This is a genomic window from Leclercia sp. TB492, from assembly GCF_049974505.2.
Taxonomy (GTDB): domain Bacteria; phylum Pseudomonadota; class Gammaproteobacteria; order Enterobacterales; family Enterobacteriaceae; genus Enterobacter; species Enterobacter adecarboxylatus_C.
In genome coordinates, this window is sequence record NZ_CM127572.1 from 3,943,747 (window position 1) to 4,056,764 (window position 113,018).

At 57.6% G+C, this 113,018-nt stretch carries 106 protein-coding genes, 1 tRNA gene, 1 pseudogene and 1 riboswitch (2 of these 109 only partly in view); of the genes and pseudogenes, 45 read left to right on the plus strand and 63 right to left on the minus strand.

The window, feature by feature from the left end:
- The 11 genes from cobT to ACP4QI_RS18690 all read right to left on the minus strand — a co-directional run.
- A protein-coding gene (cobT, locus tag ACP4QI_RS18640) for a nicotinate-nucleotide--dimethylbenzimidazole phosphoribosyltransferase (RefSeq protein WP_426495800.1) crosses the window boundary here: on the minus strand, positions 1–37 show its start. The gene continues 1,013 nt to the left of window position 1, outside the view; the window shows 37 of its 1,050 coding nt (coding positions 1–37); the start codon lies at positions 35–37; its stop codon lies off the left edge, out of view.
- An 11-nt stretch (positions 38–48) separates the two neighbouring features.
- Positions 49–648, minus strand: a complete 600-nt coding sequence (cobC, locus tag ACP4QI_RS18645; protein ID WP_285126330.1) for an alpha-ribazole phosphatase — start codon at positions 646–648, stop codon at positions 49–51.
- 2 nt (positions 649–650) lie between these two features.
- On the minus strand, positions 651–1,409 hold the full coding sequence (gene cobS / locus ACP4QI_RS18650; RefSeq protein ID WP_426495799.1) for an adenosylcobinamide-GDP ribazoletransferase: 759 nt from the start codon (positions 1,407–1,409) through the stop codon (positions 651–653).
- Positions 1,406–1,951 carry a bifunctional adenosylcobinamide kinase/adenosylcobinamide-phosphate guanylyltransferase gene (cobU, locus tag ACP4QI_RS18655; protein WP_307763724.1) on the minus strand — a complete coding sequence of 182 codons (546 nt, stop codon included), beginning with the start codon at positions 1,949–1,951 and terminating at the stop codon, positions 1,406–1,408. The genes cobS and cobU overlap by 4 nt, the downstream gene beginning before the upstream one ends.
- Complete coding sequence (locus tag ACP4QI_RS18660; RefSeq protein ID WP_426495798.1) at positions 1,948–3,471, minus strand: cobyric acid synthase; 1,524 nt, start codon at positions 3,469–3,471, stop codon at positions 1,948–1,950. The genes cobU and ACP4QI_RS18660 overlap by 4 nt, the downstream gene beginning before the upstream one ends.
- A 31-nt stretch (positions 3,472–3,502) precedes the next feature.
- A complete protein-coding gene (locus ACP4QI_RS18665) occupies positions 3,503–4,054 on the minus strand; it encodes a peroxiredoxin (protein WP_426495797.1) in 552 nt (183 codons plus the stop codon).
- Between the two features lie 174 nt (positions 4,055–4,228).
- Positions 4,229–5,206: an ABC transporter ATP-binding protein gene (locus ACP4QI_RS18670; RefSeq protein ID WP_156264621.1), complete on the minus strand. Its 978-nt coding sequence runs from the start codon at positions 5,204–5,206 to the stop codon at positions 4,229–4,231.
- Positions 5,203–6,180 carry an ABC transporter ATP-binding protein gene (locus ACP4QI_RS18675; protein WP_285129088.1) on the minus strand — a complete coding sequence of 326 codons (978 nt, stop codon included), beginning with the start codon at positions 6,178–6,180 and terminating at the stop codon, positions 5,203–5,205. The genes ACP4QI_RS18670 and ACP4QI_RS18675 overlap by 4 nt, the downstream gene beginning before the upstream one ends.
- The gene (locus ACP4QI_RS18680; RefSeq protein ID WP_426495796.1) at positions 6,173–7,018 is read right to left on the minus strand and encodes an ABC transporter permease; all 846 of its coding nucleotides are present in this window, start codon (positions 7,016–7,018) and stop codon (positions 6,173–6,175) included. Before ACP4QI_RS18680 ends, ACP4QI_RS18675 begins: the two co-directional genes overlap by 8 nt.
- 6 nt (positions 7,019–7,024) lie before the next feature.
- Positions 7,025–7,978, minus strand: coding sequence for an ABC transporter permease (locus ACP4QI_RS18685; protein ID WP_426495795.1), 954 nt, complete (start codon positions 7,976–7,978; stop codon positions 7,025–7,027).
- A 58-nt stretch (positions 7,979–8,036) separates the two neighbouring features.
- Complete coding sequence (locus ACP4QI_RS18690) at positions 8,037–9,626, minus strand: ABC transporter substrate-binding protein (protein WP_426495794.1); 1,590 nt, start codon at positions 9,624–9,626, stop codon at positions 8,037–8,039.
- A gap of 256 nt (positions 9,627–9,882) precedes the next feature.
- Between ACP4QI_RS18690 and yghU the strand changes: the two genes are divergently transcribed.
- The gene (gene yghU / locus ACP4QI_RS18695) at positions 9,883–10,752 is read left to right on the plus strand and encodes a glutathione-dependent disulfide-bond oxidoreductase (RefSeq protein ID WP_142487082.1); all 870 of its coding nucleotides are present in this window, start codon (positions 9,883–9,885) and stop codon (positions 10,750–10,752) included.
- An 84-nt stretch (positions 10,753–10,836) separates the two neighbouring features.
- On the opposite strand, the gene ACP4QI_RS18700 is transcribed toward yghU, so the two are convergent.
- Both ACP4QI_RS18700 and ACP4QI_RS18705 read right to left on the minus strand, forming a co-directional pair.
- Positions 10,837–11,520 carry a molybdate ABC transporter substrate-binding protein gene (locus tag ACP4QI_RS18700; RefSeq protein WP_426495793.1) on the minus strand — a complete coding sequence of 228 codons (684 nt, stop codon included), beginning with the start codon at positions 11,518–11,520 and terminating at the stop codon, positions 10,837–10,839.
- Positions 11,520–12,572 carry an ABC transporter substrate-binding protein gene (locus ACP4QI_RS18705; RefSeq protein WP_426495792.1) on the minus strand — a complete coding sequence of 351 codons (1,053 nt, stop codon included), beginning with the start codon at positions 12,570–12,572 and terminating at the stop codon, positions 11,520–11,522. The genes ACP4QI_RS18700 and ACP4QI_RS18705 overlap by 1 nt, the downstream gene beginning before the upstream one ends.
- A gap of 167 nt (positions 12,573–12,739) precedes the next feature.
- Here ACP4QI_RS18705 and ACP4QI_RS18710 point away from each other — a divergent pair, with 167 nt between their 5' ends.
- Both ACP4QI_RS18710 and fucR read left to right on the plus strand, forming a co-directional pair.
- Positions 12,740–13,723: a diguanylate cyclase domain-containing protein gene (locus tag ACP4QI_RS18710; RefSeq protein ID WP_426495791.1), complete on the plus strand. Its 984-nt coding sequence runs from the start codon at positions 12,740–12,742 to the stop codon at positions 13,721–13,723.
- Positions 13,720–14,436, plus strand: a complete 717-nt coding sequence (fucR, locus tag ACP4QI_RS18715) for an L-fucose operon activator (RefSeq protein ID WP_142487086.1) — start codon at positions 13,720–13,722, stop codon at positions 14,434–14,436. Before ACP4QI_RS18710 ends, fucR begins: the two co-directional genes overlap by 4 nt.
- Here fucR and ACP4QI_RS18720 read toward each other — a convergent pair.
- Both ACP4QI_RS18720 and yghX read right to left on the minus strand, forming a co-directional pair.
- Entirely contained in the window at positions 14,433–15,980 is a 1,548-nt protein-coding gene (locus ACP4QI_RS18720) for a methyl-accepting chemotaxis protein (protein ID WP_156264631.1), read from the minus strand. The two genes, fucR and ACP4QI_RS18720, sit on opposite strands and share 4 nt — an antisense overlap.
- A gap of 370 nt (positions 15,981–16,350) precedes the next feature.
- Positions 16,351–17,238 (minus strand): YghX family hydrolase, encoded by an 888-nt coding sequence (gene yghX, locus ACP4QI_RS18725; RefSeq protein WP_156264632.1) that lies wholly within the window; start codon positions 17,236–17,238, stop codon positions 16,351–16,353.
- A gap of 82 nt (positions 17,239–17,320) precedes the next feature.
- Here yghX and ACP4QI_RS18730 point away from each other — a divergent pair, with 82 nt between their 5' ends.
- Positions 17,321–18,361, plus strand: a complete 1,041-nt coding sequence (locus ACP4QI_RS18730; RefSeq protein WP_156264633.1) for an aldo/keto reductase — start codon at positions 17,321–17,323, stop codon at positions 18,359–18,361.
- Between the two features lie 46 nt (positions 18,362–18,407).
- Here the strand turns inward: ACP4QI_RS18730 and ACP4QI_RS18735 are convergent, their stop codons facing one another.
- Both ACP4QI_RS18735 and ACP4QI_RS18740 read right to left on the minus strand, forming a co-directional pair.
- Entirely contained in the window at positions 18,408–18,896 is a 489-nt protein-coding gene (locus ACP4QI_RS18735) for a TIGR00645 family protein (RefSeq protein WP_103822854.1), read from the minus strand.
- A gap of 81 nt (positions 18,897–18,977) precedes the next feature.
- A complete protein-coding gene (locus ACP4QI_RS18740) occupies positions 18,978–19,481 on the minus strand; it encodes an ESA_00282 family adhesion-associated protein (RefSeq protein WP_142487090.1) in 504 nt (167 codons plus the stop codon).
- 105 nt (positions 19,482–19,586) lie between these two features.
- Here ACP4QI_RS18740 and ACP4QI_RS18745 point away from each other — a divergent pair, with 105 nt between their 5' ends.
- The 3 genes from ACP4QI_RS18745 (at position 19,587) to ACP4QI_RS18755 (ending at position 21,452) form a co-directional block, all read left to right on the plus strand.
- Entirely contained in the window at positions 19,587–19,991 is a 405-nt protein-coding gene (locus tag ACP4QI_RS18745) for a hypothetical protein (RefSeq protein WP_142487091.1), read from the plus strand.
- On the plus strand, positions 19,984–20,436 hold the full coding sequence (locus ACP4QI_RS18750; protein ID WP_142487092.1) for a cytoplasmic protein: 453 nt from the start codon (positions 19,984–19,986) through the stop codon (positions 20,434–20,436). Before ACP4QI_RS18745 ends, ACP4QI_RS18750 begins: the two co-directional genes overlap by 8 nt.
- 119 nt (positions 20,437–20,555) lie before the next feature.
- A complete protein-coding gene (locus tag ACP4QI_RS18755; RefSeq protein WP_285129095.1) occupies positions 20,556–21,452 on the plus strand; it encodes an SDR family oxidoreductase in 897 nt (298 codons plus the stop codon).
- Positions 21,453–21,571: 119 nt separating this feature from the next.
- On the opposite strand, the gene exbD is transcribed toward ACP4QI_RS18755, so the two are convergent.
- Entirely contained in the window at positions 21,572–21,997 is a 426-nt protein-coding gene (gene exbD / locus ACP4QI_RS18760; protein ID WP_142487094.1) for a TonB system transport protein ExbD, read from the minus strand.
- A 6-nt stretch (positions 21,998–22,003) separates the two neighbouring features.
- Entirely contained in the window at positions 22,004–22,735 is a 732-nt protein-coding gene (gene exbB, locus ACP4QI_RS18765) for a tol-pal system-associated acyl-CoA thioesterase (protein ID WP_156264634.1), read from the minus strand.
- Between the two features lie 251 nt (positions 22,736–22,986).
- On the opposite strand from exbB, the gene metC reads away from it, so the two are divergent.
- Positions 22,987–24,174 carry a cystathionine beta-lyase gene (metC, locus tag ACP4QI_RS18770; protein ID WP_142487096.1) on the plus strand — a complete coding sequence of 396 codons (1,188 nt, stop codon included), beginning with the start codon at positions 22,987–22,989 and terminating at the stop codon, positions 24,172–24,174.
- Between the two features lie 141 nt (positions 24,175–24,315).
- Entirely contained in the window at positions 24,316–24,975 is a 660-nt protein-coding gene (gene yghB, locus ACP4QI_RS18775) for a DedA family general envelope maintenance protein YghB (protein WP_142487097.1), read from the plus strand.
- Positions 24,976–25,025: 50 nt separating this feature from the next.
- Here yghB and ACP4QI_RS18780 read toward each other — a convergent pair whose 3' ends face one another.
- Positions 25,026–25,922 (minus strand): AraC family transcriptional regulator, encoded by an 897-nt coding sequence (locus tag ACP4QI_RS18780; protein WP_426495790.1) that lies wholly within the window; start codon positions 25,920–25,922, stop codon positions 25,026–25,028.
- 183 nt (positions 25,923–26,105) lie between these two features.
- On the opposite strand from ACP4QI_RS18780, the gene yqhD reads away from it, so the two are divergent.
- Both yqhD and dkgA read left to right on the plus strand, forming a co-directional pair.
- The gene (gene yqhD / locus ACP4QI_RS18785) at positions 26,106–27,269 is read left to right on the plus strand and encodes an alcohol dehydrogenase (protein ID WP_142487099.1); all 1,164 of its coding nucleotides are present in this window, start codon (positions 26,106–26,108) and stop codon (positions 27,267–27,269) included.
- A gap of 105 nt (positions 27,270–27,374) precedes the next feature.
- Positions 27,375–28,202 carry a 2,5-didehydrogluconate reductase DkgA gene (gene dkgA, locus ACP4QI_RS18790; protein WP_156264637.1) on the plus strand — a complete coding sequence of 276 codons (828 nt, stop codon included), beginning with the start codon at positions 27,375–27,377 and terminating at the stop codon, positions 28,200–28,202.
- A gap of 31 nt (positions 28,203–28,233) precedes the next feature.
- Here the strand turns inward: dkgA and ACP4QI_RS18795 are convergent, their stop codons facing one another.
- The 5 genes from ACP4QI_RS18795 to ACP4QI_RS18815 form a co-directional block, all read right to left on the minus strand.
- Positions 28,234–30,405, minus strand: coding sequence for a YgiQ family radical SAM protein (locus tag ACP4QI_RS18795; RefSeq protein WP_156264638.1), 2,172 nt, complete (start codon positions 30,403–30,405; stop codon positions 28,234–28,236).
- Between the two features lie 163 nt (positions 30,406–30,568).
- On the minus strand, positions 30,569–31,981 hold the full coding sequence (ftsP, locus tag ACP4QI_RS18800; RefSeq protein ID WP_142487102.1) for a cell division protein FtsP: 1,413 nt from the start codon (positions 31,979–31,981) through the stop codon (positions 30,569–30,571).
- Positions 31,982–32,040: 59 nt separating this feature from the next.
- Positions 32,041–32,778: a 1-acylglycerol-3-phosphate O-acyltransferase gene (gene plsC, locus ACP4QI_RS18805; protein ID WP_142487103.1), complete on the minus strand. Its 738-nt coding sequence runs from the start codon at positions 32,776–32,778 to the stop codon at positions 32,041–32,043.
- A gap of 122 nt (positions 32,779–32,900) precedes the next feature.
- Complete coding sequence (gene parC / locus ACP4QI_RS18810) at positions 32,901–35,159, minus strand: DNA topoisomerase IV subunit A (RefSeq protein ID WP_426495789.1); 2,259 nt, start codon at positions 35,157–35,159, stop codon at positions 32,901–32,903.
- Positions 35,160–35,278: 119 nt separating this feature from the next.
- Complete coding sequence (locus ACP4QI_RS18815) at positions 35,279–35,680, minus strand: YgiW/YdeI family stress tolerance OB fold protein (protein WP_142487105.1); 402 nt, start codon at positions 35,678–35,680, stop codon at positions 35,279–35,281.
- Positions 35,681–35,965: 285 nt separating this feature from the next.
- Here ACP4QI_RS18815 and qseB point away from each other — a divergent pair, with 285 nt between their 5' ends.
- The 6 genes from qseB (at position 35,966) to ACP4QI_RS18845 (ending at position 40,175) form a co-directional block, all read left to right on the plus strand.
- The gene (gene qseB, locus ACP4QI_RS18820) at positions 35,966–36,625 is read left to right on the plus strand and encodes a quorum sensing response regulator transcription factor QseB (protein WP_426495788.1); all 660 of its coding nucleotides are present in this window, start codon (positions 35,966–35,968) and stop codon (positions 36,623–36,625) included.
- On the plus strand, positions 36,622–37,971 hold the full coding sequence (gene qseC / locus ACP4QI_RS18825) for a quorum sensing histidine kinase QseC (RefSeq protein ID WP_426495787.1): 1,350 nt from the start codon (positions 36,622–36,624) through the stop codon (positions 37,969–37,971). Before qseB ends, qseC begins: the two co-directional genes overlap by 4 nt.
- A gap of 106 nt (positions 37,972–38,077) precedes the next feature.
- Positions 38,078–38,659, plus strand: coding sequence for an NAD(P)H-dependent oxidoreductase (locus ACP4QI_RS18830; protein ID WP_032614156.1), 582 nt, complete (start codon positions 38,078–38,080; stop codon positions 38,657–38,659).
- 29 nt (positions 38,660–38,688) lie between these two features.
- Positions 38,689–39,003 carry a putative quinol monooxygenase gene (locus tag ACP4QI_RS18835; protein ID WP_142487108.1) on the plus strand — a complete coding sequence of 105 codons (315 nt, stop codon included), beginning with the start codon at positions 38,689–38,691 and terminating at the stop codon, positions 39,001–39,003.
- 180 nt (positions 39,004–39,183) lie between these two features.
- Positions 39,184–39,624, plus strand: coding sequence for a peptidoglycan-binding protein LysM (gene lysM, locus ACP4QI_RS18840; RefSeq protein ID WP_142487109.1), 441 nt, complete (start codon positions 39,184–39,186; stop codon positions 39,622–39,624).
- Between the two features lie 23 nt (positions 39,625–39,647).
- Positions 39,648–40,175, plus strand: a complete 528-nt coding sequence (locus ACP4QI_RS18845) for a hypothetical protein (protein ID WP_285129100.1) — start codon at positions 39,648–39,650, stop codon at positions 40,173–40,175.
- 18 nt (positions 40,176–40,193) lie between these two features.
- Here ACP4QI_RS18845 and ACP4QI_RS18850 read toward each other — a convergent pair whose 3' ends face one another.
- From ACP4QI_RS18850 to ACP4QI_RS18860, 3 genes are read right to left on the minus strand one after another with little or no spacing between them, the layout of a single operon-like run.
- Complete coding sequence (locus ACP4QI_RS18850; RefSeq protein WP_307763748.1) at positions 40,194–41,381, minus strand: glycoside hydrolase family 88 protein; 1,188 nt, start codon at positions 41,379–41,381, stop codon at positions 40,194–40,196.
- A 28-nt stretch (positions 41,382–41,409) separates the two neighbouring features.
- A complete protein-coding gene (locus tag ACP4QI_RS18855; RefSeq protein WP_185902391.1) occupies positions 41,410–42,654 on the minus strand; it encodes an oligosaccharide MFS transporter in 1,245 nt (414 codons plus the stop codon).
- Between the two features lie 31 nt (positions 42,655–42,685).
- Complete coding sequence (locus tag ACP4QI_RS18860; RefSeq protein WP_426495786.1) at positions 42,686–44,494, minus strand: DUF2264 domain-containing protein; 1,809 nt, start codon at positions 44,492–44,494, stop codon at positions 42,686–42,688.
- Positions 44,495–44,660: 166 nt separating this feature from the next.
- Here ACP4QI_RS18860 and ACP4QI_RS18865 point away from each other — a divergent pair, with 166 nt between their 5' ends.
- Positions 44,661–45,497 carry a helix-turn-helix transcriptional regulator gene (locus ACP4QI_RS18865; RefSeq protein ID WP_142487114.1) on the plus strand — a complete coding sequence of 279 codons (837 nt, stop codon included), beginning with the start codon at positions 44,661–44,663 and terminating at the stop codon, positions 45,495–45,497.
- Positions 45,498–45,628: 131 nt separating this feature from the next.
- On the opposite strand, the gene parE is transcribed toward ACP4QI_RS18865, so the two are convergent.
- Genes parE through nudF form a run of 5 tightly spaced genes read right to left on the minus strand, consistent with a single transcriptional unit; the run spans position 45,629 to position 50,037 of the window.
- Positions 45,629–47,521 (minus strand): DNA topoisomerase IV subunit B, encoded by a 1,893-nt coding sequence (gene parE, locus ACP4QI_RS18870; RefSeq protein WP_285111597.1) that lies wholly within the window; start codon positions 47,519–47,521, stop codon positions 45,629–45,631.
- A gap of 28 nt (positions 47,522–47,549) precedes the next feature.
- Complete coding sequence (gene yqiA, locus ACP4QI_RS18875) at positions 47,550–48,131, minus strand: esterase YqiA (protein ID WP_142487116.1); 582 nt, start codon at positions 48,129–48,131, stop codon at positions 47,550–47,552.
- Positions 48,131–48,958: a 3',5'-cyclic-AMP phosphodiesterase gene (cpdA, locus tag ACP4QI_RS18880; protein ID WP_156264647.1), complete on the minus strand. Its 828-nt coding sequence runs from the start codon at positions 48,956–48,958 to the stop codon at positions 48,131–48,133. The genes yqiA and cpdA overlap by 1 nt, the downstream gene beginning before the upstream one ends.
- 27 nt (positions 48,959–48,985) lie before the next feature.
- Positions 48,986–49,408, minus strand: coding sequence for a DUF1249 family protein (locus ACP4QI_RS18885; protein WP_032614182.1), 423 nt, complete (start codon positions 49,406–49,408; stop codon positions 48,986–48,988).
- A complete protein-coding gene (gene nudF, locus ACP4QI_RS18890) occupies positions 49,405–50,037 on the minus strand; it encodes an ADP-ribose diphosphatase (protein ID WP_156264648.1) in 633 nt (210 codons plus the stop codon). The genes ACP4QI_RS18885 and nudF overlap by 4 nt, the downstream gene beginning before the upstream one ends.
- A gap of 203 nt (positions 50,038–50,240) precedes the next feature.
- On the opposite strand from nudF, the gene tolC reads away from it, so the two are divergent.
- The 3 genes from tolC (at position 50,241) to ACP4QI_RS18905 (ending at position 53,674) form a co-directional block, all read left to right on the plus strand.
- Positions 50,241–51,662, plus strand: a complete 1,422-nt coding sequence (gene tolC / locus ACP4QI_RS18895; protein ID WP_142487119.1) for an outer membrane channel protein TolC — start codon at positions 50,241–50,243, stop codon at positions 51,660–51,662.
- Positions 51,663–51,836: 174 nt separating this feature from the next.
- Positions 51,837–52,511 carry a DUF1190 family protein gene (locus tag ACP4QI_RS18900; RefSeq protein WP_142487120.1) on the plus strand — a complete coding sequence of 225 codons (675 nt, stop codon included), beginning with the start codon at positions 51,837–51,839 and terminating at the stop codon, positions 52,509–52,511.
- A gap of 2 nt (positions 52,512–52,513) precedes the next feature.
- Complete coding sequence (locus tag ACP4QI_RS18905) at positions 52,514–53,674, plus strand: glutathionylspermidine synthase family protein (RefSeq protein WP_426495785.1); 1,161 nt, start codon at positions 52,514–52,516, stop codon at positions 53,672–53,674.
- Positions 53,675–53,753: 79 nt separating this feature from the next.
- Here ACP4QI_RS18905 and ygiD read toward each other — a convergent pair whose 3' ends face one another.
- Entirely contained in the window at positions 53,754–54,542 is a 789-nt protein-coding gene (gene ygiD / locus ACP4QI_RS18910; RefSeq protein ID WP_142487122.1) for a 4,5-DOPA-extradiol-dioxygenase, read from the minus strand.
- Positions 54,543–54,738: 196 nt separating this feature from the next.
- Between ygiD and zupT the strand changes: the two genes are divergently transcribed.
- Positions 54,739–55,512, plus strand: coding sequence for a zinc transporter ZupT (zupT, locus tag ACP4QI_RS18915; RefSeq protein WP_142487123.1), 774 nt, complete (start codon positions 54,739–54,741; stop codon positions 55,510–55,512).
- 41 nt (positions 55,513–55,553) lie between these two features.
- Here the strand turns inward: zupT and ribB are convergent, their stop codons facing one another.
- Entirely contained in the window at positions 55,554–56,207 is a 654-nt protein-coding gene (gene ribB, locus ACP4QI_RS18920) for a 3,4-dihydroxy-2-butanone-4-phosphate synthase (RefSeq protein WP_271284513.1), read from the minus strand.
- 104 nt (positions 56,208–56,311) lie between these two features.
- A riboswitch (FMN riboswitch) is annotated at positions 56,312–56,462 on the minus strand.
- A gap of 120 nt (positions 56,463–56,582) precedes the next feature.
- Between ribB and ubiK the strand changes: the two genes are divergently transcribed.
- Positions 56,583–56,879, plus strand: a complete 297-nt coding sequence (gene ubiK / locus ACP4QI_RS18925; RefSeq protein ID WP_142487125.1) for a ubiquinone biosynthesis accessory factor UbiK — start codon at positions 56,583–56,585, stop codon at positions 56,877–56,879.
- Positions 56,880–56,980: 101 nt separating this feature from the next.
- Here ubiK and hldE read toward each other — a convergent pair whose 3' ends face one another.
- Genes hldE through ACP4QI_RS18940 form a run of 3 tightly spaced genes read right to left on the minus strand, consistent with a single transcriptional unit; the run spans position 56,981 to position 62,630 of the window.
- Positions 56,981–58,411 carry a bifunctional D-glycero-beta-D-manno-heptose-7-phosphate kinase/D-glycero-beta-D-manno-heptose 1-phosphate adenylyltransferase HldE gene (gene hldE, locus ACP4QI_RS18930; RefSeq protein ID WP_142487126.1) on the minus strand — a complete coding sequence of 477 codons (1,431 nt, stop codon included), beginning with the start codon at positions 58,409–58,411 and terminating at the stop codon, positions 56,981–56,983.
- Between the two features lie 40 nt (positions 58,412–58,451).
- Positions 58,452–61,310, minus strand: a complete 2,859-nt coding sequence (glnE, locus tag ACP4QI_RS18935) for a bifunctional [glutamate--ammonia ligase]-adenylyl-L-tyrosine phosphorylase/[glutamate--ammonia-ligase] adenylyltransferase (RefSeq protein ID WP_426495784.1) — start codon at positions 61,308–61,310, stop codon at positions 58,452–58,454.
- Positions 61,311–61,328: 18 nt separating this feature from the next.
- The gene (locus tag ACP4QI_RS18940; RefSeq protein ID WP_426495783.1) at positions 61,329–62,630 is read right to left on the minus strand and encodes a CYTH domain-containing protein; all 1,302 of its coding nucleotides are present in this window, start codon (positions 62,628–62,630) and stop codon (positions 61,329–61,331) included.
- Between the two features lie 238 nt (positions 62,631–62,868).
- Here ACP4QI_RS18940 and ACP4QI_RS18945 point away from each other — a divergent pair, with 238 nt between their 5' ends.
- Together ACP4QI_RS18945 and ACP4QI_RS18950 are read left to right on the plus strand one after the other, a co-directional pair.
- Positions 62,869–63,489: a TIGR04211 family SH3 domain-containing protein gene (locus tag ACP4QI_RS18945; RefSeq protein WP_106995850.1), complete on the plus strand. Its 621-nt coding sequence runs from the start codon at positions 62,869–62,871 to the stop codon at positions 63,487–63,489.
- Positions 63,490–63,550: 61 nt separating this feature from the next.
- Entirely contained in the window at positions 63,551–64,792 is a 1,242-nt protein-coding gene (locus ACP4QI_RS18950; RefSeq protein WP_426495782.1) for a multifunctional CCA addition/repair protein, read from the plus strand.
- Between the two features lie 13 nt (positions 64,793–64,805).
- On the opposite strand, the gene bacA is transcribed toward ACP4QI_RS18950, so the two are convergent.
- The gene (gene bacA, locus ACP4QI_RS18955) at positions 64,806–65,624 is read right to left on the minus strand and encodes an undecaprenyl-diphosphate phosphatase (RefSeq protein WP_426495781.1); all 819 of its coding nucleotides are present in this window, start codon (positions 65,622–65,624) and stop codon (positions 64,806–64,808) included.
- A gap of 104 nt (positions 65,625–65,728) precedes the next feature.
- The gene (folB, locus tag ACP4QI_RS18960) at positions 65,729–66,097 is read right to left on the minus strand and encodes a bifunctional dihydroneopterin aldolase/7,8-dihydroneopterin epimerase (RefSeq protein ID WP_106995853.1); all 369 of its coding nucleotides are present in this window, start codon (positions 66,095–66,097) and stop codon (positions 65,729–65,731) included.
- Between the two features lie 107 nt (positions 66,098–66,204).
- Here folB and plsY point away from each other — a divergent pair, with 107 nt between their 5' ends.
- From plsY to ureG, 10 genes are all read left to right on the plus strand, one after another.
- Positions 66,205–66,819, plus strand: a complete 615-nt coding sequence (plsY, locus tag ACP4QI_RS18965; protein ID WP_426495780.1) for a glycerol-3-phosphate 1-O-acyltransferase PlsY — start codon at positions 66,205–66,207, stop codon at positions 66,817–66,819.
- A 119-nt stretch (positions 66,820–66,938) separates the two neighbouring features.
- Entirely contained in the window at positions 66,939–68,405 is a 1,467-nt protein-coding gene (locus ACP4QI_RS18970) for an MFS transporter (RefSeq protein ID WP_156264655.1), read from the plus strand.
- A gap of 677 nt (positions 68,406–69,082) precedes the next feature.
- The gene (locus tag ACP4QI_RS18975; protein ID WP_426495779.1) at positions 69,083–69,910 is read left to right on the plus strand and encodes an urease accessory protein UreD; all 828 of its coding nucleotides are present in this window, start codon (positions 69,083–69,085) and stop codon (positions 69,908–69,910) included.
- 10 nt (positions 69,911–69,920) lie between these two features.
- Positions 69,921–70,223 carry an urease subunit gamma gene (locus tag ACP4QI_RS18980; protein ID WP_103822891.1) on the plus strand — a complete coding sequence of 101 codons (303 nt, stop codon included), beginning with the start codon at positions 69,921–69,923 and terminating at the stop codon, positions 70,221–70,223.
- A gap of 9 nt (positions 70,224–70,232) precedes the next feature.
- Complete coding sequence (locus ACP4QI_RS18985; RefSeq protein ID WP_142487135.1) at positions 70,233–70,547, plus strand: urease subunit beta; 315 nt, start codon at positions 70,233–70,235, stop codon at positions 70,545–70,547.
- Complete coding sequence (ureC, locus tag ACP4QI_RS18990) at positions 70,540–72,243, plus strand: urease subunit alpha (protein WP_426495778.1); 1,704 nt, start codon at positions 70,540–70,542, stop codon at positions 72,241–72,243. The genes ACP4QI_RS18985 and ureC overlap by 8 nt, the downstream gene beginning before the upstream one ends.
- Positions 72,244–72,252: 9 nt before the next feature.
- Complete coding sequence (gene ureE, locus ACP4QI_RS18995; RefSeq protein WP_426495777.1) at positions 72,253–72,717, plus strand: urease accessory protein UreE; 465 nt, start codon at positions 72,253–72,255, stop codon at positions 72,715–72,717.
- Between the two features lie 9 nt (positions 72,718–72,726).
- The gene (locus tag ACP4QI_RS19000) at positions 72,727–73,266 is read left to right on the plus strand and encodes a HupE/UreJ family protein (protein ID WP_142487138.1); all 540 of its coding nucleotides are present in this window, start codon (positions 72,727–72,729) and stop codon (positions 73,264–73,266) included.
- Positions 73,266–73,937, plus strand: coding sequence for an urease accessory protein UreF (locus tag ACP4QI_RS19005; RefSeq protein ID WP_156264659.1), 672 nt, complete (start codon positions 73,266–73,268; stop codon positions 73,935–73,937). Before ACP4QI_RS19000 ends, ACP4QI_RS19005 begins: the two co-directional genes overlap by 1 nt.
- A 9-nt stretch (positions 73,938–73,946) precedes the next feature.
- Positions 73,947–74,564 (plus strand): urease accessory protein UreG, encoded by a 618-nt coding sequence (gene ureG, locus ACP4QI_RS19010; protein ID WP_142487140.1) that lies wholly within the window; start codon positions 73,947–73,949, stop codon positions 74,562–74,564.
- A gap of 32 nt (positions 74,565–74,596) precedes the next feature.
- Here the strand turns inward: ureG and ACP4QI_RS19015 are convergent, their stop codons facing one another.
- Positions 74,597–76,576, minus strand: a complete 1,980-nt coding sequence (locus ACP4QI_RS19015) for a S8 family peptidase (RefSeq protein ID WP_142487141.1) — start codon at positions 76,574–76,576, stop codon at positions 74,597–74,599.
- Between the two features lie 358 nt (positions 76,577–76,934).
- On the opposite strand from ACP4QI_RS19015, the gene ACP4QI_RS19020 reads away from it, so the two are divergent.
- Positions 76,935–77,606 carry a LuxR C-terminal-related transcriptional regulator gene (locus ACP4QI_RS19020; RefSeq protein ID WP_156264662.1) on the plus strand — a complete coding sequence of 224 codons (672 nt, stop codon included), beginning with the start codon at positions 76,935–76,937 and terminating at the stop codon, positions 77,604–77,606.
- Positions 77,607–77,623: 17 nt separating this feature from the next.
- On the opposite strand, the gene tsaD is transcribed toward ACP4QI_RS19020, so the two are convergent.
- A complete protein-coding gene (tsaD, locus tag ACP4QI_RS19025; RefSeq protein ID WP_156264663.1) occupies positions 77,624–78,637 on the minus strand; it encodes a tRNA (adenosine(37)-N6)-threonylcarbamoyltransferase complex transferase subunit TsaD in 1,014 nt (337 codons plus the stop codon).
- Positions 78,638–78,873: 236 nt separating this feature from the next.
- On the opposite strand from tsaD, the gene rpsU reads away from it, so the two are divergent.
- The 3 genes from rpsU (at position 78,874) to rpoD (ending at position 83,068) form a co-directional block, all read left to right on the plus strand.
- A complete protein-coding gene (gene rpsU / locus ACP4QI_RS19030; RefSeq protein ID WP_001144069.1) occupies positions 78,874–79,089 on the plus strand; it encodes a 30S ribosomal protein S21 in 216 nt (71 codons plus the stop codon).
- A gap of 236 nt (positions 79,090–79,325) precedes the next feature.
- A complete protein-coding gene (gene dnaG / locus ACP4QI_RS19035) occupies positions 79,326–81,071 on the plus strand; it encodes a DNA primase (RefSeq protein WP_142487144.1) in 1,746 nt (581 codons plus the stop codon).
- 149 nt (positions 81,072–81,220) lie between these two features.
- Positions 81,221–83,068, plus strand: coding sequence for an RNA polymerase sigma factor RpoD (gene rpoD / locus ACP4QI_RS19040; RefSeq protein ID WP_156264664.1), 1,848 nt, complete (start codon positions 81,221–81,223; stop codon positions 83,066–83,068).
- Positions 83,069–83,280: 212 nt separating this feature from the next.
- On the opposite strand, the gene mug is transcribed toward rpoD, so the two are convergent.
- Positions 83,281–83,787: a G/U mismatch-specific DNA glycosylase gene (gene mug, locus ACP4QI_RS19045; protein WP_106995868.1), complete on the minus strand. Its 507-nt coding sequence runs from the start codon at positions 83,785–83,787 to the stop codon at positions 83,281–83,283.
- A 125-nt stretch (positions 83,788–83,912) separates the two neighbouring features.
- Between mug and ACP4QI_RS19050 the strand changes: the two genes are divergently transcribed.
- From ACP4QI_RS19050 to ACP4QI_RS19070, 5 genes are all read left to right on the plus strand, one after another.
- Positions 83,913–83,988, plus strand: a tRNA-Ile gene (locus ACP4QI_RS19050).
- 365 nt (positions 83,989–84,353) lie between these two features.
- Positions 84,354–85,598 (plus strand): sensor histidine kinase, encoded by a 1,245-nt coding sequence (locus tag ACP4QI_RS19055; protein ID WP_285129113.1) that lies wholly within the window; start codon positions 84,354–84,356, stop codon positions 85,596–85,598.
- 17 nt (positions 85,599–85,615) lie between these two features.
- Positions 85,616–86,680 carry an AraC family transcriptional regulator gene (locus tag ACP4QI_RS19060; protein WP_426495776.1) on the plus strand — a complete coding sequence of 355 codons (1,065 nt, stop codon included), beginning with the start codon at positions 85,616–85,618 and terminating at the stop codon, positions 86,678–86,680.
- Between the two features lie 118 nt (positions 86,681–86,798).
- Positions 86,799–87,950, plus strand: coding sequence for a methionine adenosyltransferase (metK, locus tag ACP4QI_RS19065; RefSeq protein ID WP_142487148.1), 1,152 nt, complete (start codon positions 86,799–86,801; stop codon positions 87,948–87,950).
- Positions 87,951–87,997: 47 nt separating this feature from the next.
- Positions 87,998–88,471, plus strand: a complete 474-nt coding sequence (locus ACP4QI_RS19070) for a BMC domain-containing protein (protein WP_285129115.1) — start codon at positions 87,998–88,000, stop codon at positions 88,469–88,471.
- Positions 88,472–88,537: 66 nt separating this feature from the next.
- Here ACP4QI_RS19070 and ACP4QI_RS19075 read toward each other — a convergent pair whose 3' ends face one another.
- The 15 genes from ACP4QI_RS19075 to ACP4QI_RS19145 form a co-directional block, all read right to left on the minus strand.
- Positions 88,538–89,443 carry a permease gene (locus tag ACP4QI_RS19075; RefSeq protein WP_142487150.1) on the minus strand — a complete coding sequence of 302 codons (906 nt, stop codon included), beginning with the start codon at positions 89,441–89,443 and terminating at the stop codon, positions 88,538–88,540.
- 154 nt (positions 89,444–89,597) lie between these two features.
- The gene (locus tag ACP4QI_RS19080; protein WP_426495775.1) at positions 89,598–90,515 is read right to left on the minus strand and encodes a glycyl-radical enzyme activating protein; all 918 of its coding nucleotides are present in this window, start codon (positions 90,513–90,515) and stop codon (positions 89,598–89,600) included.
- 111 nt (positions 90,516–90,626) lie between these two features.
- Positions 90,627–93,179, minus strand: a complete 2,553-nt coding sequence (gene grpM, locus ACP4QI_RS19085) for a glycyl radical diol dehydratase GrpM (RefSeq protein WP_426495774.1) — start codon at positions 93,177–93,179, stop codon at positions 90,627–90,629.
- A gap of 48 nt (positions 93,180–93,227) precedes the next feature.
- Positions 93,228–93,803, minus strand: a complete 576-nt coding sequence (locus ACP4QI_RS19090) for a DJ-1/PfpI family protein (RefSeq protein ID WP_142487153.1) — start codon at positions 93,801–93,803, stop codon at positions 93,228–93,230.
- A 10-nt stretch (positions 93,804–93,813) separates the two neighbouring features.
- On the minus strand, positions 93,814–94,113 hold the full coding sequence (gene grpK / locus ACP4QI_RS19095) for a propanediol utilization system shell hexameric protein GrpK (protein ID WP_142487154.1): 300 nt from the start codon (positions 94,111–94,113) through the stop codon (positions 93,814–93,816).
- 23 nt (positions 94,114–94,136) lie between these two features.
- On the minus strand, positions 94,137–95,657 hold the full coding sequence (locus tag ACP4QI_RS19100; RefSeq protein WP_426495773.1) for an aldehyde dehydrogenase family protein: 1,521 nt from the start codon (positions 95,655–95,657) through the stop codon (positions 94,137–94,139).
- A 47-nt stretch (positions 95,658–95,704) separates the two neighbouring features.
- Positions 95,705–96,490 carry a propanediol utilization microcompartment protein GrpI gene (grpI, locus tag ACP4QI_RS19105; protein ID WP_142487156.1) on the minus strand — a complete coding sequence of 262 codons (786 nt, stop codon included), beginning with the start codon at positions 96,488–96,490 and terminating at the stop codon, positions 95,705–95,707.
- 21 nt (positions 96,491–96,511) lie between these two features.
- Complete coding sequence (gene grpH, locus ACP4QI_RS19110) at positions 96,512–96,793, minus strand: propanediol utilization system shell hexameric protein GrpH (RefSeq protein ID WP_002438304.1); 282 nt, start codon at positions 96,791–96,793, stop codon at positions 96,512–96,514.
- A gap of 204 nt (positions 96,794–96,997) precedes the next feature.
- Positions 96,998–98,197 carry a propionate kinase gene (tdcD, locus tag ACP4QI_RS19115; protein ID WP_142487157.1) on the minus strand — a complete coding sequence of 400 codons (1,200 nt, stop codon included), beginning with the start codon at positions 98,195–98,197 and terminating at the stop codon, positions 96,998–97,000.
- Between the two features lie 30 nt (positions 98,198–98,227).
- Positions 98,228–98,725 (minus strand): GlcG/HbpS family heme-binding protein, encoded by a 498-nt coding sequence (locus ACP4QI_RS19120; protein ID WP_285129120.1) that lies wholly within the window; start codon positions 98,723–98,725, stop codon positions 98,228–98,230.
- A gap of 23 nt (positions 98,726–98,748) precedes the next feature.
- Positions 98,749–99,021 carry a EutN/CcmL family microcompartment protein gene (locus ACP4QI_RS19125; protein ID WP_142487159.1) on the minus strand — a complete coding sequence of 91 codons (273 nt, stop codon included), beginning with the start codon at positions 99,019–99,021 and terminating at the stop codon, positions 98,749–98,751.
- 11 nt (positions 99,022–99,032) lie between these two features.
- Positions 99,033–99,749, minus strand: coding sequence for a flavoprotein (locus ACP4QI_RS19130; protein ID WP_426495772.1), 717 nt, complete (start codon positions 99,747–99,749; stop codon positions 99,033–99,035).
- A gap of 10 nt (positions 99,750–99,759) precedes the next feature.
- The gene (gene eutJ, locus ACP4QI_RS19135) at positions 99,760–100,578 is read right to left on the minus strand and encodes an ethanolamine utilization protein EutJ (RefSeq protein ID WP_142487161.1); all 819 of its coding nucleotides are present in this window, start codon (positions 100,576–100,578) and stop codon (positions 99,760–99,762) included.
- Positions 100,571–101,257, minus strand: coding sequence for a phosphate propanoyltransferase (locus tag ACP4QI_RS19140; RefSeq protein ID WP_142487162.1), 687 nt, complete (start codon positions 101,255–101,257; stop codon positions 100,571–100,573). Before ACP4QI_RS19140 ends, eutJ begins: the two co-directional genes overlap by 8 nt.
- Positions 101,258–101,396: 139 nt before the next feature.
- The gene (locus tag ACP4QI_RS19145; protein ID WP_142487163.1) at positions 101,397–102,515 is read right to left on the minus strand and encodes a 1-propanol dehydrogenase PduQ; all 1,119 of its coding nucleotides are present in this window, start codon (positions 102,513–102,515) and stop codon (positions 101,397–101,399) included.
- A 707-nt stretch (positions 102,516–103,222) separates the two neighbouring features.
- Between ACP4QI_RS19145 and ACP4QI_RS19150 the strand changes: the two genes are divergently transcribed.
- Complete coding sequence (locus ACP4QI_RS19150) at positions 103,223–104,476, plus strand: PTS ascorbate transporter subunit IIC (protein ID WP_142487164.1); 1,254 nt, start codon at positions 103,223–103,225, stop codon at positions 104,474–104,476.
- 40 nt (positions 104,477–104,516) lie between these two features.
- Here the strand turns inward: ACP4QI_RS19150 and ACP4QI_RS19155 are convergent, their stop codons facing one another.
- From ACP4QI_RS19155 to bcsA, 5 genes and pseudogenes are all read right to left on the minus strand, one after another.
- The gene (locus ACP4QI_RS19155) at positions 104,517–105,506 is read right to left on the minus strand and encodes a glycosyl hydrolase family 8 (protein ID WP_142487165.1); all 990 of its coding nucleotides are present in this window, start codon (positions 105,504–105,506) and stop codon (positions 104,517–104,519) included.
- Between the two features lie 9 nt (positions 105,507–105,515).
- Positions 105,516–105,983, minus strand: coding sequence for a cellulose biosynthesis protein BcsD (gene bcsD / locus ACP4QI_RS19160; protein ID WP_285111612.1), 468 nt, complete (start codon positions 105,981–105,983; stop codon positions 105,516–105,518).
- On the minus strand, positions 105,983–109,855 hold the full coding sequence (locus ACP4QI_RS19165; RefSeq protein ID WP_426495771.1) for a cellulose biosynthesis protein BcsC: 3,873 nt from the start codon (positions 109,853–109,855) through the stop codon (positions 105,983–105,985). Before ACP4QI_RS19165 ends, bcsD begins: the two co-directional genes overlap by 1 nt.
- 13 nt (positions 109,856–109,868) lie before the next feature.
- Positions 109,869–112,313 carry a cellulose biosynthesis cyclic di-GMP-binding regulatory protein BcsB gene (bcsB, locus tag ACP4QI_RS19170; protein ID WP_426495770.1) on the minus strand — a complete coding sequence of 815 codons (2,445 nt, stop codon included), beginning with the start codon at positions 112,311–112,313 and terminating at the stop codon, positions 109,869–109,871.
- Positions 112,310–113,018: pseudogene (gene bcsA, locus ACP4QI_RS19175) on the minus strand (UDP-forming cellulose synthase catalytic subunit) (it continues 1,412 nt past the right edge of the window). The gene bcsB and the pseudogene bcsA overlap by 4 nt, the downstream one beginning before the upstream one ends.

Genomic DNA, 113,018 nt, shown 5'->3' on the forward strand with positions numbered 1-113,018 from the left:
GCGCAATAGCGGCCAGCAGGTCCTGTATTGTCTGCATCGGTATTGTTCTCATTCTTCTTCCCGGAAAGGACTCCGGTCGTTAAAGGCGCGTAGCAGCATAAATCCGCCGCGATTTTCTACCATCGTGTAAGCATCCTGCCGGAAGGGGAAGTGCCACAGGGAGTCAGTCGGCATCTTTAACCAGTGGGCCAGCAGCAGGCTAAGTACGCCCTGGTGCGCCACGATCAGCATGTCGCCCGGCTCCTGGCGCTGGGTTAACTCATCCGCCACGGCCTTCACCCGCCCGGCAAAGTGCGGGAAGGGCTCGCCGCCGCTGGGGGTGGCGTTTTGCCAGTCATCCAGCCAGGTCTGCCAGGCTTCGGGTTCCTCTTCGGCAATATGGCTGAAATGCCGCATCTCCCAGCGGCCAAAATCCATCTCGTTGAGCCGCGGATCGCTCCCGGTCACCGGGACGATCAATTCCGCGGTCTGCTGCGCGCGCTGCAGCTGGCTGGATATCGCCTCGCTGAACGACACCTCCGCCAGTAAAGCGCCCACCCGCGTGCTTTGCTCAATCCCCAGCGGCGTCAGGGGCACGTCGGTGCTGCCGTAGAACAGGCCGCTGGCGTTGGCCGCGGTTTGTCCGTGACGAACCAGAAAAAATCGCATGTTCAGACCCACATTAATGCCAGCAGAAAGACGATCTCTGCGGTTTCGGCCAGCGCCCCCAGGGTATCCCCGGTCTGCCCGCCGAGACGGCGGCGGAGATAGTGCACCAGACCATAAATCACGACGTAAGTGACCAGCATCGCCGCCAGCCCGTGCAGCCCGCCGATCAGCCCCACAGCTATTGCCCCGCCCAGCAGGGTCAGCGCCGCATTACGGAAGCTCACCTGGCCGATATAAAGGCTGCCCATCCCTTCGCCTTCGCGGGCGTAGCGCTGGCCGTACATCCCCAGCACCAGCGTGGCGCGTCCGGCGATGGGGGCGCACACCAACAGCATGAACCACTCTTTGGTGGGAAGATGCGCCAGGCCAATCACGGCGAAGACTTTCAGCAGAATGGCAAACACCAGCGCCAGGCCGCCAAAGGTGCCCAGCCGGCTGTCCTTCATGATCTCCAGCATCCGCTCCCGGCTGCGGGCCGAGAAGATGCCGTCGCAGGTGTCGGCAAGTCCGTCCAGATGAAAACCGCCGGTGAGCAGCACCAGCGCCAGCACGTAAGCGGCGGCGGCAATATAGATCCCGCCGCCGGTCTGGCTCACCACCAGCGCCAGCAGCCCGGCCAGCGCGCCGATCGTCGCGCCAACCAGCACAAACCATGGCACCCCGCGGGCCAGCTGGCGGAACTCCACCCCGTCGGCCCATTTTTCCGGCACCGGAATGCGTGACATCAGGCGCAGCGTCGCCCACAACATCGCTAAGCTCATTTAATTTTGACTCCAATCCCTGAGACCACCAGCCAGACCTCTTCTGCCGCCTGGGCCAGTTTCTGATTTGCCCGTCCGGCAATATCGACAAAATGCCGCGCCAGACGGTTTTCCGGGGTGATGCTCATCCCCAGCTCATTGGTAACGATGTACACCGGGACGCGGGTCGCCAGGCAGGCGGCAATCAGATCGTCGATCTGCTGCTGCAATCCAGACTCCAGCGCCGCAAAGTCCAGGGTGTCGGGATCGGCCCCGCCCGAGGCGTCGTACAGCAGGTTCGCCAGCATCGTGGTGATGCACTCGATCACCACCGCTTCGCCGGGTTGAACCTGCTGGTGGATAGCGGCCCCCAGATCGCGATATCGCTCCAGGGTGCGCCAGTGGGCGGGCCGCTGGGCGCGGTGCCGGGCGATACGCGCCGCCATCTCCTCGTCGGTGACGGTGGAGGTGGCGATATATAAAACCTGTGAATAGTGGCGGGCGACCAGCCCCTCAACGTGGGCGCTCTTACCGCTGCGCGCCCCTCCGGTCACAACAATCATTCCTTGCACTCCTGATGCTCACGCATGATCTGATAGATTCTGGCGATATCAACGTGCTGGCGCATCGCCTGCGCCAGCTGGTCAAACTGCTGGGCTTTATAGCTGGCGTATTCTGGCGCGGTTTCGAGAGGAAGTAACCCTTTACGTGCCCGCAGGCTGTCCACCAGCGCGCGGGTAAAAGCGTCGCTGTCGAACAGACCGTGCAGATAGGTGCCCCACACCAGGCCATCGTCGCTCACCGCCCCGTCGGCAACCTGCGCATTCTCTTTTTCCAGCCACAGCGCCGGCTGTGCCCCGTCGGCCCGCGCGGTTTGCCCCATGTGGATCTCATACCCGCGCACCGCCATTCCGGCGAGAGGGGCCAGCCAGCCGGGCAGCGACGCCGCCATCCGGGCGCTGACCTGGGTGGTAGTTTTGTGACGGGCAAACTGCGTTACGGTATCGAGCAGCCCCAGACCGGGCATCCGCCCGAGGCCGGATTCCACCTCATCAATCAGGGTGTCGCCCAGCATCTGATACCCGCCGCAGATCCCGAGCAGCGGCACGCCGTCCCGGTGTCGCTTCAGCAGGGCATGCGCCATCGCGCTGTCCCGCAGCCAGTTCAGATCGTGAAGGGTGTTTTTGCTGCCCGGCAGGATCAGCAGGTCGGCCTCGTCCAGCTCCTGCGGCTGGCTGACGTAGCGCACGCGTACGTCCGGCTGCGCCGACAGGGCGTTAAAATCGGTGAAGTTGGCGATATGCGGCAGGTGCACTACGGCAATGTCGATCTCACGCGCCTGACGATGGCGCGTATTGCCCCGCTGGAGCGCCACGCCATCCTCCTCCTCCAGATCGAGATCCAGCCACGGCATCACCCCCAGCACCGGTACGCCGGTTAAGGACTCAATCTGCTGTAACCCGGAGTAGAGCAGCGCCACATCGCCGCGAAACTTGTTGATGATCACGCCTTTGACCCGCCAGCGCTCGTGCTCCTGCAACAAAGCCAGGGTGCCGTAGATGGCGGCAAACACTCCACCCCGATCGATATCGGCCACCAGGATCACCGGACACCGGGCGATCTCCGCCATCCCCATATTGGCGATATCGCGATCGCGCAGGTTGATCTCCGCCGGGCTACCCGCCCCCTCCAGGACCAGGATCTGATGCTCCTGCGCCAGGCTATGATACACCCCGGCGATCTGCTCCCGCAGGCGCGGCTTGAAGTCGTGATAGCGGGCCGCATCCATACTGCTTGCCACCTCGCCCATCAGCACCACCTGAGCCTGACCGCCCGCGGAGGGTTTGAGCAGGACCGGATTCATCCGCACATCCGGCACAATCCCGGCCGCTTCGGCCTGCATGATTTGCGCCCGGCCCATCTCTTTACCGTCCGGCGTGATGCCGGAGTTGAGGGCCATGTTCTGTGATTTAAACGGCGCGGTGCGCCAGCCGTCCTGATAAAAAATGCGGCACAGGCCGGCGGCCAGCACGCTTTTTCCCACATCGGACGCGGTTCCCTGCAGCATTATTGCCTGGGTCATGCCCTCTCCTGTTTATGACACCCCCACGGCGCTACGAATGCGAATCGGCGTACTGCTTAACGGCTGCCATCGTTTTCTGGATATGCGCTTCGGGGCTACGGTCGGTATAGCTCAGCAGGATTTTACCATCGGGCGCAATGACAAACGACGTGCGTTCGGAGAGGGTTTTGCCGTTCAGCTGCATCAGCGTCTGGTACTGCCTGGCGACCTTCGCCCCGGGATCGGCGGCAACGGTGAATTTATCGCGGCACTCTTTTCTGGAAAACTCATCCACCTGTTCGACATTCCCGGCGGTGACACCCACCACGCTGGCGCCAAGACTGTTAAATTCGTCGGTCGCTTCGGCAAAGGCGTTGGCTTCGATGTTGCAACCCTTGCTGAACGCTGCCGGGAAGAAGTAGAGCACCACCGGCCCTTTTTGCAGCGCCTGTTGCAGGGAGAAGGTCAGTGGTTTTCCCGCCAGCGCGCCCTGCAGCGTGAAGTTGGGCGCATGGCTGCCTGCCTCGAGGGCAGCCTCAACGTGGGTGGTAAAGAGAGAGAGGGAAAGGACGACGGCGGCGGACAGGATCGAGAAGGGTTTCATGGTCAACTCCGGCAGAATGAAGGGGTTCTCTGAAGGATAGTCCGAAACGGTTTACGCGGTTGCCGTTGCCCGGCGGCGCTGCGCTTGCACGGGCCTACGATTTTGCACCGGGTTAAGGGTTTTGTAGGCCGGGTAAGGCGAAGCCGCCACCCGGCGGATGTTGGCACATCACCCTTAAACCTTAAACAACCAACAGGCCGCAAAGTGGCCGGGAGCAATCTCCTGCATCGCGGGCGCTTCGCGTCGGCAGACCGGCATCACGTGCGGGCAGCGGCTGCAGAACTTACAGCCCGGCAGCACGGACGTTGGGCCGGGGATCTCTCCGCGTAAGGTCGCCTGCTCCAGATTGCGGATCCGCGGATCGGGCTGCGGTACCGAGGCTAACAGGGCCCGGGTATAGGGGTGCGCCGGATGCTGATACAGGGTATCGGCGGGCGCTACCTCCACCAGCTTGCCGAGGTACATCACCCCGATGCGCGTCGAAATATGGCGCACCATCGACAGATCGTGGGCGATAAACAGATAGGTCAGCCCCAGCTCCTGCTGCAGATCCTGAAGGATGTTCACCACCTGCGCCTGCACCGAAACATCCAGCGCCGACAGCGGCTCATCGCACAGGACAAACTCCGGGCGCACCGACAGCGCCCGGGCAATGCTGATCCGCTGGCGCTGGCCGCCGCTGAACTCGTGCGGGAAGCGCTGAAGATGTTCCTGCTTGAGCCCCACCTTGTAGAGCAGGGTTTCGGTTCGCTCCCGCTGCTCCTCGCGGCTGTAGCCGTGGATCTGCATCGGCTCCGCCACCAGCTGCTGGACGGTCATCCCGGGATTCAGCGACGAATAAGGATCCTGGAAAATGGCCTGCATCCGCTTACGCAGCGGCTTGAGCTGCTTTTCGCTGGCCTGGGCGATCGCCTGCCCGGCAAAATCAATCTCGCCGGAGGTGATATCAAACAGCCGCAGAATGGCGCGCCCGAGGGTCGATTTGCCGCAGCCGGATTCGCCCACCAGGCCAAAGGTCTCCCCCTGGCGGATATCAAAGCTGACGCCGTCCACCGCTTTCACCACCACCCCTTTGCGCAGCAGGCCGCCGTTGAGAGTGAAGTGCTTATGCAGGTCCCGCACGCTGACCAGCGGGGAATGTTGTTCGCTCATGCCTGAACCTCCTTATCGGCCAGCAGCCAGCAGGCCGCGCGGTGCCCCGGTTCGGGGCTGTAAAACGCGGGCTGACGCTCGCACTGCGGCATCCGCTGCGGACAGCGTTCGGCAAACGGACAGCCCGGGGGCGGATTGAGCAGGCCCGGGGGCGATCCTTCGATGGGCGACAGACGATGGCTGGTCTGTTCCGGGTGCGGCAGGGACGCCAGCAGCCCCTGGGTGTAAGGGTGTGCCGGACGGTAAAAGATATCCTCCACGCTGCCCTCCTCCATCACCAGCCCGCCGTACATTACCACCACCCGACTGCATACCTGAGCGACAACACCAAGATCGTGGGTGATCAGCAGGATGGCGGTGTGGGTTTTCTGCTGCAAACTTTTTAACAGCCGCAGGATCTGCGCCTGAATGGTGACGTCCAGCGCGGTAGTGGGTTCATCGGCGATCAGCAGTTTGGGATCGCAGGAGAGCGCGATGGCGATCATCACCCGCTGACGCATCCCGCCGCTGAACTCGTGCGGGTACTGGTCGTAACGGCGCTCCGCTTCGGCAATGCCCACCTGCTCCAGCATGGCGATGCTCGCCGCGCGGGCCGCTTTTTTGTTCAGGCCTTTGTTACGCATCAGGATCTCAGCCATCTGTTTGCCGATGGTCACCACCGGGTTCAGGGCGGTCATCGGATCCTGAAAAATCATCGCGATCTGGTTCCCGCGAATGGCGCGCATCTGCTCCGGGGTTTTCTGCGCCAGATCGTCATTGTCGAAACGGATCTGCCCCCCGGTGATGCGCCCGTTGCTGCCCAGCAGCTGGATAATGGATTTGCAGGTCACGCTCTTACCGCAGCCGGACTCCCCGACAATACCCACCAGCTCGCCCGGCTGAACGTGAAAGCTCACCCCGCGCACCGCGTGGACATCGCCATCGCGGGTGCGGAAGGTGGTTTGCAGGTTGTCGAGTTCAAGTAAGTTATTCATCGCGGTTCGCTCCCGGCTCAAAGGCGGTGCGGAACACGTCGCCTAACACGTTAAAACTGAATACCGTCAACAGAATCAGAATGCCGGGGAACATCGCCAGCCAGGAGGCCTCGCCGATATACGACTGGGCGTTATTGAGCATGCTGCCCCAGGAGGCGGCAGGCGCCTGCACCCCGAGGCCGAGGAAGCTGAGGGTGGATTCCATCAGAATGGCCGAGGCGATATTCAGGGTGGCGGCGACGATAATGGTCGGCAGCACGCCGGGGATGATATGGCGCAGGATAATCCGCAGCGGATGTTCCCCGGAGGCGCGGGCATAGAGCACATACTCGCGCTCTTTAACGGACAGCGTTTCGGCACGCACCAGCCGGGACATATTCATCCACGTCAGCAGGCTGATGATCATGATGATGTTGTCCACGCCGGGCTTCAGGTACGCATTCAGTACCAGCAGCAGGAAGAAGGCCGGGATCGCCATCAGGATGTCGACCGCGCGCATCATCAGGTTATCCAGCCAGCCGCCGAAGTAGCCGCTTACCGTGCCGACTATCGTGCCGATTAGCGTCGAAAAGACCATCGCCAGACAGCCGACCATCAGCGAGATCTGCCCGCCGTACAGGGCACGGGTAAAGTAGTCGCGTCCGTACTCGTCGGTGCCGAACCAGTGGGCACCGTCGGGCGGCAGGGTGCGCGCACCCAGCGACATCCGATCCGGATCGTACGGGCTCAGCCCCGCACAGAGCGCGGCGATGACAAAAATAAAAAGGACAAAAAGCGAGAACTGCGCCGGACGATTGCGGCGCAGCTGGTGACGAACCTGTTGCCAGCGTCTGCTCATCCGGGATTACCTCAGGGTACGTATGCGGGGATCGGCGAAGCGATATAACAGATCGGCGATCAGGTTGCCGACGATCAGCATCAGCGACGAGAGCATGATGATCGCCATAATCAGCGGGTAGTCGAGGGAGGTGATCGACTGGATCCCCAGCAGCCCCATCCCCGGCCAGGAGAAGACGCTCTCGGTGACATAGGCTCCGACAAACAGCTCGCCAAACGACAGGCCAAGCAGGGTGATCACCGGTAGCAGCACGTTTTTCAGCACATGGCGGAACAGGATGCTGGAACGGGTGGCTCCATAGGCCAGCTGGGTCTGCACGTAGTCGGCCGAAAGCTGCGAAATGGTATTGGAGCGGATGTAGCGCACGTAGCTGGAGAGGTTATAGAAGGTAAGCGCAATGCACGGCAGCACGCCGTGGCGCACCACGTCCAGCCAGTTATCTTCCATGCCGATGGTGCGCATCCCCATGCTGGGGAACCAGTTGAGCTGCACGGCAAAGACGGTGATCAGCAGAATACCAAACCAGAAGATCGGCACCGAGATGCCAATATAGGCGAACAGGTTCAGAACATGATCCAGCCAGCGGTGCTTAAACGCCCCGGCCAGCAGCCCCAGCGGAATGGCGAGGATAATCGCCATCAGCAGCGAGGCCCCCATCAGCCCAAGGGTGGCCGGAATGCGCTCGGCAATCATCGCCAGCACCGGGCGGTGATAGATCAGCGAATAGCCCAGATCCCCCTGCAAAATATTTTTCAGCCACAGAAAATATTGCGTCACCAGCGGCTTATCCAGCCCCAGACTCTGGCGAATACGCTCGATATCCTCTGGCGCCATGCGCGGGGTGATGTACGCCGCCACCGGATCGCCCGGGGCGAGTTTGACCAGCAAAAACGCCACCAGCGAGATAAAGAACAGCATCGGCACCAGTTGCAGCAGCCGACGCATCAGTAGTGTGTTCACGACATGCCCTTACGACTTACCCAACACAACGCCCCGATCGATTGACCGGGGCGACAGCTTATTTTTGGTAGATTTTTGACAGATCCTGGAACAGATACACCGGCTTCGGCTCCGCTTCTTTGGTGCCGCCAAAGCGTTTATCCACGGCCACGGTGGCGTTGGTGTAGGAGATTGGGTAGTAGGTCATGTCGTTAGCCACGGTCTGCTGGATCTGCTTGTAGATCTCAGCGCGTTTGCCAGCGTCAGTTTCTACAGCACCTTTATCCCACAGGGCATCGAACTGCGGGTTCTTGTAGTGGGCGTAGTTGTAGGCTTCGTTGCTCATGAACAGCGATTTGTAGCCATCCGGCTCGGCACCCATGATGTAGCCGCCGAGGTTCAGCTCCCAGGCGGTATTGTTCATGTCGAGGCTGCGCTGGGACATGGCGTTGGAGTCGAGCGGCATCAGCTCCACGTTCACGCCAATGCCCTTCAGCGCCTGCTGAATGTAGAGCGCCTGGCTCTCCTGGGTTTTGTTGGTATTCACATAGGCCAGACGCAGTTTGAGGTTTGCCGGGGCGCCTGAGGCTTTCAGCAAATCTTTGGCTTTTTGCTGATCGAACTTGTACTGCTCCACGTCGTCAGTCTGGTACAGCGTATCCGGAGTCAGGAACGAGGTTGCCGGTTTGGCGTAGTCCAGCGAGGTGAACGCGGTCTGGGTCAGTTCGTCTTTGTTGATGGCATACGCGATGGCCTGGCGCAACTCCTTGCTCTTCATCACCGGCACGTTCTGGTTGAAGGTCATGTAGGCCAGACGCCCTTCCGGGTAGACCACGAAATCAAACTTGCCGGTATTCTTCAGACGCGACACATCCTGCGGATCGACCATCTTGAGGTTGATCTCGCCGTTTTGCAGCGCGAGGTTGGCGGAGTTGCTGTCTTTGGCGAAACGGTAGGTCACGGAGTCGAGCTTCGCTTTGCCGTTCCAGTAGTCGTCAAAACGGGTCAGGGCGTAATACTGCCCGGCGCGGTACTCCTTAAATTTGAACGGCCCGGAACCCACCGGCGCATCGTTTTTGGTGCTCTTTTCCAGATCCGCTTCATGAGCAAACACGTGCTGCGGGATCGGGTAGATCTGCACCAGGGTGCCGGTAAAGGCGGCACTCACCTGCGGCAGGGTGAACTTAACGGTGCGATCGTCGACCTTGCTCACCACCACCGGCTTGCCGCCGTAGGTGAACATGCTGCGGAAGAAGCTGTGCTGCTTCTCCTCCAGCAGTTTGTTGAAGGTGAACACCACGTCATCGGCAGTCAGCGGCTGGCCATCCTGCCACTTCAGATTGGGTTTTAAGGTCAGGGTATAGCTGAGGTTATCGGCGGATGGCGTCAGGCTTTCGGCCAGACCCCATTCGATTTTGCCATCGTTAAAGCTGTAGAGCGGGGCATAGAGCGCCTGCATGATGGTCAGGGTGGTACGGTCGCTGGCATACAGCGGGTTAACGGCCAGCGGGTCGCCGGAGGTGATGCCGATAATCAGTGAACCACCCTCTTTCGGCGCATCGCTTTTGGCAGCCGGGGCCGACGCAGTCTCTTTATTTTTGGCATCATCACAGCCCGCGGCAACCAGCGCCAGCGCGACCAGAACAGCAGATACTAATGGCTTACGCATATCTCACTAACTCCTTGCCTTGAAAGTTTTTTTAACTGCTAATTTTTATTTTTCACAGATATCTGTTTGCGCATCATATTCAGCTTTAAGCCCTTACGCATTAACAATGAAAATGCCGTTTTTGATTAAGCTTATGCGGAATTTATATATATAAGCGCCAGAAGGAATAGTGCATATGCTTATGCGCTCACTTCGTTAAACCGTTCACGTAATGCCTGCTAAACTGCCTCAACACATCCCAAAAAGGCAGATCAACATGTCCGACAACAACTACCAGCCAGCGAAAGTCTGGGAATGGAAGCAGAACCCCAACGGCGGCGCGTTCGCCAGCATCAACCGTCCGATCTCGGGCGCCACGCATGACAAAGCGTTGCCGGTCGGTTCGCATCCGCTGCAGCTTTACTCCCTGGGCACGCCGAACGGCCAGAAGGTGACGATCCTGCTGGAAGAGCTGCTGGCGCTGGGCGTCACCGGTGCAGAGTATGACGCCTGGCTGATCCGCATCGGCGAGGGCGATCAGTTCTCCAGCGGCTTTGTTGAGGTCAACCCGAACTCCAAAATTCCGGCCCTGCGCGACCACTCCACCACGCCGCCCACCCGCGTGTTCGAATCCGGCAATATCCTGCTCTATCTGGCGGAGAAGTTCGGTCACTTCCTGCCAAAAGATCCGGCGGGCCGGGTAGAAACCCTGAACTGGCTGTTCTGGCTGCAGGGCGCCGCCCCGTTCCTCGGCGGCGGGTTTGGTCACTTCTATCACTACGCGCCGGTGAAAATTGAGTACGCGATCGACCGCTTCACCATGGAAGCCAAACGCCTGTTCGACGTGCTGGATAAACAGCTGGCGCGCGGCCGCTACGTGGCGGGGGAAGAGTACAGCATTGCGGATATCGCCATCTGGCCGTGGTTCGGCAGCGTGGCGCTCGGCCAGGTCTATGGCGCGGCGGAGTTCCTCGACGCAGAGAGCTACAAGAATGTCCAGCGCTGGGCGAAAGATGTCGCCAGCCGTCCGGCGGTGAAGCGCGGGCGTATCGTCAACCGCACTAACGGCGAGCTGAACGAGCAGCTGCATGAGCGTCATGCGGCGAGCGATTTTGATACCAATACCGAAGACAAACGTCAGGGTTAATGCGCTGACCCATTGCCCGGCGGCGCTGCGCTTGCCGGGCCTACGAACCTGTAGGCCGGGTAAGCGCAGCGCCACCCGGCAGAATTACGCACCGAAACCCGCCTGGTGCAGGATCGCTTTTGCCTTATCCGACCGTAGAAAATCCGCCAGCCGTTGCCCCTGCGCCGTCATCACCGCGCAGGCATATTCTGCACGTGGGTTAATGGGTGCCGGGATGTCGATAACCGTCAGCCCGGCTATCTCGCGCAATGTGGCCGCGTAGCTGGCGTAACCGATAAAGACCTCCGCCTGCCCGCTCTGGATAATCCACTCTGCTGCCAGCTTGCCCGCCGGAACGGGGGCCGATCCTCGCCCCCCCACCAGGGCCATCGCCCGTCTCTTCACCGCCCCGCCAGCGCCCCCCATCCGGGTAAAGAGCGTCTGCGTGTAATCCCCGGACGGATCGGCGCCCGCCGTCGAGGTGGCAATGCGCAGCTCTTCCCGGTTCAGCACCGAGCGCCAGTCATCGTCCTCGCGCAGCACCTCACTGCGCACGGTCAGACAGAGTCTATTGCTGGCGAACAACGCCACGTATTGCGCCCGTCCGGCAGCCAGCAGCGACTGCGGGTGGGCAAGATTGGCCGAGGCAAAGAGATCGCAGGCCTCCCCCAATTCAATACGTTCCCGTAACAGCCCAGCCGGGCCGAACCGTGTTTCAACCGGTTCCGGAAAGTGGGCCAGTAATTGCGGCCATACCCTGCGCAGGCTGCCTGCCGCCAGCACGCGCATCAGTCGATCCCCTGCCAGGTGGTGCGATAGAAGCGCTGATACCATTCGTTGGCCACTTTGCGCATATCCACGTCCTTAAACTTCTCCGGGTAGAGCTTTTTCGCCATCCACAGCTCGCCGATGCCCATCGCCTCCGGCATCGGGTAGCCCCAGGCTTTGGCGTAGTCCGGCATCAGGTAGACGCGCTGATTTTTCACCGCGTCAATGGTCTGCCACTGCGCGCCGGTTTTGATTTCGTTGACCACGGACGGGTACCGGTCCTGGACGAAAATCACCTGTGGGTTCCAGGCGATCACCTGCTCCATTGCCACGGCTTTGAAGCCCTGAATGGTCGCCGCCGCCACGTTAACCGCCCCCGCATGCGCCATCATCAGCCCGGTGTATTTCCCGGCGCCGTAGGTGGTCAGTTCCGGGTTAGCCATGTAGGCGCGAACACGTTTTTCCGCCGGAATATCTTTCAGACGATCGCTGACCATCCTGCGGCCCCGATCGGTGGCGTCAATCAGCGCTTTCGCTTCGGGCTGCTTGTTAACAATCTCGCCGATCAAGGTAATCCCTTCACGTAGCCCGAGATCGTAAGCCTGCTCTTCATCGGCCATCGTGGGGTTCATTTTCGCTTTTTCACCCGCGGCATCGTGACGCAGAGAAATGGCGACCACCGGAATACCGAGGCTGGCTATCTTGTCGATCATCTCCTGCGGCGCGTAGTGGGTGACAAACACCACATCTGGCTTCAGGGCCACCAGCTTTTCCGGGTCGACGTGGGTCAGATCGCCCAGGGTCGTTTTCTGGTTCAGCTCGGGGGCCAGACGCGCATAGCCGTCGCCCAGCTGCTGTTTCCAGTTCGCCATCACCCCAACGATTTTGTCGCTGGCGTTCATTTGCACCAGCAGGTTCAGGGTCTGATGCTGAAGCACCACCACGCGGTCAACCTCATCGGGGATCGTCACGGTGCGTCCAGTCTGGTCGGTGATCGTGCGGGAGGCCTGAGAAGAGAGAGGCAGTAAAGCCACTACGCCCAGGGTTAAAGCTTGCCATAATTGCTGTTTCATCATGTCCTCGCATTCGCTATATACAACATTATACAGCGATGCGATTATGCCTTCTTGCCTTCTTTAGGGGTAACAGGCCTTAACGCAAACCTCCCTCTTTTTTCAACAGCATATTTACAACCATCCGGTAAACTGGCATCAATAATTTCTTTCTTCAGATTATTCGCATGTCAGAAAAGGCGCTGGAACATCAGATTCAGATTCTCAAAAAGCACAACGCCCGGCTTGCCAGGCTGGCGCGTGACGCCCGCAACAAGCTCAGCGCTGCGCTCGACGGGACGGGTCTCTGTTTATGGCAGCTTGATGTTCCGACCGGGAAGCTGATTATCTATAACCGCCGCTGGGGCTCCATGCTGGGCTATCAGCCCAAGGAGCTGAGCGCGCAGTTTGAGATCTGGCGTGAGCATCTGCACCCCGATGACAGGCAGAACGTGCTTGATGCGTTCTACGATCATCTGCACGGCAAAACCCCCTTCTACGAAGCACTGCACCGGATGCAGCACAAAAACGGCACCGTCACCTGGGTGCTGGATCGCGGCCGCGTCACCGAATGGGATGAGCAGGGGAACCCCCTGAAGGTGACTGGCACGCACATCGACATGACTAAAGAGAAGCAGTACGAGGAGCAGCTTGCCCAGTTGGCGAACCACGATCCGCTCACCGGCCTTGCCAACCGCCATGCGCTGCTCACGCACTTCGCGCAGCTCAAAGCCCAGGGGGCGCTGTGCATTGCTTTTATCGATCTGGATGATTTTAAAACGGTGAACGATACCTTCGGTCACCGCAGCGGCGATGAGCTATTGATCCAGCTCAGCCAGCGTCTGCGCGACACCTGCCCGCCGGGCGCTGTGGTCGGGCGTCTGGGTGGGGACGAGTTTGTCCTGCTGCTGCCCTTCCCGCTCGCCAGTCTGCTGGTAAACAGCACCGCACACCTCTGCCTGAATGCGGCCCTGACGCCGTTCGAGCTGGATAACGGCCAGGCGCAGGTGGGGGCCTCGGTGGGGATCGATGAGGTGCAGGAGCAGGATGATTTCGTCGATGCATTGCGCCGCGCCGATCGCTCGATGTACCAGATCAAGCACACCGGCAAGAATGGCGTGGCGATTGGCCAGACGCTAATCTCTGTCTCCCGAACCGGAACGCAGTCATGAAAAGCACCCGTCATCAGGACCTTATCCGCCTGCTGGCGGCGTCCGACTGGCTGACCACAGACGCCCTTGCCGCGGAGCTTAGGGTCAGCAAAGAGACGATTCGCCGGGATCTGAAACAGCTTCAGCAGCAGGGCAAGATTGTTCGCCATCACGGGCGAGCGCGGGCCATTCACCCGGACCACCGCGACGGCGGCGAACCCTTTGGTGCGCGGCTGAAAAGCCATTACGCCGACAAAGCCGACATTGCCCGTCACGCCCTGGACTGGGTCACCGACGGGATGACTCTGGCCCTGGACGCCAGCTCAACCTGTTTTCATCTGGCGCGGCAGCTGCCGGATATCGCCCTGACGGTATTTACCAACAGCCTGCCCATCTGCCTTGAGCTGGCGAAGCGCGAACGCATCACCCTGATCTGCTCGGGCGGAACGCTGGAGCGGAAATATCGCTGCTATGTGAACCCGGCTCTGGTGACGCAGCTGAAGGCGCTGGAGATCGACCTGTTTATTTTCTCGTGCGAAGGGGTGGATGAGCAGGGTGTGATGTGGGATCCCACCCCGCACAGCGCGGGTTTTAAGTCGCAGCTTCTCAGCCGTGCCAGCCAGTCGCTGCTGTTAATCGACAAAAGCAAGTTTCAGCGGTCCAGTGAAGTGAAAATTGGTCACCTTTCACAGGTGACCCAATTGATCAGCGACGTGCAGCCCGGCCGCCGCTAGCTCGCCAGACGGAACTTCTGCACCGAGCGTTGCAGCTCCTCGGTCTGACGCTCCAGCGCGGAGGCCGCGGCCGACACCTGCTCCACCAGCGAGGCGTTCTGCTGGGTCACGCCGTCCATCTGAGTGATCGCCACCCCCACCTGCGAAATGCCTTTGCTCTGCTCTTCCGAGGCGGCGGCAATCTGCTTCATGATGGTGGTCACGCCGGTAATATCACGCATCACCGCCTCCATGGTGGTGCCGGTATCGTTCACCAGTCGGGCGCCCTCCTCCACCCGGGAGACGGAATCGGTAATCAGCCCTTCGATCTCTTTTGCCGCACTGGCGCTGCGGCTGGCGAGATTACGTACCTCGCCCGCCACCACTGCAAAACCACGCCCCTGCTCACCCGCGCGCGCCGCTTCTACCGCTGCGTTGAGGGCCAGAATATTGGTCTGGAAGGCAATGCTGTTGATGACGCTGGTGATCTCCGCGATTTTCTTCGAGCTGACGGAGATGCCGGTCATGGTGTTGACCACGTTATCCACCAGCGCCCCGCCGCGGCTGGCGGTGAGAGAGGCCAGATCCGCCAGCTCGCTGGCCTGACGGGCATTGTCGGCGTTCAGCTTCACCGTGGCGGTGAGCTGCTCCATGCTGGCCGCCGTCTCTTCCAGCGCCGCCGCCTGCTCTTCGGTACGCGACGAAAGATCGTTATTGCCGCTGGAGATCTCCGTGGCGCCGCGCCAGATATTCTCGCTACCGCTGCGGATGGTGCTGACCGCTTCGCGCAGGCTGTCCTGCATCGCCGTCAGCAGCGGCACCAGCTGGCCCACGCAGTTACGGCCAAAGGGGGCAATCGGCTGGCTGAGATCGCCCTGGGCAATCTGACGAAAGTGGTGGCGGAGCTGATCCAGAGGTTTCACCAGCATGGCGACCAGGTAGCGATCGGCGAACAGCAGGATCAGCAGACCGATGATGGTCGCGGTGACGATCACCGTCCGGGTGAAGCTGGTCAGGCCGTCCACCGTCACGCGGGTACTGTCGAGAATGCTGTCGGCAGCTTTATTGAATTTTCCGGCACTGTCGCCAAAGGCCCGGCTCAGCGGTGGGGTGACGTTATTCGCCTGCTGGCGATAAGCATCAACGTTGCCCTGCTGCGCGAACTGCATCTGGGGCTTTACGCCGTTCTCCAGCAGCGCCTGCCAGCTGGCGATCACCTGGGATGAGATCTGCGCATCCATCGGCCCCGGCGACATGGCTTTCATCTCCTCGAGCTTATTGCTCATGGTGTCCAGCGCCTGTTGGACGGAGGTGAGATCCGCCGTACCGCCCGCCGCCTGCACGTCCATCGCCCGGCTCAGACGGGTGACGAAGCGGAAGTACTGATCGTTACCCTGGCTGAGCACCGTCATCTGTTTGACCAGCTGCCGATCGACCTCATTGCCATCGGCAACGCGGGACAGTGCCCAGGAGCCGTACAGCCCAACGCCCGCCCACATTAAACAGAAAATCCCCAGAATCGTCAGCATGACGAACCGGATCGTGAAATTACGAAACACCTGCATATTTATTTCCTTGCCATGAGGGAGATATCGCCCGGAGGCGAGTATTACCCTCGTTATCGGCAATAAAATGCGAAGCGGTACTTTTATTGGCTAATTTTATAAAACTTTTTATTTCTGTTTAATAAGTGTGGAAATTAAGATGCGGCATTGGTGGCATTACCCCTTAAAATAACCTGCCTTTATATTTCATAAAGTTGCAAATATAAAGCATCTATTCCACCTTTACCCGCATAATGATTAAGGGATGAGTAGCATTGCATTTCTGTTATCTGACGGTAATAAAAATGTCATAAAGCAAAAAGACTATTGTCGGGCGCAATAAATAATGCGGACCCGGCAGTGGGATGCCTGCCGGGCATTTTCAGGCAGGTTAACTCAAATATTTCTCAAACCATCCCAGGGTTCTTTTCCAGGCTAATTCCGCGGCGGGCTCGTCGTAACGCGGGGTAGAATCATTGTGGAATCCGTGGTTTACGCCAGGATAGATCCAGGCTTCATATACCTTGCCGTTAGATTTAAGCGCGGCTTCATAAGCAGGCCAGCCCTCGTTAACATTCTTGTCGAGTTCGGCGTAATGCAGCAGGAGCGGAGCCTTGATTTTGGCAACATCCGCCGCTGGGGGCTGGCGACCATAGAAAGGCACCGCGCAGGCCAGTTCCGGCCAGGCGACCGCTGCGGCATTAGAGACCCCACCGCCATAGCAGAAACCGGTGATCCCTACCTTGCCCGTGGCGTCCGGGTGTTTTTCCATAAACCCGACGGCGGCAAAGAAGTCGTTCATCAACTTCGTTGGATCAACCTTCTGTTGCAGGACCTTCCCTTCTTCATCGTTACCGGGATAACCGCCCACCGAGCTTAAGCCATCCGGCGCCAGCGCGATGTACCCCGCTTTCGCCACCCGACGCGCCACATCCTCAATGTAGGGATTAAGGCCGCGGTTTTCGTGCACCACCACCACCGCCGGGACTTTACCGGTGGCTTTAGCCGGTTTCACCAGATAGCCGCGCACCTGGCCATGACCGTCCGGCGAGGGATAGGTAATGTACTCGGGCAAAATGTCGGGATCGGTGAACTTCACCTGCTCTGCGAGGGCGTAATTGGGCTTGAGCATATTGAACAGCGCCAGCGCCGTGACGCCGCCGACAGCATAGCGGGCAGCCAGATTGAGGAACTCACGTTTGTTGATTTTGCCGTGAGCGTAATAATCGTAGTAGTCGAGCAATTCCTGAGGAAAGTCTTTGGCGGTCATACGCGTCATCGCATATCTCCATGAATTGTGAACGAACAAAGGATAGAATAGAAACGCTGTTTCGAAAATCAATCATCAGAAAGGAGACATCATGCCCTGGAACGCCTCCCCGAACCGCTACGAGACCATGCAGTACCGTTACTGTGGAAAAAGCGGCCTGCGCTTACCCGCCCTGTCACTCGGCCTGTGGCACAGCTTCGGCCACGTCCACGCCCTCGATTCACAGCGCGCTCTGCTGCGAAAAGCCTTTGACTGCGGCATTACTCACTTCGATCTCGCCAATAACTATGGCCCACCGCCGGGCAGCGCGGAGGAAAATTTTGGCCGCCTGCTGCGCGATGATTTCGCGGCGTATCGCGATGAACTGATTATCTCCACCAAAGCAGGCTATGACATGTGGCCGGGCCCGTACGGTGCGGGCGGCTCGCGCAAGTATCTGCTCGCCAGTCTCGACCAGAGCCTGAAGCGGATGGGCCTGGACTACGTCGATATCTTCTACTCGCACCGGGTGGATGAGAACACGCCGATGGAAGAGACGGCCTCGGCGCTGGCGCAGGCGGTACAGAGCGGTAAGGCGCTGTACGTCGGCATTTCCTCCTATTCACCGGAACGCACCCAGAAAATGGCGGAGCTGCTGCGCGAGTGGAAAATCCCGCTGCTTATCCATCAGCCCTCTTATAACCTGCTCAACCGCTGGGTGGACAAGAGCGGCCTGCTGGATATCCTGGCGGCTAACGGCACCGGCTGTATCGCCTTTACGCCGCTGGCGCAGGGGCTGCTGACCGGGAAGTACCTCAACGGCATTCCTGACGGCTCCCGTATGCAGCGCGAAGGTAAAAAAGCGCGCGGCCTGACCGAGAATATGCTCACCGACGCTAACCTCAACAGCCTGCGTTTGTTGAATGAGATGGCGCAGGAACGCGGTCAGACGATGGCGCAGATGGCCCTGAGCTGGCTGCTGAAGGATGAGCGCGTGACGTCAGTGCTGATTGGCGCCAGCCGGACGGAGCAGCTGGAGGAGAACGTGCAGGCGCTGAATAATCTGCACTTTAGCGAGGATGAGTTGCAGCGGATTGATCGGCACGTGGCCGACGGGCAGCTGAATCTGTGGCAGGCGTCATCAGATAAATAGTGTTTGCCTCTCTCCCCGTCGGGGAGAGAGGATCCCGGCCGCGTATTTACTTGCGGCTCAGCTTATCCAGATATCCCATCACAAACGCCGACAGCACAAACGTCAGGTGGATAATCACGTACCACATCAGCTTGTTATCCGGGATGTTCTTGGCATCCATAAACACCCGCAGCAGGTGGATCGACGAGATGGCCACAATCGAGGCGGCCACTTTGTTTTTCAGCGACGAGGCGTCCATTTTACCCAGCCAGCTCAGCTTCTCTTTATCAGAGGAGATATCCAGCTGCGAGACGAAATTTTCGTAGCCTGAGAACATCACCATCACCAGCAGGCCGCCTACCAGGGTCATATCCACCAGCGACAGCAGAAGCAGGATCAGGTCGGATTCTGCGACACTGAATATATGCGGCAGGACGTGAAAAATTTCCTGGAAGAATTTAATACAGAGGGCCACCAGCGCCAGCGAGAGGCCAAAATAGACCGGGGCCAGCAGCCAGCGGGAGGCGTACATTGCGTTTTCAAAGAAGCGTTCCATAGAGTCCTGTCTGCAAACGAAACCAGCGCGCAGTATATCGCAACGGGGTAAAGTGTTTGCAACAACTAAACAACAACGCCCCTATACCTGCTCCGGCTTAACGACAGGACGTTGATATTCCGGCCAAACCAGTACGACCAGCGATGGATAAGCCTCAAGGCTGAACTCACGAAAACACTGGCTCAGGTTCATTACCTCCAGATCGGAATGCGACACTTTCTCACCATTCAGGCAGCGCTTCTTGATATTGTCGTAATATTTGTAGACCGCCGAGTTAAGATCGCTGCAACGACGCTGCGCCTCAAACAGGTCAGGAATGCTATTTATTTCCACCATATTCATTCGTTTAATTGTGGCATGGAGGAAATCAATATATTCATGATTAACACGCCAGTACCAAACCGGCGTAATCGCATTCATTAACACCGAAAAATGGTCTTCGCCCTCTTCTTTTGACATCCGCTCTGGCTGGGCAGAGGCGTGCGCGTTCTCCGCTTCGCTACTTTTATTGAACTCGCGCATCAATAAAAGAACTACGGCAGTAAGCAATAACAAAGTAATGACAGTATAAAAAATGCTGTTCATATAGGCAGGCTCCATTTTTTTTGATTTTAAATTTGCCTCATGTTATTGTCAACGAATCTCACACTCCAGACAACCCTACCCTGTTGAAATTAAAGGAAATATAAAATGTTGCCCGACAATCTGGTCCCGGCTAAGTTTCACATTTCTTCCGTGGAACCGAAACCACCAGAAGCAGAAAGCAATGCAAATTTCACTAAGGGGAAAAGAACACTCGCAGATTATGCGCCCGATATATTAATTGGTGTTACCCGTACCGGTAACTCCCGCAATATGTTGCTCGAAGAGCACGACCGCCATATAAAGGACCGGTTATTCCGGGTAGTTAAAATCGAGGTCTTCGCCCGTTTGCTCAATGATCTGCAAGCGGAGGGGGAAATAGACGCGCAAGCACTAAGTCAAATATTGACGGAAAAAACCGATGAGATAAACGAAGCCGGTAATGACATCTGGCTGAATCTAATTACTTGCGAAAAAAACACGCCCATTTTTTATAAGCTAGGGGATGAATAACGTGAAGGATGTTGATAACAACAACGTTTATTTAGCTTTAGATGATAAAAAGAGCGATGAATTTATCTTAGAGCAAAACCTGGCTGCACTTAAAGAGATTAAAAATGCGGAAATACAACGCATTGCGAAAGAGCTGCTCTCCATTCCCGCCGGTCTGGTGCGTCTGAAATGGCAAAACCGTCGTGAAATTTACCCTTTGCAGGTTAAAGAAGAGATCTACGGCGCGACAATAAACGCCATTATGCAGCAGCGACCAGACTTAAAAGATAAAATACTGGCCCGCCTGGAAACCAATTATCAGTATTTGCGGGCACGTGAAACCGCCACCCTGCGTGTTACCCGTAAGCTGGCCGATCAGGGCTATCGCACATCCAGCGTGACCACAGTCGCACTGAATGAAGACGTGCTGGCCGCGAAAGCCGACATCCCTCCGCAAAAGCCGTAAACCCCGCCAGTTCGTACCGCCTCGCCCGTTGCTGATTTAAGGATTATCCTGAATGATCCTCACTTCCTGGGTGATTCTCCTAAGCTTAAAGCCTGACTAACCACTCAAGGAGAACCTCAATGGCAAATTCCCAGAGCAAAATTCAGAATCCTAAAACCCAGTACCACACCGGCGAATATCCACAGCAGAAGCAGCCTGCCCCCGGGGTGCAAAGCAAGATGGAGCCGGTGCCGGACTGCGGCGAGAAGAGCTATAAGGGCAGCGGCAGACTACAGGATCGTAAGGCACTGGTGACAGGGGGCGATTCAGGCATTGGACGCGCTGCCGCCATCGCTTACGCGCGTGAAGGAGCGGATGTCGCCATTAACTATCTGCCTGCCGAAGAAGAAGATGCGCAGCAGGTGAAGCAGCTGATTGAAGAAGCTGGACGCAAAGCGGTGCTGATCCCCGGCGACCTGAGCGATGAAAAATTTGCTCGTTCACTGGTGCATAAAGCCCATCAGGAACTGGGCGGGCTGGATGTGCTGGCGCTGGTGGCCGGTAAGCAGGTTGCGGTCGAAAAGATTGCCGACCTGACGACGGAGCAGTTTAAGCAGACCTACGCGGTGAACGTGTTCGCGCTGTTCTGGATAACCCAGGAAGCGCTGCCGCTGCTGCCCGCCGGGGCGAGCATTATCACCACCTCGTCGATCCAGGCCTATCAGCCCAGCGCCCATCTGCTGGATTACGCTTCAACTAAAGCGGCTATCCTTAACTTCAGCCGCGGGCTGGCGAAACAGGTGGCAGAGAGCGGCGTGCGCGTCAACGTGGTGGCCCCAGGGCCTATCTGGACGGCGCTACAAATCTCCGGCGGCCAGACTCAGGAGAAAATCCCACAGTTTGGTCAGCAGACCCCGATGAAGCGCGCAGGGCAGCCTGCGGAGCTGGCACCGGTGTATGTCTATCTGGCAAGTCAGGAGTCAAGCTATGTGACGGCGGAAGTGCACGGGGTGTGCGGCGGGGAACATCTGGGGTAGTGGTGCAGCGCCGGGTGGCGGCTTCGCCTTACCCGGCCTACATGTTGAACGTAGGCCCGGTAAGCGTAGCGCCACCGGGCAAATACAAAAACGGCAACCCTTGGGGTTGCCGTTTTTGTTTATTTCGCGACTGTCTTCTCTTCGCCGACCAGGCCAATCTTCAGGTAACCCGCCTGATGCAGCGTGTCCATTACCTTCATCATGGTTTCGTAGTCGACGGTCTTATCGGCACGGAAGAAGACGGTAGTGTCTTTCTTGCCGTCGGTCAGGGTATTCAGCGCCGGGATCACCGACTCCTCAGTCACCGGATCGTTACCCAGGAACATGGATTTATCGGCTTTCACGGACAGATAAATCGGTTTTTCCGGGCGCGGCTGCGGCTGGCTGGATGACGCGGGCAGATTGACCTTCACGTCCACCGTCGCCAGCGGCGCAGCAACCATGAAGATAATCAGCAGAACCAGCATGACGTCGATAAACGGCGTCACGTTGATTTCGTGCATTTCGCCGTTATCGTCCAGATTTTCATTAAGACGCATTGCCATGACGAATTAACCTACGTGTAATTTCTGAGCAGAACGGACCGGCTTCACCGAGCTGGCGCTGAGGTCCAGATCGCGGCTTTGCAGCAGCAGGACCTGAGCGGCAACGTCACCGAGGGTGGCTTTGTAGCTGCCGATCATACGGGCGAAGATGTTGTAGATGACTACCGCCGGGATAGCTGCAACCAGACCAATCGCCGTCGCCAGCAGGGCTTCTGCGATGCCCGGTGCCACAACCGCGAGGTTAGTGGTTTGCGTCTGGGCGATGCCGATGAAGCTGTTCATGATGCCCCAGACCGTACCAAACAGACCAACGAACGGTGAAATCGCACCGATAGTCGCCAGGTAGCCGTTACCACGGCCCATATGACGACCAATGGCCGCAACGCGACGCTCGAGGCGGAAGCCGGTACGCTCTTTAATCCCTTCGTTATCTTCGCTGCCTGCAGAAAGTTCGAGCTCGTTCTGGGCTTCGTTGATTAACTGGGTGGTCAGGCTTTTGGCCTGGAAGGAAGAGGTCATGTCGCTCGCCTGATTCAGGGTGCGGGCCTCGGCCAGCTGCTGCTGCTCGCGCTTAAGACGGCGCTTGTGCGAGATAAGCTCTACGCTCTTGCTAAAGAAAATAGCCCAGGTGACGACGGACGCCAGAATCAAGCCGATCATCACAATCTTCACTACGATGTCGGCATGATGATACATGCCCCAGACGGAGAGGTCCGTCTGCATCAAATTATTACCCACTCGGTATCTCCAGGACGCAAATCACAAAATCTGAGCATAATAATATCAAAACAGCGTCGAATTGATAGTAGTTCTCATTAGTATTTACATACTGCCGTAAATTCGTTTCATTTTCCTTGCGCTTACGCAGGAAAAATTTCCCGGAAACAAATTTTAAAAAATTTTCCGCTGATCCTATCCCCCTCCTCGCGACCTTTTTTACTTTCGTGATAGTGTGGACGTCCAGACGTATAAAAACAGGTTGCGCAGACATGAAAGAGAAGCATCTTGATACCACCCTTGTCCAGGCGGGACGCAGCAAGAAATACACCCTCGGTTCGGTAAACAGCGTTATTCAGCGCGCCTCCTCGCTGGTGTTTGATACCGTCGAGGCCAAAAAGCACGCCACCCGTAACCGGGCGAAGGGCGAGCTTTTTTACGGCCGTCGCGGGACGCTGACCCACTTCTCTTTGCAGGAAGCGATGTGCGAGCTGGAAGGCGGTGCAGGCTGTGCGCTGTTCCCCTGTGGCGCGGCGGCGGTGGCCAATACCATTCTGGCGTTTGTCGAGCAGGGCGATCACATTCTGATGACCAACACCGCCTACGAGCCCAGCCAGGACTTCTGCACCAAAATCCTCAGCAAGCTGGGCGTGACCACCGGCTGGTTCGATCCGCAGATCGGCGCCAATATTGCCGATCTGATCCAGCCCAACACCCGGATCGTGTTCCTTGAATCGCCGGGCTCCATCACCATGGAAGTGCATGATGTGCCGGCCATTGTGCAGGCGGTACGCAGCAAAGCGCCGGACGCCATCATTATGATCGATAACACCTGGGCGGCAGGCGTGCTGTTTAAGGCGCTCGATTTTGGTATCGACATCTCTATCCAGGCGGCGACCAAATACCTGATTGGCCACTCGGACGGCATGATCGGTACGGCGGTCTCCAACGCCCGCTGCTGGGAGCAACTGTGTGAAAATGCCTATCTGATGGGACAAATGGTGGATGCCGATACCGCCTACATGACCAGCCGCGGCCTGCGCACCCTGAGCGTTCGTCTGCGTCAGCATCATGAAAGCAGCCTGAAAGTCGCCCGGTGGCTGGCGCAGCATCCGCAGGTGGCGCGCGTTAACCATCCAGCCCTGCCGGGCAGCGTGGGCCATGAGTTCTGGCAACGTGACTTTACGGGCAGCAGCGGATTGTTCTCCTTTGTGCTCAACAAGCGTCTGAGCAATGACGAGCTGGCCAACTACCTCGATAACTTCTCGCTGTTCAGCATGGCCTACTCATGGGGCGGCTTTGAGTCGCTGATCCTGCCGAACCAGCCAGAGCAGATTGCCGAGCTGCGTCCGGGCGGAAAAGTGGACTTTACCGGCACCCTGATCCGTCTGCATATCGGGCTGGAAAACGTCGACGATTTGATTGCGGATTTAGAGGCCGGGTTTGCTCGTATCGAATAGCTCGTGGACAAAAGAGGCCGCAAAGTAGGCATTTCTGGACACCACCTCCAGAAAAGTCTGATTTGTTGGGTCCTCGATCAAACCCATCGGGCTAAATAGGGAGTACAATAACTTCATATACGCTGTTCCACAGGAAAGCCCATGGCTGTTATTCAAGATATTATCGCTGCACTCTGGCAACACGATTTTGCAGCACTGGCGGACCCTCACGTGGTTGGGATTGTTTATCTGGTGATGTTCGCCACGCTGTTTCTGGAAAATGGGTTACTGCCTGCCTCATTTTTACCGGGCGACAGCCTGCTGCTGCTGGCGGGAGCGTTAATCGGTAAAGGGGTAATGGACTTTGCGCCGACGATGGTGATCCTCACCTCTGCCGCCAGCCTGGGCTGCTGGCTCAGCTACCTGCAGGGCCGCTGGCTGGGCAATACGCGGGTGGTCAAAAGCTGGCTGGCGCAGTTGCCGCATAAATACCATCAGCGGGCGACCTGCATGTTCGATCGCCACGGCCTGCTGGCGCTGCTCGCCGGGCGTTTTCTGGCCTTTGTGCGCACCCTGCTGCCCACCATGGCGGGCATTTCCGGCCTCTCTAACCGCCGCTTCCAGTTCTTTAACTGGCTGAGCGCGCTGCTGTGGGTCGGCGTAGTGACCACCTTCGGCTATGCGCTGAGCATGATCCCCTTCGTGAAACGCCACGAAGATCAGGTCATGACCTTCCTGATGATCCTGCCGCTGTTCCTGCTGGTAGCAGGGCTGGTGGGAACCATCGTGGTGGTGATCCGTAAGAAGTACTGCAACGCCTGACAGCTATACTCTTCACCCTCTCCCCATAGGGGAGAGGGAACTTGAACACCCTACCCCTGCATCATCCTGATCCGCGCCGCATCTTCCCCTGGCGTCACCCCGAAGTAACGTTTGAACTCCCGACTGAACTGCGACGCGCTTTCATACCCCACCCGCAGCGCGGCCGCGCTGGCCTTCATCCCGTCGTGAATCATCATCATCCGCGCCTTGTGCAGGCGGTAGCTCTTGAGATATTGCAGCGGCGAGGTGCTGGTCACCGATTTGAAGTTATGGTGAAACGCCGAGACGCTCATGTTGGCCTCTGCCGCCAGCTGATCGACGCTCAGGTTCTCGGTGTACTGGCTCTCGATGCGCTTCAGCACCCGGCTGATCAGGCTGAAGTGGGTCTGACGGCTGACCAGTGCCAGCAGCGCCCCGCCGCCAGGCCCCAGCAGCACGTGATAGAGAATTTCACGCACGATCTGTTTACCCAGAATGCGGGCATCCAGCGGCCGCTCCATCACATCCAGCAGACGCTCAATGGCGCAGAGGATCTCATCCGTCAGCGTGGCGGAGTTGATTCCGCTTGCCGCCATAGACGGACAAAACAGCTCGTCTTCGCCAATGTCCATCAGCAGCTCCTGCAGTTGCAGGATATCCACATTTAAACGAATCCCCGCCAGCGGCACGGCTTCTGTCGCGAAGGTTTCACATTCAAAGGGTAAAGGTACTGTCAGGAGCAGATATTCGCGCGGGTCATAGCGGAATACTCGCTCGTTGATATAGCCAATTTTATGCCCGGAAAAGAGAAAAATGATACCCGGCTGGTACATCACCGGCGTGCGGGTGCCGGGCTGAGTGCCGTACAGCAGGCGCACGTCCGGCAGCAGGTCGCCGAGATTATTTGCATTATCTTTCAGTCTGTTAATTTGCGCCGTTAGCTGCAGGCAGGTTTCATCGCGGTTCATCTTTGCTCGATCCGTCCAAGGTTTCCGACTGTTGCAGTGTGCGCGGTTTTTCGCAGTTTCTCCAGCTCCGTGTAGAAATGGGCAAGACAACGGCAGGAATGTGCATTGAGAGGAGAGCCTGCGCTCGCCACAATGGGCACCATCAGTTAGCCCGGTATTTTCACCCACCTAAGGGAACGAACAATGAACAATTTTAATCTGCATACCCCGACCCGTATTCTGTTTGGTAAAGACGCTATCGCCGATCTGCGCGGGCAGATCCCGGCAGACGCCCGCGTGCTGGTCACCTATGGCGGCGGCAGCGTGAAGAAAAACGGCGTGCTGGATCAGGTTTATAGCGCCCTGCAAGGTCTGGACGTGCGTGAGTTTGGCGGCATCGAGCCGAACCCCTCTTACGAAACCCTGATGAACGCCGTGAAAATCGCCCGCGACGAGAAGATCACCTTCCTGCTGGCGGTGGGCGGTGGCTCGGTGCTGGACGGCACCAAGTTTATCGCTGCGGCGGCCCACTATCCTGACGGCATCGACCCGTGGCACATCCTGCAGACCGGCGGCAGCGACATCAAAAGCGCCATTCCGATGGGCTCCGTGCTGACCCTGCCAGCAACCGGCTCTGAGTCCAACAAAGGTGCGGTGATTTCCCGTAAAACCACCGGCGACAAGCAGGCCTTTATGAACGAGCACGTGCAGCCGGTGTTTGCGGTACTGGATCCGGTTTACACCTACACCCTGCCGCCGCGTCAGGTGGCGAACGGCGTAGTGGACGCCTTTGTTCATACCGTTGAGCAGTACGTCACTTACCCGGTGAACGCCAAAATTCAGGATCGTTTCGCCGAGGGTATTCTGCTGACTCTGATTGAAGACGGCCCGGTGGCGCTGAAAGAGCCAGAAAACTACGAAGTGCGTGCCAACGTGATGTGGGCCGCGACTCAGGCGCTGAACGGCCTGATTGGTGCCGGCGTGCCGCAGGACTGGGCCACCCACATGCTGGGCCACGAGCTGACGGCGATGCACGGCCTCGATCACGCCCAGACCCTGGCGGTCGTTCTGCCTGCGCTGTGGAATGAGAAACGCGACACCAAGCGCGGCAAACTGCTGCAGTACGCTGAGCGCGTATGGGGTATCACCGCCGGTTCGGAAGAAGAGCGCATCGATGCCGCTATCGCCGCCACCCGCAACTTCTTCGAGCAGATGGGCGTGCCAACTCGCCTCTCCGGCTACGGCCTGGACGGCAGCTCCATCCCTGCCCTGCTGGCGAAACTGGAAGAACACGGCATGACCCAGATCGGTGAGCATCACGACATTACCCTCGACGTGAGCCGCCGTATTTACGAGGCCGCTCGCTAAGCGATTTTGCACGCTTACCTTTCGTTTTTCGGCATTTAGGCCAGGCTTAATGCACATACGCCACCAGAGGAGTACCTCTGGTGGATGTCCAATGAAGGAGGAAAAATGGCAAACCAAACCGTAATCAAGCTTCAGGACGGCAACGTAATGCCCCAGTTGGGGCTCGGCGTATGGAAAGCCGGTAACGACGAGGTCGTGTCCGCCATTCATAAAGCACTGGAAGTCGGCTATCGCTCCATTGATACCGCGGCCGCCTACAAAAATGAGGACGGCGTGGGCAAAGCGCTGGCCAGCGCCGGTGTGTCACGCGATGAGTTATTCATCACCACCAAGCTGTGGAACGACGACCAGAAGCGCCCTGCAGAAGCGCTCCAGGAGAGCCTGGACAAGCTGCAACTCGATTTCGTCGATCTCTACTTGATGCACTGGCCGGTACCGGCGATCGATCACTATGTCGACGCCTGGAAAGGGATGATTGAGCTGCAGAAAGAAGGGCTGGTGAAGAGCATCGGAGTCTGTAATTTCCAGGTTCACCATCTGCAGCGCCTGATTGATGAGACGGGCGTGGCCCCTGTCATCAACCAGATTGAACTGCACCCGCTGATGCAGCAGCGTCAACTCCACTCCTGGAATGCGACCCACAAGATCCAGACCGAATCCTGGAGCCCACTGGCACAGGGCGGCGAAGGGGTGTTCGATCAGAAAATCATCCGCGACCTGGCCGATAAGTACGGCAAAACCCCGGCACAGATTGTCATTCGCTGGCATCTGGACTGCGGCCTGGTGGTGATCCCGAAATCCGTCACCCCGTCGCGCATCGCGGAAAACTTCAAGGTGTGGGATTTCCGTCTGGATAAAGATGAGCTGGGTGAAATTGCGAAGCTGGATAAAGGCAAGCGTTTAGGGCCGGATCCGGACCAGTTTGGCGGATAAATAAAAAACCCCGGCGAGCCGGGGTTTTATTTTACGCTTTGCGTTTTACGGGTTTCTTCGCGGTTGCCCCCGCGTTCGAACGCTGATGCACAATCGGCGTGTGCTTGGTCAACGCCGGGCGGGTATGACGATTCTGGCGACGCGCTTCGCGCATCTCATCCAGCGTTGGCGCAGGCACCAGGCAGTCGCGACGTGAGCCGATCAGGTGCTTTTTACCCATCTCTTCCAGCGCCTGGCGGATCAGCGGCCAGTTAGCCGGATCGTGATAGCGCAGCAGGGCTTTATGCAGGCGACGCTGTTTGTCCCCCTTCGGCACCACCACATCCTCACTCTTATACCCAATCTTACTCAGCGGGTTCTTGCCGGTGTAATACATGGTGGTGGAGTTCGCCAGCGGTGACGGATAGAAGTTCTGCACCTGATCCAGACGGAAGCGGCGCTGCTTCAGCCACAGGGCCAGATTCACCATATCCTCATCACGCGTACCCGGGTGAGCGGAGATGAAGTACGGGATCAGGTACTGCTCTTTTCCGGCCTGTTTGGAGTAAGTGTCGAACAGCTCTTTGAAGCGGTCATAGCTGCCCATCCCCGGCTTCATCATCTTCGACAGCGGGCCTTCTTCGGTATGCTCAGGAGCAATCTTCAGGTAGCCGCCCACGTGGTGGGTCGCCAGCTCTTTGATGTAGCGTGGATCTTCCACGGCGATGTCGTAACGCACGCCGGAAGCGATGAGGATCTTCTTGATGCCTTTCAGGTCGCGGGCGCGACGATACAGGTTAATCGTCGGCTCATGGTTGGTGTCCATGTGCTCGCAAATGCTCGGATAGACGCAGGAGAGACGACGGCAGGTCTGTTCCGCACGCGGCGACTTACAGCGCAGCATATACATGTTGGCGGTCGGGCCACCCAGATCGGAGATCACGCCGGTAAAGCCCGGAACCGTGTCGCGAATGGCTTCGATCTCGTTGACAATCGACTCTTCGGAACGGCTCTGGATGATGCGCCCTTCGTGCTCGGTAATGGAGCAGAAGGAGCAGCCGCCGAAGCAGCCGCGCATGATATTGATAGAGAAGCGGATCATCTCATACGCCGGAATGCGGCTGTCGCCGTATGATGGGTGCGGCACGCGCTTGTACGGCAGGGCAAAGACGCTGTCCATCTCTTCGGTGGAGAGCGGGATCGCCGGCGGGTTGACCCAGATATAACGCTCGCCGTGCTTTTGCATCAGCGCACGGGCACAACCCGGGTTAGTTTCATGGTGCAGAATGCGCGACGCATGTGCGTAGAGCACTTTGTCAGCTTTGACTTTCTCAAAGGATGGCAGCAGCACGTAGGTCTTTTCCCACGGCTTTGGACGCGGCGGCTGAACGGTGATCGCTTTGGCTTCGGCTTTCTTCGGCTCAACAGGCTTGTTATCGGCACAGGGCAGATCTTCGCCGTACGGGTGCGGGATCGGGTCGATTTTGCCCGGCATATCGATGATGCGGGAATCTACCCCGCTCCAGCCCGGCAGCGCCTCTTTCACCATGATCGCGGTGTTGCGCACGTCGCGGATGTTGCCTACCGGCTCGCCCTGCGACAGACGGTGCGCCACCTCCACCAGCGGACGCTCGCCGTTGCCGAAGATCAGCATGTCGGCTTTGGAGTCCACCAGCACCGAACGGCGTACGGTATCAGACCAGTAGTCGTAATGGGCGGTACGGCGCAGGCTCGCCTCGATGCCACCCAGGATGACCGGCACGTCTTTCCATGCTTCTTTGCATCGTTGGGTGTACACGAGAGTGGCGCGGTCCGGACGCTTGCCCGCAACGTTATCCGCGGTGTAGGCATCGTCGTGACGCAGTTTTCGATCGGCGGTGTAGCGGTTGATCATCGAGTCCATGTTGCCCGCGGTGACGCCGAAGAACAGGTTCGGTTTACCGAGGCGCATAAAGTCCTCTTTGCTGTTCCAGTCCGGCTGGGCAATGATCCCGACGCGGAAGCCCTGGGCTTCAAGCATACGACCGCAGATCGCCATGCCAAAGCTCGGGTGATCGACATAGGCATCGCCGGTCACCAGAATAATGTCGCAGCTGTCCCAGCCAAGTTGGTCCATCTCTTCACGAGACATCGGCAGGAACGGTGCCGGTCCAAAGCAGGCCGCCCAGTACTGGGGCCAGGAGAAGAGGTCACGATCCGGCTGGATCAGGGAAATTGCGCTCATAATGCTTCCGAAGAAAAAATAGACAAAAGGAGCGGGATTATACGCTGGATCAATGTGGGAAATGAAGGAGTATTGTGCGGGGATGTTAATGCCCGGTGGCGCTGCGCTTACCGGGCCTACGGGCCTGTAGGCCCGGTCAGGCGAAGCCGCCACCCGGCAAGATTTACGGTGCCGGATTGATTAACATTTGCCCCACCGAGCCCCTGTCCATCATCTCCAGCGTCTGGCTGTGGAACAGGAACGGGAAGTGCGGCCAGGAGGGCTGACCGTAATAGACCAGCAGTTCGACCTGCCCGTCGACCCAGACGGTATCTTTCCAGCCCCGGTCTTCCGGGAACGGCATGGCGCCGTTGACGTTGCGCACCATGAACTTCACCCCTTCGATATGGAATGACTGCGGCATATCGGCGCGCACCGTCCAGCGCTCCCAAGTGCCCTGCTGGGCGGTGATATCAATGCGGTTCACATCCCACAGCTGGCCGTTGATGCCCGGATCGTCACCGAGGCTGATATCCCGGGTGCGCACCGGCGTCCCGCTCAGGACCTCGTCCGGCAGCAGGCGCATCGGCAGGGTATCGGTCACCAGCGGTAACAGGCCGGTTGGACGCAGGGTCAACACCAGGGTCGAGACCAGAATGCTCGACGGTTCAAAGAAGCCGCGCAGGCGGTCAACGATGCTCGCCGCCTCGCCGCAGGTGATCGACACTTCATCGCCGTTGGTCATATCCACCAGAATTTCGCGCCGCTCGCCCGGGGCCAGCGCCAGCTGCTTCACCGGCACCGGGGCCGGTAAAAAGCCCTGATCCCCGGCAATCACGTGTAGCGCCCGGCCATCGCTCATCTGCAACTGATAGCGGCGTGAGTTGGATGCATTCAGCAGGCGCAGGCGCACCCAGCCGCGTGACACCTCAACATACGGACTCTGTGCGCCGTTCACCAGCAGCGTGTCACCAACAAAACCGCCGCTGCCCGGCTCGCTGTACTCCGGCGAACCGAAGTTATCCAGTCGCTTGTCCTGAATGATGATCGGGAAGTCATCGACCCCGTAGTGATTCGGGATCGGCAGGGATTTGCTGATCTCATCTTCCACCAGCCACATCCCCGCCAGCCCGGTATAGACCTGCTGCGCGGTGCGGTTTGGGGTGTTGGCGTGATACCAGAGGGTGGCGGCGTTCTGGCGAACCGGCAGAACCGGCGCCCAGTCGGCGCTCGGGGACATCATGCGCGGCGCACCGCCCAGCAGCGGGCCCGGCACCTGCAGGCCGCTGATGGTCATGGCGACGTTCTCCGCCAGGCGGTTGCTGTAGATCAGTTTGACGTCATCGCCGCTCCAGACGCGCACGGTCGGGCCAAGGTAGCGTCCGTTAACGCCCCAGACGTTCGCCCGCGTCCCCTGGGTGAACGACCAGTGGGTGCGCTGCAATGTCAGGAACAGCGGCTGACCGCGGCGGGATTCAAGTAACGGCGGGATGGGCAGCGGCTGCTGCTGCCCGGCGGCGTTTGCCCTCAGCGGAACCGCACCTGCACAAAGGGCGATACCCGATGCCTGAATAAACTGACGGCGACTGAGTGACATATTAGCTCCATGTATAAACGTACTAACAACGCGGGAACTCGTTTTCCCTTTAAGCCGGCTTAAACCCTGCCAGCGGCTTCGCGCTCTGCGACTTCTTTATCGAGTTCAGCGATTTTATTCAGCATTAATTCGCGGCAGTGGGCCGCCAGCTCGCGCACCTGATCTTTGCCATATTTACTGACATCGACCGGCGGCAGCATCTCGACGATAACCAGACCGTTACGCAGGCGGTTGAGGTTAATCTTATTCGATGTATTGGAAACACACACCGGAATAATAGGTACACCTGCCGCAATTGCGGCGTGAAACGCGCCAGTTTTGAACGGCAGCAGGCCGCGACCGCGGCTGCGGGTCCCTTCCGGGAACATCCAGATGGAGATTCTGCGCTTTTTGAAGTGGTTTACCACCTCGGCGATGGTGCCGTGCGCTTTGGCGCGGTTGTTACGGTCGATCAGCAGGTTGCCGGTCAGCCAGTAGAGCAGACCGAAGAACGGCACCCACAGCAGGCTTTTTTTGCCCACGGTAACGGTTGGCGGCTGGACGATTTTTGCCGCGGTGACCATATCGTAGTTGTTCTGATGGTTACCGATATAGATAGCGTTGCCATGTTTCTCTGCCCCTTCCGGCAGACGCGTTTCTACTTTCAGTCCAAACAGTGGCCCCAGACGGGCAAACATGTGGCCAAAAGTGGCAACGTGTTTTGGATTACGCGGGCTGAACAGGCAGTAAATACAGCCGAAAATACAGACCAGAATGCAGTAAATAACGGCAAGAATGGAACGAACAATTAATAGCATAGCGACCTCAAAAACCCCTGACAGCTGACGATTATACTGCAACTGTTCACTGGTAACTCTTTTGTTTTTATAACGGATGTTTAACGCGAGACCCCCTCCTGAACGGAGGGGGAGGTGCTCTGTTACGCTTCGTTGTTGCTCGCATTACCGCGGTTCGGAGAGTCGATCTCCACGCGGTCGATGCGTTGCAGGCCGCGCATCAACGACCCTCTGCGTCCACGTTCGCCCACCACTTTCTGCAGCTCTTCTGGGCGCAGTTTGATTTTGCGTTTACCCACGTGGATGGTCAGAGTGCTCTGCGGCGGCAGAATAAAGAGGTGCGAAAGGCTGTCTTCACCTGCGGCCGCTTCCGCCGTTGCGATGTTGATGATCTTGTTACCTTTACCTTTCGACAGCTGCGGCAGGTCACTGAGCGGGAACATCAGCATCCGGCCTGCGGCGGAGATCGCCAGCAGCATGTCGCTCTCGTCCTCAATCACCAGCGGCGTCAGGACGCGGGCGTTATCCGGCAGGCTAATCAACGCCTTGCCCGCGCGGTTACGCGACACCAGATCGTTAAAGGTACAGATAAAGCCGTAGCCCGCATCGGAGGCCAGCAGCAGCTTCTGCTCGTCACCTTCCATCAGCATATGCTCAACCGTCGCACCCGGCGGCAGCGTCAGCTTGCCGGTCAGCGGCTCGCCCTGCCCGCGCGCCGACGGCAGCGTAATCGGATCGATGGCGTAGCTGCGCCCGGTAGTGTCGATAAAGGCCACCGGCTGGTTGCTCTTGCCCTTCACCGCAGCTTTGAAGCTGTCGCCCGCTTTGTAACTCAGACCCGGGGCGTCGATGTCGTGCCCCTTGGCGCTGCGTACCCAGCCGCTTTGCGACAGCACGATGGTCACCGGCTCGGACGGCTGCATGTCATGCTCGCTCATCGCTTTCGCTTCTTCGCGCTCGTGCAGCGGAGAGCGACGGTCGTCGCCGAAGGCGTCGGCATCCGCCTGCAGCTCTTTCTTCAGCAGGTTGTTCATCTTGCGATCGGAGGCGAGGATCGCCTGCAGCCGATCGCGCTCTTTTTCCAGCTCGTTCTGCTCGCCGCGGATCTTCATCTCTTCCAGTTTGGCGAGATGGCGCAGTTTCAGCTCAAGGATCGCTTCGGCCTGAGTTTCGCTGATGCCAAAGCGCGACATCAGGGCCGGCTTCGGCTCATCCTCGGTACGAATGATCTCAATCACTTCGTCGATGTTGAGGAACGCCACCAGCAAACCTTCGAGGATATGCAGGCGCTTGAGTACTTTTTCCAGGCGATGGTTCAGACGACGGCGCACCGTATCGCGGCGGAACGTCAGCCACTCGGTGAGGATCTCAAGCAGGTTTTTTACCGCCGGACGTCCGTCGAGCCCAATCATGTTCAGGTTGATACGGTAGCTTTTTTCCAGATCGGTGGTGGCGAACAGGTGATTCATCACCGGCTCCATGTCCACGCGGTTGGAGCGCGGCACAATCACCAGACGGGTCGGGTTCTCGTGGTCGGATTCATCGCGCAGGTCATCCACCATCGGCAGCTTTTTATTGCGCATCTGGGAGGCGATCTGCTCCAGCACTTTCGCGCCGGAAACCTGATGCGGCAGCGCAGTGATCACCACCGCGCCGTCCTCTTTGGTCCACACCGCGCGCATGCGCACGGAGCCGCGACCGTTCTGGTAGATTTTGCGGATTTCCGCGCGGGAGGTGATGATCTCCGCTTCGGTTGGGTAGTCCGGCCCCTGGACGATATCCAGCAGCTCATCCAGCGAGGTTTTTGGCTGTTCAATCAGGGTGATGGCCGCTTTCGCCACTTCACGCAGGTTGTGCGGCGGAATATCCGTCGCCATCCCCACGGCAATACCGGTAGTGCCGTTCAGCAGAATATTCGGCAGACGCGCAGGCAGCATTTTCGGCTCCTGCATCGTACCGTCGAAGTTCGGCACCCACTCCACGGTGCCCTGGCCCAGCTCGCTGAGCAGCAGTTCGGCATATTTAGAGAGGCGGGATTCGGTGTAACGCATCGCCGCGAAGGATTTCGGATCGTCCGGCGCCCCCCAGTTCCCCTGGCCGTCGACGAGCGGATAGCGGTAAGAGAACGGCTGGGCCATCAGCACCATGGCTTCATAACAGGCGCTGTCGCCGTGCGGATGGTATTTACCCAGCACGTCGCCCACGGTACGGGCGGATTTTTTAAACTTGGCGCTGGCGTTCAGACCCAGCTCAGACATCGCATAAACGATGCGGCGCTGAACGGGTTTCAGCCCATCACCGATAAACGGCAACGCCCTGTCCATGATGACGTACATGGAGTAGTTCAGGTAGGCGTTTTCCGTGAATTCATGTAGCGCGAGGCGCTCTGCCATATCGCTCATTAAATGGGATTCCTCAACTCAGAAACCGGTTGGTTTCAGGCAATATTGCCGCAGATACTACCTTATCTGGCGAGTCGAGTCACAGAGAAAAAGGGCCGCAATGGCGGCCCTTTTTCGGGTTATTTACTCAGCTTGATAACCTGTTTCACGTCGATTTCGAAATCGTTCCACTCTTTATCGACTTTACCCTGCAGCTCAACCTTATCCTGCGGGGTAACGGTCACGCCGTTCCAGCGCTTGTGGTCAATTTCGACCACCACCGTACCGCTCTCGTCGCGGAAGGTGTAGCGGTCATCGGACAAGCGCTCGGTGATGTTCCCGCGCAGTTTCACCCAGCTGTCGTCCTTCTGATCCTTGACCTTCTGCGCCGTGGTGAGGTTGGCGTCGTTATCGACAAAACCGCCCTGCTGGGTTTGCGTCTGGGTTGCCGTGGCCGACGGGCCGTTAAACCCGCCCTGAGCCGCAAAAACCGGCGCAGTGGTGATCATCATGATGGCAGCAATCGCAGCGTATTTTTTCATCTTAACTCTCCCTTTAGAGCCTGTCCCGGTAGGCGTATTTGTTGCAGACAGTTTGAACACGGACAGCGCGGAACAACCGGAGCGTACTTGAAGTACGTGAGGATTGTGAGCACTGCCCAGGTTCAAAATGGCAAATAAAATAGCCTAACGGGATAGGCTGTTGATGTTGTTTCGCAGTCCATTAAACAGGGTAAACCTTAACAACTTCTTAAGCGGAAAATTTAAATTTTTTTACTGTACAGCCGGGCGTGACAGAGGGTTTACTGGCCGCAACAGGGAGGGAACATGCGCATTTTACTGGTAGAAGACGACAAGCTGATTGGCGACGGCATTAAGGCCGGGCTGACAAAACTGGGCTTTAGCGTGGACTGGTTCACCGAGGGTGAAACCGGCAGAGCGGCGCTCTACAGCGCCCCCTATGATGCCGTGGTGCTGGATCTGACCCTACCCGGCATCGACGGGCTACAGATCCTGCGCGACTGGCGGGAACGGGGCCGCAGCGAGCCGGTGCTGATCCTGACCGCGCGGGACGCGCTCAACCAGCGCGTCGAAGGGTTGCGCCTCGGGGCCGACGATTATCTCTGCAAACCCTTTGCCCTGATCGAAGTGGCCGCCCGTCTTGAAGCGCTGGTGCGCCGCAGCCACGGCCAGGCGCGCAGCAAACTGCGCCACGGCGGCGTAACGCTCGATCCCAGCCGGCTGGTGGCCAGCCTAAATGGCGAAACCCTGGTGCTCAAGCCCAAAGAGTTCGCCCTGCTGGAGCTGTTGATGCGCAACGCGGGCCGCGTGCTGCCGCGCAAGCTGATTGAAGAGAAGCTCTATACCTGGGACGACGATGTCTCCAGCAACGCCATAGAAGTCCACGTTCACCATCTGCGCCGCAAGCTCGGCAGCGATTTTATCCGCACCGTGCACGGCATCGGTTACACCCTGGGTGACGCATGAAACTGACCCAACGCCTGAGCCTCAAGCTGCGCCTCACGCTGCTGTTCCTCGCCCTGTCGCTGACGGCGTGGTTTGCCGCCAGCCTGGTCGCCTGGCACCAGACCAGCGATAAGCTCGATAAGCTGTTCGACACCCAGCAGATGCTGTTTGCCAAACGGCTGCTGACCATGGATCTGGATGAGCTCCGCGCCCCGCAACGGATGCGCGAGGTGCCGAAAAAAGCGAAACACGGGCATCTGGACGACGATGCGCTGGCCTTCGCCATCTACACCCCCGACGGCAAAATGGTGCTCAACGACGGTGAAAACGGGCGCGATATTCCCTATCACTATCGCCGGGAAGGTTTTGATAACGGCCAGCTCAACGACGATAACGACGAATGGCGATTCTTATGGCTCACCGCGCCGGACGGAAAGTACCGGGTGGTGGTCGGCCAGGAGCGGGAGTACCGCCAGGAGATGGCGCTGGACGTGGTGAGATCGCAGCTCACCCCGTGGCTGGTGGCCCTGCCGGTGATGCTGCTGCTGCTGATCGTCCTGTTGAGCCGTGAACTCTGGCCGCTGAAAAAGCTGACCCAAACCCTGCGCGCCCGCTCCCCCGATGCCACTGACCGGCTGGCGACGCATGGCGTGCCCGTTGAGGTTCGCCCCCTGGTGGACGCGCTGAATCAGCTTTTCGCCCGCACCCAGGAGATGATGGCTCGGGAGCGTCGTTTTACTTCGGATGCCGCCCACGAGCTGCGCAGCCCGTTAACCGCCCTGAAAGTGCAGACCGAGGTGGCCCAGCTGTCGCTGGACGATCCGCAGGCGCAGGCGAAAGCCCTGACCCAGCTGCATGCCGGGATCGACCGGGCATCAAGGCTGGTTGAACAGCTCCTGACGCTGTCGCGCCTGGATTCGCTGGAAAATCTGGACGATGTCGAAACCCTTAACATGGCCGATTTACTCCAGTCGGCAGTGATGGATATCTATCACCTGGCGCAGCAGGCCGGAATCGACATTCGGCTCAACATCCACGCCCCGCAGGTCACCCGTCCCGGGCAGCAATTACTTCTGAGCCTGCTGGTGCGCAACCTGCTGGACAACGCCGTGCGCTACAGCCCGCGCGGTAGCCAGGTGGAGGTGACGCTCGACGCCCACAGCGTGACCGTACGCGACACCGGCCCGGGTATTTCCCCCGACGCCCTGGCGCGGATCGGGGAGCGTTTTTATCGCCCACCCGGTCAGGATCAGACCGGCAGCGGCCTGGGTCTGTCGATTGTGAAGCGCATCGCCGCCCTGCACCGAATGACGGTTTCGCTACGCAACGGGCAGAATGGCGGATTTGAGGTCAGGATCGGCTGGTAAGGCATTATTGCTTTTTCAGCAAAAGACTTTGCACATTTTGCTAATTTCACCGCACCGCTGTCGCGCGTAGAATGGCCCTCAGACTCGCTACTCTGAGGACAACTTAATGAGCAATATCCTGATTATCAACGGCGCGAAAAAATTCGCCCACTCCAATGGCCAACTGAATGACACCCTGACCGAGGTCGCGGACGGCTTCCTGCGCGACGCCGGGCATGATGTTAAGGTCGTGCGCACCGACGGTGAGTACGATATCCAGGCCGAAGTGCAGAACTTCCTCTGGGCCGACGTCGTAATCTGGCAAATGCCTGGCTGGTGGATGGGCGCGCCATGGACCGTGAAAAAGTACATGGACGACGTCTTTACCGAAGGTCACGGCGCGCTGTATGCCAGCGACGGCCGCACCCGCTCTGATGCATCGAAGAAATACGGCTCCGGCGGCCTGATCCAGGGGAAAAAATACATGCTCTCCCTGACCTGGAACGCACCGATGGAAGCCTTCACCGAAGAAGATCAGTTCTTCCACGGCGTGGGCGTTGACGGTGTTTATCTGCCGTTCCACAAGGCTAACCAGTTCCTCGGAATGGAAGCCCTGCCGACCTTTATCACCAATGACGTGATCAAAATGCCGGATGTGCCACGCTATATCGCAGAATATCGCAAGCATCTCGCGGAAATTTTTGCTTAACTGATGGCATGTTATCAGGAGAAATGACCATGCTTACCGTTATTGCTGAAATTCGCACCCGTCCTGGGCAACATCACCGTCAGGCGGTGCTGGATCAGTTCGCAAAAATTATCCCAACCGTTTTAGAAGAGGCTGGCTGCCACGGCTACGCGCCGATGGTGGACACCGCCGCAGGCGTCAGCTTCCAGACCACCGCCCCGGACTCCATTGTGATGGTTGAGCTGTGGGAGACCGTGGCCCACCTCGAAGCCCACCTGCAAACCCCGCACATGAAAGCGTGGAGCGAGGCGGTGAAAGGTGACGTTCTGGAAACCCATATCCGTATTCTGGAGCAGGGGGTTTAACCTCCACGGTATCGCCGGGCGGCACTGCGTTTGCCCGGCCTACGGTTTTGTAGGCCCGGTAAGCGTAGCGCCACCGGGCAAAACAGAAGCCCGGTAACCTTAGGTTACCGGGCTTTTTTTATCACCTTAAAGCGCAGCTGCTATGCTTATTCCTGATTTCATTGTTATCTGGAGGAAGGAATGGGAATTTTTAACTTCGTTAAAGAAGCAGGTGAAAAGCTGTGGGATAACCTGACCGATCACAAAGGTCAAAGTGATAAAGTCTCGGAGCACCTTAAAAAGCTCAACATACCGGGTGCCGAAAAGGTGCAGGTCAACGTCAACGACGGTAAGGCCGTGGTGACGGGCGACGGGCTGACCCAGGAGCAGAAGGAGAAAATCCAGGTCGCGGTGGGGAACATCGCAGGGGTCAGCGAGGTGGAGAACACCATCACCGCCACCGACACCCAGCATGAAGCCACCTACTACACGGTAAAATCGGGCGACACCCTGAGCGCCATCTCCAAAACCGTGTATGGCGATGCGTCGAAATACAACAAAATCTTTGAAGCCAACCGCCCTATGCTCTCCAGCCCCGATAAAATTTATCCGGGGCAGACGCTGCGTATTCCTGAAGCCTGATAGCGTCGCACAGAGGGACGATAATGAAGATAGCCTGTCTGGGCTGGGGCTCGTTGATATGGAAAAGCGGCTCACTCCCCGTCGCCGGGGAGTGGAAAACCGACGGGCCGTCGCTGCCCGTCGAGTTTTGCCGGGTCAGCGACGGCGGTGAACTGGCTACCGCCATCTGTATGAATGCCCCTGCCGTACCGGTGCTCTGGGCGTGGCTCAACGCGGAAACGCTGAGCGTGGCCTGTCAGGCGTTGCGCGAGCGCGAGGGGATCCCGGAGGAACGTTGTGACGGCATCGGCTCGCTGCCGATCGCCGGTCGCCACACCGGTCTGCTTTCAGAATGGGCAGTGGAGAGAGGTATCGAGGCGGTGATCTGGACCGGACTGCCGCCGAGAAGCGCCTCGCTGGAGGGCCGGGTGCCCACCGTGGACGAAGCCATTGTCTATCTGGACAGCCTGAGCGGCGAGACCCGCCAGCACGCGCGGAACTACATCGACCAGGTGCCGGAGCAGATCGACACGCCTTACCGGCGAGTCATAAAAGAGGTGCTGGGGTGGTGACCTCACCCCAGCTTTTATTTACCAGTACAATTTCCAGCTCTGGGTAAAACGCACCAGAGCTTCTACATAGAAGTAGTCCCCCCAGCTGGCGCACTCATCCACGCCCTTATTGCTGGCGAGGTGATAAACCGAGTGCTTCAGCAGACCGTTGCCCTTCTCCTCTTTGCCCATCAGATAGTGCTTCGTCAGCGAGGACATGATCCCTTTCGCCCACGCCAGATAGCGCTCGCGGTCCGGGTCGGTCGCCGGCAGATGCTTCACCAGCTCCAGCAGGCCGCACACCGCAATCGCCGCCGATGACGAATCGCGCAGGGCGTCGGTGCCCACCAGAGCCAGATCCCAGTGGCAGACATGATCCTCCGGCAGGCGGTTGAGGAAGTAGTTCGCCAGCCGTTTTGACAGGGCGATCATGGTCGCGTCGCCGGTATAGATATAGCTCAGCAGGAAACCGTAAATCCCCCACGCCTGGCCGCGCGACCAGCAGGAGTCATCCGCATAGCCCTGCTGGGTGTTGCCGTAGCGCGGTGCGCCGGTAACCACGTCCATATAGTAGGTGTGGAAGGTCGAAGCATCTTCGCGGATGAGATACGTCGCGGCCTGCATCACGTGGGCTTTAGCGGCCTCGGCAAAGCGCGGATCCCCGGTCTGCTCGGTCGCCCAGTAGAGCAACGGCAGGTTCATGTTGCAGTCGATAATCATCCGCCCGGCCTGTTCCGGATCCGCCAGATCCCCCCACGCCTGGATGATCTTCGCTTTCTCGTGGAAGCGCTCCAGCAGCGCTTCGGCGGCCAGCAGCGAGAAACCGCGCGCCTCACGGCTGCCGGTCAGTCGCCAGTCCGCCACGCAGGAGAGCGTGTAGAGGAAACCGAGATCGTGGGTGTTGGTGTCGCTGCGCCCGGCGATGCGCAGGCCAAACGAGCGGGTGTGTTTCTCGGCCATGGCACGGAATTTTTCATCACCGCTCATCTCCCACGCCAGCCACAGTTGCCCGGTCCAGAAGCTGGTGGTCCACTCGACGTTTTCCGTCAGCGGGTAATACCCCTCCTTGCAGGTTTCTGCCGGAAATTTGTCGCCGAACTCCGTTAAATGACGGCTAATCAGGTCGAGGACGTGGCTGCGCGCCGAGCTTAACTCATCGCTAAAGGCGCGTTCATCCACGGGGGCGGGAATATCGGCCAGACGTTCCTCGGTGATATGACTTAACATAATTCGATTCCTTCTTTGACGGCGTAAATTAGTGGTGTTCTGCAACGTTCAGCGTTTTAGCGCCGCGCCATTTGCTCTGGCAGGCGGATAAGGTAAACGCAGAAATCAGGGTAAAGGTCAGCGCCGTAGCGCCCATGATGATATAGGTCTGCTCAAAGCCGATGCGGTCATACATATAACCGGCCGGTGAGGACACCACGACGTTGCCGACGTAGAGCATCGCCTGATAGCCCAGCAGATACATGGTGGCGTTGACGCGTTTATCGAAATGCTCGGCGATATATTTAAATACCGACACCAGCAGGAGACAGATTTCCAGACCGTACAGCGGCTTGAGAACCGAAATTAACAGGTGCGAGTCGCACATCCCGGAAATAATCAGTCGCGCTCCGACAATCAGGCCGACAATCAAAAGTCCGCGTTTGGCCCCGATAAAGTTAACGAACAGCGGGATCACCATATACATGACGAATTCCATCCCCGACTGCACGGTACCCAGATAGCCAAACACCGCGTTACCCTGGTGAATATCATCGAAGAAGGTGACGAAATAGCGGGAGAACTGCTGCTCGGCGATAAACATCATCCACGCTACCCCCGCCACGTACAGGCAGAAGGCCCAGAACTTGCGGCTGCGCAACAGGGCATAGACGTCCGCCGGAGCGATTTTCTCTTTGGTCAGCACCTCACCGGCATGGGCCGAGTTGGTGTTCACTTTCAGGTTCAGCAGGACGATCAGCATAATCACCGACGCCACGCTGCCCATAATAAAGTTGTACGCCGGGGAGAGGTTAAACAGCAGGCCGGAGAACGAGGAAGCCACCGCCCAACCCAATGAACCCCACATGCGGATCTGACCAAACTCCATGCCATTAAGGCGGCTGAAACGGTCAGAATAGGATTCGCACGCCGCCACGCCCGCATACCAGGCGAAGCTTAAATAGAGCGCGCCGATAATAATCCCCAGCATGGTGTTGGACATTAACAGCGGCTGATAAACGTAAATAAAGAACGGCGCCATCAGGGCGGACATCGCCACCACAAAATAGAGCAGGTATTTGCTCATGCCGATCTTATCCAGAATATAGCCGTAGATCGGTTTCAGAATAACGGAGAAGATCCCGTTAACCGCAAATACGGTACCGATCACCGACCCGCTGAGATTGGCTTTTTGTCCGAGCCAGATCGCCAGCAGGCCAATACTCGCCGACCAGGTAAAGAAATAGAGAAAGATAAAACTGCTGATTTTGTAATATTCAGTTTTGTTATTCATACCATCCTCGCCGATATCCAGGGTAAGGGCTTTATAAAATGAACGACAGCTGACGTTCGCTTCCAGGTGCGCGAATCACCACCTGGTTATTGTTAATGTGCAGTTGGGGGCTTTCCGCCCGGTTTTTATTCTGTGCAGAGGCCGTCACCGCGCAGCAGAGCCAGCTCTCCCCTTTAGGAATGGTGGTGCTGAGCACCGGAATAGCGGCGCATTCGGCAAACATGATGCTGCTGTTTGGCGGCGTCACCACGCTGTCGGGCTGGCGGGTGATGTTTGGTGAGAGATCGACGATGGCGCTGCTGCCGTTGTCCGCGCTCAGATAACTGCCCCGACCGTGCAGCTGCGGCTCAGCTTTGATCACTGCAAACCCGCCCTCGACCGTTTGCAGCGTGCGTGCGCTGTTGATGCGGTGCAGACGCAGATGCCACTCGCCGAAGGGCACCTGCCAGCTCTCGATATGGACGTCATGCCACGGCGACCAGCGCGAAAAAATACAATTTTCGTCAACACGGACTTCCTCGCACTCGCGGCGTCCACGGAAGTAGTTATCGCCATCGGCCAGCAGCAGCATGGAATCGCAGGCGGCGTGCTTGAGGCCGAAACGCCCGCGCTCAATGGTGAAACCAAAGCGGCTGGAGTAGGCAAATTTGGTGTATTTCGCCTCGGTATTAACGTAGTTGTTCAGCTCCAGCTGTCCGGCAGTGAGCAGGGTCACATGATCGGTGTGGATCAGGATCTGCTGGGCATGGGGGATAACGCGCTTTTCGGCCAGCGCTGGCAGCGGCTGTTCGTCGGCCTGCCAGAACGGATGGCTCTCCGGCAGGGCCAGGATCAGGTACGTTTTCAGCGTCCAGTACGGCGAGCCGGGGGAGTTATAGTCCTCGCACATCGCCAGATTCGGGTAAGCGAACCCGAGGGTCAGGATCCCGTCGCGATCGGTAATCGGTTGCTGCTGCCACCAGCGCAGATGGCGGAGGATAATCCCCTTCACGATGCCCGGCGTGAACACCTCCAGCCCGGAGAAGGCCACCGCGCTCCAGAAGGCGACCATCGCGAAGCGGTAGGTCAGGCTGCGGCCAAAGGGCACTGAGGCACCGTCAGCGGCGGACATGTAGATGAAGTCTTCAGCAAACAGACGCGAACGCTGGCGCAGCACCTCTGCCCGCGCCTCATCGCCGCTCAGGGTGGCGTAGATCAGACCATAGAAGTGAAACGCCATTGAGATGTAGTAATCCTTTGGCCGCCCCGGACCGTCGGAGTACCAGCCCTCCCCCAGATAGTAGGCGTCCATCATCGCGAAGCGGCGATCGATGGCCTGCTGGTCATAAGGCAGCCCGGCACGCTTAAAGCCGAGCTGCACCATGATGGCGAAGTAGTTCCAGTTGCTGTCCGGCATCGTCGCATCGGTGATTTGGTTCAGCCAGGCGTGAAGGTTCATCACCTCGCGCTCGCTGAACAGATCGGTGAGTTTGTCCTGCAGCAGCGCCAGCCCGAGACCGTAGGCCGCCATCTCCACCAGACGCTGATCGTAAGGCCCGGCTTCGCCCCAGTAGCCTGTGCTTTGCGGGTTGGTGCCCTGCTTAATGGCGGCGATGTACTTGTCGCTGAACGGCGTGCTGTCGCCTGCGGCCATCAGCGGAAACAGCCCCCACAGCACGCGGGACAGCCCCTCCATCTGCGCCACATCCGTGGCGTAGTGCGCGCTGGTATCGCCCAGCGAAAAGCGGGAGCTACCCGCCGGGAACTGCGTGTCCACTGCTTCCAGCAGAGTGTTCAGCGCCGCCACCAGATCCTGACGGGATGACAACGGATTTGATTTTTCTTTGTTTGCCGCGCACATAGGGTCGTCCTCGTAATCAACTGCGGCAAAGAATAGTTAATCAGCGAGGGACAGAAATGTTAGCCGGGTCACAGGTGTGAGAGATGAATAAACCCGCAGTTGAGGAAATTTAAAAAGGTGGTTTATAAAGAGGCAGGAAAAGGGAAAAATTGAGTTTTATTGCACTATGCGCAAAACACCCACGGCGGAACATCTTGAGCTGATCGCCCTGAACGATACCATCGTGTCGTTCAGTCGCCTGTTCGCCAACACCGTGCGCTACCATCACTGGCACCAGTGTCTGGAAATTCTCTATGTCGAAGAAGGATTTGGCATAGCGATTGTCGATAATCGCCACTACACCATGCGCCCGGGACGGCTGTTTTTCTTTCCGCCTTTTACCCTGCACAAGGTGATGGTCGATCCTCAGGCCGAAGCGAACTATCGCCGCACCATTATTCATCTCGATCAGCATGCGGTCCTGAAGGCGCTGCGTGATTTTCCGCAAACCCAGCAGCGGCTACAGAAGCTGTCGCAGCGCGGAGGGGAGGCCTGGGTGGCGGATATGGCGCACTGCCACAGCCATCTCGATCATCTGTTCAGCTGTTATCCGCCGCCGATGAACAGCGAGCGCGTCGCCAGCCTGCTGATCGGCCTGTTTGCCATGCTGCCGCACGATGACGAAGGCCAGCCCGGTAACAGTCAGGGGATCGCCAGCCAGGTGATGTTCTGGCTGGATGAGCATTACCAGCAAAAATTCAGCCTCGATGCGCTGGCAGGCGAGCTGGGGAAATCCCGCAGCTACGTGTCACGGAAATTCCATGCCGAAACGGGGGAAAAAATTCACGATTATCTGAATACGTTACGCCTGCGCAAAGCCTGCGAAAGTTTGCTGCACTCGGAGGCGAGCGTGCGGGATATTGCCGCGCGGGTGGGGTTTTCGGATGTGACCTATTTTATCAGCGCATTTAAAAAGGGCATCGGAGAGACGCCCTTACAGTATAGAAAGAATCATGCAGCCTGAGGAGATGCCGGGTGGCGGCGATGCCTTACCCGGCCTACAAAATCCGTAGGCCCACGCAAGTCCCGTAGGCCCGTGCAAGCGAAGCGCCGCCGGGCAAATAGCCCGCACGATCCCTGCCGACCGGCATTTTATCAACCTTCAATGTCCGCCAGATCGCCCTTCTCCTGCAGCCAGTTGCGGCGGTCTTCCGAGCGCTTCTTGGCCAGCAGCATATCCATCACCGCGTTTGTCTGCTGCTCGTCTTCATCGCTGATGGTCAACTGCACCAGACGGCGGGTATTAGGATCGAGCGTGGTTTCACGCAGCTGCAGCGGGTTCATCTCGCCCAGCCCTTTAAAGCGCTGCACGTTCGGTTTGCCCTTCTTGCGCTTGAGCTGCTCCAGCACGCCCGCCTTCTCTTCTTCCGTCAGGGCGTAATAGACCTCTTTGCCGAGATCGATACGGTACAGCGGCGGCAGCGCCACGTGGACATGACCGTTTTTCACCAGCGTACGGAAGTGCTTCACGAACAGCGCACACAGCAGGGTGGCGATGTGCAGGCCATCGGAGTCCGCATCCGCAAGGATACAGATCTTGCCGTAACGCAGCTGGCTCAGATCCTCGCTGTCCGGATCGATACCGATCGCCACGGAGATGTCGTGCACCTCCTGCGACGCCAGCACCTCATCGGAAGAGACTTCCCAGGTGTTGAGGATCTTACCCTTCAGCGGCATGATCGCCTGATATTCACGATCGCGCGCCTGCTTGGCCGATCCGCCCGCCGAGTCCCCTTCCACCAGGAACAGCTCGGTGCGGTTCAGATCCTGCGCGGTACAATCCGCCAGCTTGCCCGGCAGCGCAGGACCGCTGGTGAGCTTTTTACGCACCACTTTCTTCGCCGCCCGCAGACGACGCTGGGCGCTGGAAATCGCCATCTCGGCCAGCATTTCCGCAGCCTGAACGTTCTGGTTCAGCCACAGGCTGAAAGCATCTTTCACCACGCCGGAGACGAAGGCCGCGCACTGGCGCGAGGAGAGACGCTCTTTGGTTTGCCCGGCAAACTGCGGATCCTGCATTTTGACCGACAGCACATAGGCGCAGCGATCCCAGATATCCTCCGCCGACAGCTTCACGCCGCGCGGCAGGATATTGCGGTATTCGCAGAACTCGCGCATCGCGTCCAGCAGCCCCTGGCGCAGGCCGTTAACGTGCGTCCCGCCCTGCATGGTTGGGATCAGGTTGACGTAGCTTTCGGTCAGCAGCTCGCCGCCTTCCGGCAGCCACAGCAGCGCCCAGTCCACCGCTTCCGTATCACCAGAAAAATTACCGATGAACGGTTTTTCCGGCAGGGTTGGCAGGCCGTTGACCGCTTCGCCCAGGTAATCGTTCAGACCGTCCTGATAGCACCAGCGCTGTTCACTGTTGTTGACCTCATCCTTAAAGGTAATTTCCACCCCAGGGCAGAGGACCGCTTTCGCTTTCAGAATGTGCGTTAAGCGTGAGACCGAGAAACGCGGGCTGTCGAAGAAGCTCTCGTCCGGCCAGAAGTGGACGCTGGTGCCGGTATTGCGTTTGCCGCAGGTGCCGATGACCTTCAAATCCTGGACTTTGTCGCCGTTCTCAAAGGCGATGTTGTACACCTGGCCGTCGCGGCGCACGGTGACTTCAACCCGTTTTGACAGGGCGTTGACCACGGAGATACCTACCCCGTGCAGACCGCCCGAGAACTGGTAGTTTTTGTTGGAGAATTTGCCGCCCGCGTGCAGACGGCAGAGGATCAGCTCAACCGCCGGGACACCCTCTTCCGGGTGAATATCCACCGGCATGCCGCGACCGTCGTCGATCACTTCCAGCGACTGGTCGGCGTGCAGAATAACGTCGACGCGTTTGGCATGACCCGCCAGCGCTTCGTCGACGCTGTTATCAATTACTTCCTGGCCCAGATGGTTTGGGCGCGTGGTATCGGTGTACATCCCCGGACGGCGGCGAACCGGCTCAAGCCCGGTGAGTACCTCAATGGCATCAGCGTTATAGGTTTGCGTCATGATTTAAACTAGCAATTCGCAGCGATTGTCAGAGGCTGTGCAGACCAAGAAAGTCGACAATCTGGGTGAAATGATCCTCAAAGCCCGTGAAGGCATGATTACCGCCCTCTTCTATAGTCTGGCGGCAAGAGGCGTAGTACGCCACCGCCTGGCGGTAATCCAGCACTTCATCACCCGTCTGTTGCAGCAGCCAGATAAGATCTGGCGCTTCCAGCGGATCAATCTGCATAACTTTGAGGTCGTAAATATGGCGTGACTCTAGCACATATTGCTGTCCGGTGTAGGGGTTCTCGTTGTGCCCCAGATAGCCCACCAGCAGCTCAAAAGGCCGTACCGCCGGGTTGACGACCACCGCGGGCACCATAAAGCACTGGGACAGCCAGGTGGCGTAGTAGCCGCCGAGGGATGACCCCACCACGCCAAAGGGCTCGCCGCCGTGCGCCAGGACAATCGCCTCCAGCATTTCGGCGGCTTCGGCCGGGTACGGCGGCAGCTGAGGCACGATCATCTCGACGTGGGGATGATGCACCTCCAGCCACTGTCGAAACAGCGTCGCTTTAGCCGAGCGCGGGGAACTGTTGAATCCGTGCAAATAGAGAAGCGCAGACATCAGTAGCCTTCTGACGCGGTATCCGGGCGGAACTGCGTGCTTTGCAGGCGGCAGACTTCGGTCGTTAACGAGCCGTCGGCATGCAGTTCCAGCCAGCGCCAGCCTGGGGCAATGGTGTCTAAAGTGAAGTTTGCGCAGTGCGGTTTGAACTGCACGCAGGTGGACGGCGTAGCCAGCAGGCGACGACCGTTCCAGTCGAGATCCAGCTCCTGGTGAATATGGCCGCAGAGTAAGTTATTAACCCGCGGGAATTTCATCAGCACCTGATCGAGAGCGGCAGAGTTGCGCAGGCTGTGCTGATCGAGCCAGCTGCATCCTGCCGGCAACGGATGATGATGCAATAAAAGCAGAGTATGGCGCTCAGGATCGGCCGCCAGCTTTGCTTCGAGCCACTCCAGCTGAAACTCGCTCAGCTCGCCGTGCGGCACGCCAAAAACCTGGCTGTCGAGCAGCAGGATTTGCCAGTTGTCGCCCGAGTGGACCCGCTTCGCAGGGGAAATCCCCGCATCCTGAAGCGCGCTGTACATCGAAGGTTGAAAATCGTGATTACCGGGTAACCAGACGCAGGGCGCGTTAAAGCTCGCGATACCTTCAGCAAAATGCTGATAAGCCGCGGAGGTTTGATCCTGCGCCAAATCGCCCGTGGCGACAATCAGATCGCATTCGCGCTTCTGGGCATGAATGGCTTCCAGAACAGCCTGATAACTCTCCCAGGTATTAACACCCAACAGGGTTTCATGCTTTTTGGCAAACAGGTGAGTATCAGTAATTTGCAATACCCTGACTGGCGCCCCACCAGCAACAGTCAGGTTCAACAGGCTTTCCAAATGGTGTCCTTAGGTAGGTTTACGACGCTAACAAACCGGAATCGCCATTGCTCCATGTGCTAAACAATATCTTAGCCAGTCGGCTAAAAACTGGTTAATTTGATGCTTTTCGTCACGTTGATGCAACTTTTTATTTGGGTAATCATACCGCGCTTTAAAGCGGAAGATCTGCTGACTTGAACACACTTCAGCGACCATCGCGTCATGGTAGAGCCGCACCGTCATTGACGGCAGGCTCCAGTAGCTGATGGACGGCGCGGTTTGCTCAATTTCCACCAGCGTAGTGTAACGGGTTGATTCAACAATGGTTAACCGATACTGCGCGTTGCTCACCTGATAGCTCACTGTTTCACCGACCGCGTCGTTACGTGGCAGTAATCGGCGCAATTGTGCGAAATTGGTCTCGCACAGGCGCATCATTTCAGGGAAGTCAGGTGTATAACGCTTCATTTTTTCCACTCGTTTCGTAATTCCTGATAATGCAGCTGTAGCCATTGCAAAGCGATGACAGAAGCCGCGTTGTCGATTTTCCCCTCTTTTACCCATTGATAAGCCTGCTCCCGACTTACCACATGAACACGAATATCTTCGTTTTCATCAACCAGACCGTGAATCCCTTGCGCGGTCGTGGCGTCCACTTCGCCAACCAGAACTGACAGGCGCTCGCTGGTGCCCCCGGGGCTTGCCAGATAGCTGGTGATCGGTTTTGTCCGACCAACGTCCAGCCCGGCCTCTTCTATTGCCTCGCGGCGGGCGACATCTTCCGGCGTTTCGCCCTCTTCGATCATCCCGGCCACCATCTCCAGTAACCACGGGCTTTCGCTGGTATCCAGCGCGGCAATGCGGATCTGCTCTATCAGTACCACTTCGTCACGCACTGGGTCAAAGGGTAGCAAGACTGCGGCATGCCCGCGCTCAAAAATTTCGCGTCTGACTTCGCCACTCATTTCACCGTTAAACAAACGATGGCGAAAACGGTATAATTCCAGTGAAAAAAATCCGCTGTAGAGCGTTTCTCGTGCAATAATTTCTACATCGTTTTTTGTAAAAGTCACTGGCAACTTTTCTGGTTTATCCATATTTGCATCCTGGTATAAATGGTGGCGTTAAGGTTAAATTCAATTCTGCTAAACTGCGGTTTCTACTACAGTATGGTAAATTGGTGCAAGTTACTGCCGCATGGCACGGAACGCCAACCTTTTGCAGTGGCGAAGTCTGCTAGAATCGGTAGATATTTTTTAATTAGATCAGCGCTAACTAAGCTTCACAACAAGGAAAGCAAATGAAGAAATTGCTCCCCATCCTCATCGGCCTGAGCCTGACGGGTTTCAGCGCGTTGAGTCAGGCAGAAGACCTGATACAGGTTTACAAGCAGGCACGTCTGAGCAACCCGGAACTGCGTAAATCCGCTGCCGATCGTGATGCTGCCTTTGAAAAAATTAATGAAGCACGCAGCCCATTATTACCACAGCTGGGTTTGGGTGCCGACTACACCTACAATAACGGTTACCGTGATGCGAACGGCGTCGACTCTAACGTCACCAGCGGTTCGCTCCAGCTAACCCAGACGCTGTTTGATATGTCCAGATGGCGTAACCTGAGCCTGCAGGAAAAATCTGCCGGTATTCAGGATGTCACCTATCAGACCGACCAGCAGACGCTGATCCTCAATACCGCAACCGCCTACTTCAGAGTGTTGAGCGCGATCGATACGCTCTCCTACGTTGAAGCACAGAAACAGGCTATCTATCGTCAGCTCGATCAGACCACCCAGCGTTTCAACGTGGGCCTGGTGGCGATCACCGACGTGCAGAACGCCCGTTCACAATACGATAATGTGCTGGCCAACGAAGTTACCGCGCGTAACGACCTGGATAACGCCGTCGAAGAGCTGCGTCAGGTCACCGGTAACTACTACCCGCAGCTGGCATCGCTGAACGTTGAGCACTTCAAAGCCGAAAAGCCGCAGGCGGTGAATGCCCTGCTGAAAGAGGCTGAAAACCGTAACCTCAGCCTGTTGCAGGCTCGTCTGAGCCAGGATCTGGCCCGCGAGCAGATTCGCCTGGCGCAGGATGGCCATCTGCCTACCCTGAGCCTGAGCGCCTCCAGCAGCATTTCTAACACCAGCTACAGCGGTTCCAGAACCGGTAATGGTCAGTACAACGACAGCGACGTTGGCCAGAACAAAATCGGCCTGAACTTCTCCCTGCCAATCTATCAGGGCGGCCAGGTCAATTCGCAGGTCAAACAGGCGCAGTACAACTTTGTGGGTGCCAGCGAGCAGCTGGAAAGCGCGCACCGCAGCGTAGTGCAGACCGTGCGTTCCTCCTTCAACAACGTGAACGCCTCTGTCAGCAGCATCAACGCCTACAAACAGGCCGTGGTCTCTGCCCAGAGCTCACTGGATGCGTCGGAAGCCGGCTACTCGGTGGGTACCCGTACCATTGTTGACGTGCTGGACGCGACCACCACGCTGTACAACGCTAAACAACAGCTCTCCAATGCGCGTTACAACTACCTGATCAACCAGCTGAACATCAAGCAAGCGCTGGGTACGTTGAACGAGCAGGATCTGGTGGCGCTGAACGGTTCATTAGGTAAGCCGATCTCCACTACGCCAGAAGCCGTGGCGCCGGAAAACCCACAGCAGGATGCTTCTGCTGACGGTTACACCGCCGCTGCTGCACGCACCACCAGCAACTGATGCTGCTACCCGGTCTGGGTTCACCAGGCCGGGTAAATCCTCCCAGTCCGACAAAAATACGTAAGCCAACGTAAAGATCCCCCAGTTTCGCCCCCGTCGCTTCAATTTCCACCACTCATCCTCTATTCTGAGCGTTATTTTCTGTGTTTTACCACTGGGTCCTGGAAGACAATTATGAAACGGACAAAATCCATTAATCACGCCTCGTTCCGCAAAAGCTGGAACGCGCGTCATTTCACCCCTGTCGCTCTGGCGCTGAGCGCCGCGTTTATGCTGGCAGGCTGTGAAAAAACCGACGAAACGGTTTCTCTCTATCAGAATGCCGATGACTGTGCGGCCGCTACCGGCAAAAGCGCGGAGTGTACTACCTCGTACAACAACGCCCTGAAGGAAGCGGAACGTACCGCGCCGAAATACGCCAGCCGTGAAGACTGCGTGGCAGAGTTCGGTGAAGGCCAGTGCCAGCAGGCACCGGCCCCGGCTCAGGCAGGCACCGCGCCAGCAGAAAACCAGGCGCAGGCACAGTCCAGCGGCAGCTTCTGGATGCCGCTGATGGCGGGTTACATGATGGGCCGTCTGATGAGCGGCGGCGCAGGCTATCAGCAGCAGCCGCTGTTCAGCTCGAAGAATCCGGCCAGCCCGGCTTACGGCCAGTACACCGATGCCAGCGGTAAAGGTTACGGTGCAGCCCAGCCAGGCCGCACCATGAACGTACCTAAGACCGCGATGGCGCCAAAACCGGCCACCACCAGCACCGTTACCCGCGGCGGCTTCGGTGATTCTGTTGCCAAACAGAACACCATGCAGCGTAGCGCGGCCGGTACCTCAACACGCTCTATGGGCGGCTGAGAATGGAACGAGTCAGTATTGTTGAGCGCCCGGACTGGCGCGAAAAAGCCACCGAATACGGTTTCAACTTTCACACCATGTACGGCGAGCCGTACTGGTGTGAAGATGCCTATTACCAACTGACCCTCGCCCAGGTTGAAAAGCTGGAAGCGGTCACGGCAGAGCTGCATCAGATGTGCCTCAAGGTCGTGGAAAAGGTCATTGCCAGCGATGAACTGCTGACCAAATTCCGCATTCCGAAGCACACCTGGGGCTTTGTGCGTCAGTCATGGCTGACGCATCAGCCATCGCTCTACTCGCGCCTCGACCTGGCGTGGGACGGCACCGGCGAGCCCAGGCTGCTCGAGAACAACGCCGATACGCCCACCTCGCTGTATGAAGCGGCCTTCTTCCAGTGGATCTGGCTGGAAGATCAGCAGAACGCGGGCCGTCTGCCGGAAGGCAGCGATCAGTTCAACAGCCTGCAGGAAAAGCTGATCGAACGTTTCGCTGAACTGCGCGAGCAGCACGGCTTCAATCTGCTGCACTTTGCCTGCTGTCGTGACACGGTCGAAGATCGCGGCACGGTGCAGTATCTGCAGGATTGCGCCGCCGAAGCGGAGGTCGCCACTGAATTCCTCTATATAGAAGATATCGGGCTGGGCGAAAAAGGTCAGTTCACCGACACCCAGGATCAGGTGATCAGTAACCTGTTCAAGCTCTATCCGTGGGAATACATGCTGCGCGAAGTGTTTTCCACCAAGCTGGAAGATGCGGGCGTGCGCTGGCTGGAGCCGGCGTGGAAAAGCATTATCTCCAACAAAGCCCTGCTGCCGCTGCTGTGGGAGATGTTCCCGGATCATCCGAATCTGCTGCCGGCGTACTTCGCGGAAGATGACTATCCGCAGATGGATAAGTACGTCAAAAAGCCGATTTTCTCCCGCGAGGGTGCCAACGTGTCGATTATCGAAAACGGTAATACCGTGGAAGCGGTAGAAGGCCCGTATGGCGAAGAGGGGATGATCGTCCAGCAGTTCTGTCAGCTACCGAAGTATGGCGACAGCTATATGCTGATCGGCAGTTGGCTGATCAACGATCAGCCAGCCGGGATTGGTATTCGTGAAGATCGGGCGCTGATCACCCAGGATCTGTCCCGCTTCTATCCGCATATTTTTGTGGAGTAGTTTGTGGTGCCGGGTGGCGGCTTCGCCTTACCCGGCCTACAAATCCGCAGACCCGGCAAGCGCAGCGCCGCCGGGCGATTTACCCCACCTGCACCGACAACATACTCAAACTGCCCATCTCGATGCCATCCACCGGTATGGTAACAGGCTCCTTACCGTCCCACGCCCCCAGGATATAGAGCAGCGGCAGGAAGTGTTCCGCCGTCGGGTTCGAGAGCGAGCCGCCGTCGTGCGCCAGATAATTGACCAGCGGATGTTCTTCTGCCGCACCCTGCCAGTTCAGGTTCGTTTTCACGTAATCATTGAAGGATGTCGCCCACGGATAAGGCGTGTTTTCCCCGTGCCAGCGGGCGGTGCGCAGGTTATGCACCACGTTGCCGCTGGCCACCAGCATAATACCTTCATCACGCAGAGTCGCGAGCTTACGGCCCATCTCCAGGTGCCAGGCCGCAGGTTTGGTGCTGTCGATGCTGAGCTGCACCATCGGGATGTCGGCATCCGGGTACATCTTGATCAGCACGCCCCAGGAGCCATGGTCAAACCCCCACGCCTCTTTATCGAGGGTGACAGGGATCGGGGCCAGCAGATCTACCAGCTGCTGCGCCAGCGCCGGGGATCCCGGTGCCGGATAGTGGGTGTCGTAAAGCGCCTGCGGGAAACCGCCAAAATCATGGATGGTTTTCGGTGTTTCCATGGCGGTGACGCCGGTTCCACGGGTAAACCAGTGTGCAGACACCACCACGATAGCCTTCGGACGCGGCAACGTCTCGCCCAGATGCCGCCAGGCGCGGGTGTAGACGTTATCTTCCAGCACGTTCATCGGGCTACCGTGACCCAAAAACAGCGCTGGCATACGAGATGAAGTCATGATGATATCCTTACACAAGGTGTCGATTTGATAGCTTTACCTTACCCGTAATCCGGATAAGATGAACTCAGATAACCATGATGAAGATCATCAGGAAATTTGAATGTAAGGGATCTGTAAAGGCGTCTGTACCCGCTCGCGTTACGCGCGTTTAGCCTTTAATATGAATGAGAATCATTATCATAAGGAGAGGTGAATGTCAGTTCCCCTGATTCTGACTATTCTTGCAGGCGCAGCCACTTTTATCGGCGCCATGCTCGGCGTACTGGGCCAGAAGCCCTCTAACCGGCTACTGGCCTTTTCTCTCGGCTTTGCGGCCGGCATTATGCTGCTTATCTCCCTGATGGAGATGCTGCCCGCAGCCCTCGGCACGGAAGGCATGTCGCCGGTGCTGGGCTACGGAATGTTTGTCATTGGCCTGCTGGGCTACTTTGCGCTGGATAAGATGTTACCCCACGCGCACCCGCAGGATCTGATGCAAAAAGGCAGTCAGCCGCTGCCCGGTAACCTGCGACGCACCGCGCTGCTGCTGACTCTGGGCATCAGCCTGCATAACTTCCCTGAGGGCGTCGCCACCTACGTGACTGCCAGTAATAATCTGGAGTTGGGTTTTGGCATTGCGCTGGCGGTGGCGCTGCACAATATCCCCGAGGGGCTGGCGGTGGCGGGCCCGGTTTATGCCGCTACCGGCTCCAAGCGTAAAGCGGTGTTCTGGGCGGGTATTTCCGGCATGGCGGAGATCGCGGGCGGCGTGCTGGCGTGGTTGATCCTCGGCAGCCTGATTTCGCCGGTGGTGATGGCAGCCATTATGGCGGCGGTGGCAGGGATTATGGTGGCGCTGTCGGTGGATGAGCTGATGCCGCTCGCCAAAGAGATCGACCCGAACAACAATCCCAGCTATGGGGTACTGTGTGGAATGTCGGTGATGGGGCTCAGTCTGGTGCTACTCCAGACGGCAGGAATTGGCTAAAAAAAACGCCGGGTTAACCCGGCGTTTTTTATGATGCGTTATCAGCTGGCTTTGCGCTCGTGCGCCTGGCGGTACGCCACCAGATCTTCGATGGTGACCACAGCCATGTTGTGTTTGCCGGCAAACTCGATGCACTCCGGCGCGCGCGCCATTGAGCCATCATCATTGGTCAGTTCACAGAGCACACCGGCAGGCTTGAAGCCGGCCAGGGTCACCAGGTCGATGGTCGCTTCGGTGTGGCCGCCGCGAGTCAGAACGCCGCCCGGCTGCGCGCGCAGCGGGAATACGTGGCCCGGACGGTTCAGGTCAGAAGGTTTTGCGCCATCGGCAATGGCTGCACGTACGGTGGTCACGCGGTCAGCAGCAGACACGCCGGTGGTCACACCGCTGGCCGCTTCGATGGTCACGGTAAAACCGGTGCCATAGGCGCTGGTGTTGTTCTCTACCATCATCGGCAGTTCCAGCTGCTTACGGCGATCTTCGGTAATACACAGGCAAACAATACCGCTGCCGTGACGGATGGTCAGCGCCATCTGCTCAACGGTCATGGTTTCGGCGGCGAAAATCATATCGCCTTCGTTTTCACGATCTTCATCGTCAAGCACCATCACGCCGCGACCTTCGCGAAGCGCAGCAAGCGCGTGTTCTACACGGTCAGCAGAGGTGCCGAAAGAGGAAAGGAGCGTCTGATTCATGGTAAAAAAACCTCATTAAAATTATGGTTACCAGAATCAGGGCAGTCTTAGGAGCGCCGTAGTACGGCAAAAAAATAACGTGAGCGGGCCTCGCCCGGCTGGTTCGTTACTCTCTCCCATCCGGACTTTAACCGTCGGCCCCGGAATTACACCGGATCTGCTGACCTTTGAGTTTGCACCCAAAGCGCTCGCGGGCTTTCAGCGTAGCGCTGATTTACCGCCGGTGGGGAATTTCGCCCCGCCCTGAGAATAAGCGGGATAACTATAACGCTAATGATTATGTTCGGCAACGCATAAGCTTCACACAATTCTGGTTTAAGGATCGCGGTTACGCGCTACAATGGTCGTTAACACCTTTTCTTCAAGGGAACTACCATGATCGACCCAAAAAAAATTGAACAACTTGCCCGCCAGGTCCATGAATCCATGCCGAAAGGCGTACGTGAGTTTGGTGATGATGTTGAGAAGAAGATCCGCCAGGTGCTGCAGTCTCAGCTGATGCGTCTGGATCTGGTCAGCCGTGAAGAATTTGACGTGCAGACGCAGGTGCTGCTGCGTACCCGCGAGAAAATCGCCCTGCTGGAACAGCGTCTGACCGAGCTGGAAAACCGCAGCGTCGTTGACGAAGTGAAACCGGCTCCGGCAATCCCACCGGTGGATGATGAAGCATAAGTGCAGCCTGTAATGCCCGGTGGCGCTTCGCTTACCGGGCTTACACACCGCACGATCTGTAGGCCCGTGTAAGCGTAGCGCCGCCGGGCATTTACAGACGACTACTGACTGTCTTTCTGGATCTTCTTAATGATGTTGGTGGTTGAACACCCGTCCTCAAAGTTGAGCACCATCACTTCTCCGCCGTTGGCCCACACCTCTTCGCTACCTGCGATCTGTTCAGGCTTGTAGTCACCGCCTTTGACCAGCAGATCCGGCAGGATCCCGGCAATCAGGCGCTGCGGCGTGTCTTCCTCGAACGAGACCACCCAGTCCACCGCTTCCAGCGCGCCGAGTACGATCATGCGCTGCTCAAGCGGGTTCACCGGCCGGGTCTCGCCTTTCAGGCGTTTGGTGGAGGCATCGCTGTTGACCGCCACAATCAGACGGTCGCCCAGCTTGCGCGCGTTCGCCAGATAAGAGACATGGCCCGCGTGCAGAATGTCGAACACGCCGTTGGTCATCACCACTTTCTCGCCACGCTTACGTGCCGCGGCTACCGCCACTTTCAGCTCCTCTTCGCTCATCACGCCAAAACCGGTATCGGCGCGACCGCGCACCGCGTTTTCCAGTTCGATTGGCGAAACGGTAGAGGTCCCCAGCTTACCCACCACCACGCCTGCGGCGGCATTGGCAAAGTAGCAGGCCTCTTCCAGCGTATTACCCGCGGCCAGGGTGGCTGCGAGCACGCCGATAACCGTATCACCGGCACCGGTGACGTCATACACTTCCTGCGCCTGGGTTGGCATATGCAGCGGCGCTTTGCCCGGCTGCAGCAGGGTCATCCCCTGCTCGGAGCGGGTCACCAGCAGCGCGGAGAAGTCGAAATCGGCGATGATCTTCATGCCGCGCTCAACGATCTCATCTTCGGTTTTGCATTTACCCGCCACGGCTTCGAATTCGGACAGGTTCGGCGTGAGCAGCGTTGCCCCGCGATAGCGCTCGAAGTCGGTGCCTTTCGGGTCGATCAGCACCGGTACACCGGCAGTACGCGCCAGCGTAATCATCTGCTGCACGCTGGCCAGCGCCCCTTTAGCGTAATCGGAGAGCACCAGCGCGCCGATGTTGCCCAGCGCCTGGTTGATGCGCTCGTGTAGCGGCTCAGGATCCACGCCTTCAAAACCCTCTTCAAAGTCGAGGCGGATCAGCTGCTGGTTACGCGACAGCACGCGCAGCTTGGTGATGGTCGGGTGCGTCGGGACAGAAACAAAATCACATTTGACGTTCACATCCGCCAGCGTCTTACTCAGCGCCCGCGCGGCGTCGTCGATGCCGGTCAGCCCCACCAGACGCGAATGCGCGCCGAGAGAAGCAATGTTCATCGCCACGTTTGCCGCGCCGCCAGGACGCTCTTCAATGGTATCCACCTTCACCACCGGGACCGGGGCTTCCGGGGAAATGCGGCTGGTTGGCCCATACCAGTAGCGATCCAGCATCACATCGCCAACCACCATAACTCCAGCACGTTCAAACTCTGGCAGTGTTACTTTCATTCCTGACTCCAGAAAGATTCACAATTTGCGCGCGATAATATCACACTTGTTTTGTTACGCACGGTTCCACCAGCCACTTCTGCCAGCAGGTCCGCACCAGCTCTCGCTCGGCGTTAAAGCAGTCGAGCGGCAGATGACCCGGCTGCTCCTGCAGGGCCAGATGGTGCAGCTCATCGCGCAGGGTGGTGTAGGCGCGGGTCAATGCCAGCGCCTCGTGCTCGTCCATAATGTCGTTTTGCGCCAGCAGCTCCAGAATGCGCACGTTATCCGACCAGCGGGTGAGCTTCGGCTTGCTGTGGGCGTCACGCAGCACCAGATATTGGGTGATAAATTCAATGTCGGTGATGCCGCCCTCGTCGGCTTTGATATCAAAGCGATCCCGGTGTTTATTTCCCAGATGGGCGCGCATCTTCTCGCGCATCTCGCGCACTTCGGTTTGCAGCGTCGGCCCCTCGCGCGTGGCGGTGAGCACGTCGCGGCGAATGGTATCAAACTGCGCTTTCAGCTGCGGATCGCCATACACCACCCGGGCGCGCACCAGGGCCTGATGCTCCCAGGTCCAGGCCTCGTTCTGCTGATAATCCGCGAAGGAATCGGTAGAGGTAACCAGCATCCCCGCCGCCCCGGACGGACGCAGACGGGCATCCACCTCATACAGAATGCCGGACGAGGTACGGGTGCTGAACAGGTGCATGATGCGCTGGGCGAGGCGCAGGTAGAACTGACGGCCGTCGATCTCGCGCTCGCCGTCGGTCATCACATCCACCGGGCAGTCGTGCAGGAAGATCAGATCCAGATCGGAGCTGTAGCCCAGCTCCCAGCCGCCCAGTTTGCCGTAGCCCACCACCGCAAAACCGCGTCCTTCGCGATCGGCCAGATGCTTCGGCTGGCCGTAACGGGCCACCATCTGCACCCACGCCTGATGGACTACCGCATCGATAATTGCTTCCGCCAGCCATGTTAAGTGATCGCTCACTTTCATCACCGGCAGCGTCCCGGAGATATCCGCCGCCGCCACGCGCAGCAGCTGCGCCTGCTTAAACTGACGCAGCGCCTCCAGCTGCTGCTCTTCGTCCTCTTCCGGCACGCGCAGCAGATACTGGCGCAGCTCATCGCGATAGGCGTCGGTCGCCGTCGGCTGGTAAAGGGTGTTGGGATCGAGCAGCTCGTCCAGCAGCAGCGGATAGCGCGCCAGCTTGCTGGCAATCATCGGCGAGGCAGCGCAGAGCGAAATCAGGTGCTTGAGCGCACCCGGGAACTCGCTGAGCAGCTCCAGATAGGTGGTACGGGTGATGATCCCACTCAGCAGCGGGGTCAGACGCGACAGCGGCACCGGGGCATCGGCCCGGGAGCAGACGTCGCTGAGCAGATGCGGCATCAGGTGATCCAGCACCTGGCGACCGCGTGGGCCAATGGCGCGCTTGTTCAGCTCAAGGCGGAAATCAGCGATCAGCGCTACTACCCGATGGCGATCGTCATCGCTGAGATGGGTCAACACCGGGGTGGTATCGTCCTCCTGCAGCGCATCCTGCCACAGCTCGCGCCAGTGCTCGGACAGCTCATCGTCCTGGGATTCGCTCTCGTCGTCGCCGATCAGATCGTTAAATATGCGGCGCACCGCCGCCATGTGCGCATCCAGCGCGTCGATCAGCGCCTGCCAGTCGTCCAGCCGCATCCCCCAGGCGAGGCGGGTGCGGTTAAGCTCATCCCCCGGCAGGGTCTGGGTCTGTTCGTCATTAATGCTCTGGAGCAGGTTCTCCAGCCGCCGTAAAAAGAGGTAGGCCTCGCGCAGGATCCGGTCATCGCCTTCCGGCAGCAGGTTCAACTGGGCGATGGCGGCCAGGGTGGGCAGCAGGGAGCGGGACTGCAGCGAGGGCTCGCGCCCGCCGCGGATCAGCTGGAATACCTGAACGATAAACTCGATCTCGCGGATGCCGCCCGCCCCCAGCTTGATGTTGTCTTTCAGGCCGCGACGACGCACTTCCCGGGCAATCATTCCTTTCATGTTGCGCAGCGACTGAATGACGCTGAAATCAATGTAACGACGGAAGACGAACGGACGCAGCATGGCGCGCAGCTCGTTGGCATACGCATCGCCGGTATCGCCCATGATCCGCGCCTTCACCATCGCGTAGCGTTCCCAGTCGCGCCCCTGCTCCTGGTAATAATCCTCCAGCGCGGCAAAGCTCAGCACCAGCGGGCCGCTGTCGCCGAACGGGCGCAGGCGCATATCCACCCGGTAGACAAAGCCGTCCTGGGTTGGTTGATCCAGGGCCTTGATCAGCCGCTGTCCCAGCCGGGTGAAGAACTGGGCGTTATCCAGCTCGCGACGTCCGCCGCGGGTGGCCCCCTTCTCCGGCCAGGCGAAGATCAGATCGATGTCCGAGGAAAAATTGAGTTCGCCGCCGCCCAGTTTGCCCATGCCTAAAATCAGCAGCGGCTGCGGGGTGCCGTCCTCGCTGCACGGGGTGCCCCATTCGCGGCAGCAGGCGTCGTACAGCCAGTCGCGGGCGGCGACGATCAGCGTCTCCGCCAGGTGACTTAACTGCTGCAACGTGCTCTCTTCACTCACCAGCATCAGCGCCTGCGCCCAGGCGATGCGCACCATCACCCGACGACGGAACTGGCGCAGCGCGCGCATCAGCGCGGTTTCATCGCTGATTTCCGCCAGCGCGTCCTGTAACCACTGCGCGTAGTGCTGCCACTCGTCCGCCTGGGGTGGCGAAGCCTCAAGCTCCGCCAGCCAGTCAGGATGGGCGGTAACGCTCTCCTGCACAAAGTCGCTGAAAGTCAGCACCTGGCGGGCCTGATCGCTTAACGACGAGGCGGGTAATGCTTCCGGCAGACGCTCACATACCGTCTGCCACTGCTGCTGTAAGGGTGAAGAAAGCGGCATCATGGGGGTTCCTTGCCTGCGTTAACGTTTTCCGCTGTGCAGCCAGAATGGCTCCTGCGAAATGGCTTCGTTGCGGAAATGCTCAATTTCAATGTGCTGGCGGGTCTTGATGGCATACAGCAGCCCTTGCCAGTTCTCCAGCCATGCGCGGGCGACCGGTCCGTCATAGGCCCCTGCCAGCAGCAGAATGCTGTCGACGTTACGCGCCAGCCGGATCAGCTGATCGCCATACTGATCGCCCAGCGGATGCCCGAAAATGGTTTTCAGTTCAGCGGCGTGACGGGACAGGTGGATGTCGGCGAAACGCTTGAAGTTTTCCGCCATTTTGGTCTCCCCCTTCGCATCGAGGAAGCTGCGCCAGCCGCGGGTCACCAGGAACTCGGTGAGCGCCAGCTTAGCGATAGCGGTTTGCGGGCTGTAGACCGCCGTCTCGGCAGAAACATCAGAGGCCATCAGGGCGTCGGCCTGGGTCAGCAGATCACGTAAGTGAGCACTCGCTTTACGCGGCACAATGCCGCCGAACAGCGTCAGGCTGTGACGCACCAGCGCCATCGCCGCCAGCACGTGCTCTTTTGCGCCTTTCACGCCGCGGATCCACAGCTCTTCGTGGTATTGCCACTGGCTCAGCGCCAGCTCCAGCGAGGCTTCAAAGCCCTGCTCGACGGAAGATTTCGGCGCGACGCGCAGAATTTCGGTCGGCTTCAGGAGGCGTGGCGCGTTGCCCTGGGCCAGATGATAGCCGCGAGCGGCTTTGCTCAGGCTGCCCTGACGCAGGCCGCTCTGGGTCACCAGCTTGCGGGCCAGCTTCAGCACGTCATCGGCGTGGCCTTCCAACAGCTCAAGCTCCAGCTCGCAGATCGGCTCCTGGAACTCGCCCGCTTTTACTTCACCCAGGTCGAGGGCGATTTCGATCCGGCTTTTACCTTCGTTCACCAGCCACTTCTCGCGCCAGAAATCGGTGCTGAACAGCGGGCTGACGCTCTCCGACAGCCCGTCTGGCAGCCCACCTTCCGGCCACACTTCCGCCGGGAAGCGCGCCAGCTCCAGCTCGGGCTGGCCAATCTCAATGTTGTATTCCGGGCGCTGATGCAGGCCGCCGACCACGCGACCACCGATTTTCATGGTCATCTCATAACGCCCGTCCACGCCGCGGATGCGCAGACCCCGGTCGTGACGGCGCAGCCACAGGTCCTGGGTTTCGTAATAGATGTTGAGCAGCTGCACCGGCGCGTAATGCTCGCCGTTCAGCTGATGCAGGTGATTTCGCAGCGCGTCAACGCTGCCGCTTTCAACGATAAACTTTAATTCGATTTCCTGAGCCATGGCCTTGTTCTTTTGATTGCAACATCGCGGGGTAAATTACGGCGAACTTACTCGCCACTTTTTTGTCAGTAGATAGTATTTTGCGCCAGATTGCCACGCAATGGGCAATTTGACGGGCGTAAAGTTTGCTACAGTGGCCATCAGGGCACAGAGGATTCCGAATGCTGACGAATCCTTTGAGCCTGAAGACTGTTTCCACTAATATCGTTCCACTTTTTATGAAAATAACGACTGCCTGATGCCTAAATTACGCCTGATCGGACTGACATTACTTGCTTTAAGCGCCGCGACCGTGGTCCACGCAGAAGAGAAGCGCTACGTTTCTGACGAACTGAACACCTGGGTACGCAGTGGTCCGGGTGACAATTATCGCCTCGTGGGTACGATTAATGCCGGCGAGGAAGTGGTGCTGTTGCAGAGCAATGCGGAATCCAACTATGGCCAGGTACGCGACAGCAGCGGCCGTACCGCCTGGATCCCCCTGAAAGAGCTTAGCACCGACCCGAGCCTGCGCACCCGCGTGCCGGATCTGGAAAACCAGGTCAAAACCCTGACCGACAAGCTGACCAATATCGACGCCACCTGGAACCAGCGCACCGCTGAAATGCAGCAGAAAGTGGCCCAGAGCGACGGGGTGATCAACGGCCTCAAAGATGAGAACCAGAAGCTGAAGAACGAGCTGATCGTCGCCCAGAAAAAGGTGAGCGCGGCCAACCTGCAGCTGGATGACAAACAGCGCACCATCATCATGCAGTGGTTTATGTATGGCGGCGGCGTGCTGGGTATGGGTCTGCTGCTGGGTCTGGTGCTGCCACATCTGGTGCCGAGCCGTAAACGTAAAGACCGTTGGATGAACTAAGTCGCCATCTCTGCCACACTTACGTATTATTTTGCCAATATTTGATACGGGAGAGTGTGGCGTGAAGATTTATCTGGTCGGTGGTGCGGTTCGTGATGCGTTGTTAGGTCTGCCGGTCAAAGATAAGGACTGGGTGGTGGTGGGAGCCACCCCTCAGGCCATGCTCGATGCGGGTTACCAGCAGGTAGGCCGCGATTTCCCTGTCTTTCTGCACCCGCATAGCCGTCAGGAGTACGCCCTGGCGCGTACCGAGCGCAAATCCGGCGTCGGCTATACCGGGTTTATCTGCCATGCCGACCCTGATGTCACCCTCGAAGACGATTTGCAGCGCCGGGATCTGACCATCAACGCCCTCGCACAGGATGAAAACGGTCATATCGTCGATGCTTACGGCGGTAAACAGGATCTGCAAAACCGCATCCTGCGCCATGTTTCCCCTGCCTTCTCGGAAGATCCGCTCCGCGTATTGCGCGTGGCGCGCTTTGCTGCCCGCTATGCCCATCTGAGCTTCCGCATTGCCGACGAAACCATGGCCCTGATGACGGCGATGACCGACGCGGGCGAGCTGGAACACCTTACGCCTGAGCGCGTGTGGAAAGAGACCGAGAATGCGCTCACCACCCGCAATCCGCAGGTATACTTCCAGGTACTGCGCGACTGTGGGGCGCTCAAAGTGCTGTTCCCGGAAGTGGATGCGCTGTTCGGCGTGCCTGCCCCGGCGAAGTGGCACCCCGAAATTGACACCGGCATCCATACCCTGATGACCCTGAGCATGGCGGCGATGCTGAGCCCCGACGTGGACGTGCGCTTTGCCACCCTCTGTCACGACCTCGGCAAGGGCTTAACACCACCCGAACTGTGGCCGCGCCATCACGGCCACGGCCCGGCCGGCGTCAGGCTGGTTGAAAAAGTCTGCCAGCGCATGCGGGTGCCGAACGAGATCCGCGATCTGGCAAAGCTGGTCGCCGAGTTCCATGACCTGATCCACACCTTCCCCATCCTCAAACCGGCCACCATCGTCAAGCTGTTCGACAGCATCGACGCCTGGCGTAAGCCGCAGCGCGTGGAGCAGATCGCCCTGACCAGCGAAGCCGACGTGCGCGGGCGCACCGGGTTTGAAGCCAGCGACTATCCGCAGGGGCGGTTGCTGCGCGAAGCCTGGGAGGTGGCGAAAGCCGTGCCGACCAAAGCGGTGGTCGAGGCCGGATTTAAAGGGCCAGAGATTCGGGAAGAGTTAACGAAACGGCGGATTCAGGCGGTAGCGGACTGGAAGGAACAGCGTTGCCCTCAGCCAAAAGACTGAGGGCAGTCGGTCATCAGAAGAAGACCACGTAGACCGCGGCCGCCACGATAAAGCGATAGATGGCGAACGGGATAAACGAAATACGCTTGATCAGCTGCAGGAAGGTTTTGATGGCAATCAGCGCCACGATAAAGGCGGTGATAAAGCCCACGGCAAACATCGGAATGTCGCCTACGGTCAGGAAGTGATAGCTCTTGTAGAGATCGAGCGCGGTCGCTCCCATCATCATCGGCACCGCCAGCAGGAACGAGAACTCAGAGGCGGCATAGCGGCTCACGCCCATCAGCATCCCGCCTGAAATTGTCGCCCCGGAGCGGGAGAAGCCCGGCCACAGCGCCAGACACTGGAAGCAGCCAATCATAAACGCCTGGCGGTAGGTCATATCATCCAGACCCGGCGCGCGCGGCTCTTTTGGCTTCAGCAGCTCCGCGGCAATCAGCAGTACGCCACCGACCACCAGCGCGTACATCACGTTAATCGGGTTAAACAGCGATTTAATGGTGTCATGTAACACCAGACCCAGCACCACTGCCGGGATCATCCCGAGCAGAATGTGCAGCAGGGTCAAACGCCCTTTGCCGGAGCCTTCATGCGGCGGGTGACCAAAGTGAATGCCAATCAGCCCGAACAGGCGGCGCCAGAACATCACCACGACCGCCAGAATGGAGCCTAACTGGATCACCACCTCAAAGGTTTTCGCCGTTTCGCCCTCAAACCCCAGCAGATGGCCGACGATAATCATATGGCCCGTACTGGAAACCGGCAGAAACTCTGTCAATCCTTCGACTACACCCAGTATTGCTGCCACCAGCAGGGAGTGCATATCGCTCATCAATAAACCCCTAAAAAGACAAAAAAACGGGTTACCCGGGGGGCAACCGCAGAAGGAACAGCTGTAAGACTGATTTAACAGGAATTGGTTTAACTATTATACCGTTAAATATTTCCTTTCAGATTTTGGCTACGCTCAATGATGACGCCCACATTGGCCGCCCGGGCTACCGCGCCCGGCTTGCTGACTTTGATGCGCACCCACGGGGAATTAAAGCGGCTGAGCAGCAGCTCCGCCACCTCTTCCGCCACGCGTTCCACCAGCGCAAAACGCTGACCTTCCACGTGGCTAATGACGGTTTCGCTGACGTCGGCATAACTGAGACAATCGTTCACATCATCGCTTTTCGCGGCGGCGACGTTATCCCAGCCCATTTCGATATCGAACACTAGCTTCTGTTCGATGGTTTGTTCCCAGTCATACACCCCGATAGTGGTGATTACCGAAAGTTGCTCTATAAATACTATATCCATCACGACCTGCCTGGTTTTTGGCTAAACCGGATACCACTCCCGGCGAATTATGCGTATTATCCACAGATGCTAAGTACAAAACGATATTTTCAAAACGGAACAGCGTTATGAGTGCAATCGCGCCTGGAATGATCCTCCTCGCCTACCTTTGCGGCTCAATTTCCAGCGCCATTCTGGTCTGCCGTATCGCCGGATTACCCGATCCACGCGAGAACGGCTCCGGGAATCCGGGGGCGACCAATGTACTACGAATTGGCGGCAAAGGAGCAGCCGTAGCGGTTCTGATTTTTGACGTCCTGAAAGGCATGCTTCCCGTCTGGGGCGCGTATGCGCTGGGCGTGACGCCACTCTGGCTGGGGCTGATTGCCATCGCTGCCTGCCTGGGCCATATCTGGCCGGTATTCTTCGGTTTCAAAGGCGGTAAAGGCGTGGCCACCGCATTCGGCGCCATTGCCCCTATTGGCTGGGATCTCACCGGCGTAATGGCCGGAACCTGGCTGCTCAGCGTGTTGCTCAGCGGCTACTCCTCTCTTGGCGCTATCGTCAGCGCGCTGATTGCCCCGTTTTACGTCTGGTGGTTCAAACCGCAGTTCACCTTCCCGGTGTCGATGCTCTCCTGCCTGATCCTGCTGCGTCATCATGACAATATCCAGCGCCTGTGGCGTCGTCAGGAGACCAAAATCTGGGCCAGGCTGAAGAGAAAGAAGAAAGATCCGCAGTAAGGCGACTCTGCCCCCCTTTCGCCTGCCCCCTTAGTTATGCCTTATAACCAAATGTGATTTAGATCGTTTTCTTGCGGTGAGTACTCTTTTTGTTCGTACAGCCAACACAACATAAGAAAATGACAGAGATCGCAGATCCAACCTCACTTGCAACGGCAGGAAAAACTCCCGACGGGGAGATCAAATGGGTCCGTAACGCAGCGGACGTCACCCAACTGGTTAATGAAGGCTCCCAGGGCCGGGCCAATGCGCGCATCGTCATCGGCATTGCGCTGGGCGGTATCTTCCTGGATGCCTACGACCTGGGCGCGCTGGCGTTCGGGATCAAAGACATTACCCGCGAGTTCAACCTTACGCCCGCAGGCACCGGCATGGTGGCCTCGGCGATCACCTTCGGCGCAATTGTCGGGGCGCTGATTGGCGGCTACCTGACGGATAAAATCGGTCGCTACCGGGTCTTTATGGCCGACATGGTGTTCTTTGTAGTCGCGGCCATCGCCTGCGCGTTTGCCCCGAACGAGTACGTGCTGGCAGGGGCGCGCTTTGTGATGGGCCTGGGCGTGGGGATCGACCTCCCCGTGGCGATGGCCTTCTTAAGCGAGTTCGCCAGGCTGAAAGGCCCCGGCAACAAAGCCGCCAGCGTCGCCATGTGGTGTCCCACCTGGTATGCCGCAATCAGCATCTCTTACCTGCTGGTGCTCTTCTTCTATGGCGTGCTGCCGGAGACGCACAGTGACTGGCTGTGGCGAATTATCCTCGGCTTCGGGGCGATCCCCGCGCTGGTGATCATTGCCATCCGCAGTAAGTACATGAGCGAATCGCCGGTGTGGGCGGCGAATCAGGGCAACCTGAAAGAGGCGGCCTCGATTCTGCGCAAGGCGTATAACATTAATGCCCACGTGCCGCAGGAGGCGCTCGATCAGCCCGCCCCGGTGGTGAACAAAGCCAGCTGGCGTAACTACCTGAATCTGTTCCGTGGGGTCTATCTGCGCCGCACTACGCTTGCCACGCTGCTGTCGGTTGTGTCGTCCTTCGCCTATAACGCCGTGGCCTTTGGCCTGCCGGTGATTATCTCCAGCTTCTTTGTGCAGTCGATGCTGACCACGATTCTGATCTCCCTGGCCCTGAACCTGCTGTTCGCCTTTGTCGGCGGCCTGCTGGCGGTGCGGCTGGTACCGCGTTTTGGCGCCTGGCGGATGTCGCTGGGGGGTTATAGCTGTCAGCTGATTGCCCTGCTGGTGCTGGCGATTATCGGTCGCCCGGAAGGCGCGGCGGAGGGGATCGCGGCGGTGGCGATGCTGGCCCTGTTCCTGTTCGGCCAGGGCTTTGGCCCGGGGGCGCATACGATGACCTTTGCCTCGCTCAGCTACCCGACCTCGCTGCGCGGTGTGGGTGTGGGGCTGAACCAGACGCTGATGCGCAGCAGCTCAACGCTGTCGCTGTTTATGTTCCCGCTGCTGGTGGCCTCGATGGATACGGCTGTGTTCTGGGTGATCGCCCTGGCGCCGCTGATTGGGTTGGTTTCGCTGCTGGCGATCCGCTGGGAGCCCTCCGGGTATGATATTGATGCGGAGGATTATCGGTGAGTTTCTCTTTTCAAGGAGTGGAATCGTTCCGTTCACTATCACTCCTCTGCTTTATGTATAACCCGCTGCGGTGAACGTGTTAAGGGGGCTGCCGCCGCCCCCTTAACAATCCCGGCTCCCGACAAAGAAAATCGCCGCTTCGCGGTGCCTTCGGCTTATTCCCTTCGGCTATCGGGTCGGGCGTGATCCTACATCCATGTAGGTCACGCCCTCTCGGCGCATCCATGCGCCTCGCCCCGGCCTGCGGTCAACGCCTCAGCGATTTTCAGCCGGACTTTCGCTCCCTCAACCTTCTCTGCAGTTTGAAAGTGGCACGGGTGTTGAGTCCCCGCTGAAATCGGCGAACCGGAGACCGGATGACAAGGGCTGGACGCCAGGGATGGCGGCCAGAGGCGAATCGAGACAGGATGTCGAGTTGAGCCGACCGCAGGCATCAGGTCGGGAGGTGAGCGTAGTGCGAAGCACCGATTTCGTCGCGGGGCCGCGGGGATTGCAAAGGGGGCGGCGGCGAGCCCCCTTTGCACGTTCACCGCAGATATGCGGAATGGGAGCAGAGGAGTGATAGTGAACGGAAAATTCCACCGTTACCAATCCATCCATAAGTGACTCATATGACAGCCTTCATTTCCGCCAGGGCATACTAAAAAACACCCCGATGGCGAGCAGATGGATGAAGCATGTCAGCAACTCAGATGGTTGATAAAACAGTAAAAGGCTGGCAGGCGTCGCTTGCTTTGCAGTTTTGTCACACCCCTGAAAAAACCCTCCTTCACGCTGCCCGTCACGTCGGTCCCCTTACCGTACAACGTCCGTTCTATCCCGAAGGCGAGACCTGCCACCTCTATCTGCTGCATCCGCCGGGCGGGATTGTTGGCGGGGATGAACTGACGATCGACATCCACCTTGAGGCCCGCAGCCATGCGCTGATCACCATGCCCGGCGCCAGCAAGTTCTATCGCAGCACTGGCGCGCTGGCGCGGCTGGATCAGCACTTAACGCTGGACGAAAACGCCATTCTGGAGTGGCTACCGCAGGACACCATTTTCTTCCCCGGCGCGAATGCCGCCCTGCGCTCGGTGTTTCATCTGCAGCGCAGCAGCACCCTGCTGGCCTGGGAGCTGTTTTGCCTCGGTCGCCCGGTGATCAATGAGCCCTTCAGCCACGGACGCATTGAGAGCCGCCTTGAAATCTGGCTCGAGGGCGAACCGCTGCTGATCGAGCGCCAGCATCTGGCGGACGGCGATCTGTCGCCGGTGGCGGAACACCCCTGGATCGGCACCCTGCTGTTTTATCCGGCAACCGAAACGCAGCTGGATGATGCCCGTGAGCTGTTGACCCCACTGAACGATTTTGCGGGCGCTACCCTCACCGACGGCCTGCTGTCGGTCCGTTTTCTGGCCCATGACAACCTGATTTGCCAGCAGGCGATGCGCGAGATCTGGCAACGCCTGCGCCCGCAGCTCACCGCCAAAGCCCCCTGCTCGCCCCGAATCTGGCACACCTGAGAGACGCACGATGGAACTGACCCCCAGAGAAAAAGACAAGCTGTTGTTGTTTACCGCCGCGCTGGTGGCCGAGCGCCGTCTCGCCCGCGGCGTAAAGCTCAATTACCCGGAATCGGTGGCCCTGATCAGCGCCTTCATTATGGAAGGCGCGCGCGACGGGCAGACGGTGGCGGAATTAATGGAAGCCGGTCGCCACGTTCTGACCCGCAGCCAGGTGATGGAGGGCGTGCCGGAGATGATCCCGGACATTCAGGTGGAGGCCACCTTCCCGGACGGCTCCAAGCTGGTCACCGTTCACAATCCGATCCTGTAAGGGGGGAGCATGATCCCAGGCGAATATCAGATACAACCCGGGCAGATCGTTATTAATGCCGGGCGCAACACGCTGACGACGATCGTCGAGAACCACGGGGATCGTCCGATCCAGGTCGGATCCCATTACCATTTTTACGAGGTGAACCCGGCCCTGAAGTTCGATCGTGAGCCCACCAAAGGTTACCGGCTGAATATTGCCGCGGGCACCGCCGTGCGCTTCGAGCCGGGGCAAAAGCGCGCCGTCACGCTGGTGCAGGTGGCGGGCGCGCAGCGCCTTGTCGGCTTTCGCGGCGCGGTGATGGGCGAGGTGGATCATGGCTGAGATCTCGCGTCAGGCCTATGCCGACATGTTTGGCCCCACCACCGGGGATAAGGTGCGGCTGGCCGATACCGAGCTATGGATCGAGGTGGAACAGGATCTGACGCTCTACGGCGAAGAGGTCAAATTCGGCGGCGGGAAGGTGATCCGCGACGGCATGGGCCAGGGGCAGATGACGGCGCAGGAGTGCGTGGATCTGGTGCTGACCAACGCGCTGATCGTCGATCACTGGGGGATCGTCAAAGCCGATATCGGCGTGAAGGACGGCCGGATCGTCGCCGTGGGCAAAGCCGGTAACCCGGATATTCAGCCCGGCGTAACCATCCCGATTGGCGCGGCCACCGAGGTGATCGCCGCCGAAGGCAAGATCGTCACCGCAGGCGGGGTCGATACCCATATCCACTGGATCTGCCCGCAGCAGGCGGAAGAGGCGCTGGTCTCCGGAGTTACCACCATGATCGGCGGCGGCACCGGACCTGCTGCCGGCACCCATGCCACCACCTGCACACCAGGACCCTGGTATATCGCGCGGATGCTCCAGGCCGCCGATACGCTGCCAGTGAATATCGGCCTGCTGGGAAAAGGCAATGGCTCCAACCCCGATGCCCTGCGCGAGCAGGTTGCCGCAGGGGCCATCGGCCTGAAAATTCATGAGGACTGGGGTTCAACGCCCGCAGCGATCGACTGCGCCCTGACGGTGGCGGATGAGATGGATATCCAGGTGGCGCTGCACAGCGACACCCTCAACGAGGCCGGGTTTGTCGAAGACACCCTGGCGGCTATCGCCGGGCGCACCATCCATACCTTCCACACCGAAGGGGCGGGCGGGGGCCATGCGCCGGATATCATCACCGCCTGCGCACACCCTAACATTCTGCCCTCTTCCACCAACCCGACCCTACCCTACACGGTCAACACCATCGACGAGCATCTGGACATGCTGATGGTCTGCCATCACCTCGACCCGGATATCGCTGAGGACGTGGCCTTTGCCGAATCGCGCATTCGTCGGGAGACCATCGCCGCCGAGGACGTGCTGCATGACATCGGCGCCTTCTCCCTCACCTCGTCGGATTCGCAGGCGATGGGCCGGGTGGGCGAAGTGATTATCCGTACCTGGCAGGTGGCGCACCGCATGAAGGTGCAGCGCGGCCCGCTGGCGGACGAGCGCGGCGATAACGATAACCTGCGGGTGAAGCGCTATATCGCCAAGTACACCATCAACCCGGCGCTGACCCACGGCATTGCCCACGAGGTCGGGTCGATTGAGGCCGGAAAGCTGGCGGATCTGGTGGTCTGGTCCCCAGCCTTCTTTGGCGTGAAGCCCGCCACCATCGTCAAAGGCGGGATGATCGCCTGCGCGCCGATGGGCGACATTAACGCCTCGATCCCCACCCCGCAGCCGGTGCACTACCGGCCGATGTTTGGCGCGCTGGGCGCCGCCCGTCATGCCACTCGCCTGACGTTTGTCTCGCAGGCCGCTGCCGACAACGGCATCCCGCAGGAGCTGAATTTGCAAAGCGCCATCGCGGTGGTCAAAGGCTGCCGGACGGTGAAAAAGGCCGACATGATCCACAACGGCCTGCAGCCGAACATTATCGTCGACGCGCAAACCTATGAGGTGCGCATCGACGGGGAACCGATCACCAGTGAGCCGGCAGAGATCCTGCCGATGGCGCAACGCTATTTTCTGTTCTGAGGAGGAATCATGATCACCTTAACCCAACGCCTTGACCATCCCCATGCCGTGACCGCCCGCGTGACGCTGCCGATTGATGTCCGGGTCAAGAGCCGTGCCCGCGTGGTGCTGGACGACGGGCGCGATGCCGGGCTGATACTGCCGCGCGGCCTGCTGCTGCGGGGCGGCGACCTGCTCGCCAGCGACGACGAGCGTGAGGTGGTGGAGGTCGTTGCCGCCGCCGAGCCGCTGTCGGTGGTGCGCTGCGACGATCCCTTCCTGCTGGCCCGCGCCTGCTATCACCTGGGCAACCGCCACGTGCCGCTGCAAATCTTGCCCGGCGAGCTGCGCTATCACCACGATCATGTCCTGGACGAGATGCTAAAGCTGTTCGATCTCGAGGTGACTTTCGCCAGCCTGCCTTTTGAGCCGGAAGCGGGCGCCTACGCCAGCGAAGGCCACTCCCATTCGCACTCTCACGCACATTCACATTAAGGATCCATCATGCGTAAGTTATTACCCCTGCTGCTGCTGGCCTTCTCCCTGCCCGCGCTGGCCCATCCGGGGCACGGCAGCGACAGTTTTCAGGCCGGCTTTTTCCATCCCCTGACCGGGCTGGATCATCTGCTGATGTTGACCGGCGCAGGCGTGCTCGCCGCCCTGAGCGGCCGCAGGCTGCTGATGCCCTTCGCCACCCTCGGGATGATGCTGACCGGCGCCGTCGCGGGCAGCCTGTTGGGGGGCTTTAGCGGCATGGAGATGCTGATTATCGCCTCGCTGGCGGTGTGCGGCGTGATGATGTTCAAAACCGAAAACCGTCTGCTGCTGGCCGTACCGGCGCTGGCGATGTTCCACGGCTGGGCCCACGGCGTCGAGATGGCAGGCCACAGCTTCTGGCTTTTCACCAGCGGCTTTATGCTCGCCAGCGCGGCGGTGCTGTGCGTCAGCTTTGCTGCCGGTATGCTGCTGCGCCGTCACGATGGGCTGCGTAAAACCTTCGGCGGCGGGCTGATCGCCTCCGCTCTGCTGGCGCTGATGAGCTGATGGAGCCCTCCCGCCAGCTGCGCCTGATGCAGCTCACCAGCAGCAGCCTGCCGGTGGGATCTTATACCTGGTCGCAGGGGCTGGAGTGGGCGGCGGAAGCGGGCTGGGTCACCACCCCGGCCGCGTTCAAAGCCTGGCAATGTCAGCAGATGGAGCAGAGCTTTTTCTGCGTCGATCTGCCGCTGTTTTCCCGTCTGTATCGCGCCTGCGAGCAGAACGATATCGCTGCCGCCTCGCGCTGGACGGCATACCTGCTGGCCTGCCGCGAGACTCGCGAACTTCGGGAAGAGGAGCGTAACCGCGGAGCGGCCTTCACCCGGCTGATCAAAAGCTGGGAGGCGGACTGCCCGCCCGACTGGCTGCCGCTGTTCTCGCAAAGCCAGCTGTGCGGCATGGCATGGCTCGGCGTGCGCTGGGGAATCGGCCTGCGCGAGTTGGCGTTAAGCCTCGGCTACAGCTGGATTGAGAGCGCGGTAATGGCGGGCGTCAAGCTGGTGCCCTTCGGCCAGCAGGCGGCCCAGCTGTTGATCATCGAACTCTGCGATCGCTTTGCCGACGGGCTGGAGCAGGCGCTTTTGCGCCGCGATGACCAGCTGGGGGCAGCCACGCCGCTCTCCGCCATCGCTTCGGCGCGTCATGAAACCCAATATTCACGGTTATTCCGTTCCTGAGGAGTCTCTATGTCTGAGTACAAACACCCCCTGCGCGTAGGCGTCGGCGGCCCGGTGGGGTCGGGCAAAACCGCCCTGCTGGAAGCCCTGTGTAAAGCGATGCGCGATCGGTATCAGCTGGCGGTGGTGACCAACGATATCTACACCAAAGAGGATCAGCGCATCCTCACCGAAGCGGGGGCACTCGAGCCGGAGCGCATTGTCGGGGTGGAAACCGGCGGCTGCCCGCACACTGCGATCCGCGAGGATGCCTCGATGAATCTGGCGGCAGTGGAAGCGTTAAGCGAGAAGTTCGGCAATCTGGACCTGATCTTTGTCGAGAGCGGCGGAGATAACCTGAGCGCCACCTTCAGCCCGGAGCTGGCGGATCTGACGATCTACGTGATCGACGTGGCGGAAGGGGAAAAGATCCCGCGTAAAGGCGGGCCGGGGATCACCAAATCCGATTTTCTGGTGATCAATAAAACCGATCTCGCCCCCTATGTCGGCGCATCGCTGGAGGTCATGGAGCGTGACACCAACCGGATGCGCGGCGAGCGTCCCTGGACCTTCACTAATCTGAAAGCGGGCGACGGGCTGGCAACGATTATTGGCTTCCTGGAAGAGAAAGGGATGCTGAAGATGTAAAAAAAGCCTGGCGTGACGCCAGGCTGTGGATGTTATTTACAGCTGTTGCCCGTTGCGCCCGGCTGACGCCACACGCCCCAGGTGCCGCCAGTGCCCGGGGTTTCCTGGCCCGGATTGACGTACCACTGATTCATCCAGATCTTGCCGTTATACGACACTTTCGTGCATTTGGTCGGATAGGCGATTTTTGCGTTATAGGCCGGGACATCCAGCGCTGGCGCTGCCGGTTTGCTGACCTTAATGGTCATGCTGTCCTGCGCGGTACGCCCGTCTTCGCCGGTAGTGGTCAGCGTATAGGTCACTTCACCTTCGGTATTGGCCGGGATCACCGCCCAGGCATGCGCACTGTTCACGCTGTTGACCAGCGAGCCGTTCAGCTTCTCCTGCAGCCAGAAGGTGCCGGCCCCTTTGGTGACGCTCCAGTTAAACGACTTCACGTTCAGGCTCTTACTGCCATCCAGCGGATAAGTGCTTACGCCGCTGGCAGGTGAAACCATGGTGTAGTCGGCACCTGCGGCTGCTGTCGGGGCTGGGGCGGTTTTGCCGCCATCCTTCAGGGCCAGGATCCGCGCGACCGCACGTTCCATATCAGGATGGGTTCCCACTTTAGCCGACTCTCCGTTCGCCAGCGAGGTGCCGGTGTCCTGGAGGATCTGACGCATCTGCACCGGGGTGACGGTGATACCGTTCGCTTTGGCAATCCCTGACAGGCTGGCCACGACGCCTGCAATGATAGGGTTGGCGGAGGAGGTGCCAGCGAAGGTGTTGGTATATTGCGCGTTTGCGGCATTATAAAGACTACCGTAGCCGGCAGTCACGACATCCCAGCACCCCCATGAGGAGCTGGTCACACGCGATCCGTAGGTGCTGAACGACGCTTTTTTGCCGTCTTTGGCGCAGAATGCTCCGGCAATGATGGCACCTGAATCGCGGGTATGAACGTCAAATTTCCCCTTAAACGCCGAATGGTCGAGGTTGATATTGCCATTCCCCGCGGCTTCTATGACGTACACGCCTTTGTCAGTCAGGGCCTTAATCACGTCGTAATAGCTTTGCACGTTTTCCTGCGGGACATAGCAGTCTTTAGTGGTACAACCGGTTATCTCCCCGCCGCCGGTTTGCATCCCGATCTGCACCACGTCGCCCGCTTTCAGCAAAGGGATCATGTTATAGAGGTTGTTATACTTCCAGTCTGAGAAGCCGACACGGCTTTTCCAGCTGAGACCACGCACCCCAGCGCCAATATCTTTGGCCGCCATAATCGCCACGGAAGCGGTATCGTGATCGTCGATGTACTTCGTATTTCCCTGGGTTAACGCAGGCGTCGGCAGATTTATGTGGTTCACATTCCAGATATCGTTTTCCATGGAAATAATGGTCACACCTTCGCCTGCATTACCCGGATATTGATTCACACTGTCACGGTTGACCCCGCCCATATAATATCCCTGGCGTTTGTCCGTTGGCGCTTTAGTGTAATATTGCAGATGACGGAAATCTGGCACCGTTGAGGCACCGACTGAACTTTGCACCGTGGATTTCAGCAACGGCTGGTTTTGTTCATTTCCAACATGATATTTATCCAGCGATACCGGCAGGCTTTCGGGATACACGATGTCGACATTGGGGTTTTGTTCCAGCTCCGCAATCATATTATTGATATAGGTTCTGTCGGTCGCTTTACTTTCCGGTAATTCAATACGCAGATAACGATCGAAACCGTACCGCGCATTAAGCTGGGCGAACTCATCGGATTGGGTGCTGCGCAGTTTGTTCGGACGGAACATGCTGGTCGGCACCAGCGATGGATCGCTCAGGGTCAGCTGGTTAGTCGTGGTGCTGGCGCTGGTCGTGCCGGTTGATTTCAAAAGCGGTTTGCTGGGCTTCAGTTTAACCACAATGGCGACATAAGATTCGCCGTTCTGAGCGAGTTCTACCTGCGGGGCCGTTTCTGCATAGGCTGAACAGGTGACGGCTGCGCAAATTAGCAGGGACAATATACTTTTTTTCATTTTAGCCAATATTCCATTAGGTCATAAATAAACACACATCCTTTTTTCAGCTTGAATTAAAAACGCCCCACCACCAATAAGAGCGCTCTGGCAAGAAAGCAAGAATTTTCCTGCCAAGACGTCAGGATGAAGGAATAATGAAATATAAAAGATGTCAATGACGACTGAGAATAAAATTAACTTAAATACCTGATGGAAAACTTTATTACCTACCTGCATCTCACTTAAAATAACCGCGCAAGGACACTTTATAATAAAAATGTTTATTCCAGCGCAACAGCAAAATAAACACATCCGGTAAAATTGCTTTTTATCTGAGCACATCAAAATAGTGCGGTAGCACGCAAAAGGAACCCCGATGACAATCAAGATTGCGATTGCGGATGAACACACCATTATTCGTCGGGGTGTGCGCGCCATGATCATGGACAACCATACGCATCTGACGGACACCCACTCCCCGCTTAACCTTTGCGTTACTGGCGAGGCGGCATCAACCAGCGAGCTGCTGAACCTGCTGGCACAGAATAAAATCGATATTTTGCTGCTGGGCTACACCCTCATCCAGTCGCTGAACGATATGGAGGGGCTGACGCTGGTGAAATGGTTAATGCATCACTACCCCACGCTAAAGGTCATTATGCTCTCGCCCGATACCAATCCGCTGATGATCCGCCTGGCGCTGGAGGCGGGTGCCAGGGCTTATCTCAGTCGGCATACGAATGAGAAAATCCTTGGCCAGGCGCTGCAATCGGTGATGAGCGGCGAGGTGTTTGTCGAGCGCACCCTGATGAATACCCTCTTTCAGAAAGGTAAAACCAGCAACGAGGCGCTCTCGCCACGGGAAACAGAAGTGCTGCGTTTGATTTGCAAAGGGTTAAGCCTGACGGATATTTCACGGCGTATGCATCTGAGCATCAAAACCGTGAGTGCGCATAAAATGCGGGCGATGGAGAAGCTGGGGGTGAAAAACGGCTGTCAGCTTTACTGTCTGTTAGCCAAAACCCGGATGTTCGATATCGTTATATGACATCCGGGCGTTTGCCATCAGGCGGCAGGCAGTTCAGCCAGCGGCCAGCGCGGACGAACGGAGACGCTCAAATCTGCCGTCGCGTCGGGCTTCAGACGCACCATCCCGGCGTAAGCGATCATCGCCCCGTTATCGGTGCAGAACTCCGGACGGGCATAGAACACTTCACCGCGACGCTTTTGCATCATCTCCGCCAGCTTCGCGCGCAGGGTACGGTTGGCGCTGACGCCACCCGCCATCACCAGACGCTTAAAGCCGGTCTGATCCAGGGCGCGCTTGCACTTGATCATCAGCGTATCCACCACCGCATCCTCAAAGGCACGGGCGATATCGGCGCGAGTCTGATCGTCGTTTTCATTATTACGGATGGTATTCGCCGCAAAGGTTTTCAGACCGGAGAAACTGAAATCGAGCCCCGGACGATCGGTCATCGGGCGCGGGAAGACGAAGCGCCCTTCCGTACCCTGCGACGCCATCTTCGACAGCATCGGGCCGCCAGGGTAATCGAGCCCCAGCAGCTTGGCGGTTTTGTCGAAGGCTTCACCCGCCGCATCGTCAATAGATTCGCCCAGCAGTTCATACTGACCGATTCCGGTGACGCCGATCAGCTGGGTATGGCCGCCGGAAACCAGCAGCGCCACGAACGGAAATGCCGGTGGATTGTCTTCCAGCATCGGCGCCAGCAGGTGCCCTTCCATATGGTGAACCGGGATCGCCGGCACATCCCACGCGAACGCCAGCGAACGCCCGATGGTCGCGCCCACCAGCAGCGCGCCGACCAGACCCGGACCGGCGGTGTAGGCCACGGCGTCGATATCTTTTGCCGTTAAGCCCGCCTCTTTCAGCGCCGCCTGAATCAATGGCACCGTTTTACGCACATGGTCGCGGGAGGCCAGCTCCGGCACCACGCCGCCGTAGTCAGCATGTAATTTCACCTGACTATACAGTTGGTTGGCGACCAGCCCTTTTTCATCGTCGTAAATTGCGATGCCGGTTTCATCGCAGGATGTTTCAATACCCAGTACACGCATGACTTGTTTTACCTCACTCAGATACCGCGCAGTGTAGAGCCTGGGCGGGTTGATGTAAAACTTTCCTCACCCCTGGAGTTCTCTTCGTGTATACTCCTCACCCTTATAAAAGTCCCTTTCAAAAACGGCCGCGGTGCTTTACAAAGCAGCAGCAATTGCAGTAAAATTCCGCACCATTTTGAAATAAGCTGGCGTTGATGCCAGCGGCAAACCGAATTTATAAAGGTGAGAGTTACATGCCGGTAATTAAAGTACGTGAAAACGAGCCGTTCGACGTAGCACTGCGTCGCTTCAAGCGTTCATGCGAGAAAGCAGGTGTTCTGGCTGAAGTTCGTCGTCGTGAGTTCTATGAAAAACCAACGACCGAACGTAAGCGCGCTAAAGCTTCTGCTGTGAAACGTCACGCGAAGAAACTGGCTCGCGAAAACGCACGCCGTACTCGTCTGTACTAATCTTTTGAGGACGCGCGTCCTCAATTGTCAGACAGAGTAGTAGTCGTAAGGCCGTGCTTCCGGAAGGAATGCGCGGCTTGTTTTCGTTTATGAATCAGGATTTACACAAAATCATTCACACTGTATCAAGGCGGCAAGTGAGTGAATCCCCGGAGCTTACTTAAGTAAGTGACAGGGGTGAACGAGCGCAGCCAACGCAGAGACAGTTTGAAGGATGAAGTGTAATCACGGGGCCTATGGCTGGACGAATCCCACGCGTATTTATCAATGATCTGCTGGCAAGAACCGACATCGTCGATCTTATCGACGCGCGGGTAAAGCTGAAGAAGCAGGGCAAAAACTACCATGCGTGCTGTCCATTCCATAACGAAAAAACCCCCTCTTTCACCGTAAACGGTGAAAAACAGTTCTACCACTGCTTCGGCTGTGGGGCGCACGGCAACGCCGTCGACTTTCTGATGAACTACGACAAGCTCGAGTTCGTTGAAACCGTCGAAGAGCTGGCTGCCATGCACAACCTTGAAGTGCCGTATGAAGCAGGCAGCGGGCCAAGCCAGATAGAGCGTCATCAACGACAAACGCTGTATCAGCTGATGGACGGCCTGAACGCATTTTATCAACAGTCTCTTAAGCAACCTGCCGCTGAGCCTGCGCGTCAATATTTGAACCAGCGCGGACTGAGCGACGATGTTATTGCGCGTTTCGCTATTGGTTACGCCCCTCCCGGCTGGGATAACGTGTTAAAGCGTTTTGGCGGCAATAGCGAAGATCGTAAATCCCTCATCGACGCGGGCATGCTGGTCACTAATGACAAGGGACGCAGCTATGACCGCTTCCGCGAACGGGTGATGTTCCCCATTCGCGACAAGCGTGGCCGGGTAATTGGTTTTGGTGGACGCGTGCTGGGCGATGCCCTGCCGAAATACCTTAACTCCCCGGAAACCGACATTTTCCATAAAGGCCGCCAGCTGTACGGCCTGTATGAAGCCCAGCAGGATAACGCTGAACCGCAGCGCCTGTTGGTGGTCGAAGGCTATATGGATGTGGTGGCGCTGGCGCAGTTCGACATTAACTATGCCGTTGCGTCTCTGGGCACCTCCACGACCGCCGACCATATTCAGCTGCTGTTTCGGGTGACCAACACCGTGGTCTGCTGTTACGACGGCGACCGGGCCGGGCGCGAAGCCGCCTGGCGCGCGCTGGAGACGGCACTGCCTTATATGACCGACGGGCGTCAGCTACGCTTTATGTTTCTGCCCGACGGCGAAGACCCGGATACGCTGGTGCGTAAAGAGGGCAAAGCGGCTTTTGAAGCGCGGATGGAGCAGGCTCAGCCGCTCTCCACGTTTCTGTTTAACAGCCTGATGCCGCAGGTGGATTTGAGCACCCCGGATGGCCGCGCCCAGCTGAGCACGCTGGCTTTGCCGCTGATTACTCAGGTGCCGGGCGAAACGTTGCGCATCTATCTGCGTCAGGAGCTGGGTAAAAAACTCGGCATTCTGGATGACAGTCAGCTTGAACGTTTAATGCCAAAGCTGGCGGAGAGCGGAGCGGCTCGCCCCGCGCCTCAGCTAAAACGCACAACCATGCGTATACTGATAGGACTGCTGGTGCAGAATCCGGAACTGGCACCGAAAGTGCCTTCCCTGGCAGGTCTGGACCATGAAAAGCTGCCGGGACTTGGCTTATTTGCAGAACTGGTCAACACTTGTCTCTCACAGCCAGGTCTGACCACCGGGCAACTTTTAGAGCACTATCGCGGAACAAAAGCGTCCGCAACCCTTGAAAAACTGTCGATGTGGGACGATATAGCAGATAAAGATATCGCTGAAGAGACCTTCACCGACTCGCTCAACCATATGTTTGATTCGATGCTTGAGCTACGGCTCTCTGAATTGATCGCCCGCTCGCGGACCCATGGGTTAACGCCAGCAGAACGCGAAGAGGTGCGTGTGATTACTGAAGCACGTGCCCGGAAATGAATTTAACGGCTTAAGTGCCGAATATCGTTCGGGTAGATCCCGACAGCCGCACTGAGAGGCAGCGGCAAAAATACAAGTACGCCCTCGCTTTAAAGGTTGGCAGCCGTATCGCCGACACCAATCAAACGAATAAGTGTGGATACCGTCTTATGGAGCAAAACCCGCAGTCACAGCTGAAACTTCTTGTCCAACGTGGTAAGGAGCAAGGCTATCTGACCTATGCCGAGGTCAATGACCATCTGCCGGAAGATATCGTCGACTCCGATCAGATCGAAGACATCATCCAAATGATCAATGACATGGGTATTCAGGTGATGGAAGAAGCCCCTGATGCCGATGATCTGTTGCTTGCTGAAAACTCAAACAACACCGATGAAGATGCAGAAGAAGCTGCTGCACAGGTTCTGTCGAGCGTTGAATCTGAAATCGGCCGCACGACGGACCCGGTACGCATGTACATGCGTGAAATGGGTACCGTTGAACTGTTGACCCGCGAAGGCGAAATTGACATCGCTAAACGTATCGAAGACGGGATCAACCAGGTTCAGTGTTCCGTTGCCGAATACCCTGAAGCCATCACCTATCTGCTCGAGCAGTACGATCGCGTGGAAGCAGAAGAAGCGCGTCTGTCCGATCTGATCACCGGCTTTGTCGATCCGAACGCGGAAGAAGACATGGCGCCAACGGCGACGCACGTCGGGTCTGAACTGTCTCAGGAAGAGATGGATGATGACGAAGACGAAGATGAAGAAGACGGCGACGACGACAGCAGCGACGATGACAACAGCATCGACCCTGAACTGGCGCGTGAGAAGTTCGGTGAGCTGCGTACGCAGTATGAAGTCACCCGCGACACCATTAAAGCCAAAGGCCGCAGCCACGCAGCCGCTCAGGAAGAGATCCTGAAGCTTTCTGAAGTGTTCAAACAGTTCCGTCTGGTGCCAAAACAGTTCGATTACCTGGTTAACAGCATGCGCGTCATGATGGACCGCGTCCGTACCCAGGAACGCATCATCATGAAAATGTGCGTTGAACAGTGCAAAATGCCGAAGAAGAACTTCATCACCCTGTTCACCGGCAACGAAACCAGCGAAACCTGGTTCAACGCGGCTATCGCGATGAACAAGCCATGGTCTGAAAAGCTGCGTGATGTGGCTGACGACGTCCATCGTGGCCTGCAGAAGCTGCAGCAGATTGAAGAAGAGACCGGCCTGACCATTGAGCAGGTAAAAGACATTAACCGTCGCATGTCCATCGGTGAAGCGAAAGCCCGCCGTGCGAAGAAAGAGATGGTTGAAGCGAACTTGCGTCTGGTTATCTCTATCGCCAAGAAATACACCAACCGTGGCCTGCAGTTCCTGGATCTGATTCAGGAAGGCAACATCGGTCTGATGAAAGCGGTTGATAAGTTCGAATACCGTCGTGGTTATAAGTTCTCCACCTACGCCACCTGGTGGATCCGTCAGGCAATTACCCGCTCTATCGCGGATCAGGCGCGCACCATCCGTATTCCGGTGCATATGATTGAGACCATCAACAAGCTCAACCGTATCTCCCGCCAGATGCTGCAGGAAATGGGCCGCGAGCCGACGCCAGAAGAGCTGGCCGAGCGCATGCTGATGCCGGAAGACAAGATCCGTAAGGTGCTGAAGATCGCCAAAGAGCCAATCTCCATGGAAACGCCAATCGGCGACGATGAAGATTCGCATCTGGGTGATTTCATCGAGGATACCACCCTCGAGCTGCCGCTGGACTCTGCGACCACCGAGAGCCTGCGTGCCGCCACGCACGACGTGCTGGCTGGCCTGACCGCCCGTGAAGCGAAAGTCCTGCGTATGCGTTTCGGTATCGACATGAACACCGACCACACGCTGGAAGAAGTGGGTAAACAGTTCGACGTTACCCGTGAACGTATCCGTCAGATCGAAGCGAAGGCGCTGCGTAAACTGCGCCATCCAAGCCGCTCTGAAGTGCTGCGTAGCTTCCTGGACGACTAAGCGTCCTGAACGTAAAAAGCTCCCTACGGGGAGCTTTTTTTTGGCTTTTTTCACTTCGCTCTGTGGCAGAGTGCTCCCTAAAAAACGCCCGGCGGCGCTTTGCTTGCACGGGCATACGGATCCCGTAGGCCGGGTAAGGCGTAGCCGCCATCCGGCAGTTCGCGCCTTCTCCCATAGAGAGGTCAGGCTGAGGGCATCAGCCAGCAAAGGAGCTAAAGCCCGCGCGTCACCAGCGCCTCATCCAGCTCCCGATACGCCTCCACTAGTTTCTCCACCGTCGCCCTGTTCAGCCCACTCGGATTAGGCAACACCCACACCTGGGTCACGCCGATGGTGATACTCTGCTTTCCCCACTGTACGCCCCGCTGGCTGAAAGCCTGCTCGTACGCCTGTTTACCCAGGATAGCCAGCGCTGCCGGCTGATAGTCCTCAATCTTCTTAATCAGTTCCCGCCCGCCGCTGCGCAGCTCATGCAGATTCACCTCGCTCGCCTGCACCGTCGGCCGCTCCACCAGCATAGTGATGCCGCAGCGCGTGTCCAGCAACTGTTGCTCCTCTTCCGGCTTCAGCAGCTTGTCGGTAAACCCGGCCTGGTAGATCACCTTCCAGAAGCGATTTCCGGGGTGAGCAAAATGAAAACCGGTATGGGCGGAGGACTTTCCCGGGTTGATGCCGCAGAACACCACCCTCAGGCCTGGCGCAAGGATGTCGTTGATCATGATTACTCCCGCTTAATGGTTCAGGCTCTAAGTATAAGAGATTGAAAATGGGTTGTTTATAAAAACAGCAGGCAGGTGGGTAGGTCTGGATTGCGGCGAGGAGTTACTTTATAATCCTCCGCCACGGCCCCTTAGCTCAGTGGTTAGAGCAGGCGACTCATAATCGCTTGGTCGCTGGTTCAAGTCCAGCAGGGGCCACCAGATACAGCAAGGGCTGGAGAGAAATCTCCGGCCCTTTTGCTTTGTATCGCTTCTGAATTCCTGACTGTAGCCTTATTTTTCCCTTACACGCGTGAGCAATCTCCTGACATCAGGATCGCCTTATTACCCATAATATCTCTCTCGCGTATTAGCGGCTTACATTAAAATAACCTCTAAACTGAACACATCCGATTGTTATTAAGATTAATCCAATATCCGGATAATTATCTATTTCCGTTACATTTGCCCAACATTATCGACATGATATTAACATGAATTTTAATACCATTTTTATTGCCGTGACCCATTTCAATATTTTCCTGCACCAGATCGTTTAGTTTTAAATATGCGACAGGACTTTAAAAATGCAGGCTGAAAGTATGATGACTCATTACAAGCTACATGAATTTTTGGACGTACAACGACTTCAGACTCTGCAGGATAACTTTTCAAAATCGATGATGATCGCGCTGGTCGTAGTGGATGAAAACGGCGTTCCCGTCACCAGGCCCAGCGGGTTTTCAGACTTCTGCGCGCGCTCGCGCCTCAACCCTAACCTGACTCATCACTGTTATGAAAGCGACAAAGCTGGCGGGCGTGCCGCAATGCAGGCGCGCGAGCCGGTGGTGTATCGCTGCTACTGCGGTTTTGTCGAGTTTGCCGTTCCTATCATGATTAACGATCATTACCTCGGGGCATTTATTTCCGGCCAGGTCAAAGTAGAAGAGGAAAAAGAGCGCAGCATTCCTTATATTTTGAATAACAATGAAATCTGGGAAGAAAATCCGTGGTTGATTAATTTGCATCAAAATACGCGCCGAATGAACTATGAGCGTTTTGAATCCACAGCATCAACGCTATTACACGTTTCGTCCTATCTGGTGGAACAGGCACACGCCAATAATATTCAACGTGAGTTGCGTAAAAAGGACCAGGAGTTAACGAATGAATTAAGAATCCGTGTTGAAATTGAACGTTCATTACATGAAGCAGAATTTAAAGCGCTCTCTTATCAGATCAACCCACACTTTTTATTTAATGTATTAAACACCATTGGTCGTCTGGCGTTTCTTGAAGATGCCCAGCGTACCGAAACCATGGTGCATGATTTTTCCGACATGATGCGCTACCTGCTACGCAAAAATAATCATGGGCTGATTACGCTGCGCAATGAGATGAATTACGTCAACAGCTATATGTCGATTCAAAAAGTGCGCATGAGCGACCGCTTCGATTATCGTTACGACATCCCCGAGAAATATCTGGATGTAGTCTGCCCCTTTTTGATCCTGCAACCGCTGGTAGAGAACTTCTTCAACTACGTAGTAGAACCACGCGACACCAGCAGCCATCTGCTGATCCGCGCCACCGATGACGGTCAGGATGTCATTATAGAGGTCACCGATAATGGCGACGGCATCTCTGCGAATGCCATCGATCAGATTTTATCCGGCGACCAAAATCTGCAAAAAGGCAGCATCGGCATCAACAACATAAAAAATAGATTAAAGCTGTTATTTGGTGAGAGCTATGGCCTGGAGATCATGAGCGCCCACAAGCCCAGGATGGGCACCACTATTAAACTGCGGTTCCCGATGCTGGAAGCCTGATAGCAAAAAGAGGACATATGTTTAACATTGTTATCGTTGAAGATGAGCCTATTGAGCTTGAATCCCTGAACCGGATCGTTTCCCAGTGCGTGGAAAACGCCGTGATTCACGAAGCCTCCACCGGCAAAAAAGCGATTCAGTTAATTGATCAATTAAACCACATCGACATGATCTTTGTGGATATCAACATTCCGTTGCCAAACGGCAATCAGGTTATTGAATACCTGAGGAAAAAAAACACCGAGACCAAAGTCATCGTCACCACGGCGAACGATGATTTCGATATCGTGCGCAGCATGTATAACCTCAAAGTGAATGATTATCTGCTGAAGCCGGTGAAAAAAAGCATCCTGACCGATACCATTAAAAAAACCCTCGACGTTGATGAAGGCGATAACGAAAAATCCCGGGCGATGAAGCAAAAAGTGTTTACCCTGATCGACGAATGCCATTATGCCCCGTGGCACAGCCTGATTTTCGATATGATTAATGGCGCGTGTACGTTGGACAGGCCTGACGAGGACAAACGCAAAGAAGTCATCGATTTTCTGGAAATCATTAGCCAGTATGTGATCGCACAGGGTGAAAAGTTAGCCCCCGCCCAACGTAAAGTCGCCGCCCTGCTCAAAGACGTTAATCAGTACGGTGTTACTGAGAGCCGTTACTTTCGGGTGATGATCGGTCTGCTGATCCTCAGCGAGGAGCTGTTTGATTACGCGTTCAAAGGCTATACCGGCAATATCGATTTTATTGAGCGTGCAAAATTTCATATTGAGAAAAACATCCTCCGCAACCTGACTCTGGACGACATAGCGGCGAAATCCTTCGTCAGCTCCTGCTACCTGAGCCGGGCGTTCAAGAAAATCACCGGCATTGGGTTTTCGAATTATATTGCCATGCGCAAGATCGCTATCGCCAAATCGTTGTTGCAGTTCAGCGATCTGAAGGTAAATACCATTGCGCTGGAGCTGGCCTACCAGGACGCCAACTACTTCTGTCGGATCTTTAAAAAAGAGACCGGCATGGCACCGTCTGATTATCGGAAAATCGTGACATCGGGAGAGGATGAGGCCGTGGCGTAATTTTGCGCTGGCCCGTAAATGAAAACAAAATAGTCCAACAGACCCGCAAGATAGTGTACGCCCCCTTGTCTGGTTGCCTCCTAAGATAGGAATAAAACTTCCAGACAAGTGACTCGCTTTGAACGATTACCTGTTTACCTCCGAATCCGTTGCCGAAGGGCATCCCGACAAAATGGCCGATCAGATTTCCGACGCCATTCTGGATGCCATTCTCCTGCAGGACCCCTGGGGCAAAGTGGCCTGCGAATGCCTGGTCAAAACCGGCGTCGCTATCGTCGCAGGCGAAATCTCCACCCACGCCACGGTGGATATCGAGCAGATCGTCCGCAACACCATTAAAGAGATTGGCTACGATCATTCCCGGTTGGGCTTCGACGGCAACACCTGTGGCGTCCTGAATATTCTCGGCAAACAGTCCAGCAATATTGCCGACGGTATTCGCAGTCACACCCCGGACGCGTTGGGCGCAGGCGACCAGGGCATCACCTTCGGTTACGCCTGCGATGAAACCCCGGAACGGATGCCCGCCACGCTGGTTTACGCCCATCGTCTGATGGCGCGCCAGGCGCAGCTGCGTAAGTCTCAGCGGCTGGCGTTTTTACTTCCCGATGCCAAAAGCCAGGTCACCCTGCGCTATCAGGATAACCTGGTGCATTCGGTGGATACTGTGGTTGTGTCCACCCAGCACAGCCCGGATATTTCGCTGGCGACACTGCGTGAAGCCGTTATCGAAGAGATCATCAAACCGGTCATGCCGTCACACTGGCTCACGCCCCATACCCGCTTTCTGGTCAACCCGGCAGGCGCTTTTGTGATTGGCGGCCCGGTGGGCGATTGTGGGTTAACCGGGCGCAAAATCATTGTCGATACCTATGGCGGAGCAGCCTGCCACGGCGGTGGCGCATTTTCCGGTAAAGACCCCTCAAAGGTCGATCGTTCTGCAGCCTACGCCGCTCGCTATGTGGCGAATAATATTGTCGCTGCCGGCCTTGCGTCGCGCTGCGAAGTGCAGCTGGGATGGGCTATTGGCCTCCCCCGCCCCGTTTCCGTCAGGATCAACACCTTTGGCACACAAGTCGTGTCAACGGAGGCGTTGCAGCAGGCGGTTAACCGCCATTTTGATCTCAGCGTCTACGGCATCATCAGCATGCTCGACCTGCTGGTCCCCCGCTATCGTAAAACGGCCTGCTACGGCCACTTTGGTCGCGACAGCTTTCCGTGGGAACGCACGGATAAAGCGGCGCTATTACGCGAAGACGTTGGCCGTTAAGCCGACGCGCGCGCAGCATAATGTGAATTTTTCTACAGGAGAAGTATATGTCCGGGCAAAGTTTAGGCTTGATCGAAACCGTCGGAATGGCTGCGGCGGTGGAAGCCGCGGATGCCGCCATGAAATCCGCTAACGTCAGCCTGGTGGGCTATGAGTTAACCAAAGGCGGCGGGATGGTCACGGTGAAGCTGGAAGGGGAAATTGGGGCGATAAACGCCGCCGTGGCGGCAGCCATCAGCGCAGCGGGCCGGGTGGGTAGCGTATACGCCCACAAGGTCATCGCCCGCACCGCGCAGCATATTGAGCATATTATTCACTCGACAGAGACGGTCGGCATCGTGCGGCCTGAACCTGAAACGCCAGCGCCTGCTGTCACCCATCAGATTGAAGAAACGCCAGTGCAGACTATCCCGCTAATCAATATTGATACCTCTAACGATGCATCCTGCATGGACCTTGCTGAAGAAACACCGCACGATCCCGTGAAGAAAGGGCCGCGTCCGGGGCCGAAGAAAAAATAACGCTATCGGGAGTAAAACAAAAAAGCCAGCGGGTTACCCCGCTGGCTTTTTTTCTCTCTCAAGGCATTACATGAGCGGAATCAGCGTGAACAGCCCGATAGTCGCCAGCAGGTTAACCGCTGTTGTCATTATGGCAATGGCCATTGCCGGCGGATCAATATGGGTATCACCATGAACCAGGAAGATACGCGACATCAGTTCGCCTAACAGCGCGCAAATAATACCGACAATTCCCGCCCATAGCAGGCTGCCGGACAGCACCGCTACCAGCGCGGCGGGCAGCGCGATGTGGTGCGACACGGGCACCTGGGTATTGAAATGCAAAAAGATCAGTGAAAACGCAGAAATGCCGAACGCCAGCAGCGCGCCGTTGCCACCGAATTTGAGCCCTAAAAATCCGGCCATCAGGCCGATACCCAGCCCCAGCACTGAGAGCTGCGGAATGCGACTATGATAAGGCATCCAGCATTTATCCTGCGGCGGGTAGCAGTGGCGGATCCCCTGCTCCGGCTTGCCAAACAGGCCTGTTTTTCCGAACACCAGTCGGCTAATTACCCCGGAGATCACCACCGTTAGCGCCACGGTATCGGTCCAGGCATTACCGGACGGGAACGCTGGGATCTGGTTGAGCACCCAGGCAATGACATAGCCCCCCGCCCCGAAAATCCCACCCACCAGCAGCACATCATAGGCCGCCAGCCCGCTCAGCCCGGCGGTGATATCGCGTCCCGAGCCCAGTTTGCCTCTCTTTGCCGCGTACGCCGTCGCCGCCACGCCCGCAGCAAATCCGCCGGTATGCGGCCCAAACAGCCCAAACGGGAAGGTAATAAAATCTGACGGTGCGCCGGTAATAATTTGCACGACCGCCATGGCGATCACCAGCAGTCCAACAAATTCAAACGCCGCCAGCGCGCCAATCGCCGCGCCGAATATGCCGCCGCCAAAGGCAACGAGAATATCTAAGCTATTCATATAGCTCACCTCTGTAATGGGATTAAAGTAAAGGACAACGTCAATGAAATGCAGAATGCAGAATGGCTCCGGGTATATTTATAATTAAAATAAGATGTATTGAAAAAATAAAAAAGCGCAGCATTATTGTGCCGCGCCATAATAAATCAGTTAATTAACCACCGATGTGACAGTTAAAACCTGATGATTCAATCGTCGCTTTTAAAGTTGCCATGCTGGCTTCAGCAATACTTTTCGCCTCGCTCAGCGGATATTGCCGACCCAATAAATTATATTTATTTTCACCAAAGCTGTGATAAGGCAAAAGGTGTATGGTATCGACATTTTGCATTAAGCGAGCAAATTCAGCGATATTATGAATCTCCTGCGGATTGTCGTTCACGCCGGGGATCACCGGAATACGCACCACCACTTTGGTTAAAAATGAAATGCGCAGCAGGTTTTCCAGAATCACGCTGTTATTCACACCGGTGTTACGCTGATGAACTTCGGGATCAATCGCTTTGATATCGGTAAGTGCCAGATCCACGTAGGGAAACACTGCGTCAATCACGGCTTTAGTGGTGAAACCGGTGGTTTCAATGGCGGTATGCCAGCCCTTCGCCTTACAGGCTTTCAGCAGCTCGCGGGCAAATTCAGGCTGCGCCAGGGGTTCGCCGCCAGACAGGGTAATGCCCCCGCCGGAACGACGGTACAAGTTCTCTTCTTTTTCCAGCTCGCGCATGACTGCCGCTACCGACATCCGCTTGCCTTTCATTTCCAGCGCGCGGGTCGGGCAGACATCGGTACATTTCCCGCACTGGATACAGCGGTCACGATCGATAAACCAGCTATTGCTGGTTGACAATGCCTGTTGCGGACAGACATCAATACATTTTCCACAGCGAATACAATCGTTCTTTTTAAATAACAGCTCTGGCTGCGGACGTTGTGATTCAGGATTACTACACCATTTGCAGGAAAGCGGGCAACCTTTAAAAAAAGGGATGGTGCGAATGCCCGGCCCATCATGCAAAGAATAGCGTTGAATATTAAAAATGACGCCTTCGGTTTCGTACTCAACTTTATTCATAACATCACTCTATAGTAGCCAGTTAAATTACCCTTACAGGTAAAATAAAAACCAGACGGTGTAACAATGAATAATAGCGGGCCAGAGGAAACTCCCTGGCCCGTATGTTATTTACGACAGTTGCTGCTCCGTACGGCTAATAATGTCGTCCTGCACCTCTTTCGCCAGCACGACCCACTGAGCGCTGTAACCTGCCACACGCACCACCAGATCCTGATGCTGCTCAGGGTTTTTCTGCGCTTCAATCAGGGTGTTGCGATCGATCACGTTGAACTGGACGTGCATCCCTTTCTTATCGAAGTAGTTACGCACCAGGCCGCTAAAGTTACGCAGACCATTCTCGCCAGCCAGTGAAGACGGCAGGAATTTCTGGTTGTAGAGCGTGCCGTTGGAGGCAATAAAGTGGTCAAGCTTGGCCACCGAATTGGCTGCGGCGGTTGGGCCGAGAGTATCTTTACCCTGACGTGGTGACACGCCATCGGCCAGCGGCTCTTTCGCCAGTCGGCCATCCGGCAGCGCGGCAACGTCTTTCCCAAACAGCACGTTCGCGGACACCGGGTAGATACCGGCCTGGAACTGGCCGCCACGCGGGTTGGTGTATTTCTCCACTTCCTGGCAGTAGATCAGGGCACATCGGCGGGCCACTAAATCCACGTCGTCGATATCGTTGCCGAAGCATGGGGTATTTTCCAGGATACGGCGGATTTCTTCATGACGGGACAGGTTGCCGGATTGTGCCGCAGCCGCATTGTCGGATGTCAGCTGACGATAGACTTCGTTTTTAATCGCCGTCGGATCCAGCGCGCCATGCTGCTCAATGATGCGTTTCACCACCTCGTAGATGTCCTGCTCATTAAGCGAGGATTTCGCTGCCGGAGTGTGCGGGTTAGCACCTACCGGGTACCCGAAGTTATTCTCCAGCGCGCTTTTCAGCTCGCTCAAGGAGAGCTTGCGATCTTCGAACACCTGCTTCTGGATGGCGTAGACGGAGTCGCCAGTGTCAGCAACGCCGAACGCCTGCGGGCCAGTGAAGTTGTAGATAGCGCCACCTTCCTGCAAGGATTTACCGCGACCGATACAATCGTCTACCAGAGCAGAGAGGAACGGCAGCGGGCAGCGTTCTCCGTGGGCGATATCCACGCTGTTACAGGCTTCAACCAGTTGATGAACGAAGTGCGCCATCTGTTTCTGAAACGCACTGTAGAAATCATCCATACCGGTGTACTGCGTAAGTTCACCCGTTACCGGACCCAGCTGTTTGCTACCGACGCGGCCGTTGTTAAGGGTAATTTCCAGCACTTTTGCCACGTTAAAGAACGCCGCGTCATGCCAGCCTTCGGTGCGGTGCGGTGCCTGCGGCTCCACACAACCGATGATGCAGTAATCACGCGCGTCACGCAGCGATACGCCACGGTTTTGCAGCGCCGGGATAATCACTTCATCGTTGTACATCGCCGGCACGCCAAGGCCCATGCGCACCAGTTCGCAAGCGCGATAGAGGAAAGCGTCCGGGGTGCCCTGCCATACGCGGATGGAGAAAGACGGCTGCGGCAGACGTACGTGTGCGGTCGCTTCCATACACATGTAGCTCAGATCGTTGGTCGCGTCACGCCCGTCTTCGGTCTGGCCGCCACAGCACAGGTTCTGGAACACGGCATACCCGGCGAACGCCTGGGCAGACACTTCGTCACGGGTTTTGTTAATGTCGTTGAGTTTGATCCAGCAGCAATCGACCAGCTCCTGCGCGAATTCGCGTGAGATGGACTTGTCCGCCGCCAGATACGGATACATATACTGGTCGAAACGGCCCGGGGAGATAGAGTGACCGCTGGATTCGATCTGCAACATGCTCTGGATGAACCAGAAGGTCTGGCACGCTTCCCAGAACGTGGTCGCACCGTATTCCGGTACGCGGGTACAGTTCTGCGCGATTTGCTCCAGCTCGCGTTTACGGGTCGGGTTGCTTTCCAGCTGCGCCAGGCGGGATGCTTCTTCCGCATAGCGATGGGCAAAACGGATCGCCGCGTTATAGCTTATCAATACCGCGTTATAGAACTGCTCTTTCTTGATATAACCAGGTTCGGTGCGGTCCAGCGCGTCGAGAGCGCGGGTCACCTCGTAAATGATGCCGCGAAAACCGATTTTCAGCACCTTACCGTAGTCAACGCTAACGTGGCCGACACCGCCGAAGAAGTAGTTGCCCACGGTGAACACGCCGCTCGCCATACTCTCTTTGGTGCTGTCCGACATGTAAGAGGCGGCCAGAGAACTGGTGGTTTTACCCGGCCAGTATTTGAACGCTTCATGCAGCTCCTGAGCGGTATTTTTCGAGATAATGAACGGGTCGGCGACGCGGTGCTCCATCGTCCCGAACTCTTTCTCTACCCAGTCGTAAGAGAATTCCGGGCAGATTTCAGTCGAGCGTGGATTAATGGTTACTGCGCCCACGATTAATTCGTCCGGGCGAATCGTCACTGGCAATTCATTAAAGATTTTTTCTACAACTTTTGCACGCCGCATAATGGCTGGCAGTTGTTCAGTCTCTTTATAGGCCTGTGTTGCCAGCACAGCGCGCTCTGATTCCACATACGGTTTCGCCGTCAGAATCATATTTTTCAGTCGTACAACACGATCGGTCGGATTAGAAAAGCCTTTCTCTAACATATAAAACTCCCGAATATATTTTGATAACCTTGCGGCGGTGCCGGGGTATTAATGAATAATGCTGATACCTGTCTGTGTAATAAAGTGACGTAATATTGCCGGATGCCCCATCCAGGTGGCCGCCGTAATGAGGTTGCCATCAACGACGGCCTCATCATCCGCAGCAGTGACCCACAGGCCACCCGCCATCTCCACTTCCGGTTGCACCGTAAAATAGCCTGTCAATTTCCTGTCTTTTATTACCCCCGCAGCGGCCAGAATTTGTGGGCCATGACAAATTGCGGCAACAGGTAATGAGAAATTCATTGCGTAGTGCATAATATTCAGGACCGATTTATTTAATCGCAGGTATTCTGGTGAACGCCCGCCTGAAATATACACACCGCTATATTCCTGTAACTTTATTTCGTCAAATGATGCGGTTAATCTAAAAAGGTGTCCGGGTTTTTCAGTGTAGGTTTGGTCACCTTCAAAATCATGAATCGCGGTTTTAATAAACTCGCCGGTTCGTTTACCCGGACATACAACATCCACTCTGAAACCTAACATGCTTAATGCCTGCCATGGCACCATGACTTCATAGTCTTCAGAGAAATCGCCTGCGATAAGTAATATCTTTTTCATAAGCGAACTCTCAAAACTGGTTATCGTCTTCCTCAATGATTCGCATGGCTTCATGCACCGCCGCGACTTCGCCGAAAATGGCCAGGGTGGTGACGTGCTGGGGGCAACTGCCAAAGATTTCCGATACCACCACACTGGCGCTTTTGCTGGCCACATCGGCATAAAAATAGAGATCCGGAACCGGCAGCATTAACAATCCAATGGCGTCAATGCGAATCAACTCCAGACGCGAACGAAACTCCCCGGGCATGCGCCGCTTCAACATGGCCAGGATCTCCGGGGTCGGCGCGTTTATGATCCGTTTTTTCATCTTTGCGTTACCCTTCACGATGGTTAGCGAATATTCAACGCTTCAACCATTACGCAGCGACGATGCCGTGCAAACGCGCGTGCTGACGTAAGCCCTTCACCGGTCGGCCCGGCGATCGTAAAGGTGGCATGCCCTTCGCCACCCACCCCGATCCCCGCATAAGAGGGACCATTTTTCACAAAGATGGTGGTCTGGATCAGGCGCGCCATTTTGGTCAGCTTTTCGACGTTGGTGGAGTGCATAATCGCGGTATGGCGATTGCCGTGCTCTACGTGCACTGCCAGTTCGATGGCTTCATCAACGTTATCGACGCGTACCACCGGCAGGACCGGCATCATCAGCTCATGCACCACAAAGGGATGGTTTTTATCCGTCTCGATTAAGATGACTTTAATGTCATCACCCACGGTGATACCCAGTTGTTGAAGGATGTAACGTGCATCTTTACCGACAAAGCCGGTATTCGGCCCGGTGCCTTTTTCGTTCAGCACCAGGGTCTGCAATTGCTGTATCAGCTTCTTGTCGCACAGCAGATACGCGCCGCTTTTCTTCATGCAGTGGATCAGATAATCAGCCACCTGATTCACCACAATCACCTCTTTTTCGGCCACGCACGGCAGGTTGTTGTCAAAGCTGCAACCTTTGATGATATCGCACGCTGCTTTTTCGATATCCGCCGTTTCGTCCACCACCGCTGGCGGGTTGCCTGCGCCTGCGCCAATCGCTTTCTTGCCGGATGACATAACGGTTTTTACAATGGCCGGACCGCCAGTAGCCACCAGCATGTTGACGCGCGGGTCGTTGATCATGGCGTTAGTGTTTTCGATAGAGGGTTTCGTCACCGTGACGACCATATTTGCCGGCGCGCCCAGCTGAGCCAGCTTGTGATTGATAAGCTCAACCGCGTACAGCGAGACTTTCCGCGAACGCGGGTGGGGACTAAACACCACGGTGTTGCCCGCCGCCAGCATGCTGATGCTGTTGTTAATGATGGTCTCGGTCGGATTAGTGGTGGGTGTAATCGAACCAATCACCCCGAACGCAGAGTACTCGATCAGCGTTAACCCCCCGTCTCCGGTTATCGCGCGGGTGGCCAGGTCTTCGAGACCTGGCGTTTTCAGCGCGGCGACGCGGTTTTTAATCAGTTTGTCCTCGTAATTCCCCATGCCGGTTTCGTCCACCGCCATACGGGAAATGGCGCGCAGCACATCCTCCTGCAGGAAGACATCGCGAATGCCATTAATAAACGTGGCACGATCTTGCATAGAACAGTGGCGATACTGCACCTGCGCCAGCACGGCCGCTGAAATCGCCTCGTCTATGGTCTCGAATGCGCCCGTTCCGGCACTTGCGACCTGAGACGGTGCACTGGCGGCGCGCCCGGACTGCTGCTGCGCCAGCGCCTTAGCGACGATATCATCCAGGCCTTCAACCCGCCCTGCCTCTGAGGTGGCGGGAGTCACTGCCGGAACCGTATCCGGTGTTGCTTTGGTGAATTTGCTCAGAATGGTCGAGACAGCCTGAGCGATTTCAATATCATTCATCTTTAAATTCCTTACTACCGACCGCGTCGCGCGTCGTCTCCCGCGGCTTAGATATACGGCGTCGTGGTGGATTTAATTTCCGCCGGATCTAGCGTGGAGAGCAGTTGCAGCCCCACTTCTCGTGCAGCAATCACCGCCTGGCGTACCGCGCCGGAATCACCGGAAAAGGTAAAGATCACTTCGTTACTGAAGCTCGTGCCTTTCGACGGACTGGCGTAGCCCACCGGGTCAACAACGGCGGATTTCGCCGCAGCATCAGCAATCACCAGGCCAATCGCCGCAGGCGAGGCACAGGTCATCCCGAAGGATTTGCCAATCGGCGCGCCCAGCGCTTTATGCAGCGCATAGCTGGCGCGTGCGGTGTATTGAAATTCAAGGTGGCCTGCCGGCGAGCCGTAGACGTCGCCCATGGTGCGTTCAATTTCTGCCAGCGCAACTTCCACCGCACGTCTGACGTCGGAAACATCAGACGCGCCAAAAATAATTAAGCAGCCGTGCCCGCCGCCACCTTCCGTGTCGCGAGCCAGCTCGATAGAGATAATTTCACTGTTGGTCGCTTTGATGGCTTCATCCGCCGCAAAAATTTGCGGACCTGCGCCGGTACGTGCCCCCAGAATACCGATCGAGCGATATTTCTTGTCGATATTCATAATTTCATGCAACTGATTATCGACATTGGCAATCACCAGGCCGATAGTGTGCCCCAACGCAGTGCCGACAAATTCCGTAATTCCGCAACCGGCAAAGTTGGCGGCGGTTTTAGCCTTCGGCTTCGTGTCGGTTTGTTTATTCATTACGTCAGATATAATCTGCTCAACAAGATTATCTCTCATGATCAGTATCCTTTTTTGTTATTAACCGACGGCCTTCGGCAGAATTTTTTCCACCTCAATGTGCGGACGCGGAATAACGTGTACGGAGACCAGTTCGCCCACTTTACCCGCAGCGGCAGACCCGGCGTCAGTAGCGGCTTTTACGGCCCCTACATCGCCGCGAACCATCACAGTTACCAGGCCGGAACCGATTTTTTCATAGCCCACCAGGGTCACGTTGGCGGATTTCACCATGGTGTCTGCTGCTTCGATTGCCGAGACCAGGCCTTTCGTTTCAACCATTCCTAATGCTTCTTGTTGCATACCAACCTCGATATTTCCGCTTGAAAGAAAATGTGCACACAGGAATAGCAATCCATAGATTGGCCCTGTGCGTTAATTATTTATGCATTCTGATACTAAGGTTATTCGGACAAAATGTTTTGCGCGCTAGCCGGACTATCTTGTTTTCAGGATCATCTTCCCGACAATAAAATCCACCTGCCTGCGGCAATAACCGCCTTATTTCTATGCCGCGCAACGGGCGAGGTCCGCCGCATCTGTGGCAATCATTTTTTCTTCATTGGTCGGGATAACCGCAATCTTTGTCGAGCCCGTTCTGGAAATCAGCCCGCCGCGGCCACCGAATAACTGCTGATTGCGCGCGTTATCCAGCTCCAGCCCCAACGCCTGGAGGCGTTGTACGGTAAGTTCACGGATCAGCGCCGAGTTCTCGCCAATGCCGCCGGTAAAAATCAGGGCGTCGAAGCGTTTAAGCGCCGTGACATGGCCGCCGATATGCCGGGCCAGGCGGTGTACCATCACCTCGATGGCCAGCGTCGCCCGCGCATGCCCCGCCGCCCGGGCTTCCTGCAACGTACGACAATCGCTGGATAACCCTGAAATCCCCAGTAAGCCGGACTGGTTGTTGACCATTTTGTACAGCGCATCGACAGGCTGCCCGGTGCACTTCGCCAGATAGGCGGCGGCACCAAAATCCAGATCGCCGCAGCGTGTGCCCATCACCAGCCCCTCCAGCGGCGTCATGCCCATTGAGGTATCGACACTCTCGCCGTTCTGTACGGCGCAAAGGGAAGAGCCATTCCCCAGATGAGCAATCACGATACCGTGATCTGCCGGGTCAAGTTCCAGCGCGTTCAGCGCTTCGCTGGCGATATAGCGATGGGAGGTGCCGTGGAAACCGTAGCGACGCACCTGATAATCGTGCTGGTACTCCAGCGGAATGGCGTAGGTATAGGCGGCCGGGGATAACGTCTGATGGAACGCGGTATCGAACACTGCAATCTGCGGTAGCGCAGGCAGCAGCGCACGCGCCGCCTCAATGCCGATCAGGTTGGCGGGATTGTGCAGCGGCGCCAGGGCCGACAGCGCACGGATTTTTTCAATCACCTCGTCGGTCACCCGCACCGAGCGTTTAAAATCACTCCCACCGTGCGCCACGCGATGACCGATGGCGGTAAGGCTGTTCAGCAGTTGCCGCTCCGCGAGCTTCCCGAACAGGACGTCTAACGCATGTTGATGGCTGGCTTCCGCCAGCGCCATGCTGGATGAATTACCGTCGCGATCTTTAAAGGTGATGGTGGCACGATCAATCCCCAACCGCTCCGCCAGCCCAGACAGCACCGGCCGATCGGCATCCTGGGGGATGACCGAGAACTTCATCGAAGAAGAACCACAGTTAATGACTAATACACAAGCTAAGGACATGATGACCCCTGATATGGACTGCGATGAAAATTAACAGGTTATTGCGAGGGGAAAACGCAGCGCGCTAAACCGCGCCATCGCCTGGCGGGCGATACGCATATCGTCTTCCACGCTGCCGCCGCTGACGCCAATCCCGCCGAGCAGGCGTCCGCCTGACCAGCAGGGAAACCCGCCGCCGAAGCAACAGATCCCTTTTTCTTTATCAAGACCGTATAACTCTCCGCCCGGCTGTACCCGCCTCGCCAGTTCATGCGTCGCCATCTTTAGCGCCACGGCGGTCCAGGCCTTTTGCGGTGCCAGGGTATGGCTCACCAGCAGAGCGCGATCCATGCTGAAAAAAAACCGCTGATGCCCGCAGGCATCCGCCAGGCTGAAAACAACAGGCACATGGCAGGCCGTAGCGGCCTCCCGCACCAGCTTCGCCAGCAGTTCAGCATCGTCCAGGCTCAGGGACATTTGCCGCTCCGGAATTTGCGTAGCGATGGCGTCATTGATCCAGTTGTCGAGCACAGCATCGTGTGTAGCCATACCTTATTCTCCCTGGATCGCCGCTATTTGCCGTTCAGTTCAAGCGAGTCGACGATGCCCACCACGGCAGCATCAATCACCGAGTGCTCTTTGCTGTTGCTCATCCGCGCCGAGCTACCGGTGGTCACGATAACAATCTCGCCGTTACCCGCGCCGACGGTATCCACGGCCACCTGAGCGTGGCCGGTAGGCTGATAGTTTTCATCCAGGCGCGCCACCATCAGCAGTTTCGAGCCATTCAGAGAGGTGTGTTTGGTAGTGGAAACCAACGCACCCGTGACTTTTGCGAGGTACATACTTCCTCCGGCTAGCCGTAAATAAGGGTGAGATTGCGCCGCGAGATTTCATCTTTGGCGGCAGGGGTGATCAGCGTATCGCGCTCGACCCACAGCTCTTCGCCGGGGGCAAGCAGGCGAATATCGCGCAGGGTAATTAAGCGTTTTTTCCCGGCGGTTGGCAGGCTGGTGGAGGGTACGGACAGGCTTACCGGGTCAGGATCGACGTGGGCCATTTTTTTGCCAGCAATCTTCACGCCGTAGCTTTCCAGTACCTGAGCGTAACCGGCCAGCCGGGCCAACAGCGTCAGCGGCAAGCGGTTGTCATGGCACTGCGGATGCAGCGTGGCGATCGCCTGTTTACGCTGCTGCAAGGCCTGAAATACCGCCTCGCATGCCAAGTTGTCGCGGATACCCAGCGCGATTTTGCTCATGCTGTTGACCGAAAGTGCCGGTAAATAGAGGGCATCGTAATCTGCGCGCTGGCGGTCGAATCCGGCGCGGGAGCCGCGCTGGCGTAACGCGTAGATGCAGGCCGCTTTCAGCGCCGACTGGCTGGCGCTGTGGGAAAAACTCACCCATAGCGCATAGCCCGCCTGCTCCAGCGCCGCGAGACAGTTCAGGGTTTCAGGGAGCGAAGAAAGGTCGTCACCGGTCACCACCACGCGAACATTTTTTTGCGCCACGGACTGCGCCAGCAATTCGGCGATCACCCGGTCAAGCAGCTGCGATAAGGTCTGGCTGTCCATCTGCTCTCATTTACCCCGCATTCATTGCGATACCTAACGGCGTCACTAACAGTGGCTCCACCGACGGAACCACGTTTTTGCCGGTGTATTTGCTGAACACCGCGGCAAACTGGCTGAAGCTACTGGCGCCGCCCACCAGATAGATATTTTTCACCCGCTGCGTGGTGAGCCATCCCGATACCAGGCTGGCCATTTTTTGCGCCACCGGCAGCACCAGGGTAAAGACCTGCGCTTCCAGCGCCGGATCTTTTTTCATCGCTTCCGCCTCGGCATATTCAAGGTCGAGCGCCCCCGCGATAACCAGCGTCATATGGCTGCCACCAGTGGGTTCATCGGCGCTAAAGGTCACTTTGCCACTTTTTAAAATGCTCATTCCGGTAGTTCCGCCTCCGACATCCACCACCGCACCGTTTTTAATATTCAACGCGCTGGCGGCCGCCACCGGCTCATCGAGCACGTTAGTGACGGTAAAGCCCGCCGACTCCACAACGTTAACGATCACCTTTGTGTTGCCGTCGGAAATGCCCGGCGGAATGGCGGTTGCCGCGCGATCGAGGGTGCGGCCCAGCCTTTCTTCGAGAAGGCTTTTCAGTCGCGATACGACCCGGCTGGCGGTGAGGTAATCCACCACCACGCCGTCTTTCACTACGCTGGAGGGGTAGGTCACTCCTGCCACCGGCTGGTTATCTTCATCCACCACCACTATCGCGATATTGGCCGTACCGAGATCCACCCCCACCTTCAACGCACCGGTGCAGGGCCGACATTCACCGCTGTCAATCAGGGCAGCCAGGGCGTGCAATCGGCGGTTTTCGGGGTTGTCAGCCATGACGCACATCCTGTTTGATACCGCGCACCCTGTCGCCATTGCGCAGACCGAAACCGTTGGCCTCTTCCACATCAATATGCAGTTCCAGCACCGCATCCGCCGTGACGCGCACCACCACGTGGCTCAGCACGCCGCCGCGTGGGCCGTTGGTCTGAACGTCGATTTCCATCCCGTCGCGCAGGCCATGCAGCTCGGCTTCCTGAGGTGAAATGTGGATATGCCGCCAGGCGACAATCATGCCGTTGTGCTTCACCACTCGCCCTTTCGGGCCGATGATGTCAATTCCCGGCGAATCCAGTAGATCGCCCGACATCCGCACCGGCGCCTGGGCACCCAGCGCAAAACCATCGGCGACGGAGATCTCCACCTGGGTGGTATTACGCAACGGGCCTAATACCCGCACTTTGCTCAGCTCGCCTTTCGGGCCGCGCAGCGTCACCATCTCTTCGGCCGCATACTGCCCGGGCTGTTTGACGGCTTTAAAACGGGTCAGCGTGGAGCCGTAGCCAAACAGGATGTCCATATCTTCCCGGCACAAGTGAACGTGGCGGTTAGACACGCCCACCGGAATATCCAGCGCAACGGGTGCGGCGACGGGCGCAGCCGGGCTTTTACCGGTGGCGAGTTCCTGAAGGATTTGCTGAGTGATCCATTCAGCTTGTTGTTCGGTGTAATTCATAACGGAAACGACCTGGTTATTGGGTTATCGCGTGGTTACTGAGCGTCTGTTCATCAGGATAGGGAGTCACGACGCCCGATATTTGTTGATCAACAGGACTTTTTTGCCCGCTTCATGCGAGCAGGACAAATGTGTCCCGTTAGCCCGTCACCTGATCAAGCAGCGCTTCAACGTCCCGGGCGTTAGCAGACCGTGGGTTCGACGCGGTGCATCCATCGGCCAGCGCGGAACTCACCAGTGCCGCTCGCAGCGCGCTGATTTTCGCCCGGTCAATGCCCAACTCGCTCAGCGTGGCGGGAATACCGAAATGGCGGTTAATCTGACGGATAGCCTGCGTCATCTGCGTGATAGCCTGCCCGGGAGCGGCATGCTCGATCCCCATGATCTGCGCGCAGCGGTGGTAGCGATCGCGGGTGTGTGCAGCGACCTGCTGGCTGTTGAAGTCGATCACAATCGGCAGCAGCATGGCGTTAATTTTGCCGTGGGGAATATGCAGCATGCCGCCAATGGCATGGGCCATGCCGTGGACCAGCCCCAGCCCGGCGGCGTTAAATGCCATCCCGGCCATGCAGGAGGCATTGTGCATATGGGTACGCGCCACAATGTCTTTTTCATCGTTAAACACCTGCGGCAAGTAGCGCCAGGTAAGCGCGATGGCCTTTTCCGCCAGCGCATCGCTAAAGTCGTTCGCGCCAGTGGCGACAAACGCTTCGATGGCATGGGTCAGCACATCCATACCGGTATCCACCGCCACATGGCGCGGCACGGTTAATACCAGGTTCGGATCGAGAATGGCGATATCCGGCACCAGATGTCCGGAGATCAGCGGATATTTACGCCCGTTATGCGGATCGGAAACGATCGCATAGGCGGTCACTTCCGATCCGGAGCCGCTGGTGGTGGGAATGGCGATGAGTTCGATGTGATGATCGGTAAAATACTCTTCCAGCGTCACTTTGATCCCTTTCGCCGCATCCAGCGAGGAACCGCCGCCGAGAGCAATAATCACGTCAGGTTTAAAGGTTTTAAAACGTGCCGCTCCCGCGATCAGAATATCAATATCGGGATCGGGTTTGACCTCGCCAAAAATAGAGACTGATGCCTGGGGCATGTAATCAATCAAATAACGGGTTTTACCTGATGTCACCATAAAATCGTCGGTGACAATCGCGACGCGTTTATCATTAAACTGGCTCAGCGAGGTGATCGCCTCTTCGCCAAAATAGATCTGAGGACAGGAAAAAGAACAACTGGCCATGTGTTGCAACCCTTATCTGGATACCGGCATGGTAAGCAGTAATAAACAATGGGGGTAAACTAACATGGCACTATTTTTGAGAGGCTAAGCATGTTTGTGCAGGTGGAGGATTATTTTGCGCGATTGTTTTACCTTGGGCAAAAAAGTCCTCAAGGGGTAATGAAACCAGCCCAGCGGGATAAAAACAGGACGGCAGTGGCGGGAAGCGGTGCAGTGACCAGATGATGAGTAACGCTTTCGTCAAATTCGGGATAACACAAGGTTGGGATCGTAGCCACAAGGCAACCTCCGTCGAGTTGTTCAGGTTCCTGCGCCCGGTTGCAGTTTCTCCTGCAACGCCCTCATCCTACGCCTCTCCCCAACCCGTCAAAAGTAGAATCCTTCTCCCGTTTCATCTCTCCCTGCAAAAACGAATCGTCATTTTTTGTAAAATGAAATAGCGTTTTAGATATCTTCATCACAATTTGCTTTTCGGAAGTTGTTAAGATATCCGCCCATACAGACAGTAAGGTTTTTGTGCAGATAACTAACAGGTGTGAGAAACGAGGAGCATGTATTAGCGCTTTTATTTAAAACCAACACACGGATTTAACATTTTATTATTACAGCGCCAACAAAATAACCAGCGTCATTACGATGGTGGCATTCGCTCGGCCTGATAATTTTTTATTAACTATTTTGATATCTCTTAAATACGGAAAACTATCGTGGATTACATTATTAAAATACTTGGCACGCCCGCGATTATCGTCGCGTTCATTGCTTTTTTAGGCTTGGCGCTACAAAGAAGTAGCCTCACCGACATTATTAAAGGCACCCTCCTCGCCTTTATTGGTTTTGTATTAATTAAAACCGGCGGGAGTATTCTCGGCGGCGTATTAACCATGTTCAGCGATATCTTTACCAATGCGTTTGGCTTGCGCGGGGTCGTGCCCAGCAACGAAGCGATTATGGCGCTGACCATCGACACGCTGGGCCGACCGGCGGCGTTCATCCTGTTCTTCGCGATGATCATTAACGTGCTGCTGGCCCGCTACACCCGCTTTAAATCTATTTACCTGTCGCTGCACCTGATCGTCTTTATGGCCTTCTCGGTGACCGCCGCCCTGGTGGGATTAGGTTATAGCGAGCAGTTCGCTATTATTTTCGGCTCGCTGGTCATCGGCACGTATATGGCGGTATTCCCGACTATCCTGTCACGCTTTAGCCGTAAAATTATCGGCCATAACGATTACTGTATCGCCCACGCCGCCTCCAGCTCCTATATTATCGGCTCGTATCTCGGAAAATGGTTTGGTGATACCTCGGTCAACGTCGAAGAGGTGAAAGTCAGCGGTAAATTCAGCTTCCTGAAAAACCCGGACGTGGCGACCTTTATTACCATGTTCTTCCTGCTGGGGATCTCCTCCATCTTTGCGGAAGAAGCCTTCCTTAACAACGTGCTGGCGAATAAACCTTACTTTGTCTGGCTGCTGGAGAAATCCGCCACCTTCGCGGGCGGGTTATATATCGCCAAAAAAGGCGTGGTGATGTTCACCGAAGAGATCGTCCCGGCTTTCAAAGGCTTCTCGCAGGTCGTGGCGCCGGGTTCTGTTCCGGCCGTGGATCCGATGGTGCTGTTCGACAAGTCACCGAACGCGGTACTGGTTGGGTTCCTGGTGAGCTTTGTGGCGGAACTGTGCTGCGTGGCGATCTTCCCGTTTATCGGTCTGCCGATCATTATCCCGGGCATTATGGCGAGCTTTATTACCGGCGGTAGCGCGGCGATCTTTGGTAATGCAACCGGTGGGTTCCGTGGGGCGGTACTGGCGAGCTTCGTGAATGGCCTGCTGCTGTGCTTCCTGCCGGCGCTGGTTCTGCCGCTGTTTAATCACCTGGGCGTGACGGCGGTAACCTTTGCCGATCCGGACTTCACCTTCCTGTCGGCGATTATCAAATACACCTTCGGTCTGGCGCATTAATCCTGCTACCGGCCCGTAATCGGGCCGGTTTTTACTGCATTTATTTCGCCAGCGACACCAGCATCTTCAGGCTCGCAGAGTAGTAATCCTCCTGAGCCGTAATCTGCGGATCGCCCGCCGGAAGCTGCCCCATCGCCAAATCACGCACCGCCAGCAGGCCGCCTTCCATCATATAGGGCGCCGGATCGTTGGTGGTGACATTCACCCATGCAGGCGTCTGGTTACGGGCAAAGCGTCCCCAGTAAGCGGTATACGGGGCCATCAGCGGGCTGGAGGCATTCGCCCACTTGATATACAGCGGCACGCGGATCGCATCGTAGCTAAAGCGCGCCGGCCACTCTTTTGCCGGGGTCACGTGACCGTCGGCGTAGAGAGAAACCCAGTCCGCCGGCAGCTGGGTATTGCCGAAACGCATTTTCACCAGCAGCTTCTGCCCGTCATTGATCAGGTCACGCCACACCGTCAGATGACTGCGTTTCGCAAAGTCTTCCCATGCCGGGAAGATGAAATAGGACGGGTTAAGATTCACATAGCTGTTGAGATTAAACCCTTTCGCGCCGGGCAGCATCACGCGGTAACCGGCAAAGCTGATCACGTTGCGGGCCAGCAGCGATTTGGTAATGGCATCCGAGGCGTTCAGATAGTTGCTGTCGTTCCACTGGGTTCCCGCTTTTAACAGCGCCCAGGCAATAAAGGTATCACCATCGGTGGCATTGTTTTTATCCATAATCGGATCGGCCGCTACCGGGTTAAAGCGCCAGTAAAACAGGCCCGTCTGCGGGTTTTGCAGATTCTTTTTCGTCCAGTTCCAGATTTTGTCAAAACCGGCGCGATCGTTGTTACGCACCGCCATCATCATGGCGAAGCCCTGCCCCTCAGTGTGGCTCACACTGTTGTTGCCGGTATCAATGATGCGACCGTCCGCCATCAAAAATCGCGCTTTGTAGCTGTCCCAGGCGGGGCCGGCAAAGGCCTGATGACTTAATATCAGCCCCAGCACCAGAACCAGGGTTTTACTTCGCTGCCACATGGCCGATCCTTATTGATTATTTTGATATCTGAAATGGATAACCGTAGCCGAGGGGGATGCCTCCCGCCACAGCGATACGTGTGATTTTCCGCCCTGCTCGCGCAGCCAGCGGGCGTAGAGCCCCTCCAGCACCGCGCTGAAGGCGTGGTTCCACGCCATCTGCTTCGCCTCTTCAGGCGGAACCGGCAATGCCGTATGCGCGATGCGGATCGCCGTGTCGCTGGCATCGATATCGATATAGCCCCAGTTAAAGGCCGCGAGCCGGGCGTTGATCTGCGCTTCGAGATCGCCCACGGTATGGGCCAGCGCCAGCGGGAAGCGTTCGCCCAGCGAGTCGCCCATCTGCACGAGGAACGAGCGGCTCTGCGCTTCGCCGACGTTGGCTACCATACTCTCAATCATCACGTGGATCAGCGAAAACCAACCCGACTGCGTCTGTTGATTCTGGTAATACTGCAAAAGCTGTTGGTCATTCATTACTTATTCCCCAGAAGGTAGCGGAAGTAGAGGCTCGCGGTACTTTCGTTGTAATCACCAAAGGTGTCATAACCCACCTGCCCGCCGATGGTCATGTCTTTATTCAGTTTGTAGTCCGTCGACGCGCGCAGCGTGTACCCCAGACCGTTCTCGCTGTTGCCTTTGTAGAACGCCTCTTTGGCAAAGCCGCGAGCCACGTAATCTTCCAGCTGATTCTGCATAGCTTTATCCGTCGGGAAGTACGGACTCTCATCCTGGGAGTAGGACTGATAGCCCACCGAGGCTCCCAGCCCCAGCTTCCAGCTGTCGAACTTCTGGGTGTAATCCACCGGGAAGGAGACGCTGATATAATCCTGCGGACTGAAATACCCCCCCTGACCGTAGCTGAAGTAGCTCAGGTTCTTGTCGAAGTTCATGTAGTTCATGTTGATGCCGGCTTTTAACTCGCGATCGGCGGCATAGTACGGACGGAAGTAGACCCCCGCCGAGCCGTTGACGCTGGTATTGCTCGGGACGTTTTCCCCGATGTAGTCATACACGCCAAACCCGGCGTAGAAGCCCGCATCGGTATTGTCATAGCTCAGCTGGGCGCTGCCGCCGTTTTTGGTAACCTGACCCCACTTCTTGCCGCTGTACTTGTCTTCCACCCCGACATACGAGAGCAGGCTGTCCACCACCGCGCGACGCTCGCCGGTCAGCACCAGCTTGAGGTAATCCGTCAGCTGCGGCGACCACTGCACGCCCCCCACCAGGGTATTCAGATCCTGGCCCAGCGGCGTGGATCCAACATCAATTTTGTACTGCTCGCCGGTAAGCGCCATCGCCACTTCGACGCCCTGCGCACTTTGCGAGCCCTGCGACGGCACCTTGATTTTGTCGATATTCGGCAGCTCAGGCGGCGTGGTCGTGGAGGCGTCATACAGCTCTTCGGCCACCATTCCCTGGATCAGCGCCCCGGTACCAAACCGGCGGCTGGATTCATCGGACGAGGTGCCGGCATCGAGGCTGATCGGCGTGACGTTAACATCCAGACGCGAATCGCCGAACGGCACGGTGGACCACTGTAGCGGCGCCTTGATCTCCGTCAGCTTGCTCAGCCCCTCTTCACCGTCACGCGCGCGCAGGGAGGTTGAACCCCGCGCCCAGGTGGCGGTTTTGTCGACCAGCATCTCCATCATGTTATCCACCTGCCGCAGCGTCCCGGCCTGGGCGGTTTCCACCGGCAGATCGGTGCGCACGGTGCCCGGCGGCGCGGTCTGTGGATTACGAGCCAGCTGCGCCACCTGCCACGGCATCGCCTGGCCGTAGAGTGACGTAGAATCTGTCACTGTGCCCGTGCTGGACGTCCCGACAAACGGGTTGTCGGCCAGCGCCAGGCCACCCAACATCGGCGCCGTTTCGCCGTTGTTGTTCTGCAGGCCGAGCAGTTTGCCGCGCGCGGTGCGCAGGTAGCTCATCGCCTGCTGATGATTGCCCTGGGCTTCGGAGACCCGGGCCAGCAGCAGTAAGCGTTCCGGAGTGCTGTCGTTGGTCAGCCCGGCGGAAAGCTGCTTCGCTTTATCCACGTTGTTGCTGGCCAGCGCCACGTCGATCGCCCCGGCGCGCGCATCCTGCTGCGGCGTATCGCGGGTCATCAGGTAGTCGTAAACCACCCCCGCCTCTTTGTTCATCTTCCCGGACTGATAGACGCGCGCCATGGCAAACATCAGATCGGTGTTCTGCGGATCGTTTTGCATGGCGCGGATCAGCTTGTCGTAGGCCGCCGCGTAGTTGCCCTGCACGCGCAGACGATCGGCCTCGTTGATCACGTAGCCATTGCGAATGCTCGCCAACTGGGTCGGGGTACTGCGCGACTGCAGCTCCGGGCTGGCAAGCCAGGCCTGAGCTTCGCTGCCCAGGCCGGCCTGGTTCAGAACCGCCACCTGATCGGCATAATCCCCGGCGTTACCCTGCACGCCGCGGCGCATGTTGTCATGCACCACGCTCACCGCGGTGGTGACATCGCCACTCTGGGCCAGCATTCGCGCCAGCTTGCCGGCATCGGCCGGGCTTTGCGGCGGTCGTGCCGCCAGCGCTTTCAGGGTGTTGGCTGCCGCGGTCCGGTCGCCCTGGGCCAGATAGCGTTCGGCGACGTCCATCTGCAGGTTGTAATTGACCCGCCGGGACAGCTCGCGCATATCGCCGTTCTGGCTCGAGGCCGGAATGCGTGACAGCAACGTTTGCGACTGCTGCCAGGCGTTGTTTTCGCTGGCGAACAAGGCGGCGGCATAGAGTTCACTGTTGCTGGCGTTCGGGCGGAACGCCGGCGTCATGACGTTGGCCGCCTCCGCACTACGCCCCTGCTTCTGCAGCAGACGAGCTAAATCCAGACGCAGCCAGGGATCGGACGGATACTGCGCCGTGCCCTGCTGTAACAGGGCGATAGCGCGCTGCGGATCGCCGCTGGATGCGGCCTGCTGGGCCTGACGACGGAGCGGATCGGTCGGGTTGCCCCCGGAGACGCGCGGCTGCAATTTTGCCTGCAGGCTGCCGGGAAGGGTCTGCAACATCGCCTGGGCTTCGGCGGTTTTGTTCTGCTCGCGCAGGACGTAGTAGAGGTTTTCCCGCGCCGAGCCGTTATTCGGCTGCTCGGTCAGCAGGCCGCGCAGGGTTTGTTCTGCCGCAGTGTAATCTTTGTTATGCCGCTGGACGTCGGCACGGAACAGCTTTGCCGCCGCGCCCTGCTCGCCGCTGCGCTGGGTCAGAGGGGCGCTCAGGGCCAGCGCCTGGCTGACGTTACCCTGCTTGTAGGCCGCCTGCGCCTGCGCCAGCTGGCCGTAGAATTCAGCGTCCTGCGCCTGCTGCTTACGCTCGTCAGAAGCGGTGCCGCCGAGGCTGGCCGCGCGACTCAGATACTGCGCGCCTGCGGCGTAGTCACCCTTGCGCAGGGCCACGTAGCCCATCCCGGCCAGCGCATCGGCATCTTCCGGGTTGGTCTTCAGCACCTGCTCAAACTGGCTGCGGGCGGTATCGGTATTGCCGCTGTTCAGCGCCACATAGCCTTCGCCCTTTGCCGCTCCGCCGATGCTCTTGCGATAGTAATCCTGCACGGCGGTATCGTTCGGATGACGCTGGAGGTACGTCTGGTAATACGCTTCGTCGCCCGCCTGCGGCCCGAGCCACAGCAGGGCCTGACGCAGCGATTTATCCGCATCCTGACTGCCGCTGGCCAGATCCTGCAGGATGTTCATCCCCTCGCGACGGGAGCTTTCCTGATAGGTCAGCACTTTGCCCAGCGCAACTTTGACGTTGTTATCCTGCGGATACTGCACCCGCAGCTGACGCAGCTCGCTTACCGCCTGCGAATAGAGGGACTTATCCCCCGCCATGGTCAGATAGTATTCCGGAGCCAGGCTCGGTGGCGGCTGACTGCCGGTGAACAGGGTCTGCCAGGTGGTCAGCGCGGCGGGAATGTTGCCGCTGCGCGCCTGCTGACGGGCCAGCTCCAGCTGCCCACGCGGCACCTGCTGCATCTGTTTGGCGTTATCCAGCGCCTGCAAATTCGCATCCTGCGGCGAGATCGCCTTTAAGCGCTCGCGCCACTGGGCCGCCCCTTTGATATCACCGGCCTGCTGCGACCACAGGGCCATCAGGTACAACGCCTGGGTGTTGTTGGCATCCACCATCAGCACTTTTTTCAGCGATTCCATCGCCAGGTTATCGTGAGATTTTTCGTGCCAGTAGTTCGCCTGGTCGAATAACGCTTTCAGCGCCGGGTTATTGGCGGATTGCGCGGCGTCCGCCGCCTGGGCACCCTGGATGCCCCCGATCGCCAGCCCGCTGAACAGGCAAAGCACAGGCAGATGTCCGGCGGTTTTGTTTTTATTTTCCATAGTGTTACCACCCTTACTCACGATCTGAATCCTGTGGGTTAAGACGTTTGTGCGCGCGTTTTTTCAGTAACGAGTAGAGGCTCAGGCCAATAATCGTCGCGAACAGCAGTCCAAAAATCGCCAGCATGGCGGAGTGCTGCGTGGCATACCACACCACCATCATGTACCAGGGCATCTGGCCGCTCGGGAACTGCGGGCCAACGCGGAAGCTGCGCACGCCGTTCTCATCGGTGATGATCGCCGTATCGCCGCGGATCCCGGCATTGATGCGGGCGGAGTTGAGGTCGGTATGCAGACGGGAGAGTTGTTCGTCGTTGCTGCCGATCGCCATCACCACCAGACGTTCCGGGTTCCACTGAGAGCGGAAGCTGACAAAGCCGCGCCAGGACTCGTTCGACGAGAAGTAGCGGTCAGCATCAACCCCCGACGCGTTCCAGTCGCCCTCCAGCCAGCTCTGCACTTTTTCCAGCAGCTTAGGCTCGCGCACGCCAAAGGTGTGCTCGTTACTGACAAACGGCGACTGGGCCAGCAGGGCGCGGTTAAAGGCGGTTTGATCCAGAGAGGAGACCGCCAGCACGTCGCTTTCGCTCAGGCGCAGCAGGTTCGCCCCGCCGGACGGCAGACCAAAGATCACGCGGTTATTGTTCAGCGCGGTGCCGGTAGCGTTACCGGAACGGGCAGAGAGATCCAGCAGGGTGCCGATCTCGCTTTCGCTCGGGTTCTCCGGCAGCAACAGCACCGTCTGCGAGAAGTCCGCCAGGCGGGTGAACGGGAACGACGCACCGACGAAGTAAGAGAGATTAGGCAGCAGTGTGAAGTGGCGTGTTTTGCTCAGGTCGATGCTGGAGTCTTCGTCAATACGGCTCTTGATGTTGTTATTGAGCAGCACGCTGCATGGCGCGGCCTCTTTGGTCTCAATATTGAAATAGAGCTGCAGCTGGTTGTCACCGTAGATCAGGTACGGCTCCAGCGGCATATTAATATGCTCCTGGCGCGCATCGCCGCCGAGCTTATGCCACAGGCTTTCGAGCAGCCCCTGTTTATTGACCGGCAGGTTACGCAGGAAGGCGCCGTTGAAGGTCATCGACAGGTACGAACGCTGCTCGTCAATCCAGCTCTCGGACGGGAACCGATAGGAAATTTTCAGTGGAATGGTGTCGCCATCCCACATAAACAGGTCGGGGGCGGCACGGAATGCCAGGGACAGCGATTCGTGCCAGATGCCGGTCACCGTCAGGCTCTGATCCTTACGCATCAGCTCGCTCAGGAGCACCGGGCGATCGGTGGCGATCCAGCGCGGCGCATCATAGGGTTTGCTGAGCGGGATGTTCTGCGCCTCAACCGGCAGGCTGGTGGTTTGGGCGTGGAACTGCCCACGCGTCAGACGCCACGCGGCGCTTCTCAGCTGTTGCTCGTTATTGCCCACCACCAGCAGCAGCTTGTAGATCGGGTTAACGGGGTTATCGACCACCTGCAGCGTGGCCCCGTTCGAGGCCGGCAGCGTTAACCCACCGATAGACTCACCCGGTTTACCCAACAGGATGCCGTTTTTTTCCGGCAGCTGGTCATGTAGCGCATCAAAGGAAATACCGCGATAGTCTGCTTCGATGCCCAGCCAGGAGGCGATCAGCGCCGCCGCCCCTACCTGCTCCGGCAGGGTTTTGCCCGGAAACGCGAAGGTCAGCCGGGTGGGGGTCATCTGCATTTCATCGAGGAACGGGCGCGGGAAGTGACTCAGATCCGCACCGATATTCAGCTGCTGCGCCTCCAGATCCAGCCGGGTATTCGGCATGATGGTGACCTGGTAGCTGTCCGACAGATCGCGCTGGCACAGCAGCGCATCGCCGTCATTGATTTTGAAGCTAATGTTGTTGCGTGACACCACCATCGCCGCCGGAATATCCAGCTGATAGTTTGAGACATTGCTGTCGGCGGAGCCCAGCGGCACCGTCCCCAGCGGTTGGCCGTTGAGCATCAGCTGCAGAGTGGTGTTGCGTGCCGCCATCGCCGGGGAGACCTTCAGGTTCAGCTCCAGCTGGGCGTTGGTGATCACCTGATCTGCCGAGAGGGTAAAATCGATCCCGCCCTGCAGCTGGCCGCCGCTCAACACCACGCCGTTTGGCTGTCCCATCTGGGCAACGGTGATGCTGCTGGTGGTGCCAGGAGTGATGCCCATCGGTGCCGGCATCGCAGGCGCGGCATCCGGCGTCGGAACAGCCTCCGCCACTGGCGGGGTCTGGAAGGCTGGCAGGGTATCGGGAGCAGGCAGGGCCGCCGGAACCGCTTCGTCCGCAGCAGGCGCTGCATCAGCAGCGGGCTGCGCGGCGTCCGTTACCGGCGGCGGGAGATCCACCGGCAGCAGCGATTCGACGGTGGTCGGCTCTTCCGCCGTGACCGACTGCACCAGCACGCCGAACATCAGCATCAACTGCAGCGCTTTACGGGTCATCCCTTTCATACAGCGGTATCCTCGTTGGCTTTATTCCTGCGGCGTGCGTCCTCATGACTGCGACGACGCTTATCACGACGGTCTTTCCAGGTCAGCCAGAACAGATCGAATACGCTGCGAATAATGATCAACAACGAGCGGAACGGGTTGTCCTGCTGTTTTGGCGGGTTGATCCACGCATCGGCGCGCGCCAGTACCACCCGCACCAGTTCGCGGCGGCGATCCAGCGGGATTTCGGCAAACATCAGGCGAATATACTGCTCATCGTGCGCAATCACGCTGACCGGAATACTGATGGCCCCGGACTGCAGCTGCAGCTCAATCTCTTCGATTTCATCGGTCAGGTGACGATCGTCCACGACCGCAATACGGCAGCCGCCCATGGAGAGATCCAGGGTATGGCTACGGGAGGAGATCCCGCTGGCGTAGTGGATCACCACCGGCACGTTGGCATCGATACGGATAGTTTTACGCGTCTGGCGGGTTTCCCGCGCCACGGCAATGGCCGCCAGCAGGAAGATCAGGCTGTAGAGGCCCCAGCCGACGTTGAGAGCGATAACCATCGGGTCCACGCTGAAGTAGTCGTGGGCGACGGCGCGCACAATCCCGGCAATGACCCCTGCCGCCAGCAGGAGCGCAATGATCAGGTGCGGGCGGACAATACTGAAATCGAAGTAGCCCACATCCAGCAGGGCGCCTTTATCCGTCACGTTG

What these genes read in the sequence shown, in the direction of transcription:
- cobC (WP_285126330.1), bottom strand. Translation starts at nt 648, where the DNA reads ATGCGATTTTTTCTGGTTCGTCACGGACAAACCGCGGCCAACGCCAGC.
- cobS (WP_426495799.1), bottom strand. Translation starts at nt 1,409, where the DNA reads ATGAGCTTAGCGATGTTGTGGGCGACGCTGCGCCTGATGTCACGCATT.
- cobU (WP_307763724.1), bottom strand. Translation starts at nt 1,951, where the DNA reads ATGATTGTTGTGACCGGAGGGGCGCGCAGCGGTAAGAGCGCCCACGTT.
- ACP4QI_RS18660 (WP_426495798.1), bottom strand. Translation starts at nt 3,471, where the DNA reads ATGACCCAGGCAATAATGCTGCAGGGAACCGCGTCCGATGTGGGAAAA.
- ACP4QI_RS18665 (WP_426495797.1), bottom strand. Translation starts at nt 4,054, where the DNA reads ATGAAACCCTTCTCGATCCTGTCCGCCGCCGTCGTCCTTTCCCTCTCT.
- ACP4QI_RS18670 (WP_156264621.1), bottom strand. Translation starts at nt 5,206, where the DNA reads ATGAGCGAACAACATTCCCCGCTGGTCAGCGTGCGGGACCTGCATAAG.
- ACP4QI_RS18675 (WP_285129088.1), bottom strand. Translation starts at nt 6,180, where the DNA reads ATGAATAACTTACTTGAACTCGACAACCTGCAAACCACCTTCCGCACC.
- ACP4QI_RS18680 (WP_426495796.1), bottom strand. Translation starts at nt 7,018, where the DNA reads ATGAGCAGACGCTGGCAACAGGTTCGTCACCAGCTGCGCCGCAATCGT.
- ACP4QI_RS18690 (WP_426495794.1), bottom strand. Translation starts at nt 9,626, where the DNA reads ATGCGTAAGCCATTAGTATCTGCTGTTCTGGTCGCGCTGGCGCTGGTT.
- yghU (WP_142487082.1), top strand. Translation starts at nt 9,883, where the DNA reads ATGTCCGACAACAACTACCAGCCAGCGAAAGTCTGGGAATGGAAGCAG.
- ACP4QI_RS18700 (WP_426495793.1), bottom strand. Translation starts at nt 11,520, where the DNA reads ATGCGCGTGCTGGCGGCAGGCAGCCTGCGCAGGGTATGGCCGCAATTA.
- ACP4QI_RS18705 (WP_426495792.1), bottom strand. Translation starts at nt 12,572, where the DNA reads ATGAAACAGCAATTATGGCAAGCTTTAACCCTGGGCGTAGTGGCTTTA.
- ACP4QI_RS18710 (WP_426495791.1), top strand. Translation starts at nt 12,740, where the DNA reads ATGTCAGAAAAGGCGCTGGAACATCAGATTCAGATTCTCAAAAAGCAC.
- fucR (WP_142487086.1), top strand. Translation starts at nt 13,720, where the DNA reads ATGAAAAGCACCCGTCATCAGGACCTTATCCGCCTGCTGGCGGCGTCC.
- ACP4QI_RS18720 (WP_156264631.1), bottom strand. Translation starts at nt 15,980, where the DNA reads ATGCAGGTGTTTCGTAATTTCACGATCCGGTTCGTCATGCTGACGATT.
- yghX (WP_156264632.1), bottom strand. Translation starts at nt 17,238, where the DNA reads ATGACGCGTATGACCGCCAAAGACTTTCCTCAGGAATTGCTCGACTAC.
- ACP4QI_RS18730 (WP_156264633.1), top strand. Translation starts at nt 17,321, where the DNA reads ATGCCCTGGAACGCCTCCCCGAACCGCTACGAGACCATGCAGTACCGT.
- ACP4QI_RS18735 (WP_103822854.1), bottom strand. Translation starts at nt 18,896, where the DNA reads ATGGAACGCTTCTTTGAAAACGCAATGTACGCCTCCCGCTGGCTGCTG.
- ACP4QI_RS18740 (WP_142487090.1), bottom strand. Translation starts at nt 19,481, where the DNA reads ATGAACAGCATTTTTTATACTGTCATTACTTTGTTATTGCTTACTGCC.
- ACP4QI_RS18745 (WP_142487091.1), top strand. Translation starts at nt 19,587, where the DNA reads ATGTTGCCCGACAATCTGGTCCCGGCTAAGTTTCACATTTCTTCCGTG.
- ACP4QI_RS18750 (WP_142487092.1), top strand. Translation starts at nt 19,984, where the DNA reads ATGAATAACGTGAAGGATGTTGATAACAACAACGTTTATTTAGCTTTA.
- ACP4QI_RS18755 (WP_285129095.1), top strand. Translation starts at nt 20,556, where the DNA reads ATGGCAAATTCCCAGAGCAAAATTCAGAATCCTAAAACCCAGTACCAC.
- exbD (WP_142487094.1), bottom strand. Translation starts at nt 21,997, where the DNA reads ATGGCAATGCGTCTTAATGAAAATCTGGACGATAACGGCGAAATGCAC.
- metC (WP_142487096.1), top strand. Translation starts at nt 22,987, where the DNA reads ATGAAAGAGAAGCATCTTGATACCACCCTTGTCCAGGCGGGACGCAGC.
- yghB (WP_142487097.1), top strand. Translation starts at nt 24,316, where the DNA reads ATGGCTGTTATTCAAGATATTATCGCTGCACTCTGGCAACACGATTTT.
- ACP4QI_RS18780 (WP_426495790.1), bottom strand. Translation starts at nt 25,922, where the DNA reads ATGAACCGCGATGAAACCTGCCTGCAGCTAACGGCGCAAATTAACAGA.
- yqhD (WP_142487099.1), top strand. Translation starts at nt 26,106, where the DNA reads ATGAACAATTTTAATCTGCATACCCCGACCCGTATTCTGTTTGGTAAA.
- dkgA (WP_156264637.1), top strand. Translation starts at nt 27,375, where the DNA reads ATGGCAAACCAAACCGTAATCAAGCTTCAGGACGGCAACGTAATGCCC.
- ACP4QI_RS18795 (WP_156264638.1), bottom strand. Translation starts at nt 30,405, where the DNA reads ATGAGCGCAATTTCCCTGATCCAGCCGGATCGTGACCTCTTCTCCTGG.
- ftsP (WP_142487102.1), bottom strand. Translation starts at nt 31,981, where the DNA reads ATGTCACTCAGTCGCCGTCAGTTTATTCAGGCATCGGGTATCGCCCTT.
- plsC (WP_142487103.1), bottom strand. Translation starts at nt 32,778, where the DNA reads ATGCTATTAATTGTTCGTTCCATTCTTGCCGTTATTTACTGCATTCTG.
- parC (WP_426495789.1), bottom strand. Translation starts at nt 35,159, where the DNA reads ATGAGCGATATGGCAGAGCGCCTCGCGCTACATGAATTCACGGAAAAC.
- ACP4QI_RS18815 (WP_142487105.1), bottom strand. Translation starts at nt 35,680, where the DNA reads ATGAAAAAATACGCTGCGATTGCTGCCATCATGATGATCACCACTGCG.
- qseB (WP_426495788.1), top strand. Translation starts at nt 35,966, where the DNA reads ATGCGCATTTTACTGGTAGAAGACGACAAGCTGATTGGCGACGGCATT.
- qseC (WP_426495787.1), top strand. Translation starts at nt 36,622, where the DNA reads ATGAAACTGACCCAACGCCTGAGCCTCAAGCTGCGCCTCACGCTGCTG.
- ACP4QI_RS18830 (WP_032614156.1), top strand. Translation starts at nt 38,078, where the DNA reads ATGAGCAATATCCTGATTATCAACGGCGCGAAAAAATTCGCCCACTCC.
- ACP4QI_RS18835 (WP_142487108.1), top strand. Translation starts at nt 38,689, where the DNA reads ATGCTTACCGTTATTGCTGAAATTCGCACCCGTCCTGGGCAACATCAC.
- lysM (WP_142487109.1), top strand. Translation starts at nt 39,184, where the DNA reads ATGGGAATTTTTAACTTCGTTAAAGAAGCAGGTGAAAAGCTGTGGGAT.
- ACP4QI_RS18845 (WP_285129100.1), top strand. Translation starts at nt 39,648, where the DNA reads ATGAAGATAGCCTGTCTGGGCTGGGGCTCGTTGATATGGAAAAGCGGC.
- ACP4QI_RS18850 (WP_307763748.1), bottom strand. Translation starts at nt 41,381, where the DNA reads ATGTTAAGTCATATCACCGAGGAACGTCTGGCCGATATTCCCGCCCCC.
- ACP4QI_RS18855 (WP_185902391.1), bottom strand. Translation starts at nt 42,654, where the DNA reads ATGAATAACAAAACTGAATATTACAAAATCAGCAGTTTTATCTTTCTC.
- ACP4QI_RS18860 (WP_426495786.1), bottom strand. Translation starts at nt 44,494, where the DNA reads ATGTGCGCGGCAAACAAAGAAAAATCAAATCCGTTGTCATCCCGTCAG.
- ACP4QI_RS18865 (WP_142487114.1), top strand. Translation starts at nt 44,661, where the DNA reads ATGCGCAAAACACCCACGGCGGAACATCTTGAGCTGATCGCCCTGAAC.
- parE (WP_285111597.1), bottom strand. Translation starts at nt 47,521, where the DNA reads ATGACGCAAACCTATAACGCTGATGCCATTGAGGTACTCACCGGGCTT.
- yqiA (WP_142487116.1), bottom strand. Translation starts at nt 48,131, where the DNA reads ATGTCTGCGCTTCTCTATTTGCACGGATTCAACAGTTCCCCGCGCTCG.
- ACP4QI_RS18885 (WP_032614182.1), bottom strand. Translation starts at nt 49,408, where the DNA reads ATGAAGCGTTATACACCTGACTTCCCTGAAATGATGCGCCTGTGCGAG.
- nudF (WP_156264648.1), bottom strand. Translation starts at nt 50,037, where the DNA reads ATGGATAAACCAGAAAAGTTGCCAGTGACTTTTACAAAAAACGATGTA.
- tolC (WP_142487119.1), top strand. Translation starts at nt 50,241, where the DNA reads ATGAAGAAATTGCTCCCCATCCTCATCGGCCTGAGCCTGACGGGTTTC.
- ACP4QI_RS18900 (WP_142487120.1), top strand. Translation starts at nt 51,837, where the DNA reads ATGAAACGGACAAAATCCATTAATCACGCCTCGTTCCGCAAAAGCTGG.
- ACP4QI_RS18905 (WP_426495785.1), top strand. Translation starts at nt 52,514, where the DNA reads ATGGAACGAGTCAGTATTGTTGAGCGCCCGGACTGGCGCGAAAAAGCC.
- ygiD (WP_142487122.1), bottom strand. Translation starts at nt 54,542, where the DNA reads ATGACTTCATCTCGTATGCCAGCGCTGTTTTTGGGTCACGGTAGCCCG.
- zupT (WP_142487123.1), top strand. Translation starts at nt 54,739, where the DNA reads ATGTCAGTTCCCCTGATTCTGACTATTCTTGCAGGCGCAGCCACTTTT.
- ribB (WP_271284513.1), bottom strand. Translation starts at nt 56,207, where the DNA reads ATGAATCAGACGCTCCTTTCCTCTTTCGGCACCTCTGCTGACCGTGTA.
- ubiK (WP_142487125.1), top strand. Translation starts at nt 56,583, where the DNA reads ATGATCGACCCAAAAAAAATTGAACAACTTGCCCGCCAGGTCCATGAA.
- hldE (WP_142487126.1), bottom strand. Translation starts at nt 58,411, where the DNA reads ATGAAAGTAACACTGCCAGAGTTTGAACGTGCTGGAGTTATGGTGGTT.
- glnE (WP_426495784.1), bottom strand. Translation starts at nt 61,310, where the DNA reads ATGATGCCGCTTTCTTCACCCTTACAGCAGCAGTGGCAGACGGTATGT.
- ACP4QI_RS18940 (WP_426495783.1), bottom strand. Translation starts at nt 62,630, where the DNA reads ATGGCTCAGGAAATCGAATTAAAGTTTATCGTTGAAAGCGGCAGCGTT.
- ACP4QI_RS18945 (WP_106995850.1), top strand. Translation starts at nt 62,869, where the DNA reads ATGCCTAAATTACGCCTGATCGGACTGACATTACTTGCTTTAAGCGCC.
- bacA (WP_426495781.1), bottom strand. Translation starts at nt 65,624, where the DNA reads ATGAGCGATATGCACTCCCTGCTGGTGGCAGCAATACTGGGTGTAGTC.
- folB (WP_106995853.1), bottom strand. Translation starts at nt 66,097, where the DNA reads ATGGATATAGTATTTATAGAGCAACTTTCGGTAATCACCACTATCGGG.
- plsY (WP_426495780.1), top strand. Translation starts at nt 66,205, where the DNA reads ATGAGTGCAATCGCGCCTGGAATGATCCTCCTCGCCTACCTTTGCGGC.
- ACP4QI_RS18970 (WP_156264655.1), top strand. Translation starts at nt 66,939, where the DNA reads ATGACAGAGATCGCAGATCCAACCTCACTTGCAACGGCAGGAAAAACT.
- ACP4QI_RS18975 (WP_426495779.1), top strand. Translation starts at nt 69,083, where the DNA reads ATGTCAGCAACTCAGATGGTTGATAAAACAGTAAAAGGCTGGCAGGCG.
- ACP4QI_RS18980 (WP_103822891.1), top strand. Translation starts at nt 69,921, where the DNA reads ATGGAACTGACCCCCAGAGAAAAAGACAAGCTGTTGTTGTTTACCGCC.
- ACP4QI_RS18985 (WP_142487135.1), top strand. Translation starts at nt 70,233, where the DNA reads ATGATCCCAGGCGAATATCAGATACAACCCGGGCAGATCGTTATTAAT.
- ureC (WP_426495778.1), top strand. Translation starts at nt 70,540, where the DNA reads ATGGCTGAGATCTCGCGTCAGGCCTATGCCGACATGTTTGGCCCCACC.
- ureE (WP_426495777.1), top strand. Translation starts at nt 72,253, where the DNA reads ATGATCACCTTAACCCAACGCCTTGACCATCCCCATGCCGTGACCGCC.
- ACP4QI_RS19000 (WP_142487138.1), top strand. Translation starts at nt 72,727, where the DNA reads ATGCGTAAGTTATTACCCCTGCTGCTGCTGGCCTTCTCCCTGCCCGCG.
- ACP4QI_RS19005 (WP_156264659.1), top strand. Translation starts at nt 73,266, where the DNA reads ATGGAGCCCTCCCGCCAGCTGCGCCTGATGCAGCTCACCAGCAGCAGC.
- ureG (WP_142487140.1), top strand. Translation starts at nt 73,947, where the DNA reads ATGTCTGAGTACAAACACCCCCTGCGCGTAGGCGTCGGCGGCCCGGTG.
- ACP4QI_RS19015 (WP_142487141.1), bottom strand. Translation starts at nt 76,576, where the DNA reads ATGAAAAAAAGTATATTGTCCCTGCTAATTTGCGCAGCCGTCACCTGT.
- ACP4QI_RS19020 (WP_156264662.1), top strand. Translation starts at nt 76,935, where the DNA reads ATGACAATCAAGATTGCGATTGCGGATGAACACACCATTATTCGTCGG.
- tsaD (WP_156264663.1), bottom strand. Translation starts at nt 78,637, where the DNA reads ATGCGTGTACTGGGTATTGAAACATCCTGCGATGAAACCGGCATCGCA.
- rpsU (WP_001144069.1), top strand. Translation starts at nt 78,874, where the DNA reads ATGCCGGTAATTAAAGTACGTGAAAACGAGCCGTTCGACGTAGCACTG.
- dnaG (WP_142487144.1), top strand. Translation starts at nt 79,326, where the DNA reads ATGGCTGGACGAATCCCACGCGTATTTATCAATGATCTGCTGGCAAGA.
- rpoD (WP_156264664.1), top strand. Translation starts at nt 81,221, where the DNA reads ATGGAGCAAAACCCGCAGTCACAGCTGAAACTTCTTGTCCAACGTGGT.
- mug (WP_106995868.1), bottom strand. Translation starts at nt 83,787, where the DNA reads ATGATCAACGACATCCTTGCGCCAGGCCTGAGGGTGGTGTTCTGCGGC.
- ACP4QI_RS19055 (WP_285129113.1), top strand. Translation starts at nt 84,354, where the DNA reads ATGCAGGCTGAAAGTATGATGACTCATTACAAGCTACATGAATTTTTG.
- ACP4QI_RS19060 (WP_426495776.1), top strand. Translation starts at nt 85,616, where the DNA reads ATGTTTAACATTGTTATCGTTGAAGATGAGCCTATTGAGCTTGAATCC.
- ACP4QI_RS19070 (WP_285129115.1), top strand. Translation starts at nt 87,998, where the DNA reads ATGTCCGGGCAAAGTTTAGGCTTGATCGAAACCGTCGGAATGGCTGCG.
- ACP4QI_RS19075 (WP_142487150.1), bottom strand. Translation starts at nt 89,443, where the DNA reads ATGAATAGCTTAGATATTCTCGTTGCCTTTGGCGGCGGCATATTCGGC.
- ACP4QI_RS19080 (WP_426495775.1), bottom strand. Translation starts at nt 90,515, where the DNA reads ATGAATAAAGTTGAGTACGAAACCGAAGGCGTCATTTTTAATATTCAA.
- grpM (WP_426495774.1), bottom strand. Translation starts at nt 93,179, where the DNA reads ATGTTAGAGAAAGGCTTTTCTAATCCGACCGATCGTGTTGTACGACTG.
- ACP4QI_RS19090 (WP_142487153.1), bottom strand. Translation starts at nt 93,803, where the DNA reads ATGAAAAAGATATTACTTATCGCAGGCGATTTCTCTGAAGACTATGAA.
- grpK (WP_142487154.1), bottom strand. Translation starts at nt 94,113, where the DNA reads ATGAAAAAACGGATCATAAACGCGCCGACCCCGGAGATCCTGGCCATG.
- ACP4QI_RS19100 (WP_426495773.1), bottom strand. Translation starts at nt 95,657, where the DNA reads ATGAATGATATTGAAATCGCTCAGGCTGTCTCGACCATTCTGAGCAAA.
- grpI (WP_142487156.1), bottom strand. Translation starts at nt 96,490, where the DNA reads ATGAGAGATAATCTTGTTGAGCAGATTATATCTGACGTAATGAATAAA.
- grpH (WP_002438304.1), bottom strand. Translation starts at nt 96,793, where the DNA reads ATGCAACAAGAAGCATTAGGAATGGTTGAAACGAAAGGCCTGGTCTCG.
- tdcD (WP_142487157.1), bottom strand. Translation starts at nt 98,197, where the DNA reads ATGTCCTTAGCTTGTGTATTAGTCATTAACTGTGGTTCTTCTTCGATG.
- ACP4QI_RS19120 (WP_285129120.1), bottom strand. Translation starts at nt 98,725, where the DNA reads ATGGCTACACACGATGCTGTGCTCGACAACTGGATCAATGACGCCATC.
- ACP4QI_RS19125 (WP_142487159.1), bottom strand. Translation starts at nt 99,021, where the DNA reads ATGTACCTCGCAAAAGTCACGGGTGCGTTGGTTTCCACTACCAAACAC.
- ACP4QI_RS19130 (WP_426495772.1), bottom strand. Translation starts at nt 99,749, where the DNA reads ATGGACAGCCAGACCTTATCGCAGCTGCTTGACCGGGTGATCGCCGAA.
- eutJ (WP_142487161.1), bottom strand. Translation starts at nt 100,578, where the DNA reads ATGGCTGACAACCCCGAAAACCGCCGATTGCACGCCCTGGCTGCCCTG.
- ACP4QI_RS19140 (WP_142487162.1), bottom strand. Translation starts at nt 101,257, where the DNA reads ATGAATTACACCGAACAACAAGCTGAATGGATCACTCAGCAAATCCTT.
- ACP4QI_RS19145 (WP_142487163.1), bottom strand. Translation starts at nt 102,515, where the DNA reads ATGGCCAGTTGTTCTTTTTCCTGTCCTCAGATCTATTTTGGCGAAGAG.
- ACP4QI_RS19155 (WP_142487165.1), bottom strand. Translation starts at nt 105,506, where the DNA reads ATGTGGCAGCGAAGTAAAACCCTGGTTCTGGTGCTGGGGCTGATATTA.
- bcsD (WP_285111612.1), bottom strand. Translation starts at nt 105,983, where the DNA reads ATGAATGACCAACAGCTTTTGCAGTATTACCAGAATCAACAGACGCAG.
- ACP4QI_RS19165 (WP_426495771.1), bottom strand. Translation starts at nt 109,855, where the DNA reads ATGGAAAATAAAAACAAAACCGCCGGACATCTGCCTGTGCTTTGCCTG.
- bcsB (WP_426495770.1), bottom strand. Translation starts at nt 112,313, where the DNA reads ATGAAAGGGATGACCCGTAAAGCGCTGCAGTTGATGCTGATGTTCGGC.